The organism is Fibrobacterota bacterium (assembly GCA_019509785.1).
Taxonomy (GTDB): Bacteria; Fibrobacterota; Fibrobacteria; order UBA11236; family UBA11236; genus Chersky-265.
On record JAEKLQ010000033.1, the window covers coordinates 1 to 112,996 of the forward strand.

Sequence of the window (112,996 nt, forward strand, 5' to 3'; positions counted from 1 at the left end):
GCCCAGCGGCGTAGAAGCGGAACCGACTCCGATTCCGACTGGCGCGCCTACCGTCGTACTTGGGAATACGTAGGATGGGCTTGAGGTCGAAGCAGACCAACTTTGCGCATGGGTTAGTCCCATGCCGGCGATTCCGATGGCCAAGATTACCGCCAGCCAACTTGGAATCCGCGATTTGATAGATCCCGATCTTTGAAATCCCATATGTATTCGCCTTTCATCCATTGTCATGTCCCGCATAAGGGTGTCTAGGCCGCCAACTCTTTATTCCCAGTCACCGCCCAATGCCGGGCGCCGTGGAAAACACGGTTATCCAAAACGACCGTATAAGCAACTTTCGCGGGCATTGATGCATCATCGAATGCACGTAGCTGATCCCTACCGGCATTGGTTCTTGAATCGCGGGAAACCGATTGTCCGCCCAAAATGTAGTCCGGCCGGAATAAACCATCAAACAAATTCGCAAGCGAACTTTAAGATTCAGGCACCATTGGAGGTGGTGTTAGCATGCTGGAGTTCGGTTCGAGGGGAGACGAGCTGTAACACTAATGGACACAGTGATTTATTGTAATCAATCTGTTCCAGGCGCGAAGACGAACGTAAATGAGTCGGTCGAAGCGGAGGGGGAATTGCCAAACGCAATTCCAAAACAATTCGAAACTATACAGACGTTCGAAAAGTAAGTATGGAGTGCGGGATTATTGGAATCGTAGCGAGAGGAGTCGATTAGGGATTGGGGTTCGCAGCTTCCTGCCCCCACAGATCCCGCTCCGCCCTCAGGCTCTTGATCGCCTCTTCCAGGATCGTCTCCAGGATGCCCAAGGCTTCCCCGATATGTTCCTTGAGGCCGATGCTCGCCATCTCTTCTAGGCGCTCGGCGGTTTCCTGGACCTTGGTCGCGCCCAGGTTGGCGGAACTGGCCTTCAGGGAATGCGCGATCAAATGGATCGCTTTCAGATCGGGGATCTGCAAGCTGGCGCGCGCCGATTCGATGCGCTTCGGCGCTTGCGCCACGAAGTTGTCGATCATGCGGAGTAGGAAATCCTTACCGCCGATGTTGTAGAGATTGACTAGGGCGCTCTTGTCGATGGTCTTCACCGATTTCATGGTCCCATTTTACCATACCCGCGGATCAGGATCCTAGGGAGGGGTTGGGCGGCTCCCGTCGAAGCGAGCGGCCCAGGGAGGCAGGGGGCAAAATGTACCTTTACGGCCCATGCGCGTATCGTCAACGGCCCGGACGCCGCTCATGGCTTGTCTGCGGCGATGCTTCCGGAATTCCGCCATTCCGCACGGTTCCAGCCTTGAGTCCGGATCGTCTCGGCCTTCCCTAGGGCCGGAATCGGCCTCCCGGCGCGATTTCGTAAAAGGAGCCCTGGCCTTGGGGGCGGCGGCCTTGGTCCCCGCTTGCAGGCCCAAGGATTCCGGTGCCCCGCGCATCGCCATCGTCGGGGCCGGGATCGCGGGATTGCATGCCGCCCATGTGCTGGCCAAAGGGGGCGTTTCCTCCGAAGTTTTCGAAGCTGGGGCCCGCGCCGGCGGGCGGATCCTGACCTTGCAAGGCTTGATGGCCGACGGGCTCTGGACCGAAGCCGGGGGCGAGTTCATCGATTCCTCCCATGCGGACATGCTGTCCTTGGCCAAGGAGTTCGGGATCGAAGTACAAGACGCCTTGGGCGGGGATCGGGCCGGGCTTATCGAGAACGCCTGGCTTTTCGGCGGGAAGGCGCGCAGCGAAGCGGAGGTGGCCGCGGCCGTCAAAGACGCATCCGGGGCGATGGCCAGGGACATGGCCGCTTTGCCGCCAGGGATATCCGCTGGAGCTGGAGGCTTGGCGGCGGATCTCGACAAGCTTTCCGTGTCCGCTTATTTGCAAAGCCGGGGGGTAACCGGTTGGTTACGTGACTTGATCGAGACCGCCTACGTGGGCGAGTTCGATTTGGACGCGGGCGATCAGTCCTGCCTCAATCTGCTGACCATGGTTTCCTGGGACGTGTCCGAGGGACGCTTCAAGGTCTTCGGGGAAAGCGATGAAAGGTATCGCCTGAAAGGCGGCAATCAAACCCTGACCGATGCGTTGGCGGCCAAGTACGCGGACCGCATCCGCTTCGCGCATCGGCTGGAAGCGATTGATGCAGAAGGCGGCGGCTACCGGCTTTCCTTCCAGACCGGGGGCGGTTCCGTGGAGCGGAGGGCCGATGCGGTGATCCTGACCTTGCCCTTCACCTTGCTTCGCAACGTTGATATACGCGTCGATCTGCCTCCCGGCAAACGGAAGGCCATCGCCGAACTCGGGTATGGGACGAACGCCAAGCTTTTCCTGGGCTACTCGGCGCGCCCTTGGCGCAAGGCCGGGTATTCCGGGACCTTCTACACGGATGGCCTGGTCCAGAACGGATGGGATCATACCCGCACGCAAGCGGGACCGGCGGGAGGCATCACCATCTTTCAGGGTGGTTCGGCGGGACTGGAATTGGGGAAGCGAAGCCCTTCCTCGCAAGCGGAAGAGTTCTCCAAGGTCTTGGATGCCATGTTCCCGGGCAGCCAAGCGGCCCGGAACGGGAGTACGGGCGCCTTCCATTGGCCCACCTATCCGTGGTCCCTGGGAAGCTACGCCTCGTACAAGGTCGGGCAATGGACCACTCTGGCAGGCGAGGAATCCAAACCGGTGGGAAACCTGTTCTTCGGCGGCGAACATTGCAGCCGGGATTTCCAGGGCTATATGAACGGCGGGGCGGAGACGGGCCGCCGCGCGGCCGAGGCGGTTTTATCCAAATGGAGAAAGGGCTCCTGAGGGCCATTTAATCAAAAAAGTAAGGCCGGACCCGTGAGTCCGGCCTGATTCGGATGCAATCCTACATACCGCCGGATCCGGAGCTCCCGCCCGTTCCGGTCCCGGTGCCAGAACCCGTGGCTCCTCCGGTTCCCGTACCCGATCCGGTTCCCGTGCCCAAGCCGCCATCGGTGCCGATGCCGCCTACGCCGGTTCCCGTGCCTTGGTTGGTGCCGGTGCCCATGTCGGTGCCGGTTCCGATATCCGTACCCGAACCTCCGGTGCCTCCGGGGGCGCCGGGGCCGGTGGCCGGCATATTGGTGCTATCGGTGCCGGTGCTGCCGGTCGTGGTCGTATCGGCCGTATGGCGCTTGCTCTTCTTATGGGTCTTGGATTTCCCGTGGTGCTTCGTCTTGCCGGTATCCGTGGCCATTCCGGTATCGCCGGTACCGCCGATTCCCGAACTGCTGCCCGAAATGCCGGTCCCGCGGCTATCGCTGCGATGGCCGCTTTGCGCCCCGGTGGATCCCTGGGTATCCAAAGCGCCCGTGCCGTAGGTAGCCGAACTCGAAGAATTGTTCGCGGCGCCGGAGCTACTCGACCCGTAGGACGATCCCCCGGTGCCGCTGGACGAAGAACCCATGCCGGTTCCCGAAGACGATCCCGAGGTCGACCCGAGGCTATCGGATCCGTAAACGGAGGAACCCTTCCCATAGGCGGAATCCGAACCGTAAGCCGAACCGCCCAGGCCGGAACCCGAGGATCCGTAACCCGTCCCGGTTCCATTGTTCACGGAGCCTTGGGACGAAGATGAACCGTTTTGCGCGCCATACTGGTTCTTATGGTCCTTATTGCATGCGACCACCATCAGGCCGGCGGAAGCGAGCACGGCCATCGATTTCATGAGAACGCGTTTCTTGGCCATAGGAAAATCCTTTCCCAATGCCCCTGTAAGGAGCGGGTTAAATCGCAGGGTCCTTCTTTACCCTCATATCGAACCGGAAACGAGACTCTCTTTGAAGTTAAGTTTTGGGAAACACGGATGCTACCCTCCCTCCAGCCCGCGCGGCTACGGGGCTGGCGGCCGCAGGGTGGACTCGGTTCGGCGAGTATTCGTATAATGTTGGCGGCTTCCAACCTCAACGAATCCGGTTCCGTAATTGCGATCGACACTTCTTGGATTATCCACCGCCGTCTCTTTGGCCCTCACCCCGGCCTTCGCCCTTCCCCCGCGGAAAACCGCGTCGCCTTCCATCCGCGCAACGCCCTCCCCCGCGCGCGCGCTACGGCTTCCCGCGGTACGGCTCCCTCTGCGGGAGATCCGTTTGGGACAGGACCTCGCGGCTTGGAAACTTTCCGCCGACACCCTGCGGGCCCAAGGCTACCGGCCGATTTCGCTGGATGCCGAAGGGACGCCGGCGCATCCCGCCTTGGCGACCGTATGGACGCGTTCTCCCGGGCCTGATTGGGCCCTGGCGGAACCGGCCGCAGGAGCGTCCCTGCTTTCCGCGCTGGGCCGCTGGGATGCCAAGGGCTACCGGCCCGTCGAGATGGCGGCCTTGACCACTCCCGATTCCGCCGAAGTCGCGCCCGGGATCGCGGCCGATGCCGCGCCCGAATTCACGACCGCATTTGCGGTCCTTCTCTACAAGGACGGCCGCACCGCCGACGCCCGCTTTGATCTTGATCAGGAACGCTTCCAAGCGGCTTGCGATTCGGCGCGCCAGGCGCATTCCAAATGCGATTGGATCGAGGCTTACGGCGATGCCGCGCATCCCCGCTTCGCCGCCATTTTCGCGCGGGACACTTCCGGTACGCCCTGGAACTACAGCTTGGGGGACGACGCGGCCTCGCTTAAGACCAAGCAGGACATTTTCGCCCGCGTTTGGGTGCGCCCCGCGCGCGTGGCGCCCATGCCCGGCGGCCTGTTCGCCACCGTCTGGGAAGAGAATTCCGCGGGCGCATGGGAATTCCTGCCCGACGCGGATGCCGCGAAAGCGACGGCCCCGCGCGAATCCGGACCGCAAGCGGCGGAAGCCCGCTGTTGGCCCGGGTCTCCGGGGCGATTTTCCGTATTGTCGAGCGAGGGCGATGCGCCGGCGCCGAAGGCGTGGACGGTGACCGGACCCGAGACGCCGGGCCTGGAGGCCTTCGATACTTACATGCGCGAGCTGATGCGGACGCGCGGCGTACGGGCCGGGGCCTTGGCCATCGCGCATGACGGCCGTCTGGTATTCGCCCATGGATACACCTGGGGCGAGGCGGGCTATCCGATCACCCGCCCCAATAGCCTGTTCCGGGCGGCGAGCTGTAGCAAGCCCCTCACCAGCATCCTGGTGCACAAGATGTTGCGCGAGGGCGGAGGCGAGGGACGCTCCGGTAGCCCATCCCTGAAAGGGAAAATCCTTTCGGTGCTGCATCTCGGCGGCGAACCTTCCGATGCCCCTACCGATCCGCGCTTCGGCGACATCACCGTGGATGAATTGCTGACGCATTCGGCGGGATGGGTCCGCTCCAAGGCCAATCCCGATCCCGTCTTTAACGATTACCCGCCCGGGTCGGATATCCGCAAACGCTTGCCCGCCGACCGGGGCGGGTTCCTCGCCTATATGCTGCGGCAACCTTTGCAATTCGCGCCCGGCAGCCGCAGCGTGTACGACAATTTCGGCTACTTCCTGCTGGGGCGGATGCTGGAAAGCCTGCCCATGGGAGTGGGCAAGAGCTACCAGTCCATCGCCGATGATCTTCTCTTCAAGCCCCTCGGGCTCTCCCGTCCGCGCTTCGGAGGCAGCAAATACGAAGAACGCGCCTCCGGCGAAGTCCTTTACCATACGTCGGTCCCCTATCTGCAAGCCAATCCGTCCCGCGGGGGAGCGCCCTGGGTGGCAGGTGGCTACGGGGATTTCGACGTAAGCAATATGGACGCCGCCGGGGCTTGGCTGCTCTCGGCTCCCGATTACGCCAAGGTGCTCGCCGCCTTCGACCTGGGCGCCGCCAACCCCATCCTCGGCCCCCAGGCCACGGCCACCATGTGGGGCCAAAGCGGGTTCGGCGAAGCCCTGCGCGGCTGGTTCGCACTCAAGCTCCCGGACGGCAACGGGGATACGGCCGTCGCCAAATGGCATAACGGGCTTTTCCCGGGCACCTCGACCCTGGTTTTTTATCACCCTCAAAAATGGTCATTCGTGATGTTCCTGAACCGGGACCTGTCGCCGCAACCGGACGGCCCGCATGAAGGCCGGGATTTGGCCCACCTGGCCGCCCATGTAAAGGCCTGGCCCCCGGACGATCTTTTCCCCGCCATGGGCATCCCGTCCTTCCGCCAGCCTGCCATAGGGCCGGAACGGATGGAAGCGCGCACCGCTCCGCTGGACGATTCCGTTTCCGATCCGGGCGCCTTGGCCGGCGATCCGAAATAAGCGGATCTCCCCTCCGGAAATAAGCGGATTCCTGCCGGAATATTTGCCCCTTTTTTGACCCGTTTCCAAATCCGCGCCAACTCCGGCAAGTCAAGAATTATCGGTTGGTTTTAGGGTCATGAAACGTCCCAAAATCCGTCTTCCGGGAAGAATTAACTCAAGCCCGGGGGCTTCCTTTCCATTGCCAATATGAGTGCGCAGCTGGGACAATTAAGAGTGTTTAAGAAGAGCCGAAAGAAGGGAAAAGCGATGAGCGCGAAAATCCTGGGTCTGGTCCTCTGCGTTACTGCGATGGCCCTGACCGCCTGCTCCGCTACCAAGCCGCCGCGCACCGATGCGGACATGGCCCTGATCAAGGCCGCCGAGCGCGGTCAAACCGATCAGATCTACCGCCTGTTGCAGAACGGGGCCAACGTCAACGCCAAGGATAAGGACGGGTGGACCCCCTATCTGGCCGCCTCGACCATGGGGCAATTGGAAGCCATGCGGGTTCTGCGCGCCTTCGGAGCCAAGACCGAAGCCGAGGTGGAGGTGGAAAACATCGCCCACCAATACCTCCTCTCCAACTAGCCTGCCGCGCTCCCGTGACCTAATTTGTAAGAGGCCCCACCGGGCCTCTTTTCATTTTCAAGGGAAGACGGGCGATAAGCGATGGAATTCAAGGACTACTACAAGATCCTAGGGGTTGAGAAGGACGCGGATGCGGAGGCCATCAAGAAGGCCTACCGCAAGCTGGCCGCTAAGTACCATCCGGATAAGAACCCCGGCAATAAATCGGCGGAAGACCGCTTCAAGGGGATCAACGAGGCCAACGAGGTGCTCTCCGATCCGGAGAAACGGAAGCGCTACGACCAACTGGGCGCGCATTGGAACGATCCGGGCTTCCAGAACGGGTACCCGGGTGGGCCTGGCGGCCAACGGGAAGGCGCGGCCGGGGGTCGGCGTCGCTCGCAAACCTTCACGCAAGAGGATCTGGGGGACATCTTCGGCGGAGGGGGATCGTTTTCCGATTTCTTCGAGACCTACTTCGGGAGCGCAGGGATGGGCGGCGGCAGGGGACCGGGGGCCGGCCGGCAAGGGGGCGCTTGGACCGCTCCGCAGCCGGGAACCGATTACCAGGCCGACGTGGAGATCACCTTGGAAGAAGCCTATACCGGGGCGAAAAAGGTTTTCGAGATCAACGGCAAGAAGCTGAAGCTGGCCTTCAAGCCGGGCATCGCCGATGGCCGGGTGATCCGCATGGAAGGCAAGGGCGGGCCGGGATCGAATGGTGGGCCGGATGGCGATTTCCACCTGCGCATCCACGTCCTGTCCCACCCGCTTCTCGAACGCCGCGGCGACGACCTGCACTTGATGCTGGACCTGGAGGTTGAGGACGCCGTGGTCGGCAAGAGCGAGGAAATCCGGACCTTAGGCGGCAGCGTCAAGCTGCGCATCCCGCCGGAGACGGATAACGGGAAGGTTTTCCGCCTGAAGGGGCAAGGCATGCCGGTGTACGGCAAGTCCGATGAACACGGCGATTTGTTCGTTACGGTACGCTTGCGCCTACCGAAGAATCTGAAGCCGGATGAAATCGAATTCTTCCGCAAGATGGCGGAAGGCCGCCGCTGAGGCCGGGCGCGCCCCGGCTAAGGGGCGGCCTACCTAGGGGTCAGCGCTTCAGGCGGGGGGCCTTGCACACGTTGCAGGGCGCATAGCCCTTCTTCATGGCTTCGCCCACGGTGATTTCCTTGCCCGCGCCCTTCAGGTAACGGCAGCCTTTCAAATGGTAGCGGCTTCCGGATTTCCCCAGGTAGACGACGGTGGACGCGCTGGCTTCGCCGGCGGTGGCAGGGGCTGCGGCCGGTGCGCCGGTGGCCGGGGCCGTCGCGGCAGGCGCCGCCGAATCGACGCTCTTGGCCGGGGGGGTCGCGGCTTTCGCCTTCGGGGCGGCTTGGGCCAGCATGGCGCCCAAGGACAGGGTGAGGGCGAAAAGGACGGACGAAGGCTTAAAGGGCATCGAAGTCTCCATTTTTAGGTTCAGTCTAAAGCGGTCCAAAATCCAGATCCGAAATTACTACCCGGAACCCCCTGGTTTCAAGCGGACGGGGGATCCCATCCTTTAGGGGTTCTTCAGGTTAGAGAAAAGGAAAACCGGTACGGTCGGGCGCAGCGCCGGCGACCGCCCCCCTTGCCAGGGGCCGGGATACGCCGGCCTCCCGTCGCACCCGTAACCGCGAAGGGACGTCTCTTGCATGTTACCCAAGACGGCGGGGCCCCTCGCGTTCCGGCCCGGCGATAACGCTAGGGGGTGTTGCATTTCTTCCCAAACGTTGGTGAAGCGTCCGGCCATGACCGCGCCCCCGAACCAGGCCAGGAATTGCTCGAAGTAGCCTTCATTGGGGGTGGAGCCGGTACGACCCGGCATTTGCGAATCATCGGGACGTCCCCATTGATCGGCGCCCGCGGGCAGGAAGGCGATCAGGCTGTCCGACCAGGGGCGGGAGGCCGTGGCGCCCTGGGAGCAGAATGCCGCGCAGGCCCACATCCCCACCGTCAATTCGCTGTGCTCCTGGCGCGAGCGGTACTGCCCGCTGCCTAAGGTGAAGGTATCGGAAGCCGGGATGAGCACGCCGTCCATGGTGTAGAAGTTGGCGCGATCGGGAGTGGGCGCGAACGCCGCCGCGGCATCGAGCCATTTCTTGGCGCGCTGATCCTTGAACCACAGCCAATCCAGGGCCAGCCGCCACGCCACGCGGATACCATCCTTGTACATGGAGCGGCCTTGCCGGTAGGCATTGTATCCCAACGAGCCATTGAAGTAGTTGCCATCGGGGACCATCCAATCCGGGATGAGCCCATTGGCAGCTCCGGGGCTGGCCGCGAGGGTGCGGTAGCATTGATCCACGACGCCGTTCCAGTCATGGCCGGGATCGGCCTTGGCGAAGATGCGGTAGGTGGCGGGCGAGAAGTAGCTGGGGTTGACGAAGGCCTTGCCGCCCCAATCCGCCCCCGGCGCCAGGAATTTCCCTTCGCCCACGGCATGGGACCAAATGGTCCCGATGATGTCCATGGCCCGGGATTTATAGGCGACCCCTTTGGGGCCGGTGTGCTTTTTCCAGATGCCCTTATTGGCCAGGGAGTCGGCGAAGAGGAGCATCAAGGCGATGTCCTGATCGGCATCGGTGGCCATGCCCGTGCCGCTGAGGCCGCCCTTGGAAGCCCAGCGCCAATCGTAGAGCTTGGTCCCGGAGTTCCACATCTTGTTTTCCGCGGCATCCCAGATCTTGTTGAACGTGTCCTGGTCGTTCCCGTAAAGGGTCACGATCATGCCGTAGGCCTGGGCTTCGGAGACGGCGTCGCCGGGATCTTCGGAATAGGGGCGGTGCACCAGCCCATCGGAATAGGCATCGATGTTATGCCGGACGATGCCGGCCGCGGTGCGTTGCAGGGCATCGTCCAAGCGGGGATCGTTAACGCGCGGCAGCAAGCCGGCATTTGGGAGGAAGTACCCTTTAGGCGCCATAGGAAGGATCATCAAACAAAGGTAAAGCCAACGGGCACGGGAAAAAGACATGCACCCCTTAGTCGTCGGAGGCGGGCGATCGGTTTAGGCCGGACCGGTAATATCCACCCTTTCGATGCGGAGCAAGGCGGATTCGGCATCCGAGTAATGGGATTGGCCGTATGGCAGGATGGATGGCGCCCCGTCGGAAGGGACGAGGCCCGCTAGGGTAACTTCGGCGGGACGCCGGCGAAAGCCGCGGCGGCCTCCGGTAGCGTGGAAGCGGCGGCCCAACCGGGCATGCCATCCTTCCATACCAGGGTGTCGAGACCGATCTTCCGCTGCATGGCCAGGTCCCTGAGTTGCGGCAGATCGAAAGGACCGGCTTGCTTGCCGTCGATGGCAATGAAAAGCGCAAGGGCGGCAGCCTGGGTTGGCAGGGGCGGGGGCACCGCCCCGGGTTTCAGCGCTCCCGCGATTTGCCCGCCCAAGGCCATGCCCAGGCCCGCGCCCGCCAGGGTCCCGGCCAATCCGCCGCCTTGGCTGATAGCCTCGCCCGCTTTGTCCGCCACGTTGAACTTCAGGTACTGATCGAGGTTGCCCACCACTCCCATGCCGCTGCGTTTGTCGATCAGCGCCTCCACTTCGGGCGGAAGGGAAATGTTCTCGACCACGAACTGGCGCAGCGCCAATCCGTATAGGCCGAACTTGCCGGCGGCGGCCTTTTCGACAAGGGCGCCCAGCTCCGCGTACTTCGCGGCCAGATCGAACGCGGGGATTTGGGCTTCCCCGAGGCAGTCGCTGATCGCGCTCACGATCACCGCCTTCAACTGCGTTTCCATGTCCTGCGCGTCCACCTCCGCCAAGGTGCCTACGGAAGCCTTATGGAATTTGCCCGCGTCTTCTACCGCATACGCGAAAGCCCCGAAGGCCCGGAGGCGCACCACGCCGAGTTCCTTGTCGCGCAGCATGAGGGGGTTGGGCGTACCCCACTTGCGGTTGGCCAGGTTCAGCATATTGATGAAATACACCTCGGCCTTGAACGGCGAGTTGAAGCCGTATTTCCAACCCTTCAGGTCCGAAAGCAAAGGCAGGTTCTGGGTGGAAAGTGTGTACGTGCCGGGGCCGAAGGTATCGGCCAAGCTACCTTCGTTGATGAACACGGCGGATTGGCCTTCGCGCACCACCAGCTTCGCCCCCATCTTGATTTCGTTATCGCGACGCTCGAAGCGATGCGCCAGGATGCCCGGATCCGGGCTCATCCACTCGACGATGTCGATCAACTGTCCCTTGATTGCGTCGAAGATTCCCATGAGACTTGCCTCCTTTAGAGCCCCTAACTTAAGGGGGGCTCTTATGCCTTGCCGCGCAGCGCCGCTTTAAGCGCGTAGCGCGTTTTCCCTTCATCCAGATTCTGACGCCGCGCGAAGGCGAGGATGAGCGCCTCCTCCTGGGCGGTGATAACGCCGTCCGATGCGGCCACCATGATGAAATTATTGAGCCAGCGCAACGCTTCCTGCGCCCCGATAGGCTGGTTGAGGGCCTCGGGATCGGTCTTGACCTTGCGCAGCAGGGTGTCCACGAAGATAGGGCCCAATCCGAAATTGCGCGCGAAGTCGCGGATGGTGGTTTCCTCCTCCGCAGATATCACCCCGTCTTCCAGGGCTGCCGCGATCATGGCGGAGAGGAGGCGGAATTGCGCCCCGGGTCCCGCGGCCGCCGACGCGCGCGCATTCCCGGCCGATACCGGGAGCGCGCGGGGAGCCATCACTTGCGACAAGAGGGTGTTGCCGCCGTAATCGCAAAGCACCCAGTTCGCTTCCGGGCTCGCGAGCATGGCGCCGCAGTACGCGCACTTGGCCTGATCGGTCGATTCCAGGGGCCCGCCGCAAGACGGGCACGACAGACTGCTCAAGGCGTTCTTCCCCATGGCCGCATCCAAGGACTTGGAAAAGACCAGCACCCGTTCCTGATGTTCAGGCTCATCCGCCGGGCTCGGGGCGCCGGAAAACTTCACTTTGATCCAGGCCTTCGCCAAGCCCGCGACGGCGGAGAATCCGGATAAGTCCACCGCGCCGACCGCCAGCCGGTACAAAGGCGGTTCTTTGCCCGGCCCCGATAGCCTCTGCAGCAACTCGGGCGCCGCGAAAAGCGCGAGGGAAGACAGGTTCCCCCGATGCAAGGCGCTTTGATAGCGCACGAACACGACCGAAGCCCGATCCTCCAATTCTTGCGGCGACAGCCAGGCGCGCGCGTCGGTGCCCGCGGCCACCGGCAACGCCGAGTAGTAACCTTCCAGCTCGGCGCGATTCCCAGCCGCCCATTCTTCGGCTTGGGTGATTTCCGCCAGCACCCAATCGTAGGCTCCCGAGTTCAGCACGGATCCGCAACTCCCGCAGCGGCTGCCGCCCGCGTCCGACAAGGGCGCGGCGCACTTAGGGCAATTGGCGAGGGCCTTCAGCACCTGCGGCGAAGATGCGTCTCCCCCATCCACCAACGGGGGCGCCCCCATTACGCCATCGGCGACGCGCGTGAACGACCAGATCTCCTCGAACTCCTCCGAGCCGTTATCGGACACCGTCGCCCCTCCGTCCGCCTTGACATCGCGATCATGGACGCGGCCGCGCACGAGGAAATCCACCGAGAGATACTTCCCGAAGCGCTCTTCCTTCACCAGACGCGCGCCCGTCAACTGCGGGTGCTCGGCGAGATTGCGGATGCCTTGCAGCTTGTTCATGTCGAGCTGGATTTGGAAACGATGGAATACCCCATCCGAAATCACCGCGCGCACCGGGCCCATGTTCCCGCGGGACCAGGCGTTCTGGATCGCGATGAAGACCTGCCCCAGCTTCGCCTGCAACGCCAGCGAGGAGGGCGTGGCGACGGGCGGCGTCGCCCTCAGGCTTTGCTGCATGCCGGGATCCAGGGTCGCGCGGAAACCCTTGTCCTTCTTCTGTTCGTCCAGTTTCTTGCGCAGGTAATAAACGACGATGATAACGATGAGGATGAACACGATCCCGGGGAAGGACAGGCTTCCTCCGGATCCGCTCCCTCCGGAGCCGGGGTAGTAATGGAAGCCCCCGCCTCCGCCTCCGCCCGAGGAATAGCCGCCGCTGTGGTATCCCTGGCCGCCGCCGGCACGGGCCTGCGCCGAAAGCGCGCCCGCGAGGATCGCCGACATCGATGCCGCCAGGATGCGTGGCTTAACCTGCATGCGGATGGACCTTTCTCGAACGCGGATAAGCGGGAGAGGAAGGATAAATACTAACATCACTGTTAGTTTTCTCGTAACCCATGATCCAAGATCGAATCCACCCACCTCGTTGAAATCTGCCGCGCGTCACGAGAAGAGGCGCGCATAAAAAAACCCGGCTCCCCTTGCGGAGAACCGGGTTTCCCTTAAAATGGTCGGGGCGACAGGATTCGAACTTGCGACTTCTTGCTCCCAAAGCAAGTGCTCTACCAGACTGAGCTACGCCCCGATGCCCGGGAAAACTAGGAAAACCCGCCAAGATTGGCGGGCCTGGACGGCAAGTATCCGCCGGACCCGCTTTTAGTTACTCCCCCGTACGGGGTCTAGCCGGCGTCCTACCGCGCGCCACCTCACCCGATAAGGACTCAATACCCGCAAACCGCGCAAAAGCCGGATTGACTCTGTACCCCAAATGGGGTATGTTTAAAGCATGCTGCTAGTCCGGCATACCGCTAGTTTGCTTATTTGCCAGGAGCCAACACCCATGTCCAAGACCGCCATGATTCGCGCTCGCACTGATACCCATCTTAAAGAGAAGGTCGAAAAGATTTTCGATGATCTCGGACTCAACGCCACCTCCGCGATCAACATCTTTTACAAGCAGGTCCTGTTAAGCCACGGCTTACCCTTCGACGTGCGACTTCCCAATGCCGCAACCCTGAAGGCCATGAAGAACGCGAAGGCCGGCCGCACTGTCAAAGCCTTTCGCGGCGCGGATGATCTTTTCGGAAGCCTTCGCGGCTAATGTGGGCTCCGGAATACACCAAGCAATTCAAAAAAGACTTCAAACGTTGCGATAAACGCGGCCTGCCGCTCGGCGACTTGGAAACCGTCATGAAGATGCCGATAGCCGGCAAGGCGCTTGCCGAAAAGCATCGCGACCACACCTTAAAAGGCGACTACGAAGGCTTCGGTGAATGCCATATCAAGCCTGATTGGTTGCTCATCAATTTAAGGGTACCTGAAGAACGTATAATCCGCTTCGTCCGTACCGGCAGTCATAGCGACCTGTTCGACTGAACCCTAAGGGCTGGGAGGCTCCGGGCTGCGCACGGGGGCCGCCGCGGCGGAAGGATGGTTGAGCGCGTTCAGGCTGCTGGCCACGCCGCCCGCGCGGAGCGCCAAGGCGGGAACCACTTCGTGGGGCCGGACCGCCACGGGACGCGGGTGCAGGATGCGTTCTGGCACCGGCTTCAGATCCCAGACCAGGCCGACCATCGCCAAGCCCTTGAGCATGTAATAGGTGACATCGTATTCCCACCAGTAGAATCCCTGCCGGGTGGAATTGCAGTAATGATGATGGTTGTTGTGCCAGCCCTCCCCGAGGGTGATGATGGCCAACAGCCAATTGTTCCGGCTGGTATCGGTGGTGGCGAAGCGGCGGCGGCCGTAGACGTGGGAGAGGGAGTTGATGGTGGCGACGCCGTGGAAGAGCGCCACGGTGGAAACAACGAAGCCCCAGGTGAACATCTGCATGGCGCTGGTGCCGAGCTGGGGGAAGTAACGATGCAGGAAGGCGCCCAGGCACAACATGGCGCCGCCCAGGGCCATGGGGACGATCGAGTCGAAACGATCCAGGAAGACCAATTCCGGGAACTTGGCGTAGTCGTTGATCAGATCGAGGCGCGGCGGGATGTTCTTACGGCGGCTCCACCAGAGCATGTGGGCGTTCCAGAAGCCGTGATGCTTGGGCGAATGGATGTCGCTAGGTTCGTCCGAGTGGGCATGATGATGGCGATGATGCGCCGGCCACCAAAGGGGCCCGCGCTGTCCTGCCGAGTTGCCCAGCATGGCCAGGAAGAACTGGAAGGTCCGCGAAGTCTTATAGGTGCGATGGGAGAAATACCGGTGGTATACGCCGGTGATCCCGAACATCCGGATGAAATAAAGGAATCCGGCCACGCCTACGGCGGTCCAACTGAAGCCTACGAAAGGGATCAGCACTACGCCGAAATTGAGCCACAAGAAGGGCCAGGGGATGACGTACTGGTTCGGTCTTGCCGCGCTTTCCTGGGCCTGGGCTTTGCCCTGGGCGTGCGTATCGAACCAGGAGACGATTTTGCTGAAGCGGGAAGGGGCTTGGGTAGTCGGGGTCGCCATTCGTTTTTCCTTACCTGGATGCGCAGCGCCGGGTCGAGGCGCCTTTCTGCATGTCAATTAAACGAAGAATCCGGGCAGGCGGGAAGTGGCGAGGGCGGAAGGTTACAACTTTTTGCAAATACAACTCATGACAACTTCCCGCGGGGACGCGGAATTGGGATAATCTCCAGCGCCGGGTCAGATCCCGGTAAAGGAGCGACCCGATTGAGGTACTTGCGTTTAATCTCTTTGGCAGGCGCGATGGCTCTGGTCCATTGCGGCCGGGTCGGTAAAGTAGGGGCCGGAACCTACGACGTCGCCGATGAGGAATACACCACCCAGAACTACGGCATGGAGCGCAATCTCACGCCGGAAGGGACCTTCGCGGAGCGGCACGTGGTCGACCATTGCCTGCTGCTGGAATTGTCGGGAACGTGGGCGCAGGACGGGGGAAAGCTGAAGTTGAGCTATGCCCGCTCGCGCAATCGCCGCACCTGCCATGATTCACTGCCCGGCTGGTCCGTCGATACCGCCAAGCTGGTGATTCCCATCCGTAACGTGGCGGCTACGGGCTACGAAGCCCTGCTGGCCGCTTCGGATGGCAAGCCGGAAAAATGGATCCGGTGGATGAAGACGGAATAGAACGGATCGGGCCGATCAATGCGGACACCGGGCAGCGCCGATCGAGTCATTCGCGGAACGATCCTATAGGCGTTTCCGGACCGCTTGCGCGTGGTGGTGGAAGCCTTCCGCATCGGCCAGGGCGGCGATGTCCTTCCCGTGGCGGGCGAGGGCGCGCGGCGAATAGCGGATGAGGCTGGTGCGCTTGTAGAAATCGTACGTGCCCAGGGGCGAGAAGAAGCGCGCGGATCCATTAGTGGGTAACACGTGGTTGGGGCCCGCGAAATAATCCCCCACGGGCTCGGACGAATAAGGCCCTAAGAACAAAGCTCCGGCATTGCGGATTTTTGCCGCCTGGGCTTCGGGCCTGCGCGTGAGGATTTCCATATGCTCCGGGGCGATGAGGTTCGCCAAGGCGCAACCAAGCTCCCAACCGGGAACCACATAGATCCTCCCGAATCGTTCCAAGCTCTTTTCCAGGATGGCCCGCTTCGGGGAGCCTTCGACTTGTTGGGCGACGCAATCGGCCACCGCCCGGGCGACGTCCGCCGAGGTCGTGATGCAAATGGCTGCCTCGTATCCCGACCCATGTTCGGCCTGGGAAAGCAGATCGGCGGCCACCCAATCGGGATCGGCGCTTTCGTCGCACATGACCAGGATCTCCGAAGGCCCGGCGATCATGTCGATGTCCACCGTTCCGAACACTTCCTTCTTCGCCAGCGCGGCGAATACGTTTCCCGGGCCCACGATCTTATCCACCCGCGGCACCTTGGCCGTCCCGTAGGCCAGCATGCCGATGGCCTGGGCCCCGCCGATACGGTAGATCTCGGTGATGCGGAGTTCCCGGGCGACGAAGGCGAGGGTCGGATGCAAGCCCCCGGGAGCCGGCGTCACGACGGCTATCTCCTTCACGCCGGCTACCCGGGCGGGCACGGCGTTCATGATCAAGGTGGACGGATAGATGCCGGCGCCGCCGGGAACGTAGACGCCGACGCGGGCCAAAGGCCGGATGATTTGGCCCAGGATCTCGCCGTCCTTGCCTTTGAATTCCCACGACTTCTCGGCTTGGCGTTCATGGAAGTCGCGTACGTTGGCGATAGCCTTGCGGAGGGCGCGCTTCAAGCCCGCATCGAGGCCCGATGCCTTCTTGTCGATCTCGGATGGGGAAACCGCGAGCTGACCCTTGAGCCCGTCATGCTTGCGGGCGTATTCCAACGCGGCGGCATGCCCGCGCGCCTTGATGTCCTTGAGGATGTTTTGGACGATGGCTGCGATGGCGGGCGTGGGGGCGGGTTCGCGGCCGGTAATGGTCCGCACGTCGGGATGCTTGAGGGAATTGACCGCCACGATCTTCATCGAAATACCATCCTTAAGATGCGTCCGGGGGAATCGCCTGGGGCCCGGAACCGGCCCTAAATGTGCCACACTTCCCCCGATAATCCAAGCGCGGGAAAACGATTAGATTTTGGAAACGTTCTCCGATCCCCGCCTTCGGATACGACGTTCGAGAAATTATGGACATGAAAAAGAAATCCGCGTCGTTCATTGTAAGCGCGGCGATTTGGGTAACCCTCGGTTTGACGGCTTGCCTCTTCGATTCCAGTGACTCCGATAAACACAAGCCCCTATGGCATGCCGTTTTGGGCGATACGGTAGGAGTATCTTCCGACCCGGACTTCGCCTCGAGTACTTCCGATTCCGGATTAGTCGTTGCATGGGCCCGTAATGATCCTGGCGTCCCTTACCTTCATAGCATCGTGGTGCAACGGATGGACCCTCGAGGGTCATTAGTGTCGCAGTCCTATTGGAACTATCCGGAATCCGTTTCTATCCTCGGAGCCCCTCGCATCTCCGCATATGCCGATGGCGGATTGGTCTGCGCCTGGGTGGCCGCCAACAGGACCGGGCTAGGCGGAACCGTGGTAGTGAAATTGATGAGACCGGAGTCCGGGCTACCTGACCCCATCGAAGTAAATGTGCCGGGCGTACCTTGGGTCTACCGCGCCAATGTTATGGCGCTGCCGGATTCCGGTTACCTGATCGGAGTCGAAGGCGGAAGTGGAATTTGGACGAGCCGCTTCCGTCCGGACGGAACCCCGATTGGACGGGTTTGGGCCAAGACCGACAAGGACTTCCCGAATAGCATCGAATTCGAATCGCGCCCCGGAGGGGGCTGGTTCACGTTCTGGGTAGAGTCCGAAAAATCGGCACTGGGCTCGGATAGCGAAACCGTTCATTGGCAGGCTTTTGATGCGGAGGGCGGAGAAGTCGGGTCCGAGAGGGAGAATAAGATAAAGTCCGTTGATGTCTTCAGCCGCATGCAAACGCAAACCTTAGGCGGAGGCCGCCTCCTGATCCAAATCGGGGAGCCATATAGCCCAGCGGTACTGATGGGGATCACCTCCGGGGGCGAGATCGACCCGGACCTTTCCGCGTCAGATGAACCGGAGGCGGCCGGAATCGTATGCGACTCCGTCCGCTCCCGATGTTATGGATTGGTCCCGACCGGCATCGCAAGGCTTGATGCGAATTTCCATGTCCAATCGATCAGGAGCCTACCCGAGGGCATGGAGATTTTCCCGACCATGCGAATTGATGCTTTGGGCCGGCTGATCCTGATCGGACGAGGCGACTATCGCCGACCCGCCTGGGAACAGCGCGCCTTGCAAGTCTGGACCATCGCGCCTTTCTAGGTTTCCCCGGGCTTCACCGCCTTGAACCGCAACCTCGTATAGTCCGCCGTCCACTTGCCGTCCGGACCTTGCAGAACCGGGCGCAGATCCTCCTGGACCTCATCGAGGAAGGCCCCTCGCTCCGCAGGCGCGATGGGCTTCATGAAATTCTCCGCGAAGGTCTCCAGCCAGGCGCGGAGATCCTTGGGCAGAGGCGTGGGCCGCGGGAATACCTCGCAGCTTTCCACCGCGAAGCCGCGCTCCCGCAATCGGGCGGAGTATTCCGATGCCGAGGCGAAATACCAGGGATTGTGGTCTTCTATGCGGATTCCCCGGCGGGACAAGGCCCTTTCCAGGCCGCCGCGGACAATCGCCACGCATCCCTCTCCCCCGCACTCCCCCACGAACCGGCCGACCGGTTTCAAGGCGCGCCAGACGCCGTCGATGGCGGCGTCTGGGTCCTTCATCCAATGTAGGGTGGCATTGCTGAAGACCGCGTCGAACTCGCCATCGAATCCCAGGCGTTGCGCATCGGCCACACGCGCATCGAGACCTAACTTACGGGCCCCCTCCACCTGGGCCGCGCTTGCGTCCACGCCCACCACGGCGCAACCGAGGTCGGCGAGCTTTTTGGTAAGGAACCCGTCGCCGCAGCCCAGATCGAGGATGCGTTCGCCGGGCATGGGCGCGAGCAACTCGACCACGGGCGCGCCCAGTTCGGCGACGAAACGGGCATTGGCGACATAACGGGCCGGGTCCCAGGTTTGGGGCATGGGGAGAGCGTCTTCCATGGCCGCCTCAGCCTTGCAACAGCTTGTAGTTGATGCCGTCCAACAGGGCCAGCCAGGAAGCCTCGATGATATTGGTCGAGACTCCGAGCGTGCCCCACGGTTCCACCTCGGGGTTGGCGCGATCGTGGAAGCGGATCCAGACGCGTACCTTGGCCCCGGTGCCCTTGTTGTTGTCGAGCACGCGCACCTTATAATCGATCACCTCGATGCCCTTCAGCGCGGGGAAGAAGCGGCTCAGGGCCTTCCAGACCGCCGCGTTCATGGCGTCCACGGGGCCGTTGCCCTCGGCGGCGGTATGCTCGATCTCGTCGCCAACCTTCAGCTTGATGGTAAACTCGGAATAGACTTCACCGTTCTCGCGGCGTTCCTCGATGGAGCGGAAACCCAGGAACTCGAAGCGATCCTTCCACATGTCCAGGCGACGGCGAGCCAAGAGTTGGAAGCTGGCATCGGCGATCTCGAAATGGTAGCCCTCTTCCTCCTTCTGCTTGACGTCGGCGAGGATGGCGGCCACTTGCGGGCTGCGCTTATCCAGGTCGGGGACGATGGCGTGGATCTTATCCCAGACCAGGCTGCTACCGCTCTGGTTGGAGACGATGAAATCGCGCGCGTTGCCGACCAGGGCCGGATCGATATGCTCGAAGCTGCGGGCTATCTTCATGACCCCGTCGATATGGGCCCCGCCCTTATGGGCGAAAGCGGCTTCGCCCACGTAGGGCTGGCGGATATCATCGGACAGGTTGGCGATTTCGCTGACGGCCAGGGACAGGCCGCGCAGGCCCTTGAGCTGATCGTCAGAAACCAAGCGCACGCCCATCTTCAATTGCAAGGCGGCCATGATTACGGTGAGATTGGCGTTGCCGCAGCGTTCGCCGAAACCGTTGATGGTCCCCTGTACCTGGATCGCGCCGGCGCGCACCGCCGCCAAGGAACTGGCCACGCCCGTGCCGGTGTCGTTGTGCAAATGCACGCCCACGGGTACGCCCAGCTTCTCGCGGATAAGCGCGGTCGTCTTCTCGATGTCCCAAGGCAACTGCCCGCCGTTGGTATCGCAAAGGACGATGACGTCGGCCCCGCCGTCGCGCGCGGCCTCGATGGCCTTCAAGGCGTAGCCGGGATTGGCGGCGTAGCCGTCGAAGAAATGCTCGGCGTCGTAAACGACCTCCTGGCAATGCTTCTTCAGGTATTCCACCGAGGCGCGGATCATGCGCAGGTTCTCTTCCAGGGTCGTCCGTAACACCTCGGTTACGTGCAGATCCCAGCTCTTGCCGAAGATGGTGATCACGGGGGCGCCCGAATCCACCAGGTATTTCAGCACCATATCGTCCGCGGGATCGCCCTTGGGCCGGCAGGTGCTGCCGAAGGCCGCGATCTTGGCGTGCTTCCATTCCATCTTCTTCGCCCGGACGAAGAATTCGATATCGGTCGGGTTGGTCGCATTGGGCCAACCGCCTTCGATGTAGTCCACGCCGAACTCGTCGAGCTTGCGCGCGATGGCCAGCTTGTCCTCCAGGGAAAACGAGATTCCCTTGGCCTGGTTGCCGTCGCGCAAGGTGGTATCGTAGATCTTGACCTGCTTCATAAGACCTTTCCCGGCCGAACCTCGGAACCCAAGAGGGGCTTGCGCCGGAGCGCAAAAAAAAAGCCCGCTTCCTGAGGAGCGGGCTTAGCCGTTGGCTGTGGGTAATCCCTAGGCGCCGCTCCGCTCGTTATCGATGCTAATAATTCGAATGCGGGCGATTGCGCGAAGGGCCATGCAGCAAAGGTACACCGGACCGGCCTCCCCTGTCAACGGGGGCCCGGAAACGAGCCCAATCCCTCAGGGAGAAGCCTTTTGGGCCACGACCAGGGCCTGCTTTCCTAAAAAGCGCCAGAGCGGGGGCAGTGCGAGGTATACGCGCACCAGGAAGCCCCAATGCGGCAGGCGGCTCTTGGTGGTGTACGGGAGGAATGCGGGGATCACCTTAATGGGGCGGAAACCGGCCATGATGCAGGCCTCCACCACGGCCTTCTCGGTGAGGGGCACTTGATGATCGAAGAAGTCCCAATACTCGCGATACGCGAAGCGGATGTTGGGCATGAGGACGACGATGCGCCCGCCCGGCTTGAGGGCGCGGTGCACTTCGCGCAGCAGTTCCATCACCTGCGCCTTGTCGGCCAGATGCTCCAGCAGATTGCTGACGAAGACGGCGTCCAGGGTGCCGCTCCCGATCGAGGGCAGGGGCACCACGGGCGCGGTGATGACTTCGACTCCGGGGCCCGCGCAGGCCGCGGTGTCCGGATTCATATCGATGGCGATGCGCCGCTTGGCGCGGATGTGGTTGATGAATTCGCAGTAGCCCGCGCCCAGGTCCAGAACGGCGCCGTCGACGGGGAAGAAGCGCTGCAGCCAGCCGGCCAGGATGGCCCAGAGCTTATCCTTGGAAGCCTTCTCGCCGGGATTGAATCGGACGCGGTACAGCTCGCGGACGCCGTCGAGCGCTCCCATCTCAGTTTCCTTTCCGCGCGGCGGCAGCGATGAATTGCCGCCATTCCGCATTGCCTAGCGGGAAGGGGCGAGAGGAAGCGCGGGCGCGCGGGTCGCCGCGGAAAGGTTCATGGCACGCGTTCTCCCCCTGCGGATTGCCGTGATCGACCACGCGCCAGGGGACGCGCGCGAAAGCGATGCGGGCCGTGCCGGAATCCAAAGCCGGGTAAGCCGAGGGTTGCAGCGAGCGGCGCCAGGGCAGGCCCGATTCCACCACGGCCCCGTCCCCTTGCACGTAGCAGGTGAAATCGTCCTTCTCATGGTGGGGATTGTCGTCGCGGATCAGGGTGAAGAGCTTGAAACCCATGTATCCGAAGGTCGCGCCGGTCATCCGCTCCGGGGTGAGCGAACCCTTCCGTTCCAGCCGCTCGAAAGCGACGTCCGCCAAAGCGTTCTTGTCCATCAGCACCTTATATAGATAGGCATAGCCCACATTGAGGGCGAGGGCGGCCGCGCAGAGCGCGGGGGCGAAGGGCAGGGGCCTCGCATCCGCCGGGCGATCGCGCAAGGCGATCCACGTCGCCAAGAGGGCGGGCTCGGCCAGGTAATAATCCCACATGAATCCGAGCAAGGAGGAAATCGCCAGATAGGCCATGCCCAGGAAAAGATAGGCGTCCGGCTTCAGGCGCCGGCGATCGAGAAGCCATAGGGCGGCCAGCACGATCCCGGTGAGCAGGATCTGGAGGCGGCCGCCACGGTCCAGGGATCCGATGAGAGGGGTCTGGAACCAGACCAGGGATGCCCGGGATCCGAAGGCGAGGAGAAGCAGGGCGAGCGAAGCCGCCAGGGGAAGCAAGGGCCGGCTCAGATTGGCGCGCAGCGCTTCCAGGGGCCGGACGCCTCCCACGGCGATGCCCGCCAGGGAGAGAAAGCCCGCGCCCAGGAGTTGGGCCACGGCGATCTGGCGCGCTACCAGCCCGGCTTGTTTCGAGGAGGCCGGAAGCACATGCAGGTTGGCGTTGAACCAATTTACGTTCATCGCGGCGCGGAGCGCCGCCAAGGCGAGCAGGGAGAGGATCAGGTAGATCGCCACGCGCGCATCGGGCTTGCGGCCCGCGCGCAGGGCCATGGCGGAATCGAAGAGCGGAAGGGCGAAGAGGACCAGGCCGTTCTGCCGATCGGAGATCGCCAAGGTAGCCAGCAGGAAGAAGAGCCCCAGGCGGCCGGAGCGGTAGGCGAAGAGGGCGCCCAGGAAGCAGGCCAAGGTGGGCAAGGCCCCGTGGTAGTCCAAGGACTTGTGCAGGTAGAGGGGAAACGTGGCCGTTACCATGGCCCAACCGGCCGAGGGCCAGGGGCCGAAGCGATCGCGGAAGAGGGCGTAGAAAAGGATGAAAACGGCGGCCGCGAAGAGGGCGAGCAGGCCGTAGGTGGCGAGGTAGAAGTTCCCCGTCAGCAGGTAGACGGCCGAGCTCGCGGCCGTGAGGAAGGCGTTGTGCGGACCGATGAAATCGTGGGTGAAGAGGCGCCCGCGGGCCACGGTCTCCGCCACGCTTTCCATATAGGCGAAATCGTCCCCGCGGGTATAGGTCCCGTGATAGCACAAGGCCTGGTAGAGGGCCAGGTAGATCGCGAAAGCGGCCAGGAAGGCCGGTTCCAGAAAGCGCGGGCGTGCGGCATTCTCCGGCATGGGGAGATTGTAGGACCCGATCCGCCGCGGATCAAGGAGGACGCGTTGCGCGGCGATCCGGGCGGATGCGACAATGGCGGTGGACCCAACCATGACCGCGCCTCCGCATTCCCCGCCGGCTACCACCTTACGGGCCGATCCGGCGGCCCTCACGCCGGCCGGTTGCTATGCCTATTTCCTGATCAAGTACCATTCCCCCGCCTACGCCGCGGTCGGCTTGCTGGCCTTGGCCGCCTTTTACTTCCTCTATCTGCGCTGGGACCGGATGTCCCGCCCCTGGATGGGCCCGCTCGCCTTGGCAGCCACCTCGGCCGGCCTGTTGGGGTTGGGCTACTGGCAATTCGCGCAGTTCGCCGATCAGGGCGATCTCGACCAGTCCCATTACGCCAATTACCTGTGGAACATCGCGCACGGGAATTTGCATTACGCATATCACGGGATGAATATGTGGGCCGTGCACGCGCAATACTCCAGCGTCCTCTGGATCCCGGTCCTACTATGGATCGGGCCCGTGGGCCTTAAGCTGGGCCAAGGGTTTTGCCTCGTCGCCGCGGCCCTGTTGGCGGCCCGCCGCCATCGCTCCCGCCCGGACTTCGCCGCCTGGGCCGCCGCCGCCCTGCTCCTCACCCCCGCCGTCGCGTCGCAATTCTTCTACGGCTTCCATCCGGAATTCATCGCCACGCCCGTCCTGGTCCTGGCCTTGGGAGCCTATCGCGAGGAAAAGCTGGGCCGCTTCCTGGCCTGCGCCCTCTTCCTGGCGTGCAGCAAGGAAGTCTTCACCCTGGCCGTCGGCGGCATCTTGCTGCTGGCCTGGATGGAAAGAAGATGTTGGAAGTGGATCCTCCTTCCGGGCCTGATCTGCGCCGCCGTGATGGGCCTGTACTGGTTCATCATCGTCCCCGCTTTCGCGCCCGAGGGGAATCAGCTCGGTTACCTCATGCCCGCCTCGATGGGGAGCCTGCTCGGGAACCTCTGGAGGCCGCATACCACGGCCTATTTCCTGCATCTCTATGGGCCCATGCTTCCGCTGTTGATCCATATGCCGCGGCGATACCTCATCCTCCCGGTTCCCTTGATGCTGTTCTACGCCGTATTCCCCGATCCCGCCTTCATGATGATGTGGGTCTGCTACGCCTTCCCTTTGGTGTTCCTGGCCGCGGCCGGGCTGGTGCTTGAGAAAGACGCCGCGCAACGCGTTCCCACGAGGGCCTTGGCGACGTGGGCCTGCGCGGCCTTGCTCAGCTATCCGCTCTGGCGCGAGAGCTTCAGCTTACCCCGGCCCAATCCCGCGCGGGAAGCGGTGGCGCATTTGGAAACCGTTATACCCGAATCCGCGGCGGTGGTCGTGAACGGACCGTTCACCGCGCGCTTCACGGCCCGCGCGCGCGCCGAAGCCTTCGGCTGGAACCATCGCCCCCTGGAAGCCTATGACTACGCCATCCTCGACACGGCCTTCAAGCCGGACTGGCTCGTGAACGCCGACTCGCTGTCGCAAACCGCCGCGCGGCTTTCGGCGTCCCCGGCTTGGTCCCGCGAGTATTCGCAAGGCGGAGTGCTGCTGTTCCACCGCACCCGGATCCTGATCTTCCGCCGCACCCCTTAGTTTCCGGAAACCTTTCCCTTCAGGGTCCGGATATACGCGTCCCATTCGCCATCGTTCAGGGGATAGGAGGGCGCATGGAATTCCGGGTCCAGGCGCAAGGCCCGGCCCAGAGCGGCTTCTTCCGCTGCGGGACCATGGACGTCGACGACGCGGTAGGGCACGGTCGCGAAGCCGATGCGGCAAAAGCCCCCGGCCAGGGAATCGGCTCCGGACGGCAATTCGCGCTTGTAACCGCGGCGCCAAGGAAGGCCGGTCTCGACGATGATCCGATCGCGACGCACGTATCCCAGGAATCCCAATAGCAACCCGTCCGTTTGCCCGTCATGGGAGGCGTAGTAATCGAAAAGCTTCCATCCCAACTGGCCGAACGAGGCGCCGGTCATATCCTGGACGCGGGCGCGGCCTTCCCGCTCCAGATGTTCCAACTCCGCGATCGCCACCCGCTGCTTGTCGGATTGGACCTTGTACAGGTAGGCATATCCGCAGTCGGCGGCTAGAGCGAGGGCCAAGGCAACCACGACGTAGCTAGGCAGGGTCGGCGCAGGAGTTCCCTCCAGCGCCAACAACAAGGCCAGCACGGAAATCTCCAGGAAGTAATAGTCCCACCAAGTCCCGCGCAGGGAGGCGAGGAAGACGTAGGCCGCCATCAAGGCCAGATACGGGGAAGGCCGCAGCGTGCGGAAATCGAGGAGGGGCAAAAGGACGAGGAGGATCCAGGGAAGTGCGCGGTTGACCTGCGGCCAGCCGGCCATTCCGAACAAGGGCGTATCGGTAAGCAATAAGGACGGGCCCCAGAATGGGATCAGGGCAAGGAGGCCCGCGGCCGCGAGGGCGGGCCATAACCACTTCCGGGATGCCGAGCTATCGGCAAAAGGAGGGCTAATGAATGCGCGGCTGATTAGGGCCAGGCCGATGGGTGCGCGGCCCTTGAAGGCCCGGCCGGCTACGCATGACGCGATGGAAAGGCATCCAAGGGCCAGATAGGCGCCGACAGCCAGGGCCAGGATGGCATGGCCAGCCAGGGCGGCGAATGGCTCGCTGCGATAGGGTGCATGCGCGGCGGCGAAGGTCCGGTTCATCGAAAAGGCCAAGGCCGCGGCGGCGATGGCCCAGAGCGCGGTCCCCCGGGGTATCGCCCGGGTTACCCCTCTACCATGCCCCGCCTCACGCAAGGCCTGCGCCCAGGGAAGGACCAGCAAGCAAACCTGGTTCTGCCGATTGGCGAAGGCCAGGAAGGCGGCCGCGAAGAACCAGCCCCAACGCCGCGCCTCGAAGGCGATCAGGGCGATCAAGACCAGGTCGAGCGTGAAGAAGGCGGCGTGGAAATCGGAGGCCTTGGCGAAGAAGAGCGGGCAGGCGGCGACGGAGAGGGCCAGCAGGGCGGCATGGCCAGGTCGCAGGCGGGCCGCGAGCAGTCGGGCCAGTAAGGGATAGAAGGCCAGGGCGCAGAAGGCCTGGAAGCCCCAGGTGGCGGCCAGGAAGCTGCCGGTGAGGGCGTAGAGCAGGGCGCAGGCCGCGGAGAAGCAGGCCGCATAAGGCTCCAGCCAATCGTACGCATAGGGACGATGAGAGGCGAGGGTTCCCAGCACGCTCCGCAAGTAGCCGAAATCGTCCCCGGAAACCACGCCGGGATGGAAGCCGAGGGCGAAGTAGAAGAGGGCGTAGGCGGCCCAGCCCCACAGGTAAGGCCGCAGTCCCACGGCGGTCAGGCCGCCTTGGGGGCCGCTCGCAGGAGCCCGCTTTTGTCCCGCGTGAAGCGCGCCTTGAAGGCCAGCCCGTACCAGTGCAGGTAGTTAGGCAACCATTTCCACAGGCGGAACTTGGATTCGCCGCCGGAACGATCGCGCCAGGTGGAAGGCACCTCGCCGATCTTGCAGCCCAGTAAATGCGCCTTGATCAGGATCTCCATGCCGATCTCGAAACCGCCGCTGCTTTCGATGTGGATTCGTTGCAGCAAGGCGCGGCGGTACATCTTGAAGCTATTGGTCACGTCGTGGGTGGGCACGCCGGCCAGCCAGAACAAGGTGGTCCCCGCCAAGCGCGAGAGGGTCTTCTTGAAAAGGGGCCCGCCGATCTGGCGTCCGCCCTTCATATAGCGCGATCCGCAAACCACGTCGCAGCCCTCGTCCATCTTGAGGAGCATGGCGCGCACGGCCGTCATATCGTCGGAAAGGTCGCCCATGCATACGAGGCAAAGCTCGCCCTCGGCGGCTTCGAAACCGGTGCGGATGGCGTTCAGCGCCCCGCGCCCGTAACGGTTCTTCTCGGTCCGGATGCCGCCATGGCCCTTATCGACGTAACGGCGCAGCGGAGGCAAGGTATCGTCCTGATCGAAATCGTACACCACCAGGATGCGGTGGGGATGGTCCACTTTGCTTTGGATCTCTTCCAAGGTGCGGACGATGTTCTCGCCCTCGTTGTAGACCGGGATGATGATCTCGATGGGACCGGCCACTACATGCCCCCGGCGGCGATCTGGCGGCGGATCCAGGGGATGATCTCGTCCAAGGCGGCGTCCAGCCCGGTCTGGGCCGTGAAGCCGATAACGTCGCGGGCCTTGGCGATGTCGGGCACGCGCAATTGCACGTCATGCGAGAAGGGCGCATCGCTTTCGTAGCGGAAGGGCTTGCCGGGATTGATCTTCCCCCAGATCATGCGGGCCAGTTCCAGCACCGTGGTGCTGGTCCCGATGGAAAGGTTGAAATCCTCGTTCCGGGCCCGCTCCGATTCCATCGCCAGGCGGATGCCGCGGGCCAGATCCCCGCCGTAGGTATAATGCCGCACCTGGCTGCCGTCCCCGAGGATGCGCAAGGGATCCTGACCCTTGAGCGCCTTGGCCACCAGATCGGGCACCACGTGGGTCATGGCCAGGGTGACGTTCCCCGACTTCACGTCCGCCCCGCCCAAAGCGCGCTTCTCGCCCGTTCCGATGCAATTGAAGGGCCTTAGGATCGTATACGGAAGCTGGTATTGCTGCCAGGCGCCCAAGGCGAAGTACTCGGTGGCCAGCTTCTGGAAACCGTAGGTGGAAAAAGGCGGCGGGCATTCCTTCTGATGGCCCTCGGGAGAAGGGAAGCGGACCGCGTTCTCGAAAACCATGGAAGAGGATAGGACGGTGATCTTCTTCAGGCGGCCGAGCTTATGGGCCCAGATGGCCGCGTCGAAGGCGGATGCGGTTATGCGCTCGTTCTCGGCCAGGAGATCGTACGCGTAGGCGTGGAAGTAGGAGATGCCCCCGATCATGGCGGCGCAGGCCACGAAATGATCGCACTCGGCGATGAGATCCTTCAGCAGGGCCGTATCCTTGGCGTCGCCCCGCACGTGGCGGTAGCCGGGATTCCCGTCGTAGCTTTTCTCCACCTCGCCGTACTTGGAATCGTTGTCGAGGCCGACCACCTCCCAGCCCCGCTCCAGCAATTCCTCGATCAGGTAGCCGGCGATGAAACCTTTTGAGCCGGTGACCAGGGCCTTCATGCCGCGCCCCGCAGGAAGCTGGGGAAAGGCAGGCAATCCCATACGTCCACCACGGGTTTGCCGCGGAAATCCATGGCCTTGTAACGGGCGTGCGGCGCCCCGATGAAGATCAGGTCGCTCTCGCCGAGAAGGGTTTCCGCGGGCACGAAGCCCGCGTCGCGCACATACGGGTCGGAACAGAGCACCTCGGCGGCCTCGATCTCCAGCACCTTGCGCAGCTTATACGACAACGATTCGCGCTTATCATCGCTCTCCGCCTTGAAGGCCATGCCCAGTATCCCCACCTTCTTCTCGCGCAGGTCCATGCGCTTCTTCGCCTGCTCGACAAGGTAGTTGGGCAGGCCTTCGTTAACGAGCATGGCCCCGTGGCCCAGGAAGAACTTGTTATTCGTGAAGGCGGACAATTGCATGGTGTCCTTGAACAGGCAAGGTCCTGAAGCGAAACCCGGCTTCGGGAAATCGGCCAGGCGCGGATACTGGTGGGTCATGGCCTCGTAGATACGGTGGAAATCCACGCCATAATCGCCGGCGATCATGTAGAACTGGTTGGCGATGGCAAACTGGATATAGCGGTAGGAGTTGGTGAACAGCTTGGTGAGTTCGGCCTCCAAGGGGGTGGTGACCACGATGTCCGGGGTGAGCGTCCGGAACAAGGCGGAGGCGGCTTCCACCGCATCGGGATGGAATCCGGAAACGATCTGCGGCAGGGAATGCAGTTCTTCCAGGGCCTTGCCCTGGGCGATGCGCTCGGGGCAGAAGCATACTTCCACTCCCGGGCAATGCTTTTGCAGGTCGGTGCGCACGTGCTCGGTGGTTCCCGGGTAAAGGGTGCTGCGCAGGATGACGATCTGGCCGTCGCGGAGATGCGGAGCCAGTTCCTTGGTCAGGCGCTTCAGGGATCGGAGTTCCGGATTGAGATGGGGATCCACCGGCGTACCGATGACCACCACGACGTGCTTGGCTTTTCCCGCGACGGCGGAATCGGTGGTGGCCGATAAAGTCTTATGGATGACCCGTCGTAAGGCCTCGTCGGCGCCCTTGTCCATGAAAGGCATGACGCCGCTCTCGATGGGTTCGAGGGCCGCAGCGTTGATATCCTGGATCACCGTCTTCAAGCCGCGATCGGCGAAGGCGATGGAAAGCGGAAGGCCCACATGCCCCGCTCCCCCGATCACGCAAACGTCGTATTCGAACCGATCCGTCATGCGATTGTCAATCTCCCGCCTCCCGGAGGCCGCGTTCCCCCCATTATGGGCTTTCCGGGGACGGAAAGACAATGCCGTACCCCCTAAAAACCCGGATCCGGCCGGCATTCCCGGCGCGCAAAAGCGTATCATCTGGCCGAACCACCATGGCCGGACCATGACCCAGTATGTCGCCAAGCCCTGCCTATTCTGCCCAGGCGGAGCCTGCTTCGAAGAGTTGTATCCGCGGAACTTCCGCGACGAAGATCTCAATCCCGCCGTCTTCTCGGCGCGGCGCGTCACCGAGCATTTCCATTACCGCATGGTCCGCTGCCGGGAAACCGGCCTGGTTTTCTCGCGCGAGGTGCTTCCGGACGCCATGCTGGAGCAGTTGTACGCAGAAAGCCATGTCACCTTCAATGCCTATGCCGGCATCATCCGGCGGGATTACTGGAAGCCCTTCGCGCCTTTCGCCGCCGAAGAGGAACGGGGCGCGGCCCTGGAAATCGGATGCAGCACGGGGTTCTTCTTGGAAGAGTTGTTGGACCGGGGTTACCGGGAGGTCCACGGCTGCGAGCCCAGCGCCGAGGCCCGCCGCCTGGCCTCCCCGCGCGTGGCCGGCGCGATCCGCGGCGGGCTCTTCTCGGACAGCCTATTCCCGGACGCCCGTTTCGATCTGGTGTGCTCCTTCCAGACCCTCGATCATGCCGCCGATCCCGCCGCCATGCTGGCCGCCTGCTTCCGCAAGACCCGCCCCGGGGGATTGCTTTACCTCATCGTCCATGACGCCGAGGGCCTGCAAGCCCGCCTCTTCGGGGAGAAATCGCCCATCATCGATGTCGAGCATATCTACCTGTTCAGCCGCAAGACCTTGGCCCTGGCGGCCGCCCGCGCCGGCTACCAACCCTTAAGCGTTTTTCCCATCCGCAATTCCTATCCCCTGGAATATTGGATCACCCATGCCCCCATTCCCTTCCGGCGCGCCATCGCCAAAGCGGCGCAGGCTTCCGGGCTGGGCCGCCTGCGCCTCCCTTTAAGCCTCGGCAATATCGGGATGGTGGCCCGAAAGCCCGCCGAAGGGTAACCTTCGGGTTGCGGGACGCCGCCATCCTTTCCCCTGGCCCCCCGCTCCGGGGCTACCCTATAATGGCGGTGTGGAATCGCGGCCCGGCCTCTCGGTCATCGTACCCGTATATAAGAGCGTGGAATGCTTGCCGGATTTGTACCGGCGCCTGGGGGAAAGCCTATCGGGAACGGGACTGGACTACGAGATCCTCCTGGTGGAGGACGGCGGCGATGATGGATCGTGGGAATTCCTCGTGGGCCTGGCCGAGCGCGATCCCCGGGTCAGGGCCATCAAGCTGAGCCGCAATTTCGGGCAGCACAACGCTCTCCTCTGCGGCATCCGGGCGGCCCAGCACGCGATCATCGTCACGATAGATGATGATTTGCAGAACCCTCCCGAGGAAATCCCCGCCCTGCTGCGTAAGCTGGAGGAAGGCTACGACGTGGTGTACGGCGCGCCGGATCGGGAACGGCACGGCATGCTACGGGACATGGCCTCGGTGATCACCAAGATTGTGCTACAAGGGGCCATGGGAGCGGCCACGGCCCGCAAGGTCAGCGCCTTCCGCGCCTTCCGCACGCGCCTGCGCGCGGCCTTCGAACATTTCCATGGCCCTTACCTTTCGGTGGACGTTCTGCTCACCTGGGGCACCGCGCGTTTCGCCTCAATCATCGTGCGGCACGATTCCCGCCGCGCCGGGGTTTCCCATTACACCTTGGGCAAACTGTTCAACCATGCCATGAACATGATGACCGGCTTCAGCACCCTCCCCTTGCGGCTGGCGAGCTGGATGGGCTTCGCCTTCACCTTCCTGGGGTTGCTGGTTTTGGCCTACGTGGTGGGGCGCTTCCTGATCCAAGGCGGCGGAGTGCCCGGCTTCCCCTTCCTGGCTTCCATCATCGCGATCTTCTCCGGGGCCCAATTGTTCGCCCTCGGGGTCATCGGCGAGTACCTGGCGCGCATGCATTTGCGATCGTTATCTAAACCCCCTTACGTGGTCGAAGCCCGGAGCGTAACCGCGCGCGAAGGGTTCGCCGCGGGGTAAGCCGATGGAACGCTCCCTCGAACCGGATCGTCTTCCGGAACCCATCCCTTTCAACCGTCCCTTCATCGCGGGCCGCGAGCTGTACCATATCGCCCAGGCCGTGCTGAGCGGGCATCTGGCGGGGAACGGGGAGTTCACCCGCAAATGCCAGGGCTGGCTCGAGGCGCAATCAGGCTGCGGCAAAGCCCTATTGACGGCTTCGTGCACGGGGGCCCTGGAGATGGCCGCCATCCTATGCGGAGTGGAACCCGGCGACGAAGTCATCCTCCCGTCCTTCACCTTCGTGTCCACGGCCAACGCTTTCCATCTGCGCGGCGCCCGCTTGATCTTCGCGGACATCCGCCCCGATACCTTCAATCTCGATCCCGCATCGGTGCAGGAAAGGATCACGGGCAGGACCCGGGCCATCTGCGTGGTCCATTACGCGGGCGTGGGCTGCGACATGGAGGCCTTCGGCGGCATGACGGGAAGCGGCAAACCCATCCTGGTGGAAGACGCCGCCCACGCCCTCGGGGCCTATTATAAAGACAAGCCCCTGGGAAGCTTCGGGGCCCTGTCGGCGTATAGTTTCCACGAGACCAAGAACTTCATCGCGGGCGAAGGCGGGGCGCTGGGTGTGAACGATCCCGCCTTGGCCGATCGCGCCGAGATCATTTGGGAAAAGGGGACCAACCGCAGCCAATACTTCCGCGGGCTCGTCGACAAGTACACGTGGGTGGATATCGGTTCATCCTATTTGCCGTCGGAACTCATCGCCGCCTTCCTGTACGCCCAGTTCGAGCAGGCGGAAGAAATCACGCGGCGCCGCCTGGCGAGCTGGAGCTATTACCGCGCCGGCCTTTCCGATCTGGAAGGGTCCGGCCGCGTCCGCCTGCCCGTGGTCCCCGCCGATTGCCGCCACAACGCCCATATGTTCCAGGTCCTCCTGGAAACGCCCGCCGCGCGCGACGGCTTGATGGAGCACCTGCGCCGGCTCGGCATCATGGCCGTCTTCCATTACGTCCCCCTGCATACCTCGCCGATGGGGCGATCCTTGGGATATCGCGACGGCATGTTCCCCGTGACCGAATCGATCAGTTCCCGGGTCCTGCGGTTGCCGCTCTACTATGATCTCACGACCGCGCAGCAGGATCGCGTGATCGCCGGCGTCCGCGGGTACCTCGGGGTGAAATGATGGCGAGGGACGGTCTGGGGGCGCGGGCACGCATGGCCGCGCGGGCCCGCCTGGCCGGACAACTCGCAGGGCCATTGGCCGCGGCCTGGTTGGCCCTCCCCGACATGGGCCGGCATGCGGCGCATAAGGCCATCTTCCTGATCCTGGTCCTGGCCGGAACCGCCTGGGCCTGGACGCGGCCCTCCCGCCTGTTGGCCGCCCCCGGGGGCCGAAGGCTTCCCTTCATCCTGTCCATGTTGGCCCTATGCGGGGCAACGGCGGCCGGCATGTTGGCGGTCTCCAACTTTTCCAACTTCGATTGGGGCGATATCTCCTTTTATCTCTCCAGCTTCCGTTCCTCTCATGGATGGTTGCCGGGCGAGAACGCCGTCAGCGGCCGGCTCTTCCTGGCGCACCATTCCGAATTCTGGTGCATTCCGGTGGGATGGCTGTTCCGCCTCGCGCCCGGGCCCTATATCGTGCAGGCCGCGCAAGCCGGCTTCGTGCTGGCTACATGGGCAATCGTCCGATCATGGATCAAGCGGACAACGCGGGATGAAGCCTGGGGGGAATGGTTGGCCTTCGCTTTCGCGCTTTCGCCCTGCCTGATCGTCCCGCTCCTGAAAGGCTTTCATGGAGCGGCCACCGCTCTGCCCTTTCTGGCTCTGGCCGCTACGGCTTACCACGATCGGCGTTGGCGCATCTTCCTGCCCGCTCTGCTGGGCCTGATGCTGGCCAAGGAAGTCTTCGCACTGACCGCCATAAGCCTGGGCTGCCTCGCCCTGTTGCAACGGAGGCCTTGGCATTGGATCGTGATCCCAGTATCGATCGGCCTCGCTTACGGCCTGTTCCTGCGTTTCTGGTTCTTCCCGCATATGCTGGGCGACTCCGGGTATTTCTACTCCCACCTCGGGCAGGATTGGCGGGCGGGAATGCATCGCGTGCTTTCCGCGGATTCGGCCCCCTATGCCATCGCCATCGTCGTAGCGGGGGGAGGCGCGGCCTGCTTGCGCAGTCCATATGTCCTGCTTGCCCTTCCCAGCCTGTTCCTGAACGTTTACCTGGGCGGCACCTTCGCCTCTCCGGCCTTCCATTACGTGATCGAACCCGCCTTCTGGGCCTTCTTCGCGGGCATCGCGAGCCTGGCCCGGCGGCCGCGCGAATCCGAACCGGTGAAATCCGGCCTGGTCGGCGCCCATTCGGACCTCGCCGATTCAGGTACCATCCGTCTCATCCCGGGCCGGGCCGCGGTTTCCTCTATCGCTTGCCTGTTGCTGCTAGCCCTGGTTTCTCTGCGCGGGCTTCCCCTGTATCTGCATCATCCCTACGCCGCATCCTACCAGGCGGCCTTGGCGCGCATCCCGGAAGGCGCCACGCTGTCTTCCGGAGTGCCGCTGGACGATCGGCTTTGGAAAACGGGCCGGTGGTATTGGATCCATTACGGCGGAGAAGCCTGGCTCTGGTATTCCGCGGATGAGGCATGCCTTTCGGGACGCTATGCGCTGCTTCCCTTGCTCCCGGGCCCGATGTCCATGTTCGATGCCGATGAACGATCCCGGATCCAGGCTTGCCTGACCCGCCTGCGGGCCGATACGGCCTATGCCGAAATCTGGTCGGATGGGACCTTGGCGCTCCTGCGCCGGCGCGCCGAATAGACCGAACCGGAGGGCCCGGGATGCGCCCTAGGTATCTTCGCTGTTACCTAGCGGAGGCGCTACGGCCTTGCTCCGATGGGCTCCGCGGGCAGGCGCCCAATCGCCGGCGGACCGGCGGGGGGAAGGCGCCTCGCGCAAACGTTTCCAGGCCGCCTCCGCGATCCGAGCGGGCGAAATCCCGTGCAGGTGGTTCATGAATTCCTGTCTCCCTTGCGCGCCCGTCGGGGAATCCGTGACGCCGCAGCGCGTTATCCGGCAGGCCAGGCCGTTTTCCGCGGCCACCTCGCAGGCCAGGGAACCCAGGCCGCCCGTGGCGTAGTGGCCTTCCACGGTTACGGCGAAAGGGAAGCGGGACATGAGGGAAATCAGATCCGCTTCGGGAGCGGGGCTGACGGAAGAGATGGCCGCCACCGTGCTGGCGACGCCGCGTTCGGCCAATTGATCGGCGGCGGCGAGGGCGGATCGCACCGCGGGACCCAAGGCCAGGAACAAGGCATCGCCCCCTTCCCGCACCACGTGCAAACGGCCGGGCTCGAAGCGCCCGTCCAAGCCGGGTACCCGGTAGACATCGTCTTTGCCGAGGCGGAAATAGGCCGGAGCCGCATCGTCGTGCAGGGCCAATACGGCGGAGCGGCATTGGGCCGCATCGGCCGGGGCTACGACCTTGAGGCCGGGAAGCATCCGCAAGGCGCCCACGTCCTCCAAGGCGTAATGCGTGGGGCCGGCATGATCGTACTCGAATCCGCCTCCCACCCCGATGATGCGCACCGGAAGGCGCTGCAGGACCGGCCCGTTGCGGATGAATTCATAGGGGCGCAAGGCGGCGAAGGTGGCGATGGAGTAGACGTACGGGATGAAACCGGCTTCGGCCAGCCCCGTCGCGACGCCCACCATGTTCTGCTCCGCCACCCCGACGTTGAAGAAGCGGTCGGGGAAGCGCTGCGCGAAAGGTTCCACGAAGAGATAGCCGAGATCGGCGGTGAGGAAAACCGTGCGCGGATCCCTTTCGGCCAGCTCCAGCAAAGCGCCGATCAAAGCCTTCCTCATGGCGCCCCCAGCCCGGACATGGCGGTCGCGTATTCCGCGTCCGACAGGGGCCAATAATGCCACTTAACCTGGCCTTCCATGAAACCGACGCCTTTGCCGCTCAGGGTGCGCGCCAGTACGATGCGCGGCCGGCTTCCCGCGCCCGTGGGATCCAGGCTGGCCCGCAAGGCGGCGGCATCATGCCCGTCGGCTTCGCGTACGTCCCAGCCGAAGGCCCGCCAGCGCGGGGCCAGCGGAGTAAGGTCGATGACTTCGCGAGTCGGGCCCATGGCCTGCTGGCCGTTCACGTCCACGATGGCGTCCAGGTTGCCGAGCTTATGATGCGCGGCGAACATCGCGGCTTCCCAGGTCGAGCCCTCGTTGAGCTCGGCATCGCTCAAGAGCACGCGCGCCCGCGTGCCCTGGCCTTTGAGGCGCATCGCCAGGGCTGCGCCGGCCCCCAGGGAAAGCCCTTGCCCCAGGGAACCCGAAGAGAAATCCACGCCGGGCAAATCCCTTTCCGGGTGCACCGGCAGCCTTCCGCCATCGGTGCAATAGGTCGACAGGGTATCGCGATCGATGCGACCGCGTAGGAACAGGCAGGCGTAAAGGGCCAGGGCGGCATGGCCCTTGGAAAGGACGAAGCGATCGCGGGCGTTAGCGTCGGCGGGGGAGTCGAGGCTCCCGTCGAAAAGCGCGGCCAGGATGTCGGCCACCGACAGGGCGGAACCGATATGCCCTACCCCCGCGCGCTTCGCCTGTTCCAGCACGATACGGCGGATGGCTTGGCCGGTAACCTGCGGATGGAGGGGAGAAGGGGTCATGGATCGCATTCCGTCTTCCCATTCTACCCCCCGCGGCCCGCGGGGTCCAGGGCCAGGAGATGCGCCGGAGCGGGCCGGAATGTTACAATCTGCCGTGAAACGGGCGCGGCTATGACGATGACGGATGCATGGGCGGACCTGGACGCCGAATTCCAGGCCCAGGTGCGGGGATTGCAGGGGCCCATCCTGGTCCTCGGGGCCGGGGGGTTCGTGGGCTTCAATTTGTTCGAAGCCCTGCGCTCGCTGCGCCCGGACGTATTCGCCGCGACCCACCGCCTCAACGCCGGCTGGCGCTTGGCCCGGGCCGCCTTGCCCGCCTCCCGACTGCTGGTCTGCGATCTCAATTACGCGCATTCGGTGCGGCACTTGGTCGAGACCTGCCGGCCGCGCACCGTTTTCAACCTGGCCGCGTACGGGGCCTATCCCCATCAGCAGGACGCCGAACTCATCTACCGCACCAATTTCCTTTCCACCCAGCATTTGCTCGAGGCCCTGCGGCCTTCCGGCTTCGACGCCTACGTGCATGCGGGATCTTCTTCCGAGTACGGACTGCGCGCCGCGGCCCCCCGGGAAAGCGATGAGCGGCAAGATCCACGCCTTGCCCGTGGTCAACCTGCGCCTCTATTCGGTGTATGGTCCTTGGGAAGAGCCCGAGCGCCTCATCCCGACCCTGGTGGAAAAGGCGCGCGAGGGCAAGCAGCCCCCCTTCGTCGCTCCCGGCATTTCGCGCGACTTCGTCTACGTGGGTGATGCCTTGCGGGCTTTCGCCGCCGCCGCCGCCCGCATGAAGCCGGCGCTGTACGGGGAATCCTTCAACATCGCCACCGGCACCCGCACCACCATGGCCGATCTGGCGGCGCTGGCCCGCTCCGAATTCGCCGTACCCGAGGAGCCATCTTTCGGTTCCATGCCCAACCGCCGCTGGGACGTGGAGGATTGGTACGGCAATCCCGCCAAGGCCGCCGAGTGCCTGGGCTGGAAGGCCCAAGTCCCGTTGGCAAAGGGATTGCGGGCCACTTATGACTGGCAGCGCGGCGTCGATTACGCCGGCCTCAAGGCCCTCAGCCGCAGCCAGGGAGAAGGCAAGGCCACGGAAATCTCGGCCATCATCGCTTGCTACAAGGACGCGCGCGCCATTCCCGAGATGCATGCGCGCCTGGCCGCCGTGTTCGCGGAGCTGGCCTTCACCTACGAAATCATCTTCGTGAACGATTGCTCCCCGGACGAAAGCCGCGAAGTGCTCCGTAAACTCTCGGTGGAGGACCCCAATGTGGTCGCGGTGGAGCATACGCGCAATTTCGGATCCCAATCGGCGTTCATGAGCGGGATGGGGGTGGCTTCCGGCAAGGCCATCGTCCTCCTCGACGGGGACCTCCAGGATCCTCCCGAGATCATCCCCGAGTTCATCGCCAAATGGCGCGAGGGCTACGACGTGGTCTACGGCAGCCGTATTAAGCGCGAGGCGCCTTGGCTCTTGAACCTCGCCTACAAAGGCTTCTACCGGATCTTCCGTCGCATGTCCTATATCCAAGTGCCCATCGATGCGGGCGATTTCTCGCTCATGGATCGCAAGGTGGTGGAGGAACTGCTGTCCCTGCCCGAGAAGGATCGCTTCCTACGGGGCTTGCGCGCCTGGGTGGGATTCCGCCAGATCGGCGTGCCCTATCTGCGGCCCGAACGCAAGTACGGAACCAGCACCAATAGCCTCCTGAAAAACGTCGCTTGGGCCAAGAAGGGAATCTTCTCCTTCACCTACAAGCCCTTGGAAGTGATGGGCTACGTCGGCGTGGCGCTTTTCTTCCTTTCCCTGTTCGGGATCGTATGGCAGGTCATCGACCGTCTCCGTCATCCCCTCATACCCTGGGGAGTCAGCACCATCATCAGCATCACCTTGTTCCTGGGAGGCATGCAGTTGCTTTGCATGGCCGTACTGGGGGAATACATCGCAAAGATTTTCGAGGAAGCGAAGGGGCGCCCGCTTTACATCCGCCATTCGCTTACGCATGCGGGCGTGGAATACCAGGGTCGTCAGCGCATCGGAGATTTCTTGGCCAACCGCCGCAACGGCGTCTGAGCTCCGCCCCAAGCCGAATTCGCTACGAGGGCCAGGCCCTCCCAGTCGGAAATCCTCACAACCAAAAATGGTGTACGATTTCGCGCTGCTTCACCAGGTAGCCATGGCGCTCGTAAAGAGCGCAGGCCGCAAGGTTCGCGCCTTGGGTGACGACGCTGGCGCGCGCGCAGCCCCGCGCGCGGAACCATTCCCCTGACGCGCGCATCAGCTCGGAGCCCAGGCCCCGGCCTTCCATGCCTGGCGCCACCGCGATGAGCCCGATGGAGCCTTCCCCGTCCCGGGCCGTAAGGGTAACGACGCTGACCGGATCCGCCACGCCGGGCAAAACCAATACGGCATCGGCGCGTTCTCCGGTCAGGGACTTGCGCATCCATTCGCGATACAGGGCGCGAAAGCCCTCGGCCGGGAAATGGGGATCGGTTTTGAATCGGGAATATTTCCCGGCGTGTATCGCCAGGTCCTCCAGGACCCGATCCCAACCCCGCCCCGTCGCATCCACCGCGCGCCCCGGAGCAGCCGAACCGATGGAAACGGCAGGGGTGGATGCCGCCGGCAGCGGATCCGCTAGGTACCTGACGCGCTCATCGACCCGCATCCCGCCCAGGGCAGAGGCCGCCGCCAAGCCTTCCTTATCCTCCGGAAGCGTATTCCAGTATGCGAGGCGGACGCCGCCGGATCGCAATGACTCCACGGCTTTCCCCAATGCCCCGGCGGGCAAGCCCGGGCGTAAGCGCGCGGTCGGGAAGCCGAAGCAGGCGGTGTCCCAGGGAAGCGCTTCCCAGTCCGGGAGCGGAGTCGCGGCCGTCATCCTTCAGGCCTTGGCAACCAGAACGACCGCGTCCGAAGGGATGCGGAGGGTATCGCGGAGGACGTGGACTTCCAGGTCCGGGAAAATCCCGCGCCCAAGGCCGGCATACCCTTCGGGCGTGCGGACGTTGCGGCCGCGATCACGGGAGACTACGTAACGGGCGAGTTTCCCTTGGCCGGCCACGAAGGCGGGATCGATGGTGGCCAAACGCCCGCCCGGCTTGAGCGACTGCCGGGCGCAATCGAAGACGCGCGCGGCTTCGGCGTCGTCCAAGTGGTGAAGCACTCCGAAGGCGATGGCGAAATCGAACTTCCCTTCGCCTTCGAGGCCTTGCGCCGCCCCATGCGCATCGACCCTGGCGCAGGTAAACCGGCCGCGCTCCCCATAACGCGCGCGCGCGGCTGCGATGTAATCCTCGCTGAAATCGAATCCCAGGTAACCGCAACCGTCGGGGAGGTAGGAGAGCATGTTCCCGGTACCGCAGCCGATGTCCAGGACGCGGGCGCCGGGGGAAGGGCGCAGGAACTCGTTTACGAAACGGCGACGGAGGGCGACGCCGCCGACCAGGTCTTGGAAGAAATCGTAGAACCAGGGCCAGGTCAGCAGCCGGCGGAGTCCGGTATCGTTCTGGGCCATGCCGGAATTGTACCGCCTTGGCGGATGGGGCTCAACCTCGATCGGGTTGTGGCCTTTAAACCGTGGTGAGCCAGCCGAACTTGTCGGCAGCTTCACCGTATTGGATCGCCTGCAAGGCCTTATAAAGCCGGGTCAGGGTCTCCCCCGCCTTGCCTTTTTCGCCGAAGGTGAACTTCTTATCGCGGTATTGGATCGAATACACGGGAGTGATCACCGCGGCCGTGCCGCAGGCGCCCACTTCCTTGAATTGTTCCAGCCCCGACAAGCGGATGGGTCCGCGCACCACCCGGAGACCCATGTCTTTCGCCAGCATCTGCAACGACTCGTTGGTGATGCTTTCCAGGATGGACGGCGATTCCGGGGTCTTGAATTGCCCGTCCGGGGTGATGCCGATGAAGTTGGAGGTCCCGAACTCGTCCACGTACAGGTTCTCGCGGGGATCGGCGAAAAGCACGATGGGATATCCCATCTTCTTGGCCACGATGCCGGGCTTGAGGCTGGCCGCGTAATTGCCGGCGCATTTGGCCCGACCGGTCCCTTTGGGGGCGGCGCGATCGTAATCCTCCGTCACCAGCGCTTCCACGGGTGCGAAGCCATCCTTATAATAAGGGCCCACCGGCGTCACCAGCACGATGAAGGAAAAGGTCGAAGAGGGCTTGATGCCTACCGTCGGCTCGGTGCCGATCAAAAGCGGGCGCAGATACATGCTGGCGCCGGTGCCGTGCGGAGGCAAGAAGTCACGATTCCGATCCACGGCCATGCGGCAGGCCTCGATGAAGAGCTCCGTCGAAGGCGCTTCCATGCACAAGCGATCGGCGGATGCGTGCATGCGCTCGGCGTTGCGCTCGGGACGGAACATCACGGCTTTGCCCGCCTGGGTGGTGAAGGCCTTGAGCCCCTCGAAAACGGCTTGGCCGTAATGCAGGCAATTGGCGGCGACGTGCATGGGCAAGTAAGGTTCCCGCTTGAACTCCAAGGGGCCCCACTTCCCGTCCTTGAAATCGGCTTGCGCGTGCCCGTTGGTCGGTAGGTAGGCGAATCCTAGGTTTTTCCAGTCAAGTGATGGCATGGGCGGCTCCTGATTTTACCAAGATAATAAGAGCCCCCGCGGGAATGGAGGCTCTTAATCGATGATTCGGCTTCATGGCGCCATGCGAGCGCCGAAGAATTCGGCCAGCTTCCGCAATTCTTCCGGTTCGCGGGCCTGCCCTGGCGCCAGGCCGACGCCGGGCGGGGCCCCCTCCGGCATTTCCGATACGGCCGGATGGACCATCAGCTCGAAACGCCGCTGCGGTTCGGCCAGCACCCGCTCCAATCCGAGGCGGTTCGCCTCCAAGGTGAAGGCGGTGCTGGTGAAGAATCCCAGGAAGGCGGGAGGCCTGCGGACCGCCCGCATGCGCGCCAGGGCTTGCAGCCCGGCCCCGAAGGGGAAGCGATAAACCATCGCGCGGCGCAAGCCCTCGTAGGGCACGCGCAGGCGGGGCACGTTGAATTCGCGTTGCAGGGAAAGGGCGATCCCCCAAAGGCCGGGCAGGACATGCAGATGCTGATGGCTGTCGAGATGATCGGGGTCCCTGCCGATGCGCCGCCGCAACTCCGCCACCTGGGCCCGCCACGACGATCGCAGGCCCGGCAGGGGAAACTTCCCGGTTACGTAGCGGGAGAGGAAATCGCGGAAATGACCGGGATGCTCGCGTAGTCCCGGCCCCGTCACGGCCAGATGGGCGCCCACCTTGACCGACGGGTGCCGCCGCAGCATCGCGCGCAAGAGTCCCTCGTGGAACGGATCGGTAAATGGATACACCGAGAAGGAGTTGATCAGGCCCTCGTCCAAGCATAGGGCGATGGCCATGGAAACCCGGGCGTCCAGCCCGAAGTCGTCGGCGTTGATGATGAGGTTGGCGGGAATCACGTGGCCGCCTTGGCGAGAATGGCTTCCACGCCGGTGCAGGCCAGCTCGTCGATCCAGGGAAGGGCGGGAAAGCCTACCGCCGGCAATCCGAACTTCAAGCGGAAATCCGGGCGGATGAGATAGCGATGGAAACGCTCCAGGCGCAGGCCCGCTGCGGGAAGCATTCGCCGGAACCCGCCTATCGTCAGCCGCGTTCGCAGCACGCTTTCCATATCCTCGGCCAAGGCCCGGTTCGATTTATAACTATTCCCTTCCAGGCGCAAGGCGCGCCGGAACCAGGCTTCGGGAAGCGCCTGGAGCCAGGGCACGTTGGCGAAGAACCCGGCGCCGTTATGCTGATGCCCGCCGAAGGGCGACCAGAAGGGCGCGAAGCTCGCGAAGATGATCCCTCCCGGAGCCAAGAGCGAAGCCGCCTTCAGGAGGGCGTCCGCCGCATGGGGCATATGCTCCAGCACGTCGCGCAGCACGATGAGATCGAAACCCCCGTCCGCGACCGAAAAGAAATCCCGCGCTTCCAGGACCACGCCGGCGGGCGCTTCGGCTTTCCCGCGCGCGATCATTTCCGCATCCAGATCGAGGCCCAGGGCCCGCCCCAACGGGTAGATTTCCGCCAGAGCGGCCAGGACGCCGCCGTAACCGCAGCCCACGTCCAACACCGCCTTGCCGGCCGGCCCGAATCCCTGGCGCGCCAAGGCCGGGATGAGCCCGATCCGGCACAGCTTTTTTTCGTAGGCGAAATAGTCCGTAACCAAGGCGTTACCGGGTGAAGCGAAGAAGGGAAGAAGGATTGAACGTACCGAGGGGATCGATGGCGCAACGGAATCCGCGTTCGCGGGCGAAGGCGGCGTATTCCGGGAAAGGCCGCATGCCGTTGAGCGCGCCGGAATCGCGCGTGCGCCGCAGGACCCGCACCATGAGCCACTCTTCCGCCACCGCGCGGAAGCCCGAAAAGCCCTTGGCCTCATCCAAGCTCTTGACCAGGATGACGCTGTCGGCGCCGGGAGCCAAGCGGTCCATGGCCCAGGCCAGCATCCGCAGCTGCAATTCCCATGGCATCAGGTAAATGACGTCCAGGAACAGGATATTGCCGAAGCGCTCCGGCAGGCCGGCTACCTCGCGGGCATCGCCCGGGAAGAAAGCCGGCTGATCAACTGACGATGGCTCGATGGATGCCCGGCCCGTAGACGCTCGGTCGAAGGACGGTCCGTTCGCATGCGCGGCATCCAGGCTGGCGCGCGCCGCCGCGATCTTGCGCTCGTCGATGTCCGTTCCGTAATACTTCAAACTCGATCCCGTCTCCCGCAGGAACCAGGCCAAATGCCCGAATCCGCAGCCCACGTCCAGGAGGTTGTCCGGCCCGGTCAGATGCTTCAGGAGTTTATCGTAAGGGCAAAGGTGCAGACGGCCGCGCAAATGCCAACGCTGGAAAGAGGAAGCCCGCGGATAGCGGGTAACGATGCGGTCGGCCAGGGCGGGATCCACGCCTCATCCTATCATTCCGGGCGGGAACGCTTCAATACGGGGATGCCGATGAGCCGTAGCGAGACCCCCAGGGAGCATGCCATTCCTAGCTGCCCTACACACTGTATAGACAATCATTGTCAATACAAAGTCTATACCGCCCCTTCCCAGGGTCCTCTCCCCTCCTCGCCTCCCGGAGCCGGCCGCACCGCCAAGCCCGCCAGGGCCGGGACGAATTGGCCCAGGCAGGTTTGCAGAAAGGCCGCCGCCACCGCCGCTTCCGCTCCCACGCCTTCCCGCGCCAGCAGCAGCATGGCCAAGCCCTCGCGCACTCCCAGTCCCGCGAAGGTGACCTGGAAGGAATTGGCCAAGGTCACCATCGCCATGATCCCGGCCAATCGCCAGGGAGCCGGGGCGGCCGGGACCAGAAAGGCCATCAAGAGGGCCATTTGCACCCAATCGAAAGCGAAGGCCGCGAAGGAAACCGCCCAAGCCCGGCGCCAGTCCCGCCCCGCGACCGTCTCGCCCGCCGCCAAGCCCTGCGCCACCGCGTCCCGCGCGCCCCGCAGCCGGGGTAACCGGGAAGCGACCCTGCCCGCCAGGCGCAACCAGGCCCGCACCGGCGAAAACAATGCCGCCGCCACCGCCCCGAACGCGAGACCCAAGGCCCCGAAATGCAGCGCCCAGCCCAGGCAAGCCCAAACCAGCACCGCCAGGAAATCGAGCCAATTGTCGATCAGTACCAGGCCGGGAACCCGCCAGCCGCGGGCCTCCGCTTGGGGCAGATAGAATCCCCGCGACAACTCCCCAAGGCGCCCAGGCGTGATCAGGCCCAAGGACAGGGCCCCCGCATAGCTCCGCAACGCCTGCCCATAGGTGATATCCGGTAGCAGGCCGCGAGCGAGCAGCCGCCATTTGAGCCCGCGCAGGGCCAACGCCGGCGCCGTGCATAGTCCGGCCAGCGCGAAGAAACCCCAACGCGGATGCAGCGCGGCGAGATCGATACGCGGGCGCGACCGCAGATACCAGAAAATGAATCCGAAGGTAAGGAGGGTCAGGAGCAGGCGGGCCCAGGCCCTGGGCCGGGCCACGCGATCAGCCCAAAGCCTTGACGATGGCCTCGCCCATGCCCTTGGTCCCCACCGTACCCATCATGGTTCCCGTGGGACCGGGCACCGCGATGTCCAGGGTACGTACGCCCCCGTCGATGGCCTTGGCCACCGCCGCCTCGATGCTGCGAGCGGCCGCATCCTCGTTGAAGGCGTAGCGCAACATCAGGGCGGCCGAAAGGATCTGGGCCACGGGATTGGCGATGCCCTTGCCCGCGATATCCGGGGCCGAACCCCCGGCGGGTTCGAACAGGCCGAATCCCGATTCGGAAAGGCTCGCCGAGGCCAACAGCCCCATCGACCCCGTGATCATGGCGCATTCGTCCGAAAGGATGTCGCCGAACATGTTGCCGCACAGCATCACGTCGAATTGGTGCGGCCACTTGACCAACTGCATGGCCGCGTTATCGACGTACATGTGGTTCAGCTTCACGTCCGGATATTGCTTCGCGACTTCCGTCACGACTTCCCGCCAAAAGACCATGCTGGTCAGCACGTTGGCCTTGTCGATGGACGTCACCTGCTTGCGCCGCAGGCGCGCGGCCTGGAAGGCCTTATGCGCGATGCGCTCGATCTCGGCGCGGGTGTATTCCTTGGTGTCCCAGGCGCGCTCCTCCGGTCCCGAGCCTTCGCGGCCCTTGCTGCCCGGCCGTTTGGAGAAATAGATGCCGCCCGTCAGCTCGCGGATGCACAGGATATCGAACCCCTCGCCCACGATGTCCGGGCGCAGGGGGCAGGCGGCGGCCAAGGCCTTGTACACCTTCGCCGGCCGCAGGTTGCAGAACAGCTTGAAATGCTTGCGCAACGGCAACAGCGCCGCCCGCTCAGGCTGCTTCTCGGGCGGAAGCGACTCCCACTTGGGCCCGCCCACCGATCCGAACAGGATGGCCTGGCTTTCCTCGCAGGCCTTCAAGGTCGCGGCCGGCAAAGCCTCGCCGTGCTTGTCGATGGCGCATCCGCCCACGTCGGCATACTTGTATTCGAATCCGAAGCCATGCTTGCGGCCCGCCGCATCCAGCACCTTCAAGGATTCCGCCATCACTTCCGGGCCAATGCCGTCGCCCGCCAATACCGCGATCTTATAGGTTTTCATGGAGGGCAAATATAACCCTGCCCCGCGCGACCCTACAAATCGGGAGGGGGAAGCCTCCCCCTCGCTCCAGCCTCCTCGGGCGCTCACCCGTTAGTCGCGTAGGGCCCTGCGGTGGCTTCCGCTACCCCCGCTGCGGGGGCTCCGCCCCGCAACGCCCCGGCGTGCCATAACCCATTGCATTAACGGAAAGCGGGCGGCCGCGGGCTTCATTCCGCGAAAACGATTTCCCCGGCCCGCTCCATCCTCGCCTTGCCGTTGGCATCCCGCTCCGAGAGATAAAGGACGGTTTGTTCTACCGTCGATTCGAATTTGGCGATGAAGTCCAGGAATCCATCCCGATTGAGATCGCCGCAATACAAGATGGCCGGGGGATTTTGTTCGTTGGCGAACTCGGTTCTCGAGGAGGCCTGCGCATCCTGGCCTCGCCGGAATATCCAATGCCATAGCTGCGGATTGGCCGAGTCCCGCAGCAGGGGGTAGGCGACGGTATCTTTTCCCAGGTAATAGGCGTTCAAAGCCGAATCAAACTTCGCGCGCGGGATCTTCCCTGGATTGATCCCGGGCAGGTCCCTGAACGCCAGGCCGCCGCAGGTATCCGCTTTCGGCCTGTTCAGGATCAGTTCATAGCTTACCGATAGATCGCTTTCCGAGGCCGATTCGAACGCATCGCCCTCGGATTTCAGGAAGAACAGGTACCGCTGTCTCACGCGATCCGCGCAGTAATCAAGGACGTTCCAGATTCCGGATTTCACGCGATGCCCGGGCAGGTAAGAGACAGGAGGCCCTTCGGAAACGGGGAAGATCTTGCCGGAATCGATGTCCGCGTAATGATTGTCGAGAGCGTAGATATCGAACGAGTCGATGGGGATGCTGCCGAAATCTTTCCGGGTCCGGATCACGGTCCGGGTTTTCGGCGTAGGCCTTTGATTGTCATGGATGTCCCGGCTTACCATACCATCCTTGTGCAGAATCCAGGATTTCAGGGAGTCGGCATAGCGGAAGGTGGTTATCCTTTTCCAATCCATCGTCGTTGTCGATCCGGATTGCTCCAAGGAAAAGAATCCTTGCTTGATGACCGTTCCCGAATAGGGGTCTAGCAACCCCGTGCCGCAAGCTCCGCACAGCACGGCGCTCCGGTTCACGAAGGCCTGCGCATAAAGCCCCCCGCCCGCTCCCAATAAACCCGCGATGGGACGGGGCTCGACCGAGTCCGCATCCGCGCTTTCCGGGCCGGCCTTCTTCGTGAAGACGAGGATCAGATCGGAAAGGGAATCCCGGTTCAAATCGCCGCGGATGGAATCCTTCAATACGAAGCCTTGGCGGGAAAAGACCTCGACAAAGGCTTCCACCCTAGCCGGACCTAGCGGCGAAGGCGGATGCCCATCGGCCCCGGCCTCCCCTTTCGAGAAGGAAATGAAAACGGCAATCGCCAACCCGGTGATCCGGGCATTGCCCGCGGATAATACCCGGGGAAAGGGTCGGAACATTCGCAAAGCTGTCCTTCCGAAAACGCAGCGTGAAAACGTACATTACTTTTCCGCCCGTTATATGGCCGGCTGAGACCAGCCAAACCGAACGCATCGCTCCCTGGAGGACCCACATGAAACGGTCAACGCCCCTCGCTTCCGGCACCCTCTTCTGCGCCCTCATGATCTGCGCCGCCCATGCCGGCGTCACCATCACCCAGCTCATGAAGCAACTCGATGGCGACAAGCCGCCCATGACCAACCTGATCCACCTCGAAGGCGACAAGGCCCGCATCGACATGGGCCAGAACCCCTCCAACTACGTGGTCTACCGCGGCGACAAGAACGCGTTCTGGATGATCGATACCCAGAAAAAAACCTGCACCGTCATGACCGAGAAGGATCTCGAAGCCATGCACGCGAAGAAGGACGCCATCATGGCGAAGTTGCGGGAGCAAATGAAAAGCCTGCCTCCGGAACGGCAGAAGATGATGGAAGAGATGATGGCGAAGATGGCGTCGGGCGGCGCCCAGGCTCCGCGGATCACCTATCGGAAAATCGGCGATGGCGGCAAGGTGGAGGGTTGGTCCACGGAGAAATACGAAGGCTACCGGGACAGCGCCAAGGTTTCGGAGCTATGGACGGCGGCGCCCAAAAGCATCGGCTTGCAGGAAGCGGATGTGAAAGTCGTCACGGACATGGCGAAGTTTTTCCAGAAGTTCGCCAAGGGCATGCCGGATCTGATCGGCAACAAGGAAAATGGCCTGGAGGGCGTGCCCGTGAAGTCCATCGGCTATAAGGACGGCAAGCCTACATGGGAAAGCGACCTGAAGAGCGTGAAGAAGGAAAGCCTGGACGCCTCCCTGTTCGAGATGCCCGCGGGCTTCACCGAAAACAAAATGGAGAAGATGGGGAAGCCGGAGTAACGGGCCGGGCCTATTTGATCAAGGCCTGCAATTCCTTGAACTCAGGAGTACCGGCCTCCCGCAACCACTCGAAAACCGCCATCTCGGTGCTGATCCGCTCCACCCCATGCCGGGACATCCGCTCCAGGGCCGCCTGCCTGTCCGCGGCCTTACGCGACGATACCGCATCCTCCACCACGTAGACGGAATAGCCGGAAGCGGCGAGCTCCAGGGCCGTTTGCAGCACGCATACGTGGGCCTCGATCCCGGCCACAACCACTTGCTTGCGGCGGGTCGAATCCATGGCTTCCCGGAAAGGTTCGCAAGCCGCGGAACTGAAGCACATCTTCGCAAGGTAAGCCTGCGAGTCCGGTAGCCAGCGTTTGATTTCAGGAACGGTGGGACCCAAAGCCTTGGGATATTGCTCGGTGGCCAGCACCGGCACCCCCAAACGCAAAGCCGCCCGGGCCAGGATCTCGATCCGCCGGATCACGTCGTCGAGCCCGGAAATGCTCGGGCGGAATTTTTCCTGAATATCGATCAAGGCCAGTACGGAATCGCCGGATCGCAAAAGGGAATCGGGGTTTCTCATAGGGAGGCCTCCAGGGGAGCAAAATAGAAAGGCCCGCCGGATCGCGCCGGCGGGCCTGGAACCGAGGGCCGCCGGCGTTGCCGCCGGGCCGTTTTTCAAACCCCGGAAGTCCTTTCGGACTTCGGGACGTTTCCCGGAACCTCGGGAAGGTTTTCAAACCTCTTTGGACTCGATCCACTTCATGTTCTTGCGCAGCTTGCGGCCCACCACTTCGAGCGGATGCTGCTTTTCCTTGGCTTCCCAGGCGCGGAAATTCTTTCCGCCGCTTTGCAGTTCGGTCAAGAAGGTCTTGGCGAACTTGCCGTTCTGGATTTCCTTCAGGACCTTCTTCATCTCCACCTTGGTCTTGGCGGTGATGATGCGCGGGCCGGTGACCATGTCGCCGAACTCGGCGGTGTTCGATACCGAGTAACGCATATAACTGAGGCCGCCCTGGTAGAACAAGTCCACGATCAGCTTCACTTCGTGCATGCACTCGAAATAAGCCAACTCCTCCGGATAACCCGCCTCGATCAAAGTCTCGAAGCCGGCCTTGACCAGCGCCGACAGGCCGCCGCACAAAACGCTCTGCTCGCCGAACAAATCGGTCTCGGTCTCGTCCTTGAAAGTGGTCTCGATGGCGCCGGCCTTGAGGCCGCCCACGCCGCGGGCATGGGCCAGGGCGATTTGCCGGGCGGTGCCGGTGGCATCCTGCTGGATGGCGATGAGGCAAGGCACACCGCCGCCCTTGGTGAACTCGCTGCGGACCAGATGGCCCGGGCCCTTGGGCGCGATCATGATCACGTTCACGTCCTTCGGGGGCTTGATGATGCCGAAGTGGATGTTGAAGCCATGGGACCAAACCAGAGTCTTGCCGGGCTTCAGGTTGGGCAGGATGTCGGCTTCGTACACCGCCTTCTGCACTTCGTCCGGCAGCAGGATCTGGATGATATCGGCCTGGGCGGCGGCCTCGGCGGCGGACACGGGCTTGAAGCCATGCTTGACGGCGAGCTTGTAATTGGGCGAACCCTTGCGCTGGCCGATGATGACCTTGACCCCGCTATCGCGCAGGTTCTGGGCCTGGGCATGTCCCTGGCTGCCGTAGCCGATCACGGCCACGGTCTTGCCCTTGAGGGGCGCCATCGACCCGTCCTTCATGGTGTACACTTTCAACGCCATCGCTTCGTCCTTTCCTGGCCCGACCCGAGATGGGGCGGCCCGTTTTCCCGTATCCTGAAAATCAGGGCGGGAATTTAGCAAAAAGGCGAAATTACCGGGAGGGACCCGAACCGCGCCCAGGTAAATTGAGCTTAAGTTCATAATACACCGCCTCGGAACGGGCGGCGCCGGATCGCCGAATCAAGGAGATTGAGCCCATGGGAAAAGACGCGACGCTTCGTGCCTGCCTGGCTGCCATCGCCTTTAGCGCGGCCTGGACTCCTCCCGCAAGGGCCTGTTGCGAAGGCCCGGACGGCCATTCCCTGGTCGGCTTCGGGCCGCGGGGCGAAGCCGTGGTTCAGGAAGGCTTGCTGGACCTGATGGTGGAAAGGACGTCGAACGCCGGTCCGGCCGGCGCTTCCGCATCCCTCAAGGTCCTTTCCCGGCGCCCGGTGGATACCGCCATCTTCTTCAATGACGGCATCGAACCTCGCGACAGCGTGGTCGCGAGCGTTTCTTACGACGGCAGCGGCATCCCCGATTCTTTTATCGATAGCACCTCGGGCGTCAGGCTGACCGCCGGCGATACGCTGCGGAATAGGATCGTTTTGCGGGTCACGATGAAAGGGCACCCCGCTGTCTGGATGTACCGCCCGGAATGCCGTATCCTGTCCACGGACCCCGCCCCCTTCCCCATCGCAGATGCCTTGTCTTCTCTCGGTCGCTACCTGGATACGGCTTGGGCGATCAACGGACAACCCAGGGGAATCGTGAAGGCGAAGCTGGGACCGGTCTTCACTACATCCATCGGTGGACCGGACGTTTCCTATACGGCGATGCCGACCGCCGATGCCTGGATCATCCGGTATACGTCGGGCAGCGGGGATTGCCCGGCAGGCTGCATAAACCACCAGAATACCTACTATCAGGTGACCCCCCTGGGAACCGTCTCGCTGACGAACGCGGACGCTCTCTTCGGCGGCGGCTGTACCCCTTTGTCCACCGTCGGTGCCCGTCCCCGCAAGTCCGTCTTAGGCCCGACATCCCGCTTCACTCCCGAGGGCCGGAAAATCCGGCGTTCTTCCCCGCCGCGCTCGGCGGCCTGGATCGAAGCGCCGCGGCCATAGTCCGCTGAACTCGTTCAAGGCAGGAAACGCCCGCGCTCCGAAGGCTTCGGCATGCGGCAGGTCTCGCGCTTCCCGAACCAACGGTAGCGGTTGCGCGCGACGAAATCATAAACGGTATCCCGGATGATACGCGGTATCCAAAGCAAAGGCACGGCCAGCCGCCATACGCCTCCTAAGCCCGCGATCACCCGTAGCGCCGCGTCCGACTTCCGGAACCAGCGCCCACGGTCCCAGAGCAAAAAGCTCCGCAGCGGATCGGAATCCCCCTGCGCGGGCGGGGGCCCGGGCGGCTGCGCTTCCATCGCCCGCATCGCCGTGGCCGTCTCGCCTTGCAAGGCCGCGATCCGGAATCGGCCCCGCCCATCGCGGGCCGCCACGAAATCGGCGAAACCGTTGCACAGGGCGCATACGCCATCGAAAAAAAGGATGGGATGTTCGTCGGGACCGATGCGCGGCTCGGGCATGTACCCAAGGTAGATCTTGTCCCTCCCCCCGGCACCCGCCCCATCGCGATCGCGATGTTGCAGGCGGCCATATTGACGTATGAACACTTTTATTGCTTCCTTTTTAGTCCCACGATCAAAGGATGTATAGAGTGAGGTTCGTAATACCCTTTCCGGCTCTTATCTGCGCTATCGCATTCACTTCCGCAAACGCCCAAACCGACTCGACGGACATGCGGAACCAGCGGAAGTGGGCCATCAGCGCCGAAATCGGGATGAACAGCCTGAGCAGCCTCGTGGGCCCGGTGGGGACCTATTATGCGATGCCGAGTTTGGCGATTGACCTCGGAGCCGGCCTCAGTTCCTCCGGGCTACGGCCCGGCCTGCGCGCGCGTTACCTGTTCACCCCCAAGGACAAGACCTCCTTCTACGGCGGGCTGGGATTGAAGTACGGTTTGGGATCGGGCAACCAGGAAGTCAAGGTCCAGGATTCGGATACCAAGGCCGATTTGAAGCTGGAGACCAAACCGACCACCTTCCTGGATTTCATGCTCGGAGTGGAATTCCTCGCCAACAACGGGTTCCTGGTTATCTCCAATCTCGGCTATTCGCAATTGCTTTCCGATAAGCCATATGAAATCACCGAAGGCGTCGCCAGCGATAAAGGCAAAAAGGTCCTAGACACCGTATTCGGCAGCGGTCTCATGCTTTCCGTATCCCTGGGAAAAGCTTTCTAACCGACCACCCGGGTCATTCCTTTCTTTCCCTTTATTCCCTTTCGCCCAATGGGCGGAGTTGGTCCGCGAATCGCGGGCGGAGACGGGCTGGGCGGGGCGCGGGGAGGCGAATCGAGGCGGAGCGCGTCACGGGAATCGGTAACGGGCCGATAAAAGCGAAAGCCCGCGCTCTTCAAATGCGCGGGCGACCTGATTCCCGGGACACGCGTAGACCTCGCCCATAGGCCAGCCTCGTCTGAGCCTCCCCGCGCCCACGTACAGCCCGGGACCAACCCCGAGCTTCGCGGCCCAACCCCCCGATTTATATCTTGTTCCCCATGTTCGAACAGCTTTCCGACAAACTCGAAGGCGTCTTCAAGCGCTTGCGGGGCCAGGCCCAGCTAACCGAAGAAAACGTGACCGAGACCCTGCGCGAAGTCCGCGTAGTACTCCTCGCCGCCGACGTCAATTTCAAGACTGCCAAGGATTTCATCAACTCGGTGAAGGAAAAGGCCATGGGGGCCGAGGTCCTCAATTCGCTTTCCCCCGGCCAGGTGATGGTGAAAATCCTCCACGACGAATTGGTCGCCCTGTTAGGGGGCGAATCCGATGAGCCGACTTTCCAGGGCACGCCTCCCGTCACCATCCTGATGATGGGCCTGCAGGGCTCGGGCAAGACCACGGCCTGCGGCAAGCTGGCCTTGCACCTCCGCAACCAGCGTAAGAAGAAACCGTTGCTGGTGGCCTGCGACGTGTATCGCCCCGCCGCCATCGATCAGCTCAAGACCATCGGCAAGTCCCTGGGCATCGCCGTTTACGACGAAGGCCTCGGCGACCCCGTACGGATCGCCGAGAACGGGCGCAAGTTCGCGAAAGACAACGGATACGATCTGGCCATCATCGATACGGCCGGCCGCCTGCAGATCGACGATGAGTTGATGGTGGAACTGGAGCGTATCACCGCCTTGCTCAAGCCGCAGGAGCGCTTCTTCGTGGCCGACGCCATGACCGGACAAGAAGCGGTGAACGTCGCCAAGGCCTTCAACGATCGCCTGGATTTCACCGGCGTCATCCTCACCAAGATGGACGGCGACGCCCGCGGCGGCGCGGCCCTCTCCATCAAGTCGGTCACGGGGAAACCGATCCGTTACGTAGGTACGGGCGAAAAGCCGGACGCGATGGAAGTCTTCCATCCCGACCGCATGGCTTCGCGCATCCTGGGGATGGGCGACGTGCTCACCCTGGTCGAGAAGGCCCAGGCCGTCTACGACGAGAAGCAAGCCAAGGCCCTCGAGAAGAAGTTCAAGCAGAACAAGTTCGATCTAGACGACTTCCTCAACCAATTGCGCCAGGTCAAGAAGATGGGATCCCTCACCGATCTCGTCTCCATGATCCCGGGCATGTCCAAGATGGCGGATGCCAAGGTCGACGACAAGCAATTGACCCGCGTGGAAGCCATCCTCAGCTCGATGAACGTGAAGGAACGGCAAGTCCCCCGCATCATCGACGGCAGCCGGCGCAAGCGCATCGCCAACGGCAGCGGCACGTCCATCCAGGAAGTGAACCAGGTGCTGAAGCAATTCGAGCAGATGCAAAAGATGATGAAGCAATTCTCCGGAATGGCCGGGAAGATGGGCGGCATGCGCCAGATGCAGAAGATGATGCAAAAAGGGCGGATGCCGGGGGCATGAACCTTAAAAACCTGGTACCTCCCCTCGTCGCCGCGGCCTTGATGGGTTGTATCCTCGGGGGGCCGGGCCAATCGGTGCGACAGTCTTCCGCGGATCCGGATCCTTCGGAGCCCCTGACCGTCGCGCCCACCGCTTCCATCCCCTATACGGTCGCGGGGGGATGGCTCGTCGAAAAGATTTCCGCCGACTCCGCCTTTACCTGCTATAAAGGTCCGGTCCGCATGGTGCGCGACACTTTTTCCGAACGCTTCGATTCCCTGCGCATCGATTTGGCCGATAGTCTCCTCACCCTGACCCTGCCATCCCATCCTACCGGCCTGGGGGGAGGCTATGTCCAGCCAGACAAGGTCTTCCGCCTGGCCCGGTTCGGAAAGGGAACGGGCCTGGAAGGGCGCTGGCGCCAGCTTTCCATGCGCTTGGAATCACTGGACTAGGATACGGATACGGCTATGCGCGAGGTGCGCCGATTGGACAATGATTTCGGGGCCTGGTGGGCCTCCCAGGTGATCATCGAATGGGAAATCGCCGGCGGCGTGGTGAAGATCCGCTATTCCGCGCTTTGGTCCAAGCTGATTCGCGACGTTTGGAACCTCGCATCCCCGCGCGCCGCGGATATGCCCACGACTCCGGATTCAGCCCGCTATGATATCGAATTGGAAACCGTGGATGCCAATAGCCTACGGTATCACGGGCTCCGCAACGGGGAATCCGTCACGCTAACCGTGCATGGGTTCGATACCACGAGCTTCTCCAGTTCCACGCCCGCCGTCCATCCCGACTATACCTATCCCGGCCCCAAGGTCCCCGACTGCAGCATGACGGACGCGCGGGATTGGTTCGACCAATTCCGGGAAGCCAACCGGCGGCCGGGGCCATAAGCGCCCCGGCTCCTCGACTATCGATCACTCCCCATCTGCGCGCAAGCCCAACCCCGGTAAGGCCCGGGTCTTTTCCAAGCGAACCGCCTGCAACGCTTCCCCATCCAAGCCGAGCATGCGCAGAAGGGTCGGCGCGATCTGGGTCGTCTGTACCGGGGTCTTGATCCCCGATGGCGCAATCCCTGGTCCCGCGACCAGCAAGGCCACGTGGGTGTCGTTATCCGCGAAGCCGCCGTGCTCGGCCAACTTGGTCGCGCTCAGCTTGCCGTAGATCACCCCGTGCACCGGCACCACCGCGATATCGGGAGCGCGATTGTCCTTGAGGGGATCAGGGAACATCAGCTTGAGGGCGTCGCCGCTTAGCACTTCCTGGATGCCCGCCATGGCCTGATGATCGCGCAGGGCCTTGGCCGCCGCCTCGGTCTTGGATTGATCCGTCAGCCAGATGAGGCCCACGTCGTCTTCCGTGGCTTGGGCCACCAGGCCAGGCTGGATCGCGTTGATCAGGTTCGGGATGATCTTGCTATCCACCATCTGCCGGCGCAAGGGATCGATGGGCGATTGGCCGTGCTTGGCGGAAATGATGATTGCCGTAGAGCGATCCAATCCGTGCATGCGCAACGCGTCGATCATTTTGCCGATGGATTGATCGGTATGCTCCAGCGCATCGGCGAGATTCGCGCTGGGCGTCCCCGCTCCGTCCGCGTAACCATCGACTTTCTGGCCCACGCTCACGGCCTGGAAGTTCATTCCGAACAGGTTCGGGGCGCCTACCCGCTTCTTGCCCGCATGGTCCCAGCCCGCGATCTCGTTCAGGATGGCTTTCACCTTGATATCGTCATAAGTCTCGCAAAGCGACACGCTGCTCGTGAAACCGGCGGCGCTGTTGATCTCCGGCGCGAACAGATCGTCCACGCCGCGCCCCGAAGGCCCGTTCACGATTTCGTAAGAAGGATGCTTGTCCGACCAGGCGGTGCGGCCGCCCGCGGCCTTCACGACTTCGAAAACCGTATTCACGCGCAGGAACTGGTGAGGATAAACCGGCTTCTTGGTGGCGGGATCCAACGGCAAGGCCTTGGGATCGATGCCGCCACCGGCATCCAGGGAATCCATATTGATATCCACGGATTCGTCATAAACCACTTCGGTGCCATGTACGCTGCAGTCCGATCCGGGAGCGCAAAGGTTGCGATCGTAGCTGTCGTCGTAATAGACGCCGGTGGAAATCGGGGAGCCGCCGGTGACCATGGCCAAGAGGCCGGGGTACGAATCGGAAGGCTTGCTCGACGATGCCTCGGTATAGGTCGCGCCCACGGATGACAGCCTGGCCAAGGCCGATCCCGGATGCCCGGCGACGAAGCGAGCAAGATCGAGGGCATGCATACCGTCGACGCTGATGAGAAGCACGTGGCGGACCGGTTCGGCGCGGTCATGCGCATGCGCGCAGGCCAGGCCAAGCCCTAGGGCGAAAAAAAGCTTCGAATTCATGCAGAACCCCTTTTGAATCTGGTTTCCGGAGAGCACTTCGCTTCCAGGGGTTGGAAATTAGAGGAGAAGAGGATCCGACCCCATTACGGGAAGGTTTCCGTTTTATTAACGAGGCGATGGCGGGGAAGCGGCGAAATCCGGCCGTTTGCCATCGATCCTGGGATTGCCTTTGAAAATCCTGGGCTTTCTTCCTAAATTAGACCACCTCAGAAAATACGTGGAGGCCCTTTGTCCGTTGTCATCAGATTGTCCCGCCAGGGGCACCGTCATCGTCCCTTCTTCCGCATTGCGGTGGCCGATCAACGCAAGGCCGCCACGGGAAAGTTCCTGCAGCATATCGGCTACTATGATCCCGCCGCCAATCCGCCGACCCTGAAGATCGACGAGCCCAGCGCCATCAAGTGGATGCAGGTAGGCGCCCAGCCTTCGGACACCGTGCGGTCCCTGTTCCATCATCAGGGGATCATGGACAAGTTCGCCAAGATCAAGGGCGGCAAGGCCAGCATCGAATCCGCGAGCAAGGGAATCAGCTGGAAGCCGAAGAAGCCCAAGCTCCATAAGAAGAAGAAGGAAGCTCTCGCCAAGGAGAAGGAAGCCGCCGCCAAGGCCGCTCCGGCTGCGCCCGCCGCAGAAGCTCCGGCCGCCTGAACCCTTACTTCCTCACCTAGGAAAGTTCCCGAGGCCGGCGGTTAAACCGGCCCTTTTGTTATCTACCCCTTATGTCCCAGAAGCCCCCCACCCCGGAAGACCTCGTCCTCGTCGGCTACACCCAAAAGCCCTATGGCCTCTTGGGCGAGATGAAGGTGCGTCCGACCAGTTTCGATTTCGATCGCCATGCGTCCTTATCGAAGGTGTATTTCCGCAAGCGGGAGGGCGCCGAAATCCTGGAATTGGAAATCCGCGGGACCCGCGGGGACGGCGAGTTCTGGTATCTGAAATTCAACGGCATGCGCACACCGGAAGCGATCGCCCACTTGAGCGGGGGCCAATTGCTCATCCCGGATACCGAACGCCTGGAGCTCCCCGCCGACATGATCTACGTCTCCGACGTCCCGGGGATGCAGGTCATCGACGAGACCGGGGCCGTGGTGGGCTCGGTGGTGGAGGTGCTGGAGCAGGGCGCCAGCGAGCTATTGGTGATCGGAACCGGGATGAAGGATATCCACATCCCCTGGAACGATCATTTCGTGAAAGGCATCGATAAGGCCGAGCGCAAGGTGCGCGTGGACCTTTCGGCCCTGCGGGGCCTGTTATGAGGATCGATGTCCTCACCCTGTTCCCGGAAATGTTCGCGTCCCTGGACGCCAGCATCCCGGGGCGGGCCCGTAAGGCGGGGGTCCTGGAGCTCAAATGCCATTCCCTTAGGGACTTCGCCATAAACAAGTACGGACAGGTCGATGACGTGCCCTTCGGCGGGGAAGCCGGCATGGTGCTACGGCCGGAACCCCTGAAAAAGGGGTTGGAGCACGTTTCCACGCTTTTGGGACGGAAACCGCATGTCTTGCACATGAGCGCCCAGGGACGGATTTTTACCCAGGATAGGGCCAAGGAATTGGCCAAAACCGAGAATCTTCTTATAATTTGCGGGCACTACAAAGGCGTCGACCAACGGTTCGTGGATGCCTATGTGGATGAAGAACTTAGCATCGGCGACTACGTGGTATCGGGGGGTGAACTTCCCGCCATGGTGGTCATTGATGCGATCGCCCGGCTTCTGCCCGGCGTGCTTGGGGACGTGGCTTCGGCCGAAACCGATTCTTTCTTCCTGCCCCATCGCCTGGGTTGGCCGGTTTACACCCGGCCGCAGGATTTCGAAGGACGGTTGGTGCCGGAAGCGTTGGTTTCGGGGCATCATGAAAATATCCGGAAGTGGCGCATCAAGGCCAGCCTGGAACTGACTCGCCGGAACCGCCCGGATCTCTTCCGCTCGGCCCAGCTGACGGATGAAGAGAAAAAGATACTGGGGACTTCTCCCGCCTGATCGGCGGAGACGCCCCGAAGACTTAGACGAAAGGACTTGAACATGCATTCCACGGTAGCCGCCATCCATCATGCCAACCTGAAGACCGACGTGCCGGAATTCCGCGCGGGCGACACCGTGAGCGTCGACTTCAAGGTTATCGAAGGCGCCAAAGAGCGCATCCAGACCTTCACCGGCGTAGTGATCCAACGCCGCGGGTCCGGGATCTCCGAAACCTTCACGGTCCGCAAGATCTCCAACAACATCCCGGTCGAGCGCATTTTCCCGCTCAACTCACCGCGCATCGCCTCCATCAAGGTGAATCGCCTGGGCAAGGTCCGCCGCGCCCGCATTTTCTACATGCGCGATCTGCAGGGCAAAGCCGCCCGTATCAAGGAGCGCGAGGCCAAGGCCGTGGCCGCGCCGGCTTCCGCCCCCGCCGCTCCAGCAGCGGCCGCCGCGCCGAAGTCCTCCAAGGTCAAGGCCGCCAAAGCCGCCAAGGCCAAGGCCGAAGCGACCGCCTAGCCGATGGTCCGCCCTGCCTAATCGCGGCTCGATCGCGATTAGGCGCGGGGGCGACCCCTTTCGATTGATCCCGTCCACCATGGCTGCCGCATTTCCTGCGGCCCGCATAGGGCGCCCCGCCCGCGCTCTTCCGACTTCCCCGCACTGACGACTTTTCGGTAAGACTATCCCTGGAGCCCCGCGGGTAATCCGCGTTCGAGGTCATGCGCGCAACAAGCGCAAAGGACCCAAGCCCCGGGGATTTTTGCAAGAGTTGTCATCGTTATCACAATCCAAAGTTATCTTTTGTCGATGGTTTTTACAGTGGCGCGGAAAGCCTTCGATCGCGTTCTCCTATGGGGGACATCGGCCGGCATGGAACCGCGTCGCGCCAAGCGGATCCGGCTCGCGAACCGGATCGCCGCCACCTGCGCGGCCGCGGCGTTGCTCTACGCGGCGGTGTATCCCTTCTTCCAGGCCTGGGAGATGGGATTGGTTTCGCTGGCGGCCGCTTGCCTGTTCTCCGCGGTGCCTTGGCTCAATCGACGCGGCCACGCCTGGTTCGCCCGCTTCCTGCTTTCCCAACTCGGCAACCTTTGCATCCTCTTGGCCACCTTGGCCCTGGGCCGCAAGGCAGGCTTGCATTTCTTCTTCATGCCCATCGCCTGGCTGTCGCTCATCCTCTTCGATTGGGAAGAACGCAAATCCATGATCGCCGGCGTCGGCATCAACGCCCTATTGCTGCTGGGCTTGGAGGCTTTCGCGCCCGAGCGCGGCCTCTCGGTGCCCTTGGACGCGCAGCATACCCGGTACTTCCACTTCTTCGTGGTGCTCACCGCGCAAGCCTTGCAGATCCTGATCGTGCTGCATTTTTTCCTGGCCAACCGGCGCACCGAGACCGCCCTGGCCGAGGCCGGCGAAGCCGCCAAAGCCGCCGACAAGGCCAAGAGCCAGTTCCTCGCCAATATGAGCCACGAGATCCGCACGCCCTTGAACGGGATCCTCGGCATGTCGAGCCTGCTGCTGAAGACCGAGCTGCGCGATGACCAACGCGATCTGCTGGCGGCCGTGCAATCGGCGGGGCTGGATCTGATGGCCATCATCGGCGAGATCCTGGATCTCTCCAAGATCGAGGCCGGCAAGATGCGGTTGGAGCGCGTGCCTTTCGCGATCGGCCCGTTGGTGGATTCGGTGACGCGGCCTTTCGAGCACGAGGCCCGCCGCAAAGGCCTGCGCTTCATGGTGGAGATGGAACGCGGCCTGCCCGAACGCCTGCTGGGCGACCCGGTGCGGCTTAAGCAAGTGCTGAACAACCTGCTCTCCAACGCCGTCAAGTTCACCGAATCCGGATCGGTGGCGCTGACGATCCGGCGCGGGACCGTATCCGGGGAGCCCACGGACGCCTTCCCTCTCGCATGCGAGGTGACCGACAGCGGTATCGGCATCGGCCCGGAGTCTCAAGAGCGGCTTTTCCAATCCTTCTCCCAGGCGGAGCAATCGCCCGCGCGCCGCCACGGCGGCACCGGCTTGGGCCTGTTCATCTGCAAGCAAATCGCAGAGATGATGGGAGGCGATATCGGGTACCGATCCGAATTGGGGCGAGGCAGCGTCTTCAGCTTCCAAGCGCCCTTTCCCGTCGTATGGGAAAAGGACGCGCGCGAGGCCGTGCCCCTGGCGCCTTCGGATGAAAGGCCCTACCGTAGCGGGCCGTCGGCGCGTTTACTTATCGTCGAGGATCATCCCCTCAACCAGAAAGTGCTGGCCGGCTTCCTGGCCCAAGCGGGCTATCGGGCCGAGTGCGTTCCGGGAGGCAAGGAAGCCTTGGAAAAGTACGCGGCGCGCCCTTTCGATCTCATCTTCATGGATTGCCATATGCCGGGCATGGACGGATACGCGTGCACTCGCGCGTTGCGTTCCCTGGCTGCCGCGGGCAAGCAACCGATCATCCTGGGGGTCACCGCCGATGCGATGCCGGGTACGCGCGAGCGCTGCTTGGAAGCCGGCATGGACGAGGTACTGACCAAGCCCATCCTCTCCGAAGCGCTCAACCGGGCCCTTTCGCGTTGGCTTGGGCCTTCGCGCCAGGCGCCGGAGCGGCCGATCCGGGGGGCCGCCGCATCCCCGCTGCCATCGCAGTGGGTCGACGTACGGCATCTGCGCGAGATGGACGAATGGATCCGTACCTATGATCCGGGATTCTGGCCGAGGGCGGAGGATCAGTTCAGGGCATCGGCGGAACGCCTGATCGGCGCCCTGCGGGAGGCCTTCGCCGCGGGCCGCGCGCGCGAAGCGGCCGAATCGGCGCATTCCCTGAAGGGGATCTGCTTGATGATGGGGCTGAGCCGGATCGGGGATGTCTGCAAACGCCTGGAAGCTTTGGCCGTCCAGGGCGCTAATGCGGACTGGGAGAGCCTGCTGGCCGAGCTGGAAACCGCGCTCGAGCCCTCCTTGGAAGAGTTGCGCAGGCAAGTCGGCCAGGTTTAGCGAACTCCCGCTTATTTCACCATGCGTTTCCCCGTCCCTTACGCGCTTTCGGCCGCATTCCACGCGGGAGCGGACGCGTCCTTCGATCCCCGCAGGGCCAAGCGCATCATCCTGAGCAACCAGATTTCCTTGTCCATCGCCGCCTTGAGCCTGCCGTTCATCTTGATCTACCTGGCTTCGGGCGAGGGACTGATGGGTTGGCTGGAAATCCCCATTTTCCTGGGCTACGCATCGGTGCATCGCTTCAACCGCGCCGGCCGTACCTGGTTCGCGCGCTTCTTCCTCATAACCCTGGCCAACCTGGATGTCCTCGGCTATTCGCTTTCGATGGGCACAGAAACCGGCCAGCACCTGTTCTTCCTGCTGGCGGGCTGGACCCCGTTGGTGCTCTTCGAATGGGAAGAACGCAAGTCCATCATTTACGGGATCACACTAAGCTCGGCGCTGCTGCTCGCCACCGAGGCGCTGGCGCCCGCGCGCGGATTGCTGGCACCCGTTCCCTTGTCCGATCTGCGGCAATTGCGGTTGACGGAGATGTTCACCCTGCAAGCCGTAGAGATATTGCTCATCTTCTATTTCTTCCGCGGGAACCGGGCAACCGAACTGGCCCTGGCGCTGGCCGGCGCGGCCGCCCGATCGGCGGACGAGGCGAAGAGCCGCTTCCTGACCCGCATGAGCGGCGCCATCCGCGCCCCCTTGGAGGAAATCCTCGGCGTTTCCCACCTCTTGATCAAATCGGGAGCGGGTCCCGAACGTCGTTCGACGTTGGAGGACATCCAGGCGGCCGCCGGCGATCTGCTAGCCATCGTGGACGAATTGGTGGACCTGTCGCGCATAGAAGCCGGCAAGATGCGCCTGGAACCCGCGCCCTTCTCCCCCCTCCGGTTAGGCCATCAGGTGCTTCGTCCATTCGAGATCGAGGCCGCCCGCAAGGGCTTGGCCCTCTCCCTGCAACCTGATCCGGCCCTGCCCCCGCGCCTATCGGGGGATGCGGCGCGCCTCAAGCAGGTGCTGCGCAATCTGGTCGGGAACGCTTGCAAGTTCACCGAAGCCGGCGAGGTGATCCTCCGCTTAGGGTATCGGCCGGCCGGCCTCTCCGGGAGCCCGTCCCTGATCTGCGAAGTCGCGGATACCGGCATCGGCATCCCGGAAAACGTCCGCGCCCGACTTTTCGAACCCTTCGCCCAAGGCGACGCCTCGACCTCGCGGCAATACGGGGGAACCGGGCTGGGATTGTTCATCTGCAAGCAGATCGTCGATCTGATGGGTGGCGCGATAAGCTTTTCCTCCGGCGCCGCGGGCGGCACGGTATTCCGGTTCCACGTCCCCTTGCCGATGGTGGCCCCCGACCCTTTAGAGGAAAAGGAGCCCGCCGCCGAGTCCAAAGCCGCCGAGGCTTCGATGTCCGCGGCTCAAGCCCCTGCGGCCCTGCATGTCGCGGTACAGAGCCGCATGGAGCGCGGTCCCAAAGGCGCCCCCGAGCCCCTATTCGGAGAGACGCCTTCCGGGGGATTGCGCGCCGGATCCGGATCGCCGGAAAAGCCCTTGCCTGCTTCGGTCCCGTCCTTGAGGGTGCTGGTGGTCGACGACCATCCCATGAACAGGAAACTGCTGGTCCAGTTCCTTGCCGGTTACGGTATCACGCCGGATACGGCCGGTTCGGGGCAGGAGACCCTGGACGCCTGCGCGGCCAAGGCCTACCATGTGGTCTTCCTGGATTGCCATATGCCGGGGATGGACGGCTACGCCTGCGCCCGGAACCTGAACGAAAAGCCGCCGCCGGGGGGACGGCCCATCCTGATAGGGGTGACGGCGGAAGCGCCGGAAAGCGCCTTGCGGCGCTGCCTGGAAGCGGGGATGGACGATTTGCTGCCCAAACCCATCCTGGAAGGGCGGTTGCGGGCTTTAGTGGCGGCGTGCGCGACGCCCAGGTGAATGGAGCTACGCTACCGGCTTTGAGGCCTCAGGGCAATCCCGCCGCGATGCGCACGAAGTTGCGCTTCCCGCACTTGAGGAGATGCGTTCCGGAGACGACCGCTTTCGCTTTAGGGTCGATCACCTTCGCCTCGTCGAAGGAAACGCCGCCGTTCTCGATCATCCTCCGCGCCTCGCCGTTGCTCTTGGCCAACCCGGCCTTCACGATCAACTCGGGGATCCAATGTTCGCCGGCAGGAACCGTGAGCGACGCGATGTCTTCGGGCAGGGCTTCGCCCGCATGGATCTTGCGTTCCTGAGCGGCCGCTTTCTCCGCCGCATCGGGACCATGATATTGGGCCACGATGTCCCGCGCCAACTCGTCCTTAAGGACATTGGGATTCAGTTTACCCGCGCGCATGTCCTCTACCTTGGCTTGTACGGTTTCCAGCGGCGCATCGGTCAGCAATTGGAAATAGCTTTCGATCAGGGAATCGGGCAGGGCGTACAGCTTATGGTACATGGCCTGGGGCGGCTCGCTCACGCCTACGTAATTGCCCAGGCTCTTGCTCATCTTCTCCTTGCCGTCCGTGCCCAGCAGGATGGGCATGAACAGGCCCACCTGCGGCTCCTTGCCCAAACCGCGCTGCAGCTCGCGCCCGCGCAGCACGTTGAACTTCTGGTCCATGCCGCCCAGCTCCACGTCGGCATCGATCATCACCGAATCGTAGGCCTGCATCATGGGGTAAAGGAACTCGTGCAGGCTGATGGGCTGATGGTTGCGATAGCGGTTCTGGAAGTCTTCCCGTTCCAGCATCTGCGCCACCGTGATCTGCGACATGAGCTTGGTGACGCCGGTGAAGTCGAGCTTGGAGAACCATTCCCCGTTGTAGACAACCTTGGTCCGGGCGGGATCGACGATCTTGAAGAACTGCTGCTTATAGGTCTCGGCGTTCTTGAGGACTTCCTCATGCGTGAGGATGGGACGCGTCTTGTTCTTGCCGGAGGGATCGCCCACGGTGGCGGTGTAATCGCCCACGATGAGGATGACGCGATGGCCCAGGTCCTGGAACTGGCGCAGCTTGCGCATGACCACGGTGAAGCCGAGGTGGATGTCCGGCGCGGTGGGATCGACGCCGAGCTTGATGTTTAGGGGCGTGCCCTTGGCGAGTTTTTTCCTGAGATCATCTTCCTCGATGATCTCCAGGACCCCGCGGGTGATGAGTTTCCAGGCGTCGGTATCCGGCATGGCGCGTCCTTCCGTAGAGGGCGAAAGGTAAAAATTCGTACCCGGGAAGGCCGGGGGCGATTACCTTTCGTGGCAACCATGGGCGCTTATCCCTACCTCAAGGCCTTGCACCTCGTATTCGTGGTCAGCTGGTTCGCGGGCCTGCTCTACATCGTCCGCCTGTTCATCTACCACGTCGAGGCCGAGGCGCGGCCCGATGCCGAGCGCCGCGTGCTGGAAGCGCAGTTCACCATCATGGAGCGCCGGCTCTGGTACGCCATCACCTGGCCCGCCATGATCCTGGCCGCCTTTTTCGGCACCTGCCTGATGATCCTCATCCGCGCTTACGAGCAACCTTGGTTCCATATGAAGCTCGGTTTCCTGGTTCTCTTGATCGGATACCATCTTTACTGCGGGAAAATCCGCAAGGACCTGCTCCAGGGAAGGTGCCGCCTGACTTCCAAGCAATTGCGCGTCTGGAACGAAGTCTCGACCCTACTCTTGTTCGCGATCGTTTTCACAGCTGTTACCAAAAGCCCGGCGATGGCCGGGAAGGCCATGGCCTGGGTCATCGGCGTGGCCGCCCTCGGCACGCTCGCGCTGACCTTGATCCGCAAACGGAAGCGGACGCCGGGATAAACGGGCGCATGCGGTACGTCATCGCCCTCGACCAGGGAACCACCAGCTCCCGCTCGATCCTGTACGACGAGCGACTGAATGCGGTCGATCAAACGCAGCGGGAATTCACCCAGCATTTCCCGTCGCCCGGATGGGTCGAACATGACGCCGAAGAGATCTGGGAAACCCAATGGGCCACCTTGCGGGACTTGATCGAACGCAATCGGCTGAAGGCCGGGGACATCGCCGCCCTGGGAATCACCAATCAGCGGGAAACGATTGTCGCTTGGGACAAGCGGTCGGGAAAGCCCCTGGCGCGGGCCATCGTGTGGCAGGACCGGCGCACGGCGGCGTTCTGCCAGGCCCTGAAAAAGAAAGGCGTCGAGCCGGCCGTACGGCGTAAGACCGGCCTGGTTCTCGATCCGTATTTCTCCGGCAGCAAGATGCATTGGCTGCTCAAGCACGATGCTGCCGTGAAAAAGGCCGCCGCGGAGGGCCGTCTCGCCTTCGGCACCATCGATAGCTGGCTCATTTACAAGCTCACCGGCGGCCAACGGCACGTAACCGAGACCAGCAACGCCTCCCGCACCCTGCTGATGGGCCTCAAGTCCCTGGCTTGGGACGAATCCCTGCTGAAATTGTTCGGAGTGCCCGAGGCGGCCTTGCCCCTGATTTTATCCTCGGACGCCGATTTCGGGACCTGCACGGCTCCCGGTCTGGAAGGCGTGAAGATCCACGGGGTCGCCGGCGATCAGCAAGCGTCCCTCTTCGGCCATCGCTGCTTCTCGCCGGGGTCCGTCAAGAACACCTACGGGACAGGCTGCTTCCTGCTCCGCAACGCGGGTCCAAAGCCCGTTCCCCCGCCCAAGGGCCTATTGGGCACGGTGGCCTGGACCCTGAAGGGCAAAACGACTTACGCCCACGAGGGCGCCGTGATGATCGGCGGCGCGGTGGTGCAATTCCTCCGCGACGGCCTCAAGATCATCGGGGATGCGTCCGCGAGCGAGGCCTTGGCGGCTTCGGTTCCCGACAATGGGGACGTGTACTTCGTGCCGGCGTTCGCGGGACTGGGCACGCCCTATTGGGATCCGGACGCGCGCGGCCTTTTGATCGGCCTCACGCGCGGGACCACGCGGGCGCATATAGCGCGGGCGGCCCTCGAATCCATCGCCTTCCAAAGCCTCGATTTGATCCGAGCCTTCGACGCCGGGTCCAAAGCCCGCGGGCCCAAGGCGCGCGGCCTCAAGGCCATCAACGTGGACGGCGGGGCCAGCCGGAACAAATTGCTGATGCAGTTCCAGGCCGACATCTCGGGGGCCGAGGTGCGCGTGAACCGGAGCGCCGAGGTGACCGCTTTGGGCGCCGCCATGCTGGCCGCCCTCGGCTGCGGCCTGGTCGCTTCGCAAGCGGATTTGCTCAAATTGGATCTCGGCTTGGATAGCTTCCGGCCGGACATGGGCTCCGCCCGCCGCGAACGCCTGGTGGCCCGTTGGCATGACGCCGTCACCCGGTCCCGGGGCTGGGCGAAAGAGTTATAATCAAGAGCCATGTCGCAGGTTAACGGGAAATGGATCGTGGTGCTTCCCCCGGAGGGAGCCGCCCGCCAGGTCGGCGAGAAGGCCTGGGAAACCTTGTCGGCCCAAATCCCGGCGGCGGACCGGAAGCTCTTCGACATCAAGACCTATCTCGCCGCCTTCGATCGCCTCCTGAAGGATCCCGCGGACGAGATGGTCGTCGATCTGGCCAACCAGGCGTTGGTGGTACAGGCCATGGACTTCGGCGCCACCCATATGCTGGTCATCGCGCTCAGCCCCGTCACCCGGTTCACCGTCGATTTGCTGCGTCGCCGCGGCGTCCGCATGCTGCATTGGTTCATCGAGGATTACCGCCAGGCGAAGTATTGGAAGGAAGTGCTGCCGGCCTATTCCGATTTCCTCGCCATCCAACGGGGACCGGTCGAGCAGGCCTGCGCCGCTGCCGGAGTGCGATTCGCTTATATGCCCACCGCGCCCATCCTCAAACCGCGCGAAGCGGTCCGGGGCTGGCGCGAACGCGAAGCCGTCGTCGCCTTCATCGGTTTCCCCAGCCGTTACCGCGTGGAGGTGCTGGAAACCATGGCCCGGGACGGCGTGACCCTGAAAATCGCCGGCCTGGGTTGGGATCGCTATCGCGGGCTTTTGGAGCCTTGCCTGACCGGGCGGGGATGGTTCGGGCCCGATGAGGCCTTCAAGCTACTGGAGGGTTCCCGCATCGGACTGCATCTTCCCAATGACGATCCTTCCGCCGATCGCTCCGATTCCCACGTGAGCCCGCGGGTGTTCGATATTCTGGCGGCGGGATGCCTGCTCTTAAGCGAGGACGCGCCCTTGATCCGGGAAACCCTGGCAGGCTGCGGATTCAAGGAATTCCGGGGACCGGCGGAAGCGGGAAAGGCGGCGAAGGCGGCATTGTCGGAACCGCCCGACGAAGGGATCCTGGCGCGTAATCGGGAAATCGCCCTGTTGGAGCATAGCTTCGCGCGGCGCATGGCGGATATCCTGGCTTTGGCGGGTAATCCGGCTTAGAGCGTCCAGGGGGGGATATGAAACCGAGGGCAGTACTCCGGCTCGAACTTGAGTCTTCTTCCGCCCACCCTCCCGAACATCATCCTCTCTTCCACCTCGAACACGGTATCGCAGAATTGATTCTTGACCCGTAGGCTCTCCCGCAGGCGAATCTTGTTCACGACTGGCAGCGGGAAGGCCCCGGAAGTGGATAAGGTAAAGCTGGAATCACGCTTGCACGGAAGCATGGGGCGGCTCGTACTCGTATCCAGCCAGGGTCGGCATCCGCCTTGGTTGCAGTAAAGCTGCGCCGATCGGAATGCCTGGACCTCTCTGGGAACGTCATAGTACCTGGAAAATAAGAGGGTATCCCCGGTTCGCAACTCGAATTCCCGCACTGAAACGGACATGGAATCGCCGGGATACAACTGGTTCCAAAGTTCGTAGATGCCGGGAGCCGGCGTATCGTAGTTGATCCAGTCCCCGCTGCATTCGGCCTTCCGGGTGGCCTCGATAACCCAGGTTCGAAGCTGCAAAGTATCGTGGCAGGACGGCAGGGGGATTTTCCGAGTGGCGAATCCGCCGGTATCAATGCTTTCGAAGTTGGATTCCCCGACGTAAGTTTTGAAGCGACCTTGCGAGCAGGCGAACAGACCAATCGCGCCGATGCAAAATCCCAACGGCAGAATGTTCATTCAGCAAAACATAGCACGTGAAACGTCAGGGAGATGCATTCTCGAGGCCACCAATCGAAATGGTGATAAAACCGGCTGGAACAGGCTGTCCACCCCGGCGGGCGCGGGCTCAATGCCCGTGGGCGGCTTCGTCCCCTTGCAGGAATCCCTCGGCATCCAAGGCGGCCATGCAACCCGTCCCGGCCGACGTCACGGCCTGGCGGTAGCGCTTGTCCTGCACGTCGCCGGCGGCGAAAACCCCGCGCACATTGGTCCGGGTGCTGCCGGGCTCGGTCAGGATATAGCCCGATTCGTCCGTCTTCAACTGCCCTTCCAAGAAGGCGGTATTGGGCGTATGGCCGATGGCGTAGAACAGGCCCTTGGCGTCGAGGTAATGTTCCTTGCCCGTCTTCACGTTCTGCACTTTCACGCGCTCCAGGCAATCCTTGCCTTCCGCGTCGAGAAGCAGGGTGTCCCAGACCATTTCGATCTTGACGTTGTTGAGGGCGCGTTGCTGCATGGCCTTGCTCGCGCGTAGGCTGTCGCGCCGATGCACGAGATACACCTTGGAGCCGAACTTGGTCAGATGCGTGGCTTCCTCCACCGCCGTATCCCCGCCGCCGACCACGACCAGGGGCTGGTTACGGAACAGGGGCAGCGCCCCGTCGCAAACGGCACAAGCCGAGATGCCGCGTTGCCACAGGGCCTCTTCGCCCGGGACGTGCATACGCTTGGCGGTGGCGCCGGTGGCGATGATGACCGTCTTCGCTTCGATTAAATCATCCTCGGCCCAAATCTTGAACGGGCGCTTGGAGAAGTCGACCTTGGTCACCGTCTCGGTGCGGATGCGCGTGCCGCAATGGATGGCCTGTTCGCGCATGCGGACCATGAGCTCGGGGCCGCCGATGCTCGTGAAGCCCGGGAAATTCTCGATTTCGGTGGTGGTAGTGAGCTGGCCCCCGGCCGCGACGCCCCCGGCCATGAACCCCTCGAACATGAGGGGATTAAGGTTGGCGCGGGCGGCATAGATGGCGGCCGTATGGCCGGCGGGACCCGATCCGATGATGACGACGTTTTCGATGGCCATGGGCTGTCTCGCTCCTCTTACGGCCTAGCAAGTTAAAAAAAAGCCTAGCTGGCGATAAAGCTTCCCCTATCGGATAATGGGGAATCATGGAATCGCCGACCCCTTCCAAGGCTCGTATCCCCGTTGCCAAAATGGCCGCCTTCGCGGGTGCGTACGCCGCGCTTGTCCTCGCCGGCCGGTTCCTTTCCTCCGGATCCGGGGACGGCCTTCTCTTCTGGCCCGCCCCCGGCATGCTCACCGCCGTTTTACTGATCGCCCCGCCCCGCCAACGCTTCCGTCTCTTCGCCTTCGCCATGGCCGCGGGACTGGCCGCTTACTTGGCCACCGCGAAAAACTTCCCGGCCGCCGCCGGATTCTGGATCTCCGATCTGGCCACGGCCGCCTTGGCCGCGTACCTGGCTCTCCGCGTTCCCGGCGGCCCCGGATTCCTGAACAACCTTTCGGGCACGGTTCGATATTTCACCCAAGTGGTCCCCGCGGGCGCGGCATGCGGCGCGGTATTGCATGGCTTCTCTTCGGCCCTGTTCCTGGGCACGGGATGGCTGGGTCCCCTGGCGATCAGCTTCTTGGCCGCCGCCGCCGGGCTCGCGGTGATCGTGCCTACGGTCCTCTCCTGGTCGCAAAGGGATCAGGCCTGGGAAGCGGCGACCGCGCGCCATATCCGTTTCGGTGTCTGCGCCTCTCTCGCCCTGATCGTCGGTTACCTGGTTGACACGCAACCCGCTTGGATCGTTTACGCGGTCGGCAGGCCCCTGCCTTATGCCATCTTCCCTTTCCTGCTGTGGGCGGCTTTGGATTTCGGCGCCCGCGGAACAGCCACCGTGCACCTGGGCGCCTACCTGTTGGGAGCGGGGCTCGACGCCATGGGGCATGGGCCGTATCAAATGGGGCAAAGGCTGGGCATGGGACTGGTAGGCCCGCTGCAATGGTATCCCTATGCCGCCGCTTTCTGCACCATGGCGCCGGCCGTGCTGGTCCGTCGCCAGAAGCGCATCGAAGAGAAGTTGCGGATGCGGGAGTCCCGCTACGGAAAGCTTTGGTCCAGCAAGCTGATCGGGATTTTCGTATTCGACCCCAACTCGATGATCGTGGAAGCCAACGATACCTTTCTCGCCATGATGGGCCTGGAGCGCGAAGAGTTGGATTCGGGAGGAATCGACATCGCCCCCTTGACTTCACCCGAATTCTGGGCCACCAAGTCGGGGAGAATCGAGAAGTTCCTCCGTGACGGATCTTATGGACCGTTCGAGCGGGAATGGGTGCTGCGCGACGGCCGGCGCCTTCTCAGCATGGTTTATTCGGCGCGGATGGACGGGACGGACCGCTCCCTGGCCATGGTCATGGACGTACACGAATTGGATCAAGCCCGTAAAGAGCTGCGCTTACGGGATTCGCGCTACCGGGGGTTTCTGTCCAGCACCATCATGGGGGTGTTCGTGTCCACCTTGGATGGCAGCCTGGTGGAGGCGAACGATACCTTCCTGGCCATGATCCGCCGGACCCGGGAGGATCTCGAGGCGGGTAAGGTCCATTCCCGGGACATGGCGACCCCGGATTACCTTTCGGGGGCGGAGGAACGGCGGCGGCAATTCGCGGAAGAAGGCCGGATGGGCCCATTCGATCGCGAATGGCTCTTGCCCGATGGCAGCCGCCTCAATACCTTGTTCTTCGCCACCAAACTGGAGAACGGGGACGCCCTGTGCATGGTCTTCAACACCAACGAGCTCAAGCGCACCAAGATGGAGTTGCGCGCGGTGGAATCGCGCTTCCGTTCCCTGCTCGACTCGAATATCCTCGCGGTGGCGGTATTAAACGAGAAATTCATCGCCGAGGAAGCGAACGAAGCCTTCCTGGCCGTCTCCGGCTATACTTACGCGGACTTGGAAGAGGGCGCGATCAACACGGTTGCCTTCGGCGCTTCCAGGCCCGCCGAGGAAATCGAATCCCAGCGGCGGCTGCTATCCTCGTCAGGCGGGATCAGGCCCCAGGAAACCGTATGGACCCGCAAGGACGGCGCTCTCGTCCCCGTCTTCCGGGGGATCACCCGCCTGGACGAAAGCAAACGATGGCTGGCCGTGGCCCTCGATCTCACCGAACTGAAACGCACCCAAGCCGAACTGGAAAAGGCCAAGGGCATCGCCGAGGCCGCCAGCCTCGCCAAGTCGGACTTCCTGGCGCATATGAGCCACGAGATCCGCACCCCATTGAACGGGCTATTGGGGATGCTCGCCTTCCTGCTCGATTCCCGCTTGAACCCGGTCCAGGCGGATTATGCGCGATCCGCGCGGGAGAGCGGAGCCCATTTGCTGGCGCTCATCAACCAGATCCTGGATTTCTCCAAGATAGAACGCGGCCACATGGAGCTTGACCGGGAACCTTTCACCCTGGAGGCCGTGGTGGACGGGGCGATGTCCGCCCTGGCGGAATCCGCGCGCCAGAAAAACATCGTCCTGTCGAAGCGGATGGATCCGGGCCTGCCCTTCCGGTTCGCCGGCGATGCCACGAGGATCAGGCAGGTGTTGCTGAACCTGGCCGGGAACGCGGTTAAGTTCTCGCAAGCGGGGACTGTGGAAATCACCGTGCGCTTGTTGGATCGCGCCGGCTATCGCTGCCGCATCGGTTTCGAAGTCGCCGACCAAGGCCCGGGCATCTCGCCGGCGGCCATGGCCTCTTTGTTCCAGCCTTTTCGGCAGGGAGACGATTCCATGTCCCGCGCGGCCGGCGGTACGGGCCTGGGACTCGCCATCAGCCGCGATCTCGCGCGCAGGATGGGCGGGGACATGGAGGCCGAGAGCGAAGCGGGAAAAGGCAGCCGCTTCCGCTTCCATATCGAAGCGGACGCCTTGGATGGGGTCCCGGATGCCTCCTCCGGCGAGAGCGCTTTCACGGGCTTTCTCCCCGGCGGTCCCATCTGGGCCTCGCCTCCGCGCGTGCTGGTAGCCGATGATCACCCCGTGAACGTGAACGTGGCCTGCATCATGCTGGAGAAGATGGGTTGCGCGGTCGACGCCTTTCCCGACGGGGCCTCCGCCCTGGCCGCGATCGCGGGTAAAACCTACGACTTGGTCTTCATGGATTGCCAGATGCCGGGCATGGACGGGTTCGAGACCACGCAGCGATTACGCGCGTGGGAGGCCGCCGATCCGGCGCAAGGCGGTTGGGAACGCCCGCGCGTTCCCGTCATCGCCTTAACCGCGCATGCGGTGGCAGGCATGCGCGAGAAATGCCTGGCCGCGGGAATGGATGATTACCTGACCAAGCCCTTCTCGCCCGAAGACATGGAAAGCATGATCCGCAAATGGGTGGTTCCCGGCGTCGGAAGCGAGTCCTTGGTGGATGCGTCCCGGCTGGCTTCGCTGGACGACGGCACGCCGCAGGGCAGGGAAAATACCCGCCGCCTGGTCGAGATGTTCCTGGAAAGCACCCGCGAATCCTTGGGGCGGATCCGCGCGGAGCATGGCGGCGGGGATGCCCAGGCTCTCGTCAAATCCCTCCATCGCCTGAAAGGAAGCTGCGCGACGGTGGGCGCGATCGGCATGGCCGATAAGCTCAAGGAAATGGAAACCTCGCTCCGTAGCTCGGGGATCCGGTCTTTGGACGAGGGTATCCGGGACTTAGCGAACCTGTTCGCGCTCACCGGGAAAGCCTTGGTTCATCTTCCCGCGCGAAGCCTCGACTGACTCCTCCGGATAAAGCGGAGTAAGGATCTAATCGGCGGGCCCGGCCGCGGGCTTACCGCCCGAGGACCAGGAATAGGCCCTATGCTGCAACTCCCGGCCGGATTCGGCCCCGAGCTTGCTCTTCAGGTGCGCGATGTGGGCTTCCACCGTCTTGACGCTGATGGAGAGCCGCTCCGCGATGCGCCGGGTGGTCATCCCCTCGCCCAGGAGGCGGAAGACTTCCAACTCGCGATCGGTGAGCTTGTCGATTGCCGTTGCCGCCGCGGGTTCCCGCCGGCCCGCGAGGCCCAACAGGATTTTCCGCTTCATGCTTTCGCTCAGGATGATTTCCCCCGCGAGCGCCTGGCGTACGCCTTCGGCGAGCCTTTCCGGCGGGGAATGTTTCATCAAGTAGCCGCGGGCGCCGGCGCGCAGCGCGCGTTCCGCATAAGCGTCCTCGTCATGCATGGAGAGGACCAGTACGGGCAGATCCGGATGCGTCTCCTTGACGGCCTTGATCAGGTCAATCCCGCTGGCGCCTTCGAGATCCAGATCGGCGAGGATGAGGTCCGGTTTGGCCGACTCCAAAATGCTCATGGCATCGGCCATGCCTTCCGCTTCGCCGCACACGAAAAATCCCGCTTGGCCCAAGGCCATTTTAAGACCCTGCCGCACGACCGGATGATCATCCACGATCAAGATGCGCGCTGCAGCCTTTTCCGTTTGCTGTCCCGACATGCGGACGCCTCCAAATAAAGTCCGTTGACGATAAATGATAGAATAGACGGATAGGGCATTGCCCGATTCCCGACCGCGAGTATTTCCCAAAAACGGGAATCCGTAACAAACCGGCATAATTTATCGGTGGCGCCGAATTCAGCGGGATTTTGACCTTTCCCCCCCCAGGGTTTAGATTTGCCTTGCCCTATGGATACCGTGCGCATCGACAATGTCGAGATCCATCTGGCGAAGCCGGTGGGGCTCAAGCCCGAATGGATCGGCCAGGAAGAGCCGCTTACCCAGTTGATGGCCTGTTGGCTCGCCGTCCATCCCGATGACCAACCTCTTTGCCCCCGCCTGGTGGGCCATCCCGGTCTGGGCAAAACCACCCTGGCCATGGCGGCCGCCCGCAAGCGCGGGCAAAACGCCTATGTCCTGCAATGCACCGCCGACACGCGGCCCGAGGATCTCATCATCACCCCGGTGTTGGGCGAGAAGGGGAACATCAAGTACCAGGCTTCGGCCCTGGTCTCGGCGATGCTGACGGGAGGTTGCGCCATCCTCGACGAAGGCAACCGCATGTCCGAGAAATCCTGGGCCTCCCTGGCTCCGTTGCTGGACGATCGCAGGCAGGTCGACTCGCTCGTGGCGGGCGTAACGATCCTTGCCCATAAGGATTTCCGCTGCGTCGTAACCATGAACGAGGACGATTCGACTTTCGAGATCCCCGACTACATCATGTCGCGCATCCAGCCCGCCATCGAACTGCCTTTCCCCAAGGCGGAGGAAGAGCTGCGCATCCTGCGTTACAACCTTCCCTCCGCGCCCGAAGATCTGATCCGCATCTGCGTGGGATTCTTGCAACAGGCCCATGGCCTCGATCTCCCCTACTCCATCCGCGACGGCCTGAACGCCATCCGCTTCGCGGAGAAACTGAACGAGCTCCGTCCCGGCAAGTGGGAAGCCCTTTTCGCCGTCGCCGTACGCCAGGTGTTGGGCGACGAGGCCCTGGACATGGAATCCCTGGCCGAACGCCGCCGGCGCGAAGGCCGCCTGCCCAACATGCAACTGGGCGATTTCTTTTTCGACGAGGACAATCCGTTGAACCCGGATCGGGATTGAAGGACGCCTAGGCCCCGAGCGGTTATTATGACGATCGCTCTCTCCCCGCATATCCACGCCTTCCCTATCCGCCACGGCAAGGCCCCATTCGCCATGGCCGCGCGCCGCCTGCTCTGGGAAGGCAAGTGGGACGCCCTCGCCATCGCCCTTCCTGCGTCGCTGCGCGAAGAGGCCCTCGCCGGCGTGGAAGCCTTGCCGTCGGTGCGGGCCCTGGTGATCCGCGTGGAAGGCGAAGCCAAGTGCTATCTGCCCTTCGATCCCTGCGATGCCTACATCGAGGGCATGCGCCAGGCCCGGCAACGCCGGCTCCCGGTCCATTTCATCGAAGACGATTCGCTGCTGGATGCCCCGTTGCTGCAACCCCTGCCGGACGCTTATCTGGTCCAGGGCATCGGCACCGGGCGCTATCTGGAACTGGCGCGGGAACTGCTGGCCCAAGCGGAACCGGATGCGCGCATCGATCGACGCCAACGGTTCGCCGCCCAAGCGCTCCGCCGCCTGCAACGGAAGCACGAACGCATCCTGCTCCTTTGCGATTTTCCCTTGCTGCTGGCCTTGCAGGCATCCTTCCCGGCCGCCTCCATCGAAGCCATGCTCGCCGAAGCCGGAGGAACCCTAAGCGGAACCCCAGGCGGAGTCCATGGGCAGCCCGCCTCCGAGGCCGATGGGGGCAGGATCGACATCCGCTCATATCCGGTCAAACCCGAACTCCTCTACTTCGCCTTGGGCGAACTGCCTTTCTACGCCGCCGAAATGGAAAAGGAACGGCTTGATCCCCTGGCTTCGCCATTGGACTATCTCGATTTGATCAAGAAGATCTTTTCCGCCACGCGGGAAAGCTTCCTCGACGAGCCCGGGGAAGGCGCGGCCATTTCCGTAAAGAAGATCCAGACGGCGCTGATCTTCCTCCGCAACCTGGCGGTGCAGCAGGGAAGGCTGACACCGGACCTGGCCGATCTGGTGGAAGCCGCCAAGGGCGTGTTCGGCAACGCCTTCGCGGCCAAGGTCATCGAAGCGGCCCGCCGCTATCCCTACTCCGATTCGGAGGAAGCGGAAGCCGGATTCCTGGAGATCGGGAAGGACCATATCCGCGAGCCCGAGGGCGCCCTCGCGGACGGGGAGCCGCTGGCCGCCTTCAACCTGCTCGAAGACGAGCCCAAGACCTGGAAGACCATCCGCCTCAAGAAGGAGCCGGACCGGGAAAAGCAGCGTCGTTACCGTTACGCATGGGACGCGCGCGGGATGTGCTCGCATACCCCGGAAGACGAGCGCATAGAAGGGTTCAACCGCGCCGTGCGGCGACGCTCCCGCGATCTGGATCTGCAAGGATTCGCGCGCACCGAAAAGCTGACCACTTCGCTGCGGGACGGCATCGACGTCCGCGAAACGCTCCGCAACTGGACCACGGGCGGCATCTACGTGCGGGAGATCCCGCCGGCGAAGGGCCGCGTGGATACCGTCGTCATCCTCTTCGACGTCGATCACGATGAACGCTATCCCACCCGCAACACGTGGTACGCGGAACATGACGAAGAATCGACCCTGGTTTTCTTCGCCACCGATCCGCTGGATAAAATGATCGGGCCGGGCATCGCGGAATCGGAGTACGGGGGCCTGAGCCTGCTTTTCCCGCCCCGTCCCGTGCCCAACGTCTTCGACCTTCCCGCCAAGGAATTCGGCTTCGCCAACCTGGCCGAGCAACTGCTCTACGGCGCGCTGATCAACACCCGCGAACGGGTGGTCGCCTGCGTATCGCAAACCCCGCCGGGATTGCGTCTCAAGCGCATGGCGGCCCGCAACGGCAAACGCCTTTCCTGGGTGCCGATGGGCTCCTTCAGCGCGGAGACCTTGCGCCGCCTGCGGAAATTCCACGTCCTCAACGGCAAGCACGTGCGGGCCTGGGCCCCGCGTTTCATCCCGGACTGAGAGATCGGAATTTGGGTTTCCTCCGCCCCCAAATCCCCCAATCCTCCCCCGAACCTTCGCGCGATCCTTCACCTTCCCCTTAAGGATCCGCCCTCCGCATCCGATAATGACCCTGGGGGTTACCCGATATGGACATTTCAGGCCTGACCAATACGTCCGCCTCGCAAAGCTTTCCCGGTTACGGAGGGACCGCCTCCTTGCCCGCGGTTACCCAGGCCAAAATCATGGTCCAGTCGCAATCGTTAAGCCTGTTGCCGACGGCGTCCAGCGCCAACCTGGGCAATTTATCCAACATCTACGATGCCGTAGGCAAGCAAGCCCTAGGCGCCCTTTCCGGCCTTTCCGCGATCGAGATCACCAAGCTTTCCATGGGCATCGGGGACGGGCAGACGACGGCGGCCCCGAGCGCGGCTTCCACGAGCGCGACGCCGGCAATGGCCGGCTCCGCCGATCAGACTTCCGCGAATACGCCTGCCTTCAAGAATCCGGCGATCGGGGCCACTCTCGATCAACTCCTCAAGGATGACGGGTATGTCGCCCCCGACGCGAATCCCTACGTCTTGAACAAGGATTTCTTCTCCGACCAGGGCTCGTTGGGCGGATTGCTCGATTCCAGGGTCTAGCCCTCATTCCGTCAGGGACTCTGAAATTATCTTAGGGTCTTGCCGAACCCTAACCGCCCGCGTATCGCCCTCGCCCTTTCCGGATCGGATCCCAGCGGGGGCGCCGGGCTCGAAGCCGATCTGAAGGTCTTCCAGAGCCACGGCGTTTACGGGATGGCCGTGCCCACCTTGCTTACCGTGCAGAACACCCTCGGGGTGCGACGGGTGAAGACCCTCGAACCCGCGTTCTTCGAGGAGCAGGTCGCTTTCCTGCTCGAGGATATCTTCCCGGACGCGATCAAGATCGGCGCCATCGGCGATCGCCGCATGCTCCAGGCTTTGGTGCGGCTTCTCTCGCAAGAACGCTTCGCCAAGGTCCCGGTGGTAATCGATACCGTGATGGGAGCGACCTCCGGCGCCTCGCTCTTCGACATGAGGGGGTTGTCCGAGTTCATCGATCGCCTGTTGCCCCGGGCGGCGGTCATCACCCCTAACGTGCCCGAATTCGACTTGCTGACCGGTAAGGCCACCACTCCCGAAAACGCCGCCGAGCACTTGCACGCGTTCGGCCGGGACAAGCCTTACGCCATCCTTCTCAAGGGCGGCCACTTCCCGGGCCCGCCCATGGATTTCCTCTGGCACGCGGGAGCCCTGCGCAGCTATACGGGAGAGCGCATCGATACGCCGCATACCCATGGGACCGGCTGCGCGCTGGCCTCGGCCCTGGCGGCGAACCTGGCTTTGGGCCTGCCGGTGCCGGAAGCCGCGGCCCAGGCGCGGGCATACGTGCGCGAGGCCATCCGCCGCAATCCCGGCTTGGGGAACGGACGCGGCCCATTGGGCCTGCACGTGGCGCGCTAATTATCGGATTCGATCAGGATTTCTGGCGGGCTTGCTCATACAAGCGCGCGTGCCAGGAGTCGCGAAGCGGCTTGGAGAAGGTTCCGGGCGCCAGATCGGCGAGCCGCGTGAGGGTGGTATCGAAGACCTCGGTATCCGGCCCGATTTCCCCCGCGGCCGCCATGGCCTTAAACTCGGCACGCGTAGCGGAAAGGACCTTGCCCTCGCGGGACCGGAAAAAGATGCGGCTGGAATCCAGCAGGCGGGCGCCCAACTCGCGTTCAAGTTCCTTTACCTGGCCGATCATGGAATCTATACTGCACCCTGAAACCGCGGCGCCTTCCGGATCGCGCTGCACGATCAGGAACCGCTCTTCGAGCACGCGCCAACGGCCCGCGACGGTTTCCCCGTGGGAAAGCCATTGGGAGAAGAATCGATCAAGCGGTCCGCGCAAACGCGGGTCTTCGGCGGAAAGGGGAAGGGAGCTTCCGAATATCCAACAGCGTGCTTCATCGGGGGGCATGGCGTTCCAATCGGTACGGGGAAGAATGGTTCCTCCCGGAAAATAGCATTTACGTCCGTAACGACTCCCAAAGGGCCCAATCCGGGCTGCGAAAACGCAATTTTTCGGATAGATTGACCCGAAAAGCGCCCGGCAAATGGGCCGCAGGCAAGCGTAATCTGGCTAATTTTCTTGTCTGGGGATATGGGGTTTCCGATCAATAAATCAGCGCCGTTTCCTAGCCGGGTCATTTTGCTGTTGCTGTGCCTTGCCACAGCCGCGCCTCGGGCTTTCTCCGCTCTCGTCGCCCAACCTATCATGGTTCCCCCGGGCGATTCCGGCTGGGTCGGCTCCACCTCCTTTTCCTTCAATACGGACGGCGGCTTGCTGACCCCCTTCAACGGCAAGATTATGTACACCTTGGACGGGAGCGCGCCCCAAAAGAACGAGACAGGGTCCACGATCCGGTACTATCCCGGGGACCGGATAACCTTGGAAAGTACGACCACGGTGCGGGCCATCCACGTATCCGGCACCAGCGTCAGCAGTGAAATAAGCGCCGATTTCGTGCGCGCCAAGGTGCCCAAGCCGGTGGCCCGTTACAATGGCAATACCCATTTCTATCCGACCTTGGCTTGCTCGTTAAGCGTGGCAACGATCAAGAACCCCACCACGCTCCGATATACCCTGGACGGTTCCGCGCCCGGCCCCGCAAGCCCCATTTACGCGGGAACGGCAATACCGTTAAGCAAGTCCACGATCGTGGAGGCTTACGCCACCGCGACCGGCTACGATGACAGCGATCCCCTGAAAGTGGATTTCGTCTTGGATCAGGCTGCCACGCCCGTCATCGATCCGGCCCCGGGTAGCTTCAAGACCACCAGCCTCACCGTGCACATTAAAAGCGCGACTGCCGGCGCGCATATCCGGTACACGATCGATCCTACCGCCAACGCCCCGGAAAAATGGACCCTCATGACGGGCGATTCCCTGACCTTCGCGGCCGGTCACGACGGGGACTCCATCCAATTGCGGGCGCAAGCCTTCGTGAGCACCTACCAGGTCAGCGCGATCCAGTCCGCGAAGTTCACCTACCTGCCCGCGGTCGCCGCACCCGTATTCAACCCGGCGGCGAAAACCTTTTACGATACCCTGTGGGTGCGGATGACGAGCGCCACCGCCGGAGCGACCGTCAGGTATACGGACGATGGCACGACCCCCACCGCTACCTCATTGGACGGAAGCGCCGCGCTCTTGATCCAGAAGTCGGACACGCTCAAGGCGAAAGCCTTCAAGGATAAGCACGATCCCAGCGCCATGTCCGCCGCGGCTTACATCATGCAGTTGTCCCAGCCGACCTCCGATAAGCCTGACGGTGAATATACCGGCTCCCTCACCATCCATCTCCGCAAGGTGAACCCCAGCGCGTCCATCTATTATTTCCTGGACGGAAACATTCCCGGATTACTGCCCAACGGCACGGTCAACGGAATACGGGCCGATTCCACGGGAGCCATCACCCTCTCTGCGGACGGGGCGACGGTCGTGAACGCCATAGCCGTGGCATCCGGGGTTTCCAGCACGGTGGCCCAATTCACCTATACCCGGCAGCCGACCATTACCACTTATTCCACGCCCGATATCGATCCCGTCTCCCGCGAATTCATCGACACCCTCTCCATCCGCATGATTACGACGGATGCGAACGTCGAAATCCACTATACGCTTTCGGCGAACGGACGCGATCCCACCGTGAATGATCCCGTGGCCGTCTCGGGACAGTCCATCTTGCTCGATTCCAGCGCGGTGCTTCGTTGCTACGCCACCGCGCGCGCGGGAACGCCATCCCCCTTGAAAGCGAGCGGCATCAACGAAATGAGGTATACGCTCAGGCCCTCCGTGCCTACGGTATTTCCCGTTCCCGGCGCAGACCCGGTCGCGCCCGGCACCATGGTCACCCTGAAGAGCCGGACCAAGGGCGGGCTCATCCACTACTCCCTCGACCCCAACGCCGACTTGTCGAAAACCGCGGGCTATCCCGATTCGGTTTCGATCAGCCTCACCACGAGCGCGACCATCAACGCGGAAACCATGCTCGGAAGCGGCTCAAACTTAGTCGCCAGCGGCGTTTTGACCGTGCACTACGATGTTTATGCTTCCGCGCCGTCGGATACTCTCGCCGTGAACGGCATCCGCCCCATCTCGGGAGGATTCGCGTACCAGAACCAATCGCCCCAGCCGGTGATCGCCAAAGTGCGTACCGCGGACGGCATGGGGCTCACGGGATTCACGGACATTTCCCTGGTGGTATCCTTGCAGGCGATGGATCCGGGTCAGCTTCTCAAGGTTATCTTTACCAAGCCCGCGGGGACCAAGGTTTCCCTGTACCGATATGCCGGGGGAGTCGTCGAATTCGTCCCCGGCAAGGACAGTAATATCCTGACCCTCCCGGGGGATTACTTCACCGCCGTGGACGTTCAGCCGCCGCTCATCTCCATCGAGAGGCAAATCCCGCGGGACGGGGATTCCACCACGGTGCGCATCAAGATCACCGATAACGTGTCCAACCCCACTTGCGAAATCACCAGCCCCGGGCTCAAGGGCGGCTCGGTATCGCGGAAGCTGGACACCGCCGGCGTCGCGAACGTGAACGTGAAAGGCGATGCCAAGAATCCCGCCTCGCTTTGGCTGCGGGTGGTCTCCCGGGACGCCTACGATTCTTCCCGCATGCCTCCGGAACCCACCGGAAAGATCTACGTCGCCCAGCAATGGTCCCAAGTGGCGACGCCGAACGTCCTGATGATCGGGCAAGGCAAAGACCAGGAATTATGGGATCTGGCGGGCTTGCCGGTGGGCCCCGGCGCGGGAATCAGCTGGGCGCAACTCCACGCCGACAATCCCGATATGCAAGCCTGCGTGTGGCGCAACGGCGGCTACGATTCGTTGAATGATTCCGATCGCATCGCGCAGGGCATGGCTTTCTGGATCGGCAGCCGATCGCAACATTCCAACTTGAACCTGTCCCAATTGCAAGCCGGCGAATCCGACGCCAAGGGAACTTACCGGATCCGCGTGAAACCGGGATGGAACCAGATCACCAGCCCTTACCTTGATACCGTTTATTGGCCCATTACCCCGGCCGTCAGCCAGGGGGGATCCACCTTCCTGAAAGCCCCGTACCGCTATGCGCGCAAAACCCAAGGGACGTGGACGCAAACCGATACCCTCATGCCCTGGATCGGTTATTTCGTGTTCTACTACGGAAGCCTCGATACGCTGGTCACGGTGTATTCCTCCGCCGCCGCCCGCCCTGCCGCGAAAGCGGCCGCATGGATGGGGGATGCATTCGGGAAGCCCTCCGCTGGCGCTCTCCCGGCCGCTTCCCTGAGCCTGGAACTTTCCGCGGATGCTATCCCGACCTTGCGTTTGGGCGCGCGGTCCTGGGCCCAAAACGACATCGGACCGGAAGACGAGCCGAGGCCCCCGGCCTGGGGCCGAAGCTCCGCGGCCTGGGCATTACGCGGAACCGGAAGCCTGCTCACCGATCTTGTGCGCCTCCAGCCGGGTTCCGTCTCCCGCTGGCAGGTAGTGATCGATCCCGGAGAGAAGGGGATCGGGAACCTGCGCGTAAAGGAAGCGGATTTACCTGCCGGCTATGAAGCATGGGCGGTTTCCCGCGCGCGCGGACTCAAATTCCGCTTAAACCCCGGGACCGCGATTCCGGCATCGTCCGGATTTACCGATACCCTGTCCGTATTCGCGGGCACGGCGGAAGCATTGGCGGGAATTGGCGAATTGGCCCGTGCGCCCGAATCCGTGGATGCATTGGCCTTTGCCTTGGAGCGGAATCATAGCCAGGCGGTTCTCAGAATCGATCTCCCGTGGATCGGTCGGGTCGAGGCGGATGTCTACACCCTTTCGGGACGCCGCCTGGCGGGCTTGAACGCGGGTCCATTGGGTCCAGGGATCTACCGGCTGCCCTTACTCATTGGTTCCCATCCGGAAACCCTGTTTTTGCGGCTTCGCATCGCCGGGCCGAACGGCAGCCAGGCATTCTCCCGCATTTTGGCTCCTTAGATCGTAAAGATTCCCGACTCCGACCAACTCCCTTGCCCCTATTAGCGCTTCCGGCCGGATGGGCAAAAGCATATTTTACCCCGCTAAGGCGGTATCGGCGCGCATGGGAAAGCAATTGGGGTTGGTTTATATTTGCAAACGTGATTTAAATCCATTTCGATCTGAAAAGAGTAGTACACAGGTCGGGTGGATAAAACGTCTAAAGGTTCTTGCGGATAGACCCCCGCAGGGATTGCTCGAGCGCGGAAACCGGATCTTGAAGAGAACTATCGCCTTTCTAATCCTGGCCTTGGCATTGCCCACCCTGGCGCAATCCGATCCCCCCAGCGCACCCGTCGCCGACCCCGATCCGGCTACCGTCAATCCTTTCTTCGAATCGGTATCCGTCACCTTGACCGCGGGCCCCAGCGCCACGGAAATCCGTTGGGATACCGGCTCCGCCACCATTCCTCTACTTGCCACCGAAGGGAAGTCATACGATGGGAGCCCCATCGTTATCCATAGCACGACCGTACTGAGGACGGCGGCCTATTATCCCTCGGACCCCCTGCTTCCGATGACGGCGAACTACTCCTACCTCCGCGACGCCAAGCCGTCCATCGCCTTTACTTCGCCTACGACGGGCCAATCGTTCCACGTTGGCCAGACGATCCATATCGCCGCCAATGCGAGCGATGCCGACGGCCCTACCCCGCTCACCGTCCGCTTCTCGTACCGCGTCAGCGGCGGAACGGCGTGGACCGATTCGACTCCCGTGAAGGGTACGTCCACGTCCTACGTGACCGATTGGATCACGGACGGGACCTCGCCCACAGGGACGGTGCAGTTGCGCGCCATCGCGACGGACCCGAAAGGCGCGGCCGATACATCGACCATGTCGATTACCATCGCGGCCAACAAGGCCCCCACGGTAACCATGACCTCGCCGGCCAATAACTCGTCCTACCTCGCCCCGGCGTCCATTAAACTCACGGCCTCCCCGGCCGATGCCGATGGGAACGTCACCAAGGTGGAGTTCTACAAGGCGGCCGCCGCGCCGGGCACTTGGACTCTGCTGGGCGCCGTCAGCGCGGCTCCATGGACATTGAATCTTACCGGTTTGCCGGAGAGCACCTACACTTTCCATGCCGTCGCCTACGACAACGGCACTCCCGTTTTGACGGGGACCTCCGCTTCGGTTATCGCGAATGTCGTAAAGAACAATCCTCCCGCGGTCTCGATTACCTTCCCGCAAAACGGGAAGACCTACTACGCGCCTTTCGACACCAGCGTAGTGGCTACCGCGACGGATGCCGATGGAGGCATGGCCAAGGTCGACTTCTACGACGGGATCGCCCTGGAAGCCACCGACAGCGCCTCGCCTTGGACCTACAAGCATAATTACCTGGCCGGGAGCTATACCCTGACCGCGACGGCTACCGACTCCCTTAACGCATCGACGACCTCGGCGCCGGTCAGCTTCACCGTGATCAACAACACCAAGCCCACGGCGAAAACCGGGAAGGATACCGCGATCGTACAGCCCCAATCCTGCCAGCTGAACGGCAGCGGTTCATCGGATCCGGAAGGGACCACGCTCCACTATAAATGGTCGGGGCCGACGGGCGTCACCTTCAGCAACGATACCGCAGCCAACCCTATCGCGCAATTCCCGGCCAACGGCACCGGCGGCTTCGCCATCCAGCTTAAGGTGACCGACCGGGGCATCCCCGCCCTCTCCGACTCGGTTAAAATGACGGTGACGGTGTGGGCCAAGCCGATTATCACCAGCCCGCTCACCGCGGGGGCCGTGGCGAACCAGAATTTCACCTACACCCTCACTGCCTCGGGCTTTCCTACCCCCACCCTCGATGCGCCCGCCGCCACCCGGCCCGCCTGGCTCAATTACAACGCCACGACCAGCACGCTTTCGGGCAAACCCACCGCCCAAGGCTCGTTCAATGTCGGACTCATCGCGAAGGACACCGCGGGGACCGACTCCAAGACCCTGGTCATTACGGTGGGCGACTCCCTGTACAAACCTTCCATCACGAGCGCCCTTTCCGCCACGGCGAAGGTCGGTACCGGTTTCACTTATGCCATTGCCGCGCGCGGAAATCCATCCAACTTCACTTATACCGTCACCGGCCTGCCAACGGGGCTTTCGGTCTCCGGCGCGACCATCAGCGGGACGCCCACGGCTTCCGGCAATTTCACCGTTTCCATTACCGTGACCAACAGCCTGGGATCGGATCAGAAGAACCTGGCGCTGACGGTGAACCAGGATCTGAAAATAACCCAGGATCTCCCGGATAGCCTGCCCTCGGTGTTCGACAAGGGTTCGGCCAACTTCTTCGTCCAGGCTTCGGGATTTCCGAACCCGTCGTACCAGTGGCAATTCAGTTCCAGCTCGGCGACCACGGGCTTCGTCGCGGTGGGGAACAACTCCAACGGCTACAACATCAATCCCGTCTCCACGGCGTCCACCGGATGGTACCGGGTGATCGTCAAGAACGGATCGAGTCCCGATCTCACCAGCAAATCCTGTTACCTGAAGGTGAAGCCCTTGCCCGCTCCGGTGAAGATCATCCAGAACCCGACCGCCCAGGTGGCGGTGGTGGGCGATAAGGTGCAATTCAAGGCCAAAGCCACCGGAGAGCCGCTCCCCTTGTCTTATCGCTGGTTCAAGGGATACCCGTCCCGGACGGCCATCACCGCTTCCAAAGCCGACGATACGGTCCTGACCCTCGATTCGGTCACCATCGGGATGAGTACCGTTTACAGCGTGCGCGCGACTTCGACCAATTTCCCGGCGGACACCAACAACGCATCCTACTATGCCTGGAGCGATACCGTTAGGCTCTCGGTGCAATTGCCGAAACTGGCCAAGCCGACGGCAAGTCCGGCGGGGGGCTCGATTTACTCCCCCACCCAGGTTACCATCGCCCCACCCGTGCCGGCCGCGACCATCTGGTATACCCTGAACGGCGTGGATCCGGTCCAGGGAGCCCCCAACCTACAGTACGCGGGCGGAGCCATCTTGATCGATTCCACCCGAACTCTCAAGGCGAGGGCTTACTACCCTAACGTGTATCGGGCCAGCGACGTGATGACGGAAGTCTATACCATGACCGCCCAGAACAAATCGGCCAAGCCCATCATCGGTCCCGCCGATTCGGTGTTCACGGGCACGCTGACCGTTACCATGTCCGCGCCGGACGGGAGCGATATCTACTACACCATGGACGGAAGCGATCCGCTGGCTTCCAACTCCAAATATCCGCAGGGTGGGATCGTTATCACCGGCACCACGCAGGTGAACGCCGTGGCCAAGAAGGCGGGTTTACTCCCGTCCGACACGGCCTCGAAACTCTTCACCTTGGCCAAACCGAAGCCGAAAGTGCTCACGCCCGAATTCTCGCCCGATGGAGGCTCATTCTCCGGGTCCTTGTCCGTGAGGATCGTTTGCCCGACCCCCAACGCGATACTGCACTATACCCTCGACGGGAAGGATCCGGATACCAGCAGCCCCGTGCTCGCCGGCGCTGGCCTCACCCTCACGAAGACCACCGAGGTCAAGGTGATCGGGATGCTGAAGGACTACGGGAACAGCGATATCGTTACGCGGGATTTCCATCTCGGGCCGGGATCCATCGTGGCATCCCCTCCCGGTGACACGATTTTCAAAGACTCCCTCCGAGTGAAGCTGACGGTTACCCCCGCGGATGCGGTCATCCACTTTACGGTGGATGGGAGCGCGCCAAATGATCAGTCCCCCATCTTTCCCGTCGTGGGCCTGCCGCTCACCACGACAACGACCCTCACCGCCATCGCCTATCTGGGGAGCCAGCCGGGGAATCCGCAAACCTTCGGTTATACCCTGAACCATGGCCCGCTCATCACGCCTATCCCCATCACGGCCAATAACGCCCTCACCTTCAAGGACACCTTGACGGTAGGATTGCAATCGACGCCGGGAGCCACCATCTACTATACCCTAGACGGTTCGGAGCCGGCCATCATCCCCGCCAACCAATACCAGAAGCCTATCGTCTTGAGCCGGACCACCACCTTGCAAGCGATCGCGGTAGAGAACGGTTTCGATAACAGCAAGGTATTGGTGGCCACTTATACCTTGGTGCCTGAGAAGCCCGAAATGAAACCGCCGGGCGGGTCCTATCCCTTCCCCCTCATCGTCCGCCTTTCCTCCACGTCGCATTCCGCCAGCATCTACTATACGCTGGACGGCAGCGCGCCCACGCCCGGGACGGGGATCCCCTACGCGGGCGATACCGCTATCCGGATCGTATCCGCGGCGACGCTGAAGGCGGTGGCGGTGGCCGGGAACATCGCCAGCGAAATCGCCTCGGAGACCTACAGCGCGACCTTGATCAGCGATACCACCTTGGCTCCCGGGCATACCCTTTTCCTGGACGGGGGCTACACCCTGCGCAATCCGGAGGACCAGCAAGCAACGGCGAAAGTGCATATCGGCAGCCCGTTCTCCTCGGGATTGGTCGGCTTCGACGCGGTACAATACACGCTCAACCTTTCCCTTGCCGGCGCCGGCGCGGTCCCGCAAGCGTTCCCCAATCTGATGTTCACGACTCCCCCTTCGGAAAAGCGGTCCCTTTACAAAGTGGAGCCCTCCGGGAAGATCTTCTTCGTTACGTCCGCCGATACCGTGACCTTGGGCGCGGGCACCTATTTCATGGGCATAGATACCCTGCCCCCGACCATCGCCTATGCGCCCGAATCCTTCGATGAAAAGGATTCCACGCGGGTGGGCTTCACCATCCACGATAACGTTTCCAACCTGAGCTACAATCTCAACCGCAACGACGATTCCACCCGCGACGTTTCGGGTGGCTTCCTTTCCAGCGATCAGGCCATCGCGGCCCAGCTGAAAAATCCCGCGGGCGTATTGAAGCCGCTCTTCGTGCAGTTGATCGTCACCGATTACCGGCAGACGGCCTATTTCCCGGCGGGAGACGCGCATGCCATGCTTCCCCTGGCCCAGAGGCTGAGCCCATTGCAAGGGCCGGCGGCGTGGAAGATCGGGGCGCGCGCGAATTCCCTGTACGATTTCATGGCCATCCCCCTCGACCTCAATCCTCCCCTCACGCTCGATGGCCTGCGCGCTTTGAATCCGAAGGCGCAAATCGAAGCGACCGGCTACGATGGCAGCGCGAAGAAATTTTCCGCCTTGGCCGGAGGCACCCCATTGCAAGCCGGCCAGGGGTATTGGATCGCGGCGCGTTCGCCCGTTACCTCCTTACGTATGGACCATGCCGAGACATCCCGCGGCAATGGCAAAGCGACCTTCACCATCGTCCTGCACAAGGGCTGGAACCAGATCTCCAACCCGCACCTGGAAACGTTGTACTGGCCCTTCTCCCGGGCCTTGGATACCTATCGCAGCTTCACGATCAAGGGCTTGTGGGGCTATGATCCCGCTCTCGCGACTCCCGATTACGTACAATCCGATTCATTGGTCCCTTGGCGCGGTTACTTCGTCTATAACTACAACGGCGATACCGCCGTCCCGCTCTTGACCCGGCCCGCTACCTCGATCATGCCGGCCCCTCCCGCCGGCAAGAGCGCGGCCGCGGGCCGCATCCAATTGGCGATGGGATGGGACGGGCGAACGAGCCTGCGTTTGGGCGCCGATGCCGGGTCCCAAGACGGATTGGGCACCGAGGATGAGGAAGCGCTTCCGCAGCGCGGCGACCGTTTTCTGCGGGCCATGCGCGATGGCCGCGCCCTCGCTTCCGATTGGGTCCGGCTGGATGGCGGAGTGGTGCAACGCTGGCGCGTGGAATTCGGAAGCGCGGGCGACTCGTTGCCATCCCTGCGTATCGCCGATTTATCCTTGCCCGCGGGAGACGAGGCCTGGGCCTTTTCCGCTTCCCGTAAAATGAAGTTCCCCATCCTTCCCGGCGCGGAAATCCCGGCTTCCGGGTTGTCGCGCGATAGCCTCATCGTGGTCGCCGGCCCCAAGGACAAGATCGCCGCCTTGGATTTGACGAAGGAGTTCTCCGCGATCGCGCCCGAGCTGGACGCCAAGGTGACCATGGCCCCTGACGGCTTCCGCCTGCGGATGGCCCTGCCTTCCCGCGCCCACATCCGCGCGACGGCCTGGTCCCTGCGGGGAACCCGCCTCGGCACCCTTACCACCGGGATGCTTTCGGAAGGCACGTATGATTTCGCCTTCGGAAAGGATTTTTCCGACCGCCCCGCCCGCCTCGACCCCGGCATGTACGTCCTTTTGGTGGAAGTACGCGGCCAGGATCTCTCCGCGCGTTTGAGCCGTAAGGTCCTCATCTCCCGCTAACTCCCCGTCCGCATGCGAGCGGGGAGCTTTCCGCCCGCTTCCGCTTTCGCCTTTCGCGTCCTTCCGATGCGGCCCCGCGCGTTAAGTGGTACATTTCCTCCCGGGCCGCGGGGCCCGTCATAGCGTCGATGGAATTCCGGGATCGGGAGGCGGGCCGCAAGACCCCCCTTCCGCGCTTGAGGGGGTGTTTCCCGGAATTTTCCCGACGTCTACCCAGGACGAAACGGATAATTACATGATGCAATCGCGTGGATGGACCGCCATCTGGTTGGGGCTGGCGCTGGCATGCGCCTACCCCGCGTTGGCCGGCACGGACGAGGACATGGCCCAGGCCAAATCCTACCTCAAGGATTACCTGAAAGATCTGAACGCGCGCTATCCCTTCGCGGATTGGGAACGCCAGGCGGCGAAATGCCGCGTCGATCTGGACCGGTTGCGCGGCCGCGTAGGGGCGGGACCGGAAGCCCCCGATCGCCCGGCTTACGGGGAAATCGAGGCCATGGAGTTGCGCATCGAGGAGTTGCAAAAGCGCAGCGCCGACGTAGGCAAGCTGACGCAGGATTTATACGTGACTTCGCTCGTGCGCCAAATCGATACGCGCTTCATGAAGGACGGAAAGACGTGGACCCAGGATACGCGCCTGGCGTTCCAACGGGCGCTCATGCCTTACGAAGGCGGGAGCTTGAAACCCAAGACGCGGTTCCAGGCCGACGTGTCCCGGCTGGAAACGGATTTCCGGGCCGCGCAAACCGCTTGGCTCTTCACCTTCGCGCAGGACTTCCTGGGGCGGAAGGTGGAAGAGCATCTGAAGGCACATGAATTGGCGCGCATCGAAGCGATGTATGACGATTATTCCTTCCAACTCGATTATTGGTCGCGCCAGGCGGACGCCAACACCGCCCAGGCCCAATCCCAGATGGAAAAGCTGGCCAAGCAGTACGATGGGAACAAGGCCTTCCTGAAATCGAACCTGGAAGCCTTGCTGGAAGCCCTCAATACGGACTTCCTCTTCAGCGATCTCCTGGAATACGCCCGCAAGCAGAACGTGGACTTTACCATCGAAGTGGAGGACAAGATCGAGGAATCCCTGAAGGAGCGGAGCCAATCCGTGCGCGCGCCCATCCAGGATCGCATCCTCGCTTGGAAATCCTTCGCCGCCAGACTGAAGGACGGCATCGAGCGGACGCAGGCCCGGGCCCATGAGCAGGAAGCCCGGAACCTGGCGGCCTCGCGGGAACGGGAGCGGGCCGAGAAGGATAAGGAATCGCAAGCCCAGGCGGAAGCCGAACGGGAGAAGGCGCGCGCCGATGAGGAAAGGCGGGCCGAGGCCGAGCGCGCCGAGGCCGCGCGCAGCGAACAAGCGCAATTGGCGGCCCTGGCCGAGGAGCAAAAGCGGTTGGAGGCGGAACAGAAGGAGAAGTTCAAGCAGACCCTGACCGCGCTCAAGACCTTCACCTTCAAGAGCGAGACCGCGGTGGAGCTGGACGATGATTCCAAGAAGGCCCTGGGGACCAAGGCCGGTTTCCTGAAAACCAGTTACGTCAGTTCGGGGCAGACTAAGCTCAAGGTGGACAAGGCCAAGTTCAACGATACCTTGGCCCTGGTACAGCGGTTCACCATGGAACAGGGATCGATCGACTTCTCCAAGATGAGCCTGCAAGAAAGATCAAACCAAAGCGCCTACACCTTCTCTTCGCCGGCCGGACGCACCAGCCAGGGCGATCTGGAGAACTTCGTAGCCGAGGTAGCCCTGGGATCATTCAGCTCGTTCTACAACTTCCTTTCCTTCGTGACACCCAGCCGTTGGAGCGCCGGGCGCATCAACTGGATGCCCGATCGCAACGCCCAGAAGGAAGTCCATGACCGCGAGTTCAGCTACGTGGACCTGGTGGTGGATGCCCACCGCAAGCATAGCGGCGGCGGCGGCAGGGAGGAATCCACCGCGAACCTACCGGCCAACATGATCGTCATATTCGACCCGCAGGGATCCATCATCCGCTTCCAATCCTTCGCCAACGTGGACGAGGTATCCATTCGCGGCGGGGATTTGGTCGGGGGGAAGCTGTATTACAAGTTCCTCAATTACTCCACCGATCGGCAGCACATCTACCTGAACGGGATCGACGGGGAGATGAAAGTGGCGAGCCCGGGCGGGAAGAGCTGAGTTTTATAAACGCTTGCGGTTGAACAGGAAGAGACCCAAGCCAACGGACGCAACGGCCCAGAGCCCCGTGTTCGCGAGCGCATGCCACGCGTGCTCCCGACGCAAGGTATCGCTCACCAGTCCCAGCGACCAGACGTGCACGCCCCCGAACTGGGGCAGCATCCCGATCACCCGGCTCATCAGGCCGGCCTCGCTGATGAAGTTCCCGTAGTACCGCCACAAGTTGACCACGTAGATGATGGGCAGGAACAGCAGGCACAGGAAGAAGATCATGAAATTGCCGAGGAAGTTCCGCATCAAGAAGAAGAGGCCCACCAGACAGGTCATGGACAGCCCTAGGGGCAAGATGAGCAGGAAGACTTCGTGCAGATCGATTCCGGCGATGCGCAGGAGCTCGCCCCAGAACAAGGCGATGGCCAGGAAGCCGTAAGCGAGGGACGGGATGAGCACGGAGATCATCTTGGAGAGATAGAAGGCGGGCCGGCCCACGTCCCGGGACAGGACGAGCAGATCGTTGTTGCGGAGGTAATGCGGCCCGGTGCGGTCGAGGCAGAAGCTCAAGGTGAAGAGGGTGGTGAGGAAGACGATGGTGGAATAACCCACCACCAGCACGGTATTGACCCGGAGCGCCTTGCCGATAAGCTCGCCGTTGTTGATGTGGATCTCGCCCGCCATCACGAAGCGGATCGGAACGAGCAAGACCAAAAGGCTAGCGAGGGCGACCCAGGGCAAGGGGCCTTTCAAGGCGGGAGCCAGCTCGAACAGCAGGAGGGCCCGCAAACGCATGGAACGGCTTTCCGCTTTCATCGCACCCGCTCCAGGAAATAGCGTTCGAAGGCGTCGAAGTCCGCGAAATCGGACATGGGGCTTTCGCCCGCGACCTTGCCCTTGTGCAGGACCAGGACCTGATCCGCCAGGTGCATCACTTCCGCCAGCCTATGGGTGGAAATGAGGAGGGTGACCCCCTCGGCCTTGAGCCCGTCCAGTTTGGACCGCAGCATGGCGATGCCCACCGGATCGAGGCCGCTGTTGGGCTCGTCCAGGATCAGCAGCCGGCCGCAATCGAGCATGGCCAGAGCCAAGGCCAGCCTCTGCTTCATCCCCTTGGAATACGCGCGGATGGGTTTGCCGCTCAACTCCAGGCCGAAGCCGTCGAGATAGGACTCCACCTCGGCGCGCGATCGCCCCTCGAGCCCGATCAAACGTTCGTGGAGGACGATGAGATCCTGCGCCCGCGCACGCTCGGGGAAATCCACCGCTTCCTGCAAATAGCCAATGCCGCGCCGCGAACGCGAGTGCATGGCCGGCTCGCCGAAGAGCGATGCCGCGCCGCCCGAAGGCGGACGCAAGCCGAGCAACATGTGGATGAAGGACGATTTGCCCGCCCCGTTCTCCCCTACCAAGGCCACGCAGGCTCCCTGCGGGATCGAGATCGTAAGCGGCCCGATGCGCGTGCCGCTGCCGTAGTCCAACTCGAGCGCGCGGCAATCGATGGCGGGATTCACTGGCGCACAACCGTGCGGCGCAAGGAAACCGCGATGGCCGATCCGCCTTCGCTACGGGCGGGGTTCCCATCGGTCCCGCGCCAGTCGAAATCGTCCCAGGCTTGCTCCGCCTTCAGGAGGCCGGAAGCCCCGTACCAATACTTACCCGAACTGGCGACGCGGTCGCCGTCGAGCACGGATTCCGCGATGACCCAGGCCTCCTCGAAATGCCCCCGATATCCCAAGGTGTCCACCACGGTCTGGGTCCGGTTCACCGTGAATAGACCCATCGAAGTGGTTTCGTTCCAGCCTTCGATCAACAGGGAGGGCAGAACGAGAAACGCATCGCTATCCCCCGGAGCCGTAACCGCTGCGGTAGCCGCGGTCTTAAGCGGGTAATAGCGCGCCGCCCCGCCGGCGACCCCGGGCAACTCCACGCCTTCGGACGTGAAGCGGACCAACCTGCGGGTCTCATCCACCAATTGGCCGGAAGAGTCTTCCCGGATGCGCAAGGTCAGGACCTTGACCGTATCACCCCCGTCAATGGAGTCCTTACCGAAAAAGAAAGTGACCCGGCGCTTGCTGACCACTTGCTCCGGAACCTGGCCGCCGGCGCGCCACAGCGCTTCGGTGGCGAGGAAAGCCACGCTGTCCCCCGCCTGCGCGAGGCCGGGAAGCACGCGGATGTCGGAAGGCTTGGAGCGGAATTCGCGGGTGGAGAAGAGGTCGCACCCCGAAAGGAGCAGGGCCGCCACGCACGGTAGGACGGGTAGGCGACGCATTTGGAGAGCCAATATACCACATCCGCGCGACAATTGGTAGGTTTTGGGGCATGGCCGGTCCCGCTCCCCAGGGCGCGCCCCGCATGCTGCGCATCGACATCCGCACCCGCTACGGCGCCTTGCAGGGTAACCTCGCGGTTCCTCCCGGCGGGATGCGCTTGGCGGAGCTCGCCGCGAATCTGATGGCGCTGGACGACCGGATGGTCGGCATGGCCGCGAAAGCGGAGGCCCAAGCCGGCCGGGCGGTCACCTGCTCCAAAGGGTGCGGCGCCTGTTGCAGGCAGGCGGTGCCCCTCTCCCCCGCCGAAGCCTGGATGCTGGCGGATCATGTGGCCGCCTTCCCGGCGGAAAAACGCGAGGCCGTCCTAGGCCGGTTCGCGCAGGCCCGCGAGCGCCTGTTCCAGGCGGGTTTCGCGGAGCGATCGTTGCAAGGCGCCGGCAAGGCTGCGCTGGAAAGGTTGGCCGTGGATTATTTCCGGTTGGGAATACCCTGCCCCTTCCTCGAAGCGGAAGCCTGCTCCATCCATCCCCAACGGCCATCGGCGTGCCGCGAGTTCCTCGCGGTCTCCCCGGCCGAATACTGTTCCGATCCCGGAAGCCGTCCCGTCCGTAACGTGCCCATGGCCGCCAGCGTGACCGATGCGCTCTCGCGCTTATGCGCGACCCTGCTGGGCGGCGAACCGACCACCGTTCCCTTGGCCTTGGCGCTGGAGTGGGCCGCCGCCAATCGCGATGAGGGCCGCCTGAGCTTCGACGCCCTGCTCCTGATGGAATCCTTCTTCGGCATCCTGGCCGCCGCCGTGGGTAAGCCCGCATGAAGACCGCCTTCTCCATCGTGGCCTTCGTGGTGGCGGCCGCCATGGTCATCACCTTGCTGGTGTTCTGGAACATCTACATGATTTCGGATTACCATACCATCCGGGAGCTCTACCAGATGACGCACGGCACCATGGAAGTGCCGGCCCGGGCGCGTTGGACCGTGCTCATCCTGGGCATCACCTTCTTCTCCTTGGTGCTGGTGGTGCTGTCCATCTTCTTCGCCGCTTTCCTGCGGGCGGCGCGCTTCCGGCGGGAGCAGAAGGATTTCGTCAACATGATGACGCATGAGCTGAAGCTGCCCATGTCGTCCATCCAGATGTTCGCCCAGACCTTGCGGCAGCGCGAGCCGTCGCCGGAAGATCGCATCCGCTTCCTGGATGCCATCCTCAAGGATTGCCTGCGGATGAATCTGCTCCTCGATCACCTGCTGAAATCGCAGCTAATCGAGAAGGGCCGCATGCCCGTCAACCGCAAGCTCGTGGGCCTGCGCGAGTTCGTGGAGGATTTCGCCCGGAAGTGGCCGCGGCCGTTGTCGATACGCCTTTCCGCAGACGCCCAAGCCAGGGTCGATCCGGTGCTGCTGGATTTGGCCATCACCAACCTGGTCAACAATGCCGAGAAGTACGGCCGGGGCAGCGTTCCCGAGTTGGGCTTGGACGTCGACGGCCGTCTCGCGCGCCTGAGCGTGAAGGATGCGGGATCGCCCATCCCCAAGAAGTACGCCCGCAAGATCTTCAAACGTTTCTTCCGCATGCCCAACCGCGATACGCGCCGGGAGAACGGCGTGGGGCTGGGATTATACATCGTGAAATCCATCGCCCGCCTCCATGGCGGCCGCATCGACCTGGAAACCTCCGGTTTGGAAGCGGGCGCTGCCTGGAGGGGCAACCGATTCACCCTGGTCCTGCCGCGAGCCGAGGAGCGCCCATGACGAATCGCATCCTGCTGATCGAAGACGACCGGAACATGGCCATGGGGCTGGAGTTCAATCTCAAATCCGAAGGCTTCGAGGTGGTGCATTGCCTGGACGGCGAAACGGGGCTGGCGGCCATGGCCGGCGGCAACTTCGATCTCCTGGTCCTGGATTGGATGCTGCCCGGCGTCGACGGCCTGGAAGTGCTGCGCGAACTTCGCAAGAAGAACATTTCGGTACCGGTGCTCCTCCTGACCGCGCGGGACACCAAGGAAGACATCGTGGAAGGGCTGGATAGCGGGGCCGACGATTACCTGGCCAAACCCTTCGACCTCAACATCCTGATGGCCCGCATCCGCTCTCTGCTGCGCAGCCGGTCCTGGCTCACCCAGAAGGAATCGGTCAAGGAGGCCCGCTTCGGCAATGCCTACATCAACTTCGAGACCTTCGATGCGGAGGTCGCGGGCCAGCAGGTGCGCCTCAGTTACAAAGAGGCCATGATCATGAAGCTCTTCTGGGAAAAGCGGAACCAGGTGATTACCCGGGAAGAACTGCTGCAGAAGGTATGGGGGATCGAGGGTTATATCCAAAGCCGAACGGTGGACAACCACATCGTGCAGCTGCGGAAGATTTTCGAGGCCAACCCCAAGAATCCCCGCCTGATCCTATCCATCCACGGATCCGGCTACAAATTCGTGGGCCAATGAAACGGGCTTAGTCGTCGCCGTCCTTCGCTTTGGCTTTCCTCATCCGTTCCAGCTGACGTTCGCGTTTCTCTTCGCGACGCTTCAACTGATCTTCGTCGGACTTCTGATTGCCGGACGACTTCTGGGCTTCCGCCGGGCCGGTGGTCGAGCCGCCGTTGTCATCGGTCCGGACCGAAGCGGCCGAAGCCATCTCGGATGGATCGGTATCCTTTTCGAGGATCAAGCTATGGAGCTCGCGGGCCAGGGCCGCCCGCTCTTCCGGCTTGGCCTCTTGCAAGGCCTTGCGCTTCGCCTTGATGAGGGCGATCATCCCTTCCATCTTATCCTTGCGCTCGCGGAAGGCCGCCTTCTGCTCTTCGGTAAGCCCCTTGGCATGGCTCTTCTGCCAGGCCTTCGAGTCGCGCTGATCGGGATTGTCGGTCGCGGAGGCCGGCTCATCGACTTGCATGCGGCCGGGTCCCGGAGCGGGGTTTTGCGAACGGACGGACGCGTCCTTGGCCGCGGCGGGCTTCGCGATATCGTGCGCGAATCCTTTGGCGGCAGCCCGGCCTGCTTCGTCGGCGAAGGCCGACGAGGATGCCGCGAGGAGGACAATGCTTAGAATCTTGAGAGGGCCCATTGCCATGCTTTCACCGTTTTCGCGCCGTAGATAAGATAAACACCCTGCAACAACCACGCCCAGGATTATGCCCTTCAAACCGGGGTGAAATCGGCAGAACCGATTTCAACAACCTTCCTAAAAACGACACCTTTCGTTCCATGCTTCGCGCGGATCGGAAGCGGCTCTAACTTAAGTTCAAGATACCGGCGGTCTTAATGGGGAAAAAGGACCAAGGAACAGATTGACCCGGACGGACGGCCCTAGGCCGGTAATTCCCCTCGGGTTGCTTGGCCCGTTACCTTCATGCTACCCCTTCAAGCCTTTGAATTCCTCTTTGCGGATCCCCAAGCGTTCCATGATATCCCGCAGCACCTTGCGATCGATGCCCAGGAAAGAGGCCGCCAAGGTGAGGTTCCCGCGTGCCTTGGTCAGCGCCAGGCTGATGGCGCGGGCTTCCGCCTGTTCGCGCGCGGCCTTGAGGGAAAGCAATTCGCGATCGGGATCTTCCGGCAGATCCAGGCTCTCCACATCGATGACGCGCGAGCTGGAGCTGAGCAAGGCCTTCTGGATCTTGTTCTCCAGTTCGCGTACGTTGCCGGGCCAGGTGTATTTGAGCAAAGCCTTCTCGGCGGCGCGCGTGAGCGCGGCGGCGTTCATGTTGAAAGAGACGCAGGCTTTCTTGAGGATGTGGGTGGCCAGGACCAACACGTCGCCTTCGCGATCGCGCAGGGGCGGCAAACGCAATTGCACCAGGTTGAGGCGATAGTAGAGATCCTCCCGGAAGCGGCCTTCGCGGATCTCCGCGGGCAAATCCCGGTTGGTGGCGGCGATGATCCGCACGTCCACGGCGATCTCCTCGTTGCCGCCGACGCGGCGGATGCGGCCCGATTGCAAGGCGCGCAGGAATTTCACCTGCATCAGCAAGGGCAGTTCGCCCACCTCGTCGAGGAAAAGCGTTCCGGTGCTGGCTTGTTCGAAAAGCCCGCGCTGGACGGCGGTGGCCCCGGTGAAGGCGCCCTTCTCGTGGCCGAAGAGTTCGCTCTCGATCAGGTTCTCGGGAATGGCGCCGCAATTGACGGCGATGAAGGGCTTGCTACCGCGCGCCGAATGCGCGTGGATGAAATTGGCCAACACGTCCTTGCCGGTGCCGGTCTCCCCGGTGATGAGGACCGGGACGGTGCTGGCGGCGGTCCGCTTGGCCGCTTCCACCAACTTGGACATTTCCTGGGAGGAATAGACCATGTCCCCCGCGCCCTTGACCTCGCGCAAGGTTTCGATGCGCTCGGCCTGCTCGATCTGCGCCTGGTTGGCCCCCAGCACGCCGCCTACGGCCTGGCAGATGCGGGCGAAGAGCTTGCGTTGGGGCTCGGAGAAAGGCGAGTCCGGTTTCTTGCGATGCAGATAGAGGAGCCCGATGATCTGGCCGCTCATGCGGTTCTGCAGCGGCGCGACCAGGATGGAGTGGATGTTCTTTTGCGCCAGGGATTGCGTGGAGACCTCGCCTCCGCCCGCCGCGCCGTCCACCGCCGACCAGATGATGGCTTCCCGGTTCTTCAGGGCCGCGTTGACCGCGGAATTGGAATAGTTGTCGTTGTCTTCGGGGATGGAGCAGAGAAGGCTAAGCGAACCGCCGTCCACCGTGAAGAGGTAACCGCCGTCGGCTTCGATCAGTTCCATCCCCAGCGACAGGATCTCCTCCGAGGAGCGCTGCTTATCGGGATTGTCCAGGAGGCGGATGACGCCGTCCAGTAAGCGCTCGACGGGATTGCCCACGGTGGGGGCGGCGCCGGCGGGAGCTTCGGGCGCGGCGGCGGGAGCGGCTTCCGGGAACTCCACCACGAAGGTATCCGTCCCGGCCTTGATCTCGTCGCCTTTGGAAAGCAGGTGTTCGGCCACCATGCCGCCGTTGATCTCCACCATCCCGTTCATCGCCATGAGCCGGTACTGCCCGGCCTGCTTCAGGATTTGGAAATGGATCTTGCGGACGTGTTCCCCGGACAGGAGCAGGTTGTTGACCGCGCCGCTCCCGGCGGTGAACACGTTATGGGCCATGACGTGCGTATCGCCCGTCTCTTTATTCTTCAGGATCACTTCTTACCGGCCCTCCTCGAGAAGTCGTAAACCGTCGGCTCCCCGCCTTCCACCGCCACCGAGTCCCGTAGCACGTCGCGGTTGCCCGCGTCCCGGATCTCGATCAGGTGGCGGCTGGCCGGCAGATGGATTTCCCCGCCCTGCCGGTAGCGAACCTTGTTGACCAGCACCCGGTAATTATCCGGAACGCCCGTGACGATGAGTACGCCATAGGGCCGCAGCGCCGGGCGACGGGCCGCGGCCGATGGCGCCTTCGCGTCGTTCTCCTTGGAAATCAGGCTCATCTCCCGTTCCCTCAGTTCGCGACCCGCGTCGTCAAAGGCCGGCCGGGACTCAAGGTAAAAAAAAGCCCCGGTGGAAACGGCCAGCAGGGCGAAGCCGGCGGTGATGAAACGGATCTTGGCGGGTACGGCGGCGGCCTGCCGGGCCGGCACGACGGGGGTAGCCGACGTATCCGGCGCCGAGTTCATCAGGACTCCCAAATCCCTGAACTTGGCTTGCACCTCTTCGTCGCCGGGATCGGCCTCCAAAAGCTCGCGCAGACGTTGGAAGGCCTGATCGAATTCGCCGGAGGCCTCGGCCACGCGCACCATGGTCCATAACCAGGCCCGCTGTTCCGCGCGGATGACCGCCTCCAGGGCCTCCCGTCCACCGGCGAGGGCGATGGTATTGGCCTGCATGGCCTTGAGGCCTTTGAGGAGAGGGTCGAGGGATTTGGGGCGCTTGTCCGCATCGGGGTCGAGATAAGGCGTGAGCAATACCTTCACGGCGGGAGGGACGCCGGCCATGTCCGCCACCACGATGCCCGATTGGATCATGGCGACCACTTGCTCGGTGGATTTGCCCCGGTAGAAACGGGCCCCGGAAAAGGCCTCGAGGATCACCAGGGCCAGCGAGTAGTACTCCGAGACGTGATCGAGGCGGCCTTGGCCGCGCAGGATTTCGGGAGGAAGATAGGCCAGGGTTCCCTTGAGGCCCGCGCCCAACGAGTCGGTCTTCTCCCGGATGCCGGAATGGGTCTTGGCCATCCCCAGATCGAGCAGCTTGACGCGCCCGGACAGGTCGGCCATGAAATTCTCGGGCTTGATGTCCCTGTGAAGAACGCCCCTCTGGTGGATGAAATCCACCACTTCCACCATCTGGCGCGCCAGATGGACCTTGAGCGAGTCGGGCAAGCCTTCGCCGCCGGGCCCCTCGGTGGGGAGCCCCAGCCTTTCCAGGCTGGCGGTGGCGCGCAGATCGGGGGAGGACACGTAGGCCGATCCCAGCTCGGACATTTTCCCGAGATCGATCCCTTGCACGTATTCCATCACCAGGTAATAGTAGCGGCCATCGCTGCCGTAATCGAAGATCTGCGTCACGGAAGGATGCGAAAGAGAAGCGCAGAGCTTGGCCTCGCGCTCGAAGCGCTTGATTTCCTCTTCGTCGCCGATGTTGGAGAGCTTAAGGCGCTTGATGGCCACCATGCGATCGAGGCTGGTCTGGCGAGCGCGGAAGACTTGGGCCTCGCCCCCCTCGCCCAGGAGGGACCAGTCGGAGAAGTCTTCGACGGCGAAAGCCATTCAAGAGCCCGCGATCTTCTGCAAGGCGCTTTCGATGCGTTTGATGATGATCTGGTTTTGCGGGCTGACGGTCAGGGCCTGCTTCCAGGTCACCAGGGCCGCGTCCTCGTTACCCGATTCCCACAGCACGTTGCCGAGGTTCAGGTAGGCGCTCACGAAACCGGGATCCAAAGCGATGAGGTACTCGAAGGTCTCTTGGGCTTCCTTGTACCGCCCGAGGCTGTATTCCAGGATGCCGGCGAGATTGAGGACGTACTTGTTGCGCGGATCCACGCGGCGCGCGAGCTGGAGGTTTTCCAACGCGGGTTCGAAGCGCTGATGCACGTACTGCTTGTTGCCCAGGTGGAAGAGGGCGATGGCCCAATTCTCGGCGATAGCGGCGGTGTCCCGCAAGCGCGCGCAAACGGAGTACGCATCCGCGACGGCCTGCCAGACGGGCTCGCTGTCGGCGCTGACGGCTTTGGCCTTCAAGGCCAGTTCTTGCAATACCAGGGCTTGGCCGTAACGGGCCTCGAAGGAGGCGGGATGGCGATCCAATTCGGCATCGAAGAGACGGAGGGCGCGGGGATAATCGCCCACCCGGTAGCATTCCTTGGCGCGATTCAAATCGCCGGAACAGCCTACGAGCATGGCCGCGGCCGGGAGGACGGCGATCCAAAGGCCGGCGGCCTTCCGGACCGGGGCCGGGACGATGCTGGCGCTTTGCTTAACCATCGATGCCATGTCCCTCGCGAAATCCGCGGCGCTAATCCACCACGCGCATGACCCGGTCCCGGATCAACCGCATCTTCTCCCCTTCCAGGGAGCCGCAGGCCTTATCGATATCCGCCTGGATCCCGGAGAGGAGTTCCAAGAGGCGGCGCTCGAGCTCGGCCGGAGGGGCCGTGTCGAAAATGCGCTGCATCTCGGCCATGTAGCCGCGCTCGAAACCGCGTCCCCACCCCTCGCGCGGTCGGGTATCGCCCAACCCCGGGATGAGAGGCGAGGGTTTCCCGTCCGCTCCGAGCCAAACCATGTATTTCGCCTTCAGGGCCAGCTTGTCTTCGGGCGTGAGATGCAAGAGCCGCAAGAGGTGGGCTTCCAAATCGTCCAGGAAATCCGCCGACGGGAAACCCGGGGCCGGAACCCCGGGGGCGGAGGACTTGGCCCGCCATAGCAAGGCGCAGTAGGCGAGGAAGGGATCGCTGTTCCCCAGGGCGGGCGCGGCGCCCGCATAGGCGAGCTTTCCATCTTCGCCGAAACGCGGGGGTTCCTGCGCCGCCATGCGCGTGCCGGACAATTCCATCGCCAGTTGGATGGCCCCCATGATGAGGCGCAAGGCCACCTCGTCGATCTCGGCCGCGTCCGCCCATAAGGTGGTTTCCCGGCCGTCGGAAAAGCCTGCGCTGGATCGCGGACGCATGTCCACCATCCCCGGCCGCGCGGCGGGCAATCGGTCCCGCAAACGGAATTGCACCTCCGGAAGCACGGGGCGGAAGCCGTATATCGTGACGATGAGGGCTTCCAGGGAAGCCAGAAAGCCCGGGCCGTCGAGGCTGAAGGCGTCTTCCAAAGCCTCGGCGAGACCAGGGGGCAATCCCAAACGGATATGCATGCCCTCGCCTTGCAGCAAGCGGGCCAGGCGGCTGGCGGCGCGGCCGCCGGCCGGAGTCAGGCCGTAAGCCATGCAGGTATCCAAGGCGCGCACCTTGGCCAGTTGCGCGGCGAGGGTCTTGAAGATCGGGGAGCGCGTGGTCAGCTTCTTGCGGACCCGGCCCAACAATGTTTCCCAATCCCCCAATAACGTTTCGTACTCCCGCGAGGATATTTGTCCCACCACGACGGCGGCCGGCAAGGCCGGTTCGCCGAGCTGGGAATTGCCGACAGCGGGTTTACCGATAACGGCATTACCGAGAGCCGGTTTACCGAGGACGATCTCTGCAACCGCCGTTCTTTCGGGCGGGGTCGTTTCAACCGGACCGTCCTCGAATGGGGCGGTGGGCAAGCGGGGCGGCGCATCGGCAAGCGAAGGGGAAGCCGGCGCGAGGGAACGGAAGGCGAGGGCTTGATCGCCGGCGTCGAAGCGGGCGGCCTCCAAAAGATCGGGGGAAGAGCGCGGGGCGAGCGCCGGCTCGGCTTCCTGGCCCCCGGGAGCCAAGGCGAGGAACTCGCCCGTCTGCATCCCCTTGGCCAATTCGCCGGCCCTGCGGATGGCCGACATGTAATCGAAGCGCGCTTGCTGGCGATCCTCGAGGACGCGCGCCGCCGAGCGGCGTTCGCCTTTGAGCAGATGGTTGAAATGCTCCAGGATGGATCGGATTTGGCGATCCTTATGCCCGTCCTGCTGCTGCACCTTGTGGACCATGGCGTCGGCCAGGGTGGTGAGCGCGCGATCGATGGGGCCTTCGACCTTGGCCAGGCGGGCCCCGGCGGCCATGACCAGTTCCGTCGCCGAGTAGCGGGCTCCGCGCAAGGCGAAGCCTTCTTCGGTAAGGGTTTCGGGCATGAGCAAGGTGAGTTCCGACCCGAACACGCCGATGTTCTGGAGCAGTTCGATCAAATCCTCGTGGTACAGGCCGCTTACGTCCAGCACCAATTCCTTGACCATGGACAAGGTGGGATTGGCCACGCTACGGTTGAAGAGCACGGTGCGCGCGCCCAGGAAGACGTCCATGGGGCCGACCTGGAATTCCAGCCTGCCGATGCTGCGTTGGTTGAAGCGCACGGCGATGTCGACCACTTCCAGGATTACCCCGATGCAAAGGGCCGGGGCATCGTTGAGGTTGCCGATGAGCGGCATGCGCGCCGCCCGCGCGACCAGGCGGAACAGATCGGCCAGCCCGCGGTTGGTGGTAGGGTGATTGGACTCCAGCAACTCGCGGTAGCGCTTGACCATTCCCGGATCGAAGCTTTCGCCGGGCTTGCGCCCTTCCCCGATGCGTCTGGCGAAGGCGTGGAATGTCCCCTTCTCCGAGGCGGTCACGTAGGTTTGGCGGGTCTGATCCAAATCCGCCGCTTGGCGCAACAGGCCCAGATACGTTCCCAACTCGTAGCCCGGGTCGGCGGATTTAAGCTGCGCTTCCATTTCCGCGATGAACTGGTGGGACGGATGGGTGTCCATCCGCCCGAACTGATCTTTTCGCAAATGCAGGAACTTGTAAATGTCATCGTCCAGCTTTTGCCACTCGTCGTTCGGGAGTTCCGATGGATCGAGGTAGTCGGGCACGGACGCGGTCCGCATCAGGGCGCGTTTGCGATGCCGGGGCCCGGTCGCCATCCCGACTTCGGTCGGTTCGAGCTTGGCGGGAACGGCCGGTTCGTTGCGGGATAGCACCGCGGCTTGCCGGATGATCTCTTGTGTTTCCTTGACGCCGATGGGCACCGAAAAACTCCTCCCGCCCCGTCGGATAACCAGTCGGGAAACGGTCGCGGACGAAAAACCGCTAAATATAGCTTCCCATAAGTTAGCGCCGACCGGCAAACCCCGATCGCTAAACCGCGAAGAGCCAAAGAAAAGCAATCGACCCGGAAGGGTCGCGGTCCCGGCATTATTAGGGACGAAGCGGGAGGCGCGGTTGGCATACCCCGTCCGAATGGCTATTTTCACCCCCTTTCGATAATATGATCATCCCGCTACATCCCCGCCTAACGGATCCGGAGCTAAAAGAGCTCGAGGCCATCGCTTCGGAGTTCGGGGTCCGCATCCAGCCCATCCACGGCATCGAGCGTTCGATCTACGCCATCCTCGGGGATGAAACCTCGCAGGATCTGCTCAACCGCCTGGAAGGCCTGGAATTCGTGGAGCGCGTCGACCGCATCCAGGCGCCTTACAAGCTGATGTCGCGGGAAAGCAAATTGAACCACCACCGCATCCGCGTGGGGAACAAGGAGCTGCCCGGGGATTTCTGCGTGATCGCCGGGCACTGCACCATCGACCCCAAGAACAAGGCCATGTTCCTGGAGACCGCCTTCGCGGTGAAGGAAGCCGGCGCCGATATGCTCCGGGGCGGCGTATGGAAGCCGCGCACCTCGCCGCATTCCTTCCAGGGCGATGCCAAGAGCCTCGACATCCTCCTCGAGGCGCGCGAGCGCACCGGGATGCAAATCAACACTGAGGTGATGGATTTCGAGCAATTGAAACTGTGCGTGGACGCCAAGGTGGATTCGCTTCAGATCGGGGCGCGCAGCGCGCTCAACTATCGCCTGCTCCAACAGGTGGGCGAGCTCACCAAGTCCACCGGTACGCGCGTGCTCTTGAAACGCAGCATGCATATGGGCCCGGTTTCCGAATTCATCTTGGCGGCCGAATACATCGTGGCGCAGGGCAATCCCAACGTCATGCTCTGCCCGCGCGGCACCGTGCCCACCATCGAAGGCTTCCGCAATTCGCCGGACGAAAGCATTACCCTGCTCTTGAAGGAACGCACTTGGGCCCCGGTAGTCGTCGATCCTTCGCATAGCGTCGGCAAGGCCGTGTACGTGCCCAGCGCCTGCCTGGCCGCCGCGGGCTACGGCGCCGACGGCATCCTCATCGAAACCCATTGCCAGCCCAAGAAGGGCGTGGGCGACGATCCCAAGCAAGCGGTGACCCCGGACGTGCTGGCCCAAATCGTGCGGGACACCCGCCAGATCCACGCCATGGCCGCCCGTTATCTGCCGAAGGCCGCCGTCTCGTGAAGAATCCGGGCCGCCGCCCGCCCGACGACCCTTGGCATTTCCTCCCTGATCCCCTGCGCGCGGCGGTCGCGCATCTCGGTTTCGCGCAGCCCACCCCTATCCAAGCGGCCGTACTGCCGCGCGCCCTGGCGGGCGAAAGCCTACGGGCGCTGGCGCCCACGGGCACGGGTAAAACCCTGGTCTACCTGTTGGCGGCCCAGAGCGCCCTCGCCCGCCGGACGTCCCGCGCCCTCATCCTGGTGCCGACCCGCGAACTCGCCTATCAAGTAACCCGGATGTTACGTGAGCTCGATGCGGGCCTGGGGCGGGAATCCGCCTTGGCCATCGGCGGGCACCCGAAGGATAGCCAAGTGCGCCGCCTCCAGGACGGCTGGCGGGTCCTGGTAGCCACGCCGGGCCGCCTGCTGGATTTGCTCGAGGAAAAATCCGTCTCGCTTTCTTCCGTGGCCTTGGTGGCGATTGACGAATTCGACAAGTTGATCGGCATGGGCTTCACCGAGCAGGTGGCCGCCGTGCTGAAGGCCGTGCCTGCGAAGGCGCAAAAGCTGCTCCTCTCGGCCACGGGACCGGATGCGCCGGAGTCCGCAGAGGGCGGCCCTGCCGCGAAGGCCGTCGCGCCGGAGCCGCACCTGGAAGCGGACCTGGGCCTGGGCCCTTTGCCCTTGATCACCGTCGACCGCGAGACCGGCAGCCGCACCATGGAAGAGGCCTTCTTCTTCCTCAAATCCGATCGCAAGAAGGGCGACCTGCTCCTGGCCGAACTGGCGCCGACGCAGGGACAGGCCATCGTGTTCGTGGGGAACCGCGAGAAAGCGAACCATTTGAACGGGCTTTTGCGTCTGCGCGGGATCGGCTGCCGCGCCTTGCACGGCCATCTGCCGCAATCCGAGCGCGCCGATGCCTACAACGCCTTCCTGGCCGGGGAGTTCCGGGTCCTGGTCGCCACCGACCTGGCCGCCCGCGGATTGGACATGCCCGAAGTGGACCTGATCGTCAACTACGATCTGCCCAGGCATTATAAGGACTACGTGCACCGCACCGGCCGCGCGGCCCGTCGCGGCCGGGCCGGACGCTGCGCGAGCTTCGCCGGGCCGGGGGAATACCTGGCCATGCGCAATCTGGAAAAGGAATTTCCCGGGCCCTTGCCGACCCATCCCGCCTTCGCCAATCGCGACGCTTGGTTCCGCGATGCCAAGCGTAACCACGATCACAAGGTTAGCCAGGGCGAGAAGGCGGAACAGATCCGACGGGAACAGGGCCTAGGCGGCTAGGCAAATCCCCTAAGGCCGCCCCCCGAGACGCATATTCGATTGGGGGAGATCGTTCCGAAGAGCGGCCCATTTTTTCGCCCAGATAGGTGCGAATCTTTTTGCGCCAACGCCTCTCCGATATTACTTTAGCGCATAACCCTCGATTAGTGACCGTTGCGCGGGTAATAACGGCCTAATCACTAACGGCGGCTCCGTAAGGAGCCGCCGTCCTCTTTTAAGGACTACTTGGGCGGCTACCGGAGCCGCCGTCCTCTTTTCAGGCCTGTATTTGGCGTTTCCCCGCCCGGCGCACCTCGTCCTTCACGGCTTCGATCAGGTCGTACAGGTTCCGGAACGACTGGGCTTGGGAATCGTTTATAGCCTCGCGCAAATCCACGGAGACGGTGCGGGCGGCTTTGAATTCGGCCGTCGGCGGCAAGCAGCGGAGTACGTCTTCCCGGGAAGCGGGGAAACGCACGGCCGCGAACTTCTCCGCCAATCGCTGATTCTCCTCGGAGCCGGGCGAAGCGCCGCCCAAGCGCCCCAGCACGGCGGTCCAATCCGAAGGGGGGCTGGCCGGGCGCGGCCGGTTCTCCCCTTCCTCGGCGAGGGATCGATCCCCGGGCAATCCGGAAATCCCGACGTCACGACCGAAAGCTTGGGTCGCGGTGACCTGGGGGCGTTCGCCCAGATCGCGGCCCTGCCCGATCTGATCGCCTTGCCCGGGCAATCCCTCTTCGGGGCGGGAGGACCCGGGCGATGCGGACCGTCGATTGGCTTCCTGCTTGGCGGTAGAGTCGAAACCCTGGGCTGCCGTCCTGCCTCCTGGCCCGGCTCCCTCGGGTGCATCATTTTCGCCCGATCCCGCGCCTATGGCTTCCTCGCCCCAAAGCTTGCCGGCCAGGGAACCCGAGCCGCGGGCGAAATCCTCGGTCTCGGCCACCGCGGCTTCGCTGCCCATGTAATCATTGGTCCTATCGAAGTTGATCTCGGCGTTAGGTCCCGCGCCGGAGGCGCTATCCCCGGCATCATCCACGATATCGCCGGTATTGGCCGTGCGCCGGATGGATTCCTTGTCCGGGTTTTGGCCCGTAACCACCGAGATACGGCTTTCGTCCGGCGCGAGCTCGGGATGATCCCCCAGCCATTCCCGTTCGGGGTCCTGGGCGGCTCCCGGAACCGATTCGTCGGGCGCCTCGCGCTCCTGATTTTCCATGTCTTTCGGTTCCATGCCTCACCTCGGATCCACGGGCATGGAATCGCCATGCCTGCCGAACGTTAGTTTGAAGATAAATTCGGCCGGGGGCGGTGCAAGCGCCGTGCCGGGAGAGGCGGGCGCGTCGGAAAGGGGGATTTAACGGCTAAGTCGGAAAGGGGCCGGGCTCAGCCGCCTTTGCTTTTCTTAAGCAGTTGCTCGAAGTAGTCCAAGGATCGTTCCTGGGCCAAGCGGCCGTTGACGAAGATGGTGGGCGTGCCCTCCACCCCTACCTTGCGGCCCAATTCGATATCTTCTTCCAGCGTTTTGGAGACCTCGGGAGACAGCGCCATATCCTTCTTGAAGCGCTCCATGTTCAAGCCCAGTTCCTTGGCCACGGCCAAGTACAGGGAATCCTTCAGATCGCGGTAATGCGGCGCGACCTTATAGCGGAATTCGAAGAACTTGCCCTGCTTGCCGGCGGCGATGGCGGCGGCGGCGGCGGGACGCGATTGCGGGTGGAAGCTTAAGGGGAAGTTCTTGTAGATCACGCGTACGTCCTTGGGGTGGGCGCGCGTGAGCGAATCGAGGGTGGGCGCGAACTGGGAGCAATACGGGCATTGCAGATCGGAAAACTCGACGACGGTAAGGGCCGCGTTCTTGGGGCCGGTGGCGAAAGAGTTCCCCACCGGGATGTCCTTGGGAGTCGTGTCCGCCGGCGGCCGCCAGCCCACGCGCGTGGCGACGAAATCGTTCTTCTCCTGCATGGAGGATAAAATCCTGAGGATGGAATCCTGCTTGGCTTCCAGCTTATCGAGGCGGCCCTGGAGGGATTCCTGCTTCGCATCCGCCTTGGCGAGGGGGTGCTCCGCGTCTGGGGTGGAGCAATTCCCCAGCAGGAACCCGGACGCCAACAAGGCCAACACGGTGGATACGGGCTTCATGGGACGGCTCCTTGGGAATGGGGTCAGGTCGGGTAAAGTAAAAACTTTCCCTTTCCGGGAAACGCCGGGTCCGTATCGACGGCCGCATTCCGCTAGGGGTTCTTTCCGAAATGCTACTTTTCGGAAGTGCTCAAGTTTCTGCTTAGTTGCGTTTCGACGGTGTCCGTGCTGGCCAGCGGCCTCTTGCTATGGCGGACGGATTTCTTCCCGGAAAAGCTCCCGGGGGGCCTAGGCGCTTGGCTCGCCGCGTTTTTCGGCCTATTCCATGATCCCTTCGCCTCCCTCTTCCTGTACGGCCTCACCTTGGCGGTGGTCATGGGTAGTTGGTTCATCACCGAGATCGTCCTCAGCCTGGCGTATTCCATCTTGGCGGCGACGCTGTCCTTCCTTTGCCTGCTGGGGTTCCTGAGCGTGCATTATCCGCCGCTCTACCAGTACATCCAAGCCATCGCGAAGTAAGGATCCGGAACGCGGGCGGGGGCGAAGACCGAGGCAGAATGAACATCCAGATTTTCGGGCGACGCGATTGTCAGGAATCCCGTAAGGCGGAACGCTGGTTCAAGGAACGGCGCATCCCTTTCCAATTCATCGACCTCAAGGAAAAGGGATTCAGCCCGCGCGAGTTGGAAAGCGTGGCGCGGCCCATCGGTTGGGAAAACCTGATCGACAAGGAATCGAAGCGCTTCAAGGAGAAAGGACTCGCCTTCATGTCGCCCGCGCGCGCGCCCAAGGTGCTTCTCGACGATCCCCTTTTGGCGAAAACCCCGGTTACCCGGAACGGGGCGGAGGCAACGGTCGGATTCCAACCTGAGGTTTGGAAAACATGGGACTGAAAAGGAACCTGGCGCTGGGCCCGGGCATGCTCTTGGCCTTCCTGACGTTCGCCTGCGGGACCAGGAACGATAGTGAAACCCTTTCCGATCGGCTGCAAGGGAATTGGACCTACACCCGGATTTATCCCGATCAAGGTTTCACGCGCAGGGATAATGCGACCTTGGCGGTTCACCGAACCACCATCCAATATTCGGTCTACGTCTCCTGGGAATGCGATACGACGGTCGCGCCCTGTCCTGGAAAGCCCCCCGATCCGCTGGGAGGTTATTTCGAAGGCGATTTCACCGACCTCGGGGATTCCTTGGTCCTGCGGGATGGCGTGGATACCGTGTCCTTCCATTCCGTCACCGATACCGCATTTACCTTCATCGTGAACGGGACCGCCTTCCCGATGCGGCGGAATTGATCTTTCCCGGCGAAGCCAGTATCCGGCGAAGCCGGTATCCTGCGGGTAATCGGTAAGTCCGGGACCGCCAGGCCGCCCGGTTCCTCTTCCCCGCCCCGGCCCTGATTGCTAAATTGGCGACGCACCTCGAAACGGCCGCCAGGCCCTTCGGGGGTGCAACTGCTCAACCTCATGATCCACTCCTTGTACAGCAACAAGGAAATCTTTCTGCGGGAGCTCGTCTCCAACGCCTCCGATGCCATCGACAAGGCCCGCCACGAGTCGCTCACCAATATCGACGTGCTGGGAGAGGACAAGTCCTTCCGCATCCAGGTTTCCGCGGAAGCGGACAAGAAAATCCTGCGCATCAAGGACAACGGCGTCGGCATGACGCGCGAGGAACTGATCCAGAACATCGGCACCATCGCCAGCTCGGGCACGCGCCGCTTCGTGGAGAACCTGACGGGCGACCAGAAGAAGGACATGAGCCTGATCGGGCAGTTCGGCGTGGGCTTCTATTCCGTGTTCATGGTGGCCGACAAGGTGGTCCTGACCACCAAACGCCTGGGTTCCTCCGAACCGGCCATCCGCTGGGAATCGGCCGGCGACGGCACCTACACCTTGGAAGAATCCGATAAGCAGGACCGCGGCACGGAACTCGAGATCCATATCAAGGAAGATGAGAAGGAATTCCTCGAGGATTACCGCATCCGTTCCATCATCCGCAAGTACAGCGAATACATCACCCATCCCATCTCGCTCAAGGACAAGGACGGCAAGGAGGAAGTGCTCAACGGCAAGCCTCCCATCTGGCGGCGTACGAAAAGCGAGATAACCCAGGAACAGTACGACGAATTCTACAAGCATCTGACCTTCGACGAAGAGCCGCCGCTGGCCTGGTCGCATAACCAGGTGGAAGGCGCCCTGGAGTACACCACCCTGCTCTACATCCCCGCCAAGGCCCCGTTCGATCTTTACCAGCCCGAGAAGTCCAACGGCCTTTCGCTCTACGTGAAGCGCGTCTTCATCATGAACGATTGCAAGGAATTGCTTCCCGCCTACTTGCGCTTCGCCCGCGGCATCGTCGATTCCGAGGATCTGCCCCTCAACGTCTCCCGCGAGATCCTGCAGAAGAACGCCGTGATCCAGAAGATCAACAAGGCCTCCACCAAGAAGATCCTGCAACTGCTCGAGACCATGGCCAAGGAGGATAAGGAGAAGTACGCCAAGTTCTGGAAGGAGTTCGGCAACGTCGTCAAGGAAGGCTTCCACATGAACTGGGAGAACCTGGACGAACTGAAGCGCCTGGTGCGTTTCGAATCCAGCCGGACCGCGGCCGGCGAACATGCCGGCCTCGAGGAATACGTGGCGCGCATGAAGGGCGAGCAGAAGGATATCTACTACATCTCCGGCGAAAGCCGGGCGGCGGTGGAGCATAGCCCGCACCTGGAGGTTTTCAAGTCCAAGGAGATCGAGGTACTCTACCTGATCGATCCCATCGACGAGTGGGTGGTGCAGAGCCTGAACGAGTTCGATGGTAAGAAGCTCCTGAACGTGTCCAAGGGCGACCTCGATCTGGGCGAGCTTTCCAAAGAAGAGAAGAAGGCGCAGAAGGAGGCGGAGGGTTCTTACAAGAAGTTCATGAAGGACTTCCAGGAGAAGCTGGGCGACATGCTCAAGGAAGTCCGCGTGACCTCGCGCCTCAAGGAAAGCCCCTGCGTGCTGGTGGCCGACGAGGGCGACCTGGGCTCGAACATGGAACGCATCCTCAAGATGGCGAACCAGAAGGTCACGGCCAGCAAGCGCATCCTGGAGATTAACCCCGAGCATCCCATCATGAAGAGCCTCCAGAAGATGTACGACGCCGACGCGGCCAACCCGAAGCTGGGGGATTGGTACGCCTTGCTGGTGGATCAAGCCCTCTTGGCGGAAGGCTCGGAGATCAAGGATCCTGCCGGCTACGTGGCCAAGGTCAACGGCTTCCTGACCGAAGTCCTGGCCAAGCCTTGACCCGCGCCGGGGACCCGGTAGCTTTGGTTCCCGCCGGCAGCCAGCGAAGGGCCCAGGCGCGCGGAGAAAGATCGACCGCCAATGGGCGGGCCGGGTGATCGGTCCGCCTGAATGAATCCTGCCCGCGGCCTCGCCCTTTCCCTGTGCGCCCTCGCCTGCTGGTCGATCGCGCCGTTCTTCTTCACGGCGGCCGGAAGGCGCATCGGACCTTTGGCCACCAATATGCTGCGGCTGGCCCTGGCCACCTTGGCCCTCATCGCCTTGGCCCTCGCCCGCGATCTGTCCGGGTTCCACGTCTCCCTGCCCCACCCCGTCGCGATCGCTTGCCTGGTCGGCTCGGGATTCATCGGCTTGACGGTCGGGGACGCCTTCCTTTATCGAGCCTTCGTTTCCATCGGGCCGGAACGCACCAGCCAAATCCAGACCTTGGCCCCGGCCTCCACCGCCGCCTTGGCTTTCCTGGCCCTGGGCGAGATCCTGTCTTATCGTCAATTGGCGGGCATGGCCCTGATCCTGGCCGGCGTCCTGACCGCCACCACCAGCGCGGCCCGCGCCGCGCGTAAGTCCGGACGCCTCGCCGATCCGGCCCCGGCGGACCGGCCAACCGCCGCTTACGGGCATGCGGCCTGGGCGGCCATCTGGTCCGCCTCCTTCCAAGGCGTAGGCACCGTGCTTGCGCGCCAAGCCTTCCTGTCCCAATCCGATCTCGATCCCGTGCTGGCCACCTCTATCCGCCTGGCCGCGGGGACCGCGGGCCTTTGGGCCTATGCGCGCACGCGCGGGCCCTTGCGTCCGACCCTCCGGAACTGGACGGAAAAGCGTACCTTGCGGCTTATTTTGTGCGGAACGGTTTTCGGTCCCACCTTGGGCATGCTCTGTTACATCGCTGCTCATCATCCCCATCGGCGCGAGACTCTACGGCACGCGCATCGGTTGGGCGGCGCTGGCGGGAACGGTTTTTTCGTTGGCGGGCGTGGCACTGCTTGGATTGCGCTGAACCTCGCCGGGCTTATCTTCGCGTCGACGATAGCCTTGCTGGGATTTCGCGGATGGCGGGAGCCCGACATGCAAATAGACTTTACATTTGGTATAACTAAATGTAATATACGTTATCATGATTGATAGACCGTTTTGGACCGCGAAAATCCGAGAAAGCTGGAAAAAGGCCCCGATTGTATGGCTTTCCGGGGTGCGCCGGGCCGGGAAAACGACCCTGGCAAAATCCTTCACTGGGGCGCGGTTCCTTAATTGCGACCTGCCGACTTCGGTGGCACTCTTGGAGGATCCGGAGGCTTTTTTTTCCTCCTTGGAACAGAAGGAATTGGTCCTTGATGAAATCCATCAGCTGGAAGATCCGAGCCGTGTTCTGAAAATCGCGGCGGATGCATATCCCCATCTGCGTATCCTGGCAACAGGTTCATCCACCCTCGCGGCCACGGCCAAGTTCCGCGATAGTCTCACCGGCCGCAAAAGGACCGTAGAGCTGCTGCCCGTGCTTTTGACCGAGATGGAGGACTTCGGGATAAACGATATCCGGAAACGATTATTCCGGGGAGGATTGCCCCCGGCCCTGCTCGCCGAGATAACGGACGAATCCTTCTATGCAGAGTGGATGGAATCATACTACGCCCGCGACGTCCAGGAATTGTTCCGCGTGGAAAAGCGCACGGGATTCCTCAAGATGTTGGAAATCCTCCTCCGCCAGAGCGGCGGCATGATGAAGGCAGTTAGCATTGCCAACGCCAGCGGCCTGAGCCGGCCCACGGTTATGACCTATCTCGAGGTTTTCGAACTGACGCACGTAATGCGAGTCTTGCGGCCCTACCATGGGGGCGGGAAACAGGAAATCGTGAGGCAACCGAAAGTCTACGGATTCGATACGGGATTCGTACGCCATGTGCGGGGCTGGGGCGAATTGCGGGATGCGGATTGCGGCATGCTTTGGGAGCATGTCATCCTGGATATACTGGCCACGCTGCCGATCAAAACCATCCATTATTGGCGCGATAAGCAA

General features: G+C 62.9%; 93 protein-coding genes, 1 tRNA gene and 1 pseudogene. 48 read left to right on the plus strand and 47 right to left on the minus strand.

Going from position 1 to position 112,996, the window contains the following annotated elements; all coding sequences use genetic code 11:
- Nucleotides 1–726 precede the first annotated feature (726 nt).
- Nucleotides 727–1,107, minus strand: coding sequence for an Hpt domain-containing protein (locus JF616_08595; GenBank protein MBW8887800.1), 381 nt, complete (start codon nucleotides 1,105–1,107; stop codon nucleotides 727–729).
- A 142-nt stretch (nucleotides 1,108–1,249) separates the two neighbouring features.
- Between JF616_08595 and JF616_08600 the strand changes: the two genes are divergently transcribed.
- The gene (locus JF616_08600) at nucleotides 1,250–2,794 is read left to right on the plus strand and encodes an FAD-dependent oxidoreductase (protein ID MBW8887801.1); all 1,545 of its coding nucleotides are present in this window, start codon (nucleotides 1,250–1,252) and stop codon (nucleotides 2,792–2,794) included.
- Between the two features lie 61 nt (nucleotides 2,795–2,855).
- Here JF616_08600 and JF616_08605 read toward each other — a convergent pair whose 3' ends face one another.
- Nucleotides 2,856–3,698, minus strand: coding sequence for a hypothetical protein (locus JF616_08605; protein ID MBW8887802.1), 843 nt, complete (start codon nucleotides 3,696–3,698; stop codon nucleotides 2,856–2,858).
- Between the two features lie 400 nt (nucleotides 3,699–4,098).
- Here JF616_08605 and JF616_08610 point away from each other — a divergent pair, with 400 nt between their 5' ends.
- The 3 genes from JF616_08610 (at nucleotide 4,099) to JF616_08620 (ending at nucleotide 7,803) form a co-directional block, all read left to right on the plus strand.
- Nucleotides 4,099–6,192, plus strand: coding sequence for a beta-lactamase family protein (locus tag JF616_08610; protein ID MBW8887803.1), 2,094 nt, complete (start codon nucleotides 4,099–4,101; stop codon nucleotides 6,190–6,192).
- 249 nt (nucleotides 6,193–6,441) lie between these two features.
- Entirely contained in the window at nucleotides 6,442–6,762 is a 321-nt protein-coding gene (locus JF616_08615) for an ankyrin repeat domain-containing protein (GenBank protein MBW8887804.1), read from the plus strand.
- Nucleotides 6,763–6,843: 81 nt separating this feature from the next.
- Nucleotides 6,844–7,803, plus strand: coding sequence for a J domain-containing protein (locus tag JF616_08620; GenBank protein MBW8887805.1), 960 nt, complete (start codon nucleotides 6,844–6,846; stop codon nucleotides 7,801–7,803).
- A gap of 40 nt (nucleotides 7,804–7,843) precedes the next feature.
- Here the strand turns inward: JF616_08620 and JF616_08625 are convergent, their stop codons facing one another.
- The 5 genes from JF616_08625 to JF616_08645 all read right to left on the minus strand — a co-directional run bounded on the left by JF616_08625 (nucleotide 7,844) and on the right by JF616_08645 (nucleotide 13,158).
- Nucleotides 7,844–8,191: a hypothetical protein gene (locus JF616_08625; protein MBW8887806.1), complete on the minus strand. Its 348-nt coding sequence runs from the start codon at nucleotides 8,189–8,191 to the stop codon at nucleotides 7,844–7,846.
- Between the two features lie 102 nt (nucleotides 8,192–8,293).
- Nucleotides 8,294–9,661 (minus strand): hypothetical protein, encoded by a 1,368-nt coding sequence (locus tag JF616_08630; GenBank protein MBW8887807.1) that lies wholly within the window; start codon nucleotides 9,659–9,661, stop codon nucleotides 8,294–8,296.
- Nucleotides 9,662–9,900: 239 nt separating this feature from the next.
- On the minus strand, nucleotides 9,901–10,989 hold the full coding sequence (locus tag JF616_08635; protein ID MBW8887808.1) for an SPFH domain-containing protein: 1,089 nt from the start codon (nucleotides 10,987–10,989) through the stop codon (nucleotides 9,901–9,903).
- Between the two features lie 41 nt (nucleotides 10,990–11,030).
- Nucleotides 11,031–12,890, minus strand: a complete 1,860-nt coding sequence (locus tag JF616_08640) for a TIM44-like domain-containing protein (GenBank protein MBW8887809.1) — start codon at nucleotides 12,888–12,890, stop codon at nucleotides 11,031–11,033.
- Nucleotides 12,891–13,081: 191 nt separating this feature from the next.
- Nucleotides 13,082–13,158, minus strand: a tRNA-Pro gene (locus JF616_08645).
- Between the two features lie 255 nt (nucleotides 13,159–13,413).
- On the opposite strand from JF616_08645, the gene JF616_08650 reads away from it, so the two are divergent.
- Nucleotides 13,414–13,674 carry a type II toxin-antitoxin system RelB/DinJ family antitoxin gene (locus JF616_08650; protein ID MBW8887810.1) on the plus strand — a complete coding sequence of 87 codons (261 nt, stop codon included), beginning with the start codon at nucleotides 13,414–13,416 and terminating at the stop codon, nucleotides 13,672–13,674.
- Nucleotides 13,674–13,949 carry a type II toxin-antitoxin system YafQ family toxin gene (locus JF616_08655; protein MBW8887811.1) on the plus strand — a complete coding sequence of 92 codons (276 nt, stop codon included), beginning with the start codon at nucleotides 13,674–13,676 and terminating at the stop codon, nucleotides 13,947–13,949. The genes JF616_08650 and JF616_08655 overlap by 1 nt, the downstream gene beginning before the upstream one ends.
- Nucleotides 13,950–13,952: 3 nt before the next feature.
- Here the strand turns inward: JF616_08655 and JF616_08660 are convergent, their stop codons facing one another.
- Complete coding sequence (locus JF616_08660; GenBank protein MBW8887812.1) at nucleotides 13,953–15,029, minus strand: acyl-CoA desaturase; 1,077 nt, start codon at nucleotides 15,027–15,029, stop codon at nucleotides 13,953–13,955.
- Between the two features lie 240 nt (nucleotides 15,030–15,269).
- Between JF616_08660 and JF616_08665 the strand changes: the two genes are divergently transcribed.
- Complete coding sequence (locus tag JF616_08665; protein MBW8887813.1) at nucleotides 15,270–15,650, plus strand: hypothetical protein; 381 nt, start codon at nucleotides 15,270–15,272, stop codon at nucleotides 15,648–15,650.
- A gap of 63 nt (nucleotides 15,651–15,713) precedes the next feature.
- Here JF616_08665 and hisD read toward each other — a convergent pair whose 3' ends face one another.
- Complete coding sequence (gene hisD, locus JF616_08670) at nucleotides 15,714–16,985, minus strand: histidinol dehydrogenase (protein ID MBW8887814.1); 1,272 nt, start codon at nucleotides 16,983–16,985, stop codon at nucleotides 15,714–15,716.
- 620 nt (nucleotides 16,986–17,605) lie between these two features.
- Here hisD and JF616_08675 point away from each other — a divergent pair.
- Nucleotides 17,606–18,322: a hypothetical protein gene (locus JF616_08675; GenBank protein MBW8887815.1), complete on the plus strand. Its 717-nt coding sequence runs from the start codon at nucleotides 17,606–17,608 to the stop codon at nucleotides 18,320–18,322.
- On the opposite strand, the gene JF616_08680 is transcribed toward JF616_08675, so the two are convergent.
- From JF616_08680 to JF616_08695, 4 genes are all read right to left on the minus strand, one after another.
- Entirely contained in the window at nucleotides 18,319–19,074 is a 756-nt protein-coding gene (locus JF616_08680) for a methyltransferase domain-containing protein (GenBank protein MBW8887816.1), read from the minus strand. The two genes, JF616_08675 and JF616_08680, sit on opposite strands and share 4 nt — an antisense overlap.
- Before the next feature lie 25 nt (nucleotides 19,075–19,099).
- Nucleotides 19,100–20,674 carry a citramalate synthase gene (locus tag JF616_08685; GenBank protein MBW8887817.1) on the minus strand — a complete coding sequence of 525 codons (1,575 nt, stop codon included), beginning with the start codon at nucleotides 20,672–20,674 and terminating at the stop codon, nucleotides 19,100–19,102.
- A gap of 237 nt (nucleotides 20,675–20,911) precedes the next feature.
- Nucleotides 20,912–21,580: a class I SAM-dependent methyltransferase gene (locus tag JF616_08690; GenBank protein ID MBW8887818.1), complete on the minus strand. Its 669-nt coding sequence runs from the start codon at nucleotides 21,578–21,580 to the stop codon at nucleotides 20,912–20,914.
- Between the two features lies 1 nt (nucleotide 21,581).
- Nucleotides 21,582–23,339: a hypothetical protein gene (locus tag JF616_08695; protein MBW8887819.1), complete on the minus strand. Its 1,758-nt coding sequence runs from the start codon at nucleotides 23,337–23,339 to the stop codon at nucleotides 21,582–21,584.
- Between JF616_08695 and JF616_08700 the strand changes: the two genes are divergently transcribed.
- Nucleotides 23,320–24,849, plus strand: a complete 1,530-nt coding sequence (locus tag JF616_08700) for a DUF2079 domain-containing protein (GenBank protein MBW8887820.1) — start codon at nucleotides 23,320–23,322, stop codon at nucleotides 24,847–24,849. The two genes, JF616_08695 and JF616_08700, sit on opposite strands and share 20 nt — an antisense overlap.
- Here JF616_08700 and JF616_08705 read toward each other — a convergent pair.
- Genes JF616_08705 through JF616_08720 form a run of 4 tightly spaced genes read right to left on the minus strand, consistent with a single transcriptional unit; the run spans nucleotide 24,846 to nucleotide 29,528 of the window.
- Entirely contained in the window at nucleotides 24,846–26,549 is a 1,704-nt protein-coding gene (locus JF616_08705; protein ID MBW8887821.1) for a hypothetical protein, read from the minus strand. The genes JF616_08700 and JF616_08705 overlap by 4 nt on opposite strands.
- Before the next feature lie 5 nt (nucleotides 26,550–26,554).
- Nucleotides 26,555–27,304 carry a glycosyltransferase gene (locus JF616_08710; GenBank protein MBW8887822.1) on the minus strand — a complete coding sequence of 250 codons (750 nt, stop codon included), beginning with the start codon at nucleotides 27,302–27,304 and terminating at the stop codon, nucleotides 26,555–26,557.
- Nucleotides 27,304–28,323, minus strand: a complete 1,020-nt coding sequence (locus JF616_08715) for an NAD(P)-dependent oxidoreductase (protein ID MBW8887823.1) — start codon at nucleotides 28,321–28,323, stop codon at nucleotides 27,304–27,306. Before JF616_08715 ends, JF616_08710 begins: the two co-directional genes overlap by 1 nt.
- Nucleotides 28,320–29,528, minus strand: a complete 1,209-nt coding sequence (locus tag JF616_08720) for a nucleotide sugar dehydrogenase (protein MBW8887824.1) — start codon at nucleotides 29,526–29,528, stop codon at nucleotides 28,320–28,322. Before JF616_08720 ends, JF616_08715 begins: the two co-directional genes overlap by 4 nt.
- A gap of 157 nt (nucleotides 29,529–29,685) precedes the next feature.
- On the opposite strand from JF616_08720, the gene JF616_08725 reads away from it, so the two are divergent.
- From JF616_08725 to JF616_08740, 4 genes are all read left to right on the plus strand, one after another.
- A complete protein-coding gene (locus tag JF616_08725; protein ID MBW8887825.1) occupies nucleotides 29,686–30,591 on the plus strand; it encodes a class I SAM-dependent methyltransferase in 906 nt (301 codons plus the stop codon).
- 70 nt (nucleotides 30,592–30,661) lie between these two features.
- Entirely contained in the window at nucleotides 30,662–31,618 is a 957-nt protein-coding gene (locus JF616_08730; protein MBW8887826.1) for a glycosyltransferase, read from the plus strand.
- 4 nt (nucleotides 31,619–31,622) lie between these two features.
- Complete coding sequence (gene rffA, locus JF616_08735) at nucleotides 31,623–32,792, plus strand: dTDP-4-amino-4,6-dideoxygalactose transaminase (protein MBW8887827.1); 1,170 nt, start codon at nucleotides 31,623–31,625, stop codon at nucleotides 32,790–32,792.
- The gene (locus JF616_08740; GenBank protein ID MBW8887828.1) at nucleotides 32,789–34,426 is read left to right on the plus strand and encodes a DUF2079 domain-containing protein; all 1,638 of its coding nucleotides are present in this window, start codon (nucleotides 32,789–32,791) and stop codon (nucleotides 34,424–34,426) included. Before rffA ends, JF616_08740 begins: the two co-directional genes overlap by 4 nt.
- 27 nt (nucleotides 34,427–34,453) lie before the next feature.
- Here JF616_08740 and JF616_08745 read toward each other — a convergent pair whose 3' ends face one another.
- Nucleotides 34,454–35,473: a 1-deoxy-D-xylulose-5-phosphate synthase gene (locus tag JF616_08745; protein MBW8887829.1), complete on the minus strand. Its 1,020-nt coding sequence runs from the start codon at nucleotides 35,471–35,473 to the stop codon at nucleotides 34,454–34,456.
- A complete protein-coding gene (locus JF616_08750) occupies nucleotides 35,470–36,285 on the minus strand; it encodes a transketolase (GenBank protein MBW8887830.1) in 816 nt (271 codons plus the stop codon). The genes JF616_08745 and JF616_08750 overlap by 4 nt, the downstream gene beginning before the upstream one ends.
- 108 nt (nucleotides 36,286–36,393) lie before the next feature.
- On the opposite strand from JF616_08750, the pseudogene JF616_08755 reads away from it, so the two are divergent.
- Nucleotides 36,394–38,350, plus strand: a pseudogene (locus JF616_08755) (NAD-dependent epimerase/dehydratase family protein).
- 55 nt (nucleotides 38,351–38,405) lie between these two features.
- Here JF616_08755 and JF616_08760 read toward each other — a convergent pair.
- The 9 genes from JF616_08760 to JF616_08800 form a co-directional block, all read right to left on the minus strand.
- The gene (locus tag JF616_08760) at nucleotides 38,406–39,158 is read right to left on the minus strand and encodes a GNAT family N-acetyltransferase (GenBank protein MBW8887831.1); all 753 of its coding nucleotides are present in this window, start codon (nucleotides 39,156–39,158) and stop codon (nucleotides 38,406–38,408) included.
- Nucleotides 39,159–39,161: 3 nt separating this feature from the next.
- A complete protein-coding gene (locus JF616_08765) occupies nucleotides 39,162–39,794 on the minus strand; it encodes a class I SAM-dependent methyltransferase (GenBank protein ID MBW8887832.1) in 633 nt (210 codons plus the stop codon).
- Between the two features lie 55 nt (nucleotides 39,795–39,849).
- Nucleotides 39,850–40,863: a branched-chain amino acid aminotransferase gene (locus tag JF616_08770; protein MBW8887833.1), complete on the minus strand. Its 1,014-nt coding sequence runs from the start codon at nucleotides 40,861–40,863 to the stop codon at nucleotides 39,850–39,852.
- Nucleotides 40,864–40,935: 72 nt separating this feature from the next.
- A complete protein-coding gene (locus JF616_08775) occupies nucleotides 40,936–41,706 on the minus strand; it encodes a ChbG/HpnK family deacetylase (GenBank protein ID MBW8887834.1) in 771 nt (256 codons plus the stop codon).
- A complete protein-coding gene (locus JF616_08780; GenBank protein ID MBW8887835.1) occupies nucleotides 41,703–42,458 on the minus strand; it encodes a methyltransferase domain-containing protein in 756 nt (251 codons plus the stop codon). The genes JF616_08775 and JF616_08780 overlap by 4 nt, the downstream gene beginning before the upstream one ends.
- Nucleotides 42,459–42,462: 4 nt before the next feature.
- Nucleotides 42,463–43,188: a class I SAM-dependent methyltransferase gene (locus tag JF616_08785; protein MBW8887836.1), complete on the minus strand. Its 726-nt coding sequence runs from the start codon at nucleotides 43,186–43,188 to the stop codon at nucleotides 42,463–42,465.
- Between the two features lie 131 nt (nucleotides 43,189–43,319).
- Nucleotides 43,320–44,258, minus strand: coding sequence for a flippase-like domain-containing protein (locus JF616_08790; protein MBW8887837.1), 939 nt, complete (start codon nucleotides 44,256–44,258; stop codon nucleotides 43,320–43,322).
- A gap of 4 nt (nucleotides 44,259–44,262) precedes the next feature.
- Nucleotides 44,263–45,369: a 3-isopropylmalate dehydrogenase gene (leuB, locus tag JF616_08795; GenBank protein ID MBW8887838.1), complete on the minus strand. Its 1,107-nt coding sequence runs from the start codon at nucleotides 45,367–45,369 to the stop codon at nucleotides 44,263–44,265.
- Nucleotides 45,370–45,575: 206 nt separating this feature from the next.
- Nucleotides 45,576–46,802 carry a hypothetical protein gene (locus JF616_08800; GenBank protein ID MBW8887839.1) on the minus strand — a complete coding sequence of 409 codons (1,227 nt, stop codon included), beginning with the start codon at nucleotides 46,800–46,802 and terminating at the stop codon, nucleotides 45,576–45,578.
- 167 nt (nucleotides 46,803–46,969) lie between these two features.
- On the opposite strand from JF616_08800, the gene JF616_08805 reads away from it, so the two are divergent.
- Complete coding sequence (locus JF616_08805; protein ID MBW8887840.1) at nucleotides 46,970–47,761, plus strand: DUF4412 domain-containing protein; 792 nt, start codon at nucleotides 46,970–46,972, stop codon at nucleotides 47,759–47,761.
- A gap of 10 nt (nucleotides 47,762–47,771) precedes the next feature.
- Here the strand turns inward: JF616_08805 and JF616_08810 are convergent, their stop codons facing one another.
- Together JF616_08810 and ilvC are read right to left on the minus strand one after the other, a co-directional pair.
- Nucleotides 47,772–48,332 carry a hydrolase gene (locus JF616_08810; protein MBW8887841.1) on the minus strand — a complete coding sequence of 187 codons (561 nt, stop codon included), beginning with the start codon at nucleotides 48,330–48,332 and terminating at the stop codon, nucleotides 47,772–47,774.
- Between the two features lie 153 nt (nucleotides 48,333–48,485).
- Nucleotides 48,486–49,490 carry a ketol-acid reductoisomerase gene (gene ilvC, locus JF616_08815; GenBank protein MBW8887842.1) on the minus strand — a complete coding sequence of 335 codons (1,005 nt, stop codon included), beginning with the start codon at nucleotides 49,488–49,490 and terminating at the stop codon, nucleotides 48,486–48,488.
- Nucleotides 49,491–49,687: 197 nt separating this feature from the next.
- On the opposite strand from ilvC, the gene JF616_08820 reads away from it, so the two are divergent.
- A complete protein-coding gene (locus tag JF616_08820; GenBank protein ID MBW8887843.1) occupies nucleotides 49,688–50,596 on the plus strand; it encodes a hypothetical protein in 909 nt (302 codons plus the stop codon).
- 14 nt (nucleotides 50,597–50,610) lie between these two features.
- Here the strand turns inward: JF616_08820 and JF616_08825 are convergent, their stop codons facing one another.
- The gene (locus JF616_08825; protein ID MBW8887844.1) at nucleotides 50,611–51,060 is read right to left on the minus strand and encodes a DUF393 domain-containing protein; all 450 of its coding nucleotides are present in this window, start codon (nucleotides 51,058–51,060) and stop codon (nucleotides 50,611–50,613) included.
- Nucleotides 51,061–51,191: 131 nt separating this feature from the next.
- On the opposite strand from JF616_08825, the gene JF616_08830 reads away from it, so the two are divergent.
- From JF616_08830 to JF616_08845, 4 genes are all read left to right on the plus strand, one after another.
- A complete protein-coding gene (locus JF616_08830) occupies nucleotides 51,192–51,776 on the plus strand; it encodes a hypothetical protein (protein ID MBW8887845.1) in 585 nt (194 codons plus the stop codon).
- 317 nt (nucleotides 51,777–52,093) lie between these two features.
- Nucleotides 52,094–53,446: a signal recognition particle protein gene (ffh, locus tag JF616_08835; protein MBW8887846.1), complete on the plus strand. Its 1,353-nt coding sequence runs from the start codon at nucleotides 52,094–52,096 to the stop codon at nucleotides 53,444–53,446.
- Entirely contained in the window at nucleotides 53,443–53,880 is a 438-nt protein-coding gene (locus tag JF616_08840; GenBank protein MBW8887847.1) for a hypothetical protein, read from the plus strand. The genes ffh and JF616_08840 overlap by 4 nt, the downstream gene beginning before the upstream one ends.
- A gap of 15 nt (nucleotides 53,881–53,895) precedes the next feature.
- Nucleotides 53,896–54,324 carry a hypothetical protein gene (locus JF616_08845; GenBank protein ID MBW8887848.1) on the plus strand — a complete coding sequence of 143 codons (429 nt, stop codon included), beginning with the start codon at nucleotides 53,896–53,898 and terminating at the stop codon, nucleotides 54,322–54,324.
- A 24-nt stretch (nucleotides 54,325–54,348) separates the two neighbouring features.
- Here the strand turns inward: JF616_08845 and JF616_08850 are convergent, their stop codons facing one another.
- Nucleotides 54,349–55,812 (minus strand): alkaline phosphatase family protein, encoded by a 1,464-nt coding sequence (locus JF616_08850; protein ID MBW8887849.1) that lies wholly within the window; start codon nucleotides 55,810–55,812, stop codon nucleotides 54,349–54,351.
- A 228-nt stretch (nucleotides 55,813–56,040) separates the two neighbouring features.
- Here JF616_08850 and rpsP point away from each other — a divergent pair, with 228 nt between their 5' ends.
- From rpsP to JF616_08880, 6 genes are all read left to right on the plus strand, one after another.
- Entirely contained in the window at nucleotides 56,041–56,460 is a 420-nt protein-coding gene (rpsP, locus tag JF616_08855) for a 30S ribosomal protein S16 (GenBank protein MBW8887850.1), read from the plus strand.
- 71 nt (nucleotides 56,461–56,531) lie between these two features.
- Nucleotides 56,532–57,068: a 16S rRNA processing protein RimM gene (rimM, locus tag JF616_08860; protein MBW8887851.1), complete on the plus strand. Its 537-nt coding sequence runs from the start codon at nucleotides 56,532–56,534 to the stop codon at nucleotides 57,066–57,068.
- On the plus strand, nucleotides 57,065–57,793 hold the full coding sequence (gene trmD, locus JF616_08865; GenBank protein ID MBW8887852.1) for a tRNA (guanosine(37)-N1)-methyltransferase TrmD: 729 nt from the start codon (nucleotides 57,065–57,067) through the stop codon (nucleotides 57,791–57,793). The genes rimM and trmD overlap by 4 nt, the downstream gene beginning before the upstream one ends.
- Nucleotides 57,794–57,829: 36 nt before the next feature.
- Entirely contained in the window at nucleotides 57,830–58,297 is a 468-nt protein-coding gene (gene rplS, locus JF616_08870; GenBank protein MBW8887853.1) for a 50S ribosomal protein L19, read from the plus strand.
- Between the two features lie 354 nt (nucleotides 58,298–58,651).
- Nucleotides 58,652–60,760 carry a response regulator gene (locus JF616_08875; GenBank protein ID MBW8887854.1) on the plus strand — a complete coding sequence of 703 codons (2,109 nt, stop codon included), beginning with the start codon at nucleotides 58,652–58,654 and terminating at the stop codon, nucleotides 60,758–60,760.
- A 21-nt stretch (nucleotides 60,761–60,781) separates the two neighbouring features.
- On the plus strand, nucleotides 60,782–62,695 hold the full coding sequence (locus tag JF616_08880; GenBank protein MBW8887855.1) for a response regulator: 1,914 nt from the start codon (nucleotides 60,782–60,784) through the stop codon (nucleotides 62,693–62,695).
- A gap of 28 nt (nucleotides 62,696–62,723) precedes the next feature.
- On the opposite strand, the gene JF616_08885 is transcribed toward JF616_08880, so the two are convergent.
- Nucleotides 62,724–63,923: a tyrosine--tRNA ligase gene (locus JF616_08885; protein MBW8887856.1), complete on the minus strand. Its 1,200-nt coding sequence runs from the start codon at nucleotides 63,921–63,923 to the stop codon at nucleotides 62,724–62,726.
- Between the two features lie 78 nt (nucleotides 63,924–64,001).
- On the opposite strand from JF616_08885, the gene JF616_08890 reads away from it, so the two are divergent.
- From JF616_08890 to JF616_08900, 3 genes are read left to right on the plus strand one after another with little or no spacing between them, the layout of a single operon-like run.
- Nucleotides 64,002–64,541, plus strand: coding sequence for a CopD family protein (locus tag JF616_08890; GenBank protein MBW8887857.1), 540 nt, complete (start codon nucleotides 64,002–64,004; stop codon nucleotides 64,539–64,541).
- An 8-nt stretch (nucleotides 64,542–64,549) separates the two neighbouring features.
- Nucleotides 64,550–66,058 carry a glycerol kinase GlpK gene (glpK, locus tag JF616_08895; GenBank protein ID MBW8887858.1) on the plus strand — a complete coding sequence of 503 codons (1,509 nt, stop codon included), beginning with the start codon at nucleotides 64,550–64,552 and terminating at the stop codon, nucleotides 66,056–66,058.
- A gap of 9 nt (nucleotides 66,059–66,067) precedes the next feature.
- Nucleotides 66,068–67,084 (plus strand): glycosyltransferase family 1 protein, encoded by a 1,017-nt coding sequence (locus JF616_08900; protein ID MBW8887859.1) that lies wholly within the window; start codon nucleotides 66,068–66,070, stop codon nucleotides 67,082–67,084.
- Here JF616_08900 and JF616_08905 read toward each other — a convergent pair.
- Nucleotides 67,081–67,758 carry a hypothetical protein gene (locus JF616_08905; GenBank protein ID MBW8887860.1) on the minus strand — a complete coding sequence of 226 codons (678 nt, stop codon included), beginning with the start codon at nucleotides 67,756–67,758 and terminating at the stop codon, nucleotides 67,081–67,083. The two genes, JF616_08900 and JF616_08905, sit on opposite strands and share 4 nt — an antisense overlap.
- Nucleotides 67,759–67,867: 109 nt before the next feature.
- Nucleotides 67,868–68,824 (minus strand): thioredoxin-disulfide reductase, encoded by a 957-nt coding sequence (gene trxB / locus JF616_08910; GenBank protein ID MBW8887861.1) that lies wholly within the window; start codon nucleotides 68,822–68,824, stop codon nucleotides 67,868–67,870.
- 86 nt (nucleotides 68,825–68,910) lie between these two features.
- Between trxB and JF616_08915 the strand changes: the two genes are divergently transcribed.
- The gene (locus tag JF616_08915; protein ID MBW8887862.1) at nucleotides 68,911–72,504 is read left to right on the plus strand and encodes a response regulator; all 3,594 of its coding nucleotides are present in this window, start codon (nucleotides 68,911–68,913) and stop codon (nucleotides 72,502–72,504) included.
- 27 nt (nucleotides 72,505–72,531) lie between these two features.
- Here the strand turns inward: JF616_08915 and JF616_08920 are convergent, their stop codons facing one another.
- Nucleotides 72,532–73,221 (minus strand): response regulator transcription factor, encoded by a 690-nt coding sequence (locus JF616_08920; GenBank protein ID MBW8887863.1) that lies wholly within the window; start codon nucleotides 73,219–73,221, stop codon nucleotides 72,532–72,534.
- A gap of 189 nt (nucleotides 73,222–73,410) precedes the next feature.
- On the opposite strand from JF616_08920, the gene JF616_08925 reads away from it, so the two are divergent.
- The 4 genes from JF616_08925 to thiD all read left to right on the plus strand — a co-directional run bounded on the left by JF616_08925 (nucleotide 73,411) and on the right by thiD (nucleotide 77,714).
- On the plus strand, nucleotides 73,411–74,325 hold the full coding sequence (locus tag JF616_08925; protein MBW8887864.1) for an AAA family ATPase: 915 nt from the start codon (nucleotides 73,411–73,413) through the stop codon (nucleotides 74,323–74,325).
- A 27-nt stretch (nucleotides 74,326–74,352) separates the two neighbouring features.
- Entirely contained in the window at nucleotides 74,353–76,251 is a 1,899-nt protein-coding gene (locus JF616_08930) for a hypothetical protein (GenBank protein MBW8887865.1), read from the plus strand.
- Between the two features lie 128 nt (nucleotides 76,252–76,379).
- Complete coding sequence (locus JF616_08935; GenBank protein MBW8887866.1) at nucleotides 76,380–76,874, plus strand: hypothetical protein; 495 nt, start codon at nucleotides 76,380–76,382, stop codon at nucleotides 76,872–76,874.
- Between the two features lie 39 nt (nucleotides 76,875–76,913).
- Complete coding sequence (gene thiD, locus JF616_08940; GenBank protein MBW8887867.1) at nucleotides 76,914–77,714, plus strand: bifunctional hydroxymethylpyrimidine kinase/phosphomethylpyrimidine kinase; 801 nt, start codon at nucleotides 76,914–76,916, stop codon at nucleotides 77,712–77,714.
- Between the two features lie 13 nt (nucleotides 77,715–77,727).
- Here the strand turns inward: thiD and JF616_08945 are convergent, their stop codons facing one another.
- On the minus strand, nucleotides 77,728–78,147 hold the full coding sequence (locus JF616_08945; protein MBW8887868.1) for a hypothetical protein: 420 nt from the start codon (nucleotides 78,145–78,147) through the stop codon (nucleotides 77,728–77,730).
- 366 nt (nucleotides 78,148–78,513) lie between these two features.
- On the opposite strand from JF616_08945, the gene JF616_08950 reads away from it, so the two are divergent.
- From JF616_08950 to JF616_08960, 3 genes are all read left to right on the plus strand, one after another.
- Nucleotides 78,514–82,272 carry a chitobiase/beta-hexosaminidase C-terminal domain-containing protein gene (locus JF616_08950; protein MBW8887869.1) on the plus strand — a complete coding sequence of 1,253 codons (3,759 nt, stop codon included), beginning with the start codon at nucleotides 78,514–78,516 and terminating at the stop codon, nucleotides 82,270–82,272.
- Nucleotides 82,273–82,528: 256 nt separating this feature from the next.
- Nucleotides 82,529–88,585: a chitobiase/beta-hexosaminidase C-terminal domain-containing protein gene (locus tag JF616_08955; protein ID MBW8887870.1), complete on the plus strand. Its 6,057-nt coding sequence runs from the start codon at nucleotides 82,529–82,531 to the stop codon at nucleotides 88,583–88,585.
- A 235-nt stretch (nucleotides 88,586–88,820) separates the two neighbouring features.
- Entirely contained in the window at nucleotides 88,821–90,749 is a 1,929-nt protein-coding gene (locus JF616_08960; GenBank protein ID MBW8887871.1) for a hypothetical protein, read from the plus strand.
- Between the two features lie 3 nt (nucleotides 90,750–90,752).
- Here JF616_08960 and JF616_08965 read toward each other — a convergent pair whose 3' ends face one another.
- The 3 genes from JF616_08965 to JF616_08975 are packed head-to-tail and all read right to left on the minus strand — an operon-like array spanning nucleotide 90,753 to nucleotide 93,015.
- The gene (locus JF616_08965) at nucleotides 90,753–91,535 is read right to left on the minus strand and encodes a hypothetical protein (GenBank protein ID MBW8887872.1); all 783 of its coding nucleotides are present in this window, start codon (nucleotides 91,533–91,535) and stop codon (nucleotides 90,753–90,755) included.
- A 17-nt stretch (nucleotides 91,536–91,552) separates the two neighbouring features.
- Entirely contained in the window at nucleotides 91,553–92,254 is a 702-nt protein-coding gene (locus JF616_08970; GenBank protein ID MBW8887873.1) for an ABC transporter ATP-binding protein, read from the minus strand.
- Nucleotides 92,251–93,015: a hypothetical protein gene (locus JF616_08975; protein MBW8887874.1), complete on the minus strand. Its 765-nt coding sequence runs from the start codon at nucleotides 93,013–93,015 to the stop codon at nucleotides 92,251–92,253. The genes JF616_08970 and JF616_08975 overlap by 4 nt, the downstream gene beginning before the upstream one ends.
- A 50-nt stretch (nucleotides 93,016–93,065) precedes the next feature.
- Here JF616_08975 and JF616_08980 point away from each other — a divergent pair, with 50 nt between their 5' ends.
- Genes JF616_08980 through JF616_08990 form a run of 3 tightly spaced genes read left to right on the plus strand, consistent with a single transcriptional unit; the run spans nucleotide 93,066 to nucleotide 95,454 of the window.
- The gene (locus JF616_08980) at nucleotides 93,066–93,833 is read left to right on the plus strand and encodes a YkgJ family cysteine cluster protein (GenBank protein ID MBW8887875.1); all 768 of its coding nucleotides are present in this window, start codon (nucleotides 93,066–93,068) and stop codon (nucleotides 93,831–93,833) included.
- The gene (locus JF616_08985; protein ID MBW8887876.1) at nucleotides 93,830–94,765 is read left to right on the plus strand and encodes a HAMP domain-containing histidine kinase; all 936 of its coding nucleotides are present in this window, start codon (nucleotides 93,830–93,832) and stop codon (nucleotides 94,763–94,765) included. The genes JF616_08980 and JF616_08985 overlap by 4 nt, the downstream gene beginning before the upstream one ends.
- Complete coding sequence (locus tag JF616_08990; protein ID MBW8887877.1) at nucleotides 94,762–95,454, plus strand: response regulator transcription factor; 693 nt, start codon at nucleotides 94,762–94,764, stop codon at nucleotides 95,452–95,454. Before JF616_08985 ends, JF616_08990 begins: the two co-directional genes overlap by 4 nt.
- A 7-nt stretch (nucleotides 95,455–95,461) precedes the next feature.
- On the opposite strand, the gene JF616_08995 is transcribed toward JF616_08990, so the two are convergent.
- The 5 genes from JF616_08995 to JF616_09015 all read right to left on the minus strand — a co-directional run bounded on the left by JF616_08995 (nucleotide 95,462) and on the right by JF616_09015 (nucleotide 103,069).
- Nucleotides 95,462–96,079 carry a hypothetical protein gene (locus tag JF616_08995; GenBank protein ID MBW8887878.1) on the minus strand — a complete coding sequence of 206 codons (618 nt, stop codon included), beginning with the start codon at nucleotides 96,077–96,079 and terminating at the stop codon, nucleotides 95,462–95,464.
- Nucleotides 96,080–96,361: 282 nt separating this feature from the next.
- Nucleotides 96,362–98,146: a sigma-54-dependent Fis family transcriptional regulator gene (locus JF616_09000; GenBank protein MBW8887879.1), complete on the minus strand. Its 1,785-nt coding sequence runs from the start codon at nucleotides 98,144–98,146 to the stop codon at nucleotides 96,362–96,364.
- Nucleotides 98,143–99,708 carry a serine/threonine protein kinase gene (locus JF616_09005; GenBank protein MBW8887880.1) on the minus strand — a complete coding sequence of 522 codons (1,566 nt, stop codon included), beginning with the start codon at nucleotides 99,706–99,708 and terminating at the stop codon, nucleotides 98,143–98,145. The genes JF616_09000 and JF616_09005 overlap by 4 nt, the downstream gene beginning before the upstream one ends.
- Complete coding sequence (locus tag JF616_09010) at nucleotides 99,709–100,431, minus strand: tetratricopeptide repeat protein (GenBank protein ID MBW8887881.1); 723 nt, start codon at nucleotides 100,429–100,431, stop codon at nucleotides 99,709–99,711. It abuts the gene before it with no gap.
- Between the two features lie 22 nt (nucleotides 100,432–100,453).
- Nucleotides 100,454–103,069 (minus strand): hypothetical protein, encoded by a 2,616-nt coding sequence (locus JF616_09015; protein MBW8887882.1) that lies wholly within the window; start codon nucleotides 103,067–103,069, stop codon nucleotides 100,454–100,456.
- Between the two features lie 239 nt (nucleotides 103,070–103,308).
- On the opposite strand from JF616_09015, the gene JF616_09020 reads away from it, so the two are divergent.
- Nucleotides 103,309–104,364, plus strand: coding sequence for a 3-deoxy-D-arabino-heptulosonate 7-phosphate synthase (locus tag JF616_09020; protein MBW8887883.1), 1,056 nt, complete (start codon nucleotides 103,309–103,311; stop codon nucleotides 104,362–104,364).
- Nucleotides 104,361–105,635: a DEAD/DEAH box helicase gene (locus tag JF616_09025; protein ID MBW8887884.1), complete on the plus strand. Its 1,275-nt coding sequence runs from the start codon at nucleotides 104,361–104,363 to the stop codon at nucleotides 105,633–105,635. The genes JF616_09020 and JF616_09025 overlap by 4 nt, the downstream gene beginning before the upstream one ends.
- A 256-nt stretch (nucleotides 105,636–105,891) precedes the next feature.
- Here the strand turns inward: JF616_09025 and JF616_09030 are convergent, their stop codons facing one another.
- A complete protein-coding gene (locus JF616_09030; protein MBW8887885.1) occupies nucleotides 105,892–106,845 on the minus strand; it encodes a hypothetical protein in 954 nt (317 codons plus the stop codon).
- A gap of 152 nt (nucleotides 106,846–106,997) precedes the next feature.
- The gene (locus tag JF616_09035) at nucleotides 106,998–107,753 is read right to left on the minus strand and encodes a thioredoxin domain-containing protein (GenBank protein ID MBW8887886.1); all 756 of its coding nucleotides are present in this window, start codon (nucleotides 107,751–107,753) and stop codon (nucleotides 106,998–107,000) included.
- A gap of 126 nt (nucleotides 107,754–107,879) precedes the next feature.
- On the opposite strand from JF616_09035, the gene JF616_09040 reads away from it, so the two are divergent.
- The 6 genes from JF616_09040 to JF616_09065 form a co-directional block, all read left to right on the plus strand.
- Nucleotides 107,880–108,212: a hypothetical protein gene (locus JF616_09040; protein MBW8887887.1), complete on the plus strand. Its 333-nt coding sequence runs from the start codon at nucleotides 107,880–107,882 to the stop codon at nucleotides 108,210–108,212.
- Nucleotides 108,213–108,250: 38 nt separating this feature from the next.
- Nucleotides 108,251–108,586 carry an ArsC family transcriptional regulator gene (locus tag JF616_09045; protein MBW8887888.1) on the plus strand — a complete coding sequence of 112 codons (336 nt, stop codon included), beginning with the start codon at nucleotides 108,251–108,253 and terminating at the stop codon, nucleotides 108,584–108,586.
- Nucleotides 108,577–108,993 carry a hypothetical protein gene (locus tag JF616_09050; protein MBW8887889.1) on the plus strand — a complete coding sequence of 139 codons (417 nt, stop codon included), beginning with the start codon at nucleotides 108,577–108,579 and terminating at the stop codon, nucleotides 108,991–108,993. The genes JF616_09045 and JF616_09050 overlap by 10 nt, the downstream gene beginning before the upstream one ends.
- 171 nt (nucleotides 108,994–109,164) lie before the next feature.
- Nucleotides 109,165–110,982 carry a molecular chaperone HtpG gene (gene htpG, locus JF616_09055; GenBank protein MBW8887890.1) on the plus strand — a complete coding sequence of 606 codons (1,818 nt, stop codon included), beginning with the start codon at nucleotides 109,165–109,167 and terminating at the stop codon, nucleotides 110,980–110,982.
- Between the two features lie 111 nt (nucleotides 110,983–111,093).
- Nucleotides 111,094–112,104, plus strand: a complete 1,011-nt coding sequence (locus JF616_09060; GenBank protein ID MBW8887891.1) for a DMT family transporter — start codon at nucleotides 111,094–111,096, stop codon at nucleotides 112,102–112,104.
- The coding region (locus tag JF616_09065) for an ATP-binding protein (protein MBW8887892.1) at nucleotides 112,097–112,996 on the plus strand (900 nt) is incomplete at its 3' end. The genes JF616_09060 and JF616_09065, both read left to right, overlap by 8 nt.

Coding starts and splice junctions, on each gene's coding strand:
- JF616_08695 (MBW8887819.1), bottom strand. CDS start 23,339: ATGGTTGGGTCCACCGCCATTGTCGCATCCGCCCGGATCGCCGCGCAA.
- JF616_08845 (MBW8887848.1), top strand. CDS start 53,896: ATGCGCGAGGTGCGCCGATTGGACAATGATTTCGGGGCCTGGTGGGCC.
- JF616_08915 (MBW8887862.1), top strand. CDS start 68,911: ATGGAATCGCCGACCCCTTCCAAGGCTCGTATCCCCGTTGCCAAAATG.
- JF616_08930 (MBW8887865.1), top strand. CDS start 74,353: ATGACGATCGCTCTCTCCCCGCATATCCACGCCTTCCCTATCCGCCAC.
- JF616_08720 (MBW8887824.1), bottom strand. CDS start 29,528: ATGACGGATCGGTTCGAATACGACGTTTGCGTGATCGGGGGAGCGGGG.
- JF616_08700 (MBW8887820.1), top strand. CDS start 23,320: ATGGCGGTGGACCCAACCATGACCGCGCCTCCGCATTCCCCGCCGGCT.
- JF616_08655 (MBW8887811.1), top strand. CDS start 13,674: ATGTGGGCTCCGGAATACACCAAGCAATTCAAAAAAGACTTCAAACGT.
- JF616_08605 (MBW8887802.1), bottom strand. CDS start 3,698: ATGGCCAAGAAACGCGTTCTCATGAAATCGATGGCCGTGCTCGCTTCC.
- trmD (MBW8887852.1), top strand. CDS start 57,065: ATGAGGATCGATGTCCTCACCCTGTTCCCGGAAATGTTCGCGTCCCTG.
- JF616_08850 (MBW8887849.1), bottom strand. CDS start 55,812: ATGAATTCGAAGCTTTTTTTCGCCCTAGGGCTTGGCCTGGCCTGCGCG.
- JF616_08635 (MBW8887808.1), bottom strand. CDS start 10,989: ATGGGAATCTTCGACGCAATCAAGGGACAGTTGATCGACATCGTCGAG.
- JF616_08900 (MBW8887859.1), top strand. CDS start 66,068: ATGTCGCAGGTTAACGGGAAATGGATCGTGGTGCTTCCCCCGGAGGGA.
- JF616_08760 (MBW8887831.1), bottom strand. CDS start 39,158: ATGACGGCCGCGACTCCGCTCCCGGACTGGGAAGCGCTTCCCTGGGAC.
- JF616_08665 (MBW8887813.1), top strand. CDS start 15,270: ATGGCTCTGGTCCATTGCGGCCGGGTCGGTAAAGTAGGGGCCGGAACC.
- JF616_08885 (MBW8887856.1), bottom strand. CDS start 63,923: ATGCCGGATACCGACGCCTGGAAACTCATCACCCGCGGGGTCCTGGAG.
- JF616_08935 (MBW8887866.1), top strand. CDS start 76,380: ATGGACATTTCAGGCCTGACCAATACGTCCGCCTCGCAAAGCTTTCCC.
- JF616_08600 (MBW8887801.1), top strand. CDS start 1,250: ATGGCTTGTCTGCGGCGATGCTTCCGGAATTCCGCCATTCCGCACGGT.
- JF616_09060 (MBW8887891.1), top strand. CDS start 111,094: ATGAATCCTGCCCGCGGCCTCGCCCTTTCCCTGTGCGCCCTCGCCTGC.
- JF616_08660 (MBW8887812.1), bottom strand. CDS start 15,029: ATGGCGACCCCGACTACCCAAGCCCCTTCCCGCTTCAGCAAAATCGTC.
- JF616_08920 (MBW8887863.1), bottom strand. CDS start 73,221: ATGTCGGGACAGCAAACGGAAAAGGCTGCAGCGCGCATCTTGATCGTG.
- ffh (MBW8887846.1), top strand. CDS start 52,094: ATGTTCGAACAGCTTTCCGACAAACTCGAAGGCGTCTTCAAGCGCTTG.
- JF616_09035 (MBW8887886.1), bottom strand. CDS start 107,753: ATGAAGCCCGTATCCACCGTGTTGGCCTTGTTGGCGTCCGGGTTCCTG.
- htpG (MBW8887890.1), top strand. CDS start 109,165: ATGATCCACTCCTTGTACAGCAACAAGGAAATCTTTCTGCGGGAGCTC.
- JF616_08615 (MBW8887804.1), top strand. CDS start 6,442: ATGAGCGCGAAAATCCTGGGTCTGGTCCTCTGCGTTACTGCGATGGCC.
- JF616_08750 (MBW8887830.1), bottom strand. CDS start 36,285: ATGCGATCCATGACCCCTTCTCCCCTCCATCCGCAGGTTACCGGCCAA.
- JF616_08905 (MBW8887860.1), bottom strand. CDS start 67,758: ATGAACATTCTGCCGTTGGGATTTTGCATCGGCGCGATTGGTCTGTTC.
- JF616_08745 (MBW8887829.1), bottom strand. CDS start 35,473: ATGAGGAAGGCTTTGATCGGCGCTTTGCTGGAGCTGGCCGAAAGGGAT.
- JF616_08950 (MBW8887869.1), top strand. CDS start 78,514: ATGGTTCCCCCGGGCGATTCCGGCTGGGTCGGCTCCACCTCCTTTTCC.
- JF616_09020 (MBW8887883.1), top strand. CDS start 103,309: ATGATCATCCCGCTACATCCCCGCCTAACGGATCCGGAGCTAAAAGAG.
- JF616_08685 (MBW8887817.1), bottom strand. CDS start 20,674: ATGAAGCAGGTCAAGATCTACGATACCACCTTGCGCGACGGCAACCAG.
- JF616_08770 (MBW8887833.1), bottom strand. CDS start 40,863: ATGCCATCACTTGACTGGAAAAACCTAGGATTCGCCTACCTACCGACC.
- hisD (MBW8887814.1), bottom strand. CDS start 16,985: ATGAAGATCGTGGCGGTCAATTCCCTCAAGCATCCCGACGTGCGGACC.
- JF616_08715 (MBW8887823.1), bottom strand. CDS start 28,323: ATGAAGGCCCTGGTCACCGGCTCAAAAGGTTTCATCGCCGGCTACCTG.
- JF616_09050 (MBW8887889.1), top strand. CDS start 108,577: ATGGGACTGAAAAGGAACCTGGCGCTGGGCCCGGGCATGCTCTTGGCC.
- JF616_08990 (MBW8887877.1), top strand. CDS start 94,762: ATGACGAATCGCATCCTGCTGATCGAAGACGACCGGAACATGGCCATG.
- rimM (MBW8887851.1), top strand. CDS start 56,532: ATGTCCCAGAAGCCCCCCACCCCGGAAGACCTCGTCCTCGTCGGCTAC.
- trxB (MBW8887861.1), bottom strand. CDS start 68,824: ATGGCCATCGAAAACGTCGTCATCATCGGATCGGGTCCCGCCGGCCAT.
- JF616_08980 (MBW8887875.1), top strand. CDS start 93,066: ATGGCCGGTCCCGCTCCCCAGGGCGCGCCCCGCATGCTGCGCATCGAC.
- JF616_08975 (MBW8887874.1), bottom strand. CDS start 93,015: ATGCGTCGCCTACCCGTCCTACCGTGCGTGGCGGCCCTGCTCCTTTCG.
- leuB (MBW8887838.1), bottom strand. CDS start 45,369: ATGAAAACCTATAAGATCGCGGTATTGGCGGGCGACGGCATTGGCCCG.
- JF616_09005 (MBW8887880.1), bottom strand. CDS start 99,708: ATGGCTTTCGCCGTCGAAGACTTCTCCGACTGGTCCCTCCTGGGCGAG.
- JF616_08640 (MBW8887809.1), bottom strand. CDS start 12,890: ATGCAGGTTAAGCCACGCATCCTGGCGGCATCGATGTCGGCGATCCTC.
- JF616_08650 (MBW8887810.1), top strand. CDS start 13,414: ATGTCCAAGACCGCCATGATTCGCGCTCGCACTGATACCCATCTTAAA.
- JF616_09030 (MBW8887885.1), bottom strand. CDS start 106,845: ATGGAACCGAAAGACATGGAAAATCAGGAGCGCGAGGCGCCCGACGAA.
- ilvC (MBW8887842.1), bottom strand. CDS start 49,490: ATGGCGTTGAAAGTGTACACCATGAAGGACGGGTCGATGGCGCCCCTC.
- JF616_08875 (MBW8887854.1), top strand. CDS start 58,652: ATGGAACCGCGTCGCGCCAAGCGGATCCGGCTCGCGAACCGGATCGCC.
- JF616_08825 (MBW8887844.1), bottom strand. CDS start 51,060: ATGCCCGAGCCGCGCATCGGTCCCGACGAACATCCCATCCTTTTTTTC.
- JF616_08840 (MBW8887847.1), top strand. CDS start 53,443: ATGAACCTTAAAAACCTGGTACCTCCCCTCGTCGCCGCGGCCTTGATG.
- JF616_09045 (MBW8887888.1), top strand. CDS start 108,251: ATGAACATCCAGATTTTCGGGCGACGCGATTGTCAGGAATCCCGTAAG.
- JF616_09010 (MBW8887881.1), bottom strand. CDS start 100,431: ATGGCATCGATGGTTAAGCAAAGCGCCAGCATCGTCCCGGCCCCGGTC.
- rffA (MBW8887827.1), top strand. CDS start 31,623: ATGGAACGCTCCCTCGAACCGGATCGTCTTCCGGAACCCATCCCTTTC.
- JF616_08985 (MBW8887876.1), top strand. CDS start 93,830: ATGAAGACCGCCTTCTCCATCGTGGCCTTCGTGGTGGCGGCCGCCATG.
- JF616_08995 (MBW8887878.1), bottom strand. CDS start 96,079: ATGGCAATGGGCCCTCTCAAGATTCTAAGCATTGTCCTCCTCGCGGCA.
- JF616_08820 (MBW8887843.1), top strand. CDS start 49,688: ATGGGAAAAGACGCGACGCTTCGTGCCTGCCTGGCTGCCATCGCCTTT.
- JF616_08740 (MBW8887828.1), top strand. CDS start 32,789: ATGATGGCGAGGGACGGTCTGGGGGCGCGGGCACGCATGGCCGCGCGG.
- JF616_08960 (MBW8887871.1), top strand. CDS start 88,821: ATGATGCAATCGCGTGGATGGACCGCCATCTGGTTGGGGCTGGCGCTG.
- glpK (MBW8887858.1), top strand. CDS start 64,550: ATGCGGTACGTCATCGCCCTCGACCAGGGAACCACCAGCTCCCGCTCG.
- JF616_08625 (MBW8887806.1), bottom strand. CDS start 8,191: ATGCCCTTTAAGCCTTCGTCCGTCCTTTTCGCCCTCACCCTGTCCTTG.
- JF616_08810 (MBW8887841.1), bottom strand. CDS start 48,332: ATGAGAAACCCCGATTCCCTTTTGCGATCCGGCGATTCCGTACTGGCC.
- JF616_08725 (MBW8887825.1), top strand. CDS start 29,686: ATGACCCAGTATGTCGCCAAGCCCTGCCTATTCTGCCCAGGCGGAGCC.
- JF616_08880 (MBW8887855.1), top strand. CDS start 60,782: ATGCGTTTCCCCGTCCCTTACGCGCTTTCGGCCGCATTCCACGCGGGA.
- JF616_08620 (MBW8887805.1), top strand. CDS start 6,844: ATGGAATTCAAGGACTACTACAAGATCCTAGGGGTTGAGAAGGACGCG.
- JF616_08965 (MBW8887872.1), bottom strand. CDS start 91,535: ATGCGTTTGCGGGCCCTCCTGCTGTTCGAGCTGGCTCCCGCCTTGAAA.
- JF616_08680 (MBW8887816.1), bottom strand. CDS start 19,074: ATGCCCCAAACCTGGGACCCGGCCCGTTATGTCGCCAATGCCCGTTTC.
- JF616_08690 (MBW8887818.1), bottom strand. CDS start 21,580: ATGGGAGCGCTCGACGGCGTCCGCGAGCTGTACCGCGTCCGATTCAAT.
- JF616_08925 (MBW8887864.1), top strand. CDS start 73,411: ATGGATACCGTGCGCATCGACAATGTCGAGATCCATCTGGCGAAGCCG.
- JF616_08805 (MBW8887840.1), top strand. CDS start 46,970: ATGAAACGGTCAACGCCCCTCGCTTCCGGCACCCTCTTCTGCGCCCTC.
- JF616_08890 (MBW8887857.1), top strand. CDS start 64,002: ATGGGCGCTTATCCCTACCTCAAGGCCTTGCACCTCGTATTCGTGGTC.
- JF616_08595 (MBW8887800.1), bottom strand. CDS start 1,107: ATGAAATCGGTGAAGACCATCGACAAGAGCGCCCTAGTCAATCTCTAC.
- JF616_08765 (MBW8887832.1), bottom strand. CDS start 39,794: ATGGCCCAGAACGATACCGGACTCCGCCGGCTGCTGACCTGGCCCTGG.